Source organism: Streptomyces caatingaensis, assembly GCF_001187435.1.
Lineage (GTDB): Bacteria > Actinomycetota > Actinomycetes > Streptomycetales > Streptomycetaceae > Streptomyces > Streptomyces caatingaensis.
The window spans coordinates 1-115,343 of the sequence record NZ_LFXA01000002.1 but is presented as its reverse complement, the minus strand read 5'-3'; the positions used below and the strand labels follow the sequence as shown (position 1 = coordinate 115,343).

98 protein-coding genes and 2 pseudogenes (1 of these 100 running past the window's edge) are annotated in these 115,343 nt (G+C 72.8%); 41 read left to right on the top strand and 59 right to left on the bottom strand.

All coding sequences use genetic code 11. From position 1 onward, the window contains the following. Positions 1-314: the 5' end (the start) of a LysR family transcriptional regulator gene (locus AC230_RS01310; protein WP_422125547.1), read on the bottom strand. The gene continues 595 nt to the left of window position 1, outside the view; only the first 314 of its 909 coding nucleotides appear in the window; the start codon lies at positions 312-314; its stop codon lies off the left edge, out of view. 58 nt (positions 315-372) lie between these two features. On the opposite strand from AC230_RS01310, the gene lpdA reads away from it, so the two are divergent. Both lpdA and treZ read left to right on the top strand, forming a co-directional pair. Continuing rightward, on the top strand, positions 373-1,788 hold the full coding sequence (gene lpdA / locus AC230_RS01305; RefSeq protein ID WP_049714065.1) for a dihydrolipoyl dehydrogenase: 1,416 nt from the start codon (positions 373-375) through the stop codon (positions 1,786-1,788). Positions 1,789-1,799: 11 nt separating this feature from the next. Then, positions 1,800-3,539, top strand: a complete 1,740-nt coding sequence (gene treZ, locus AC230_RS01300; RefSeq protein ID WP_049714064.1) for a malto-oligosyltrehalose trehalohydrolase — start codon at positions 1,800-1,802, stop codon at positions 3,537-3,539. On the opposite strand, the gene AC230_RS33305 is transcribed toward treZ, so the two are convergent. The 5 genes from AC230_RS33305 to AC230_RS01275 form a co-directional block, all read right to left on the bottom strand. Further along, on the bottom strand, positions 3,521-6,925 hold the full coding sequence (locus AC230_RS33305) for a DEAD/DEAH box helicase (RefSeq protein WP_049714063.1): 3,405 nt from the start codon (positions 6,923-6,925) through the stop codon (positions 3,521-3,523). The genes treZ and AC230_RS33305 overlap by 19 nt on opposite strands. An 88-nt stretch (positions 6,926-7,013) precedes the next feature. Continuing rightward, entirely contained in the window at positions 7,014-7,421 is a 408-nt protein-coding gene (gene msrB / locus AC230_RS01290; RefSeq protein ID WP_049714062.1) for a peptide-methionine (R)-S-oxide reductase MsrB, read from the bottom strand. 11 nt (positions 7,422-7,432) lie between these two features. Continuing rightward, positions 7,433-8,833, bottom strand: a complete 1,401-nt coding sequence (gene murC, locus AC230_RS01285) for a UDP-N-acetylmuramate--L-alanine ligase (RefSeq protein WP_049714061.1) — start codon at positions 8,831-8,833, stop codon at positions 7,433-7,435. 50 nt (positions 8,834-8,883) lie between these two features. Beyond that, on the bottom strand, positions 8,884-9,516 hold the full coding sequence (locus AC230_RS01280; RefSeq protein WP_049714060.1) for a response regulator: 633 nt from the start codon (positions 9,514-9,516) through the stop codon (positions 8,884-8,886). Then, complete coding sequence (locus AC230_RS01275; RefSeq protein ID WP_241833030.1) at positions 9,513-10,811, bottom strand: sensor histidine kinase; 1,299 nt, start codon at positions 10,809-10,811, stop codon at positions 9,513-9,515. The genes AC230_RS01280 and AC230_RS01275 overlap by 4 nt, the downstream gene beginning before the upstream one ends. A 151-nt stretch (positions 10,812-10,962) precedes the next feature. On the opposite strand from AC230_RS01275, the gene AC230_RS01270 reads away from it, so the two are divergent. After that, on the top strand, positions 10,963-12,048 hold the full coding sequence (locus tag AC230_RS01270; RefSeq protein ID WP_422125546.1) for an ABC transporter permease: 1,086 nt from the start codon (positions 10,963-10,965) through the stop codon (positions 12,046-12,048). Continuing rightward, positions 12,045-12,734, top strand: a complete 690-nt coding sequence (locus AC230_RS01265; RefSeq protein ID WP_049714058.1) for an ABC transporter ATP-binding protein — start codon at positions 12,045-12,047, stop codon at positions 12,732-12,734. Before AC230_RS01270 ends, AC230_RS01265 begins: the two co-directional genes overlap by 4 nt. A 428-nt stretch (positions 12,735-13,162) precedes the next feature. On the opposite strand, the gene AC230_RS01260 is transcribed toward AC230_RS01265, so the two are convergent. Both AC230_RS01260 and AC230_RS01255 read right to left on the bottom strand, forming a co-directional pair. Next, entirely contained in the window at positions 13,163-13,648 is a 486-nt protein-coding gene (locus AC230_RS01260) for a hypothetical protein (RefSeq protein WP_049714057.1), read from the bottom strand. A 178-nt stretch (positions 13,649-13,826) separates the two neighbouring features. After that, a complete protein-coding gene (locus AC230_RS01255) occupies positions 13,827-14,618 on the bottom strand; it encodes a pyrimidine reductase family protein (protein WP_049714056.1) in 792 nt (263 codons plus the stop codon). A 72-nt stretch (positions 14,619-14,690) separates the two neighbouring features. On the opposite strand from AC230_RS01255, the gene zapE reads away from it, so the two are divergent. Together zapE and AC230_RS01245 are read left to right on the top strand one after the other, a co-directional pair. Next, positions 14,691-15,803, top strand: coding sequence for a cell division protein ZapE (gene zapE, locus AC230_RS01250; RefSeq protein WP_049714055.1), 1,113 nt, complete (start codon positions 14,691-14,693; stop codon positions 15,801-15,803). A 576-nt stretch (positions 15,804-16,379) separates the two neighbouring features. Next, positions 16,380-17,285, top strand: a complete 906-nt coding sequence (locus AC230_RS01245) for a polysaccharide deacetylase family protein (protein WP_078870994.1) — start codon at positions 16,380-16,382, stop codon at positions 17,283-17,285. 75 nt (positions 17,286-17,360) lie between these two features. Here AC230_RS01245 and AC230_RS32840 read toward each other — a convergent pair whose 3' ends face one another. Genes AC230_RS32840 through AC230_RS01235 form a run of 3 tightly spaced genes read right to left on the bottom strand, consistent with a single transcriptional unit; the run spans position 17,361 to position 19,015 of the window. Continuing rightward, complete coding sequence (locus tag AC230_RS32840; protein WP_198535373.1) at positions 17,361-17,501, bottom strand: hypothetical protein; 141 nt, start codon at positions 17,499-17,501, stop codon at positions 17,361-17,363. A gap of 24 nt (positions 17,502-17,525) precedes the next feature. Continuing rightward, positions 17,526-18,173 carry a hypothetical protein gene (locus AC230_RS01240; RefSeq protein ID WP_049714054.1) on the bottom strand — a complete coding sequence of 216 codons (648 nt, stop codon included), beginning with the start codon at positions 18,171-18,173 and terminating at the stop codon, positions 17,526-17,528. Then, positions 18,170-19,015 (bottom strand): ABC transporter ATP-binding protein, encoded by an 846-nt coding sequence (locus AC230_RS01235; RefSeq protein WP_049714053.1) that lies wholly within the window; start codon positions 19,013-19,015, stop codon positions 18,170-18,172. Before AC230_RS01235 ends, AC230_RS01240 begins: the two co-directional genes overlap by 4 nt. Positions 19,016-19,101: 86 nt before the next feature. Between AC230_RS01235 and AC230_RS01230 the strand changes: the two genes are divergently transcribed. After that, the gene (locus AC230_RS01230; RefSeq protein WP_049714052.1) at positions 19,102-19,815 is read left to right on the top strand and encodes a peptidyl-tRNA hydrolase; all 714 of its coding nucleotides are present in this window, start codon (positions 19,102-19,104) and stop codon (positions 19,813-19,815) included. A gap of 69 nt (positions 19,816-19,884) precedes the next feature. After that, entirely contained in the window at positions 19,885-20,109 is a 225-nt protein-coding gene (locus AC230_RS01225; protein ID WP_053160927.1) for a BlaI/MecI/CopY family transcriptional regulator, read from the top strand. 400 nt (positions 20,110-20,509) lie between these two features. On the opposite strand, the gene AC230_RS34190 is transcribed toward AC230_RS01225, so the two are convergent. Then, complete coding sequence (locus AC230_RS34190; protein WP_053160925.1) at positions 20,510-21,214, bottom strand: nuclease-related domain-containing protein; 705 nt, start codon at positions 21,212-21,214, stop codon at positions 20,510-20,512. A 183-nt stretch (positions 21,215-21,397) separates the two neighbouring features. On the opposite strand from AC230_RS34190, the gene AC230_RS01215 reads away from it, so the two are divergent. After that, positions 21,398-22,972: an alpha/beta hydrolase gene (locus AC230_RS01215; protein ID WP_049714051.1), complete on the top strand. Its 1,575-nt coding sequence runs from the start codon at positions 21,398-21,400 to the stop codon at positions 22,970-22,972. A gap of 151 nt (positions 22,973-23,123) precedes the next feature. Here AC230_RS01215 and hemQ read toward each other — a convergent pair whose 3' ends face one another. Beyond that, positions 23,124-23,837 carry a hydrogen peroxide-dependent heme synthase gene (gene hemQ, locus AC230_RS01210; protein ID WP_049714050.1) on the bottom strand — a complete coding sequence of 238 codons (714 nt, stop codon included), beginning with the start codon at positions 23,835-23,837 and terminating at the stop codon, positions 23,124-23,126. Positions 23,838-23,842: 5 nt separating this feature from the next. Beyond that, the gene (gene hemG, locus AC230_RS01205; protein WP_049714049.1) at positions 23,843-25,285 is read right to left on the bottom strand and encodes a protoporphyrinogen oxidase; all 1,443 of its coding nucleotides are present in this window, start codon (positions 25,283-25,285) and stop codon (positions 23,843-23,845) included. A 122-nt stretch (positions 25,286-25,407) separates the two neighbouring features. Between hemG and AC230_RS01200 the strand changes: the two genes are divergently transcribed. Genes AC230_RS01200 through AC230_RS01185 form a run of 4 tightly spaced genes read left to right on the top strand, consistent with a single transcriptional unit; the run spans position 25,408 to position 28,897 of the window. Then, a complete protein-coding gene (locus AC230_RS01200; RefSeq protein WP_049714048.1) occupies positions 25,408-26,601 on the top strand; it encodes a thiolase family protein in 1,194 nt (397 codons plus the stop codon). A 40-nt stretch (positions 26,602-26,641) separates the two neighbouring features. Further along, on the top strand, positions 26,642-27,832 hold the full coding sequence (locus tag AC230_RS01195) for a 4-hydroxybenzoate 3-monooxygenase (protein ID WP_049714047.1): 1,191 nt from the start codon (positions 26,642-26,644) through the stop codon (positions 27,830-27,832). Positions 27,833-27,881: 49 nt separating this feature from the next. Then, entirely contained in the window at positions 27,882-28,496 is a 615-nt protein-coding gene (locus tag AC230_RS01190) for a dioxygenase family protein (protein ID WP_049714046.1), read from the top strand. Continuing rightward, positions 28,493-28,897, top strand: a complete 405-nt coding sequence (locus tag AC230_RS01185) for a peptidase associated/transthyretin-like domain-containing protein (RefSeq protein WP_049714045.1) — start codon at positions 28,493-28,495, stop codon at positions 28,895-28,897. Before AC230_RS01190 ends, AC230_RS01185 begins: the two co-directional genes overlap by 4 nt. Positions 28,898-29,233: 336 nt before the next feature. Here AC230_RS01185 and hemE read toward each other — a convergent pair whose 3' ends face one another. After that, complete coding sequence (gene hemE, locus AC230_RS01180; protein WP_049714044.1) at positions 29,234-30,298, bottom strand: uroporphyrinogen decarboxylase; 1,065 nt, start codon at positions 30,296-30,298, stop codon at positions 29,234-29,236. A 91-nt stretch (positions 30,299-30,389) separates the two neighbouring features. Between hemE and AC230_RS01175 the strand changes: the two genes are divergently transcribed. The 5 genes from AC230_RS01175 (at position 30,390) to AC230_RS01155 (ending at position 36,810) form a co-directional block, all read left to right on the top strand. Next, positions 30,390-31,055: a DUF3000 domain-containing protein gene (locus tag AC230_RS01175; RefSeq protein WP_049714043.1), complete on the top strand. Its 666-nt coding sequence runs from the start codon at positions 30,390-30,392 to the stop codon at positions 31,053-31,055. A 198-nt stretch (positions 31,056-31,253) separates the two neighbouring features. Further along, the gene (locus tag AC230_RS01170) at positions 31,254-31,913 is read left to right on the top strand and encodes a response regulator transcription factor (protein ID WP_049714042.1); all 660 of its coding nucleotides are present in this window, start codon (positions 31,254-31,256) and stop codon (positions 31,911-31,913) included. Positions 31,914-31,988: 75 nt separating this feature from the next. Further along, complete coding sequence (locus tag AC230_RS01165) at positions 31,989-33,263, top strand: HRDC domain-containing protein (RefSeq protein ID WP_049714041.1); 1,275 nt, start codon at positions 31,989-31,991, stop codon at positions 33,261-33,263. 203 nt (positions 33,264-33,466) lie between these two features. Further along, positions 33,467-34,681, top strand: coding sequence for a thiolase family protein (locus tag AC230_RS01160; RefSeq protein WP_049714040.1), 1,215 nt, complete (start codon positions 33,467-33,469; stop codon positions 34,679-34,681). Then, positions 34,678-36,810 (top strand): 3-hydroxyacyl-CoA dehydrogenase NAD-binding domain-containing protein, encoded by a 2,133-nt coding sequence (locus AC230_RS01155; RefSeq protein ID WP_049714039.1) that lies wholly within the window; start codon positions 34,678-34,680, stop codon positions 36,808-36,810. The genes AC230_RS01160 and AC230_RS01155 overlap by 4 nt, the downstream gene beginning before the upstream one ends. 79 nt (positions 36,811-36,889) lie before the next feature. Here the strand turns inward: AC230_RS01155 and AC230_RS01150 are convergent, their stop codons facing one another. The 10 genes from AC230_RS01150 to ngcE form a co-directional block, all read right to left on the bottom strand. Then, on the bottom strand, positions 36,890-37,960 hold the full coding sequence (locus AC230_RS01150; RefSeq protein WP_049714038.1) for a PLL family lectin: 1,071 nt from the start codon (positions 37,958-37,960) through the stop codon (positions 36,890-36,892). Positions 37,961-38,088: 128 nt separating this feature from the next. After that, entirely contained in the window at positions 38,089-39,594 is a 1,506-nt protein-coding gene (locus AC230_RS01145) for an amino acid permease (RefSeq protein ID WP_049714037.1), read from the bottom strand. A 207-nt stretch (positions 39,595-39,801) separates the two neighbouring features. Next, positions 39,802-41,739, bottom strand: a complete 1,938-nt coding sequence (dxs, locus tag AC230_RS01140) for a 1-deoxy-D-xylulose-5-phosphate synthase (RefSeq protein ID WP_049714036.1) — start codon at positions 41,737-41,739, stop codon at positions 39,802-39,804. 1,028 nt (positions 41,740-42,767) lie between these two features. After that, entirely contained in the window at positions 42,768-44,036 is a 1,269-nt protein-coding gene (locus tag AC230_RS01135; protein WP_049714035.1) for a sugar ABC transporter permease, read from the bottom strand. Continuing rightward, positions 44,033-44,821 carry an ATP-binding cassette domain-containing protein gene (locus tag AC230_RS01130; protein ID WP_078870993.1) on the bottom strand — a complete coding sequence of 263 codons (789 nt, stop codon included), beginning with the start codon at positions 44,819-44,821 and terminating at the stop codon, positions 44,033-44,035. Before AC230_RS01130 ends, AC230_RS01135 begins: the two co-directional genes overlap by 4 nt. A gap of 16 nt (positions 44,822-44,837) precedes the next feature. After that, a complete protein-coding gene (locus AC230_RS01125) occupies positions 44,838-45,944 on the bottom strand; it encodes an ABC transporter substrate-binding protein (RefSeq protein ID WP_049714033.1) in 1,107 nt (368 codons plus the stop codon). A 165-nt stretch (positions 45,945-46,109) separates the two neighbouring features. After that, positions 46,110-47,309 carry an ROK family transcriptional regulator gene (locus tag AC230_RS01120; RefSeq protein WP_049714912.1) on the bottom strand — a complete coding sequence of 400 codons (1,200 nt, stop codon included), beginning with the start codon at positions 47,307-47,309 and terminating at the stop codon, positions 46,110-46,112. 375 nt (positions 47,310-47,684) lie between these two features. Further along, positions 47,685-48,608: a carbohydrate ABC transporter permease gene (locus tag AC230_RS01115; protein WP_107082029.1), complete on the bottom strand. Its 924-nt coding sequence runs from the start codon at positions 48,606-48,608 to the stop codon at positions 47,685-47,687. Continuing rightward, a complete protein-coding gene (locus AC230_RS01110) occupies positions 48,608-49,519 on the bottom strand; it encodes a carbohydrate ABC transporter permease (RefSeq protein ID WP_049714032.1) in 912 nt (303 codons plus the stop codon). The genes AC230_RS01115 and AC230_RS01110 overlap by 1 nt, the downstream gene beginning before the upstream one ends. An 11-nt stretch (positions 49,520-49,530) precedes the next feature. Further along, positions 49,531-50,970 carry an N-acetylglucosamine/diacetylchitobiose ABC transporter substrate-binding protein gene (gene ngcE, locus AC230_RS01105; RefSeq protein ID WP_049714031.1) on the bottom strand — a complete coding sequence of 480 codons (1,440 nt, stop codon included), beginning with the start codon at positions 50,968-50,970 and terminating at the stop codon, positions 49,531-49,533. A 420-nt stretch (positions 50,971-51,390) separates the two neighbouring features. Between ngcE and AC230_RS01100 the strand changes: the two genes are divergently transcribed. The 4 genes from AC230_RS01100 (at position 51,391) to AC230_RS01085 (ending at position 58,266) form a co-directional block, all read left to right on the top strand. Beyond that, complete coding sequence (locus tag AC230_RS01100) at positions 51,391-55,359, top strand: GH92 family glycosyl hydrolase (protein WP_049714030.1); 3,969 nt, start codon at positions 51,391-51,393, stop codon at positions 55,357-55,359. Between the two features lie 104 nt (positions 55,360-55,463). Continuing rightward, positions 55,464-56,354 (top strand): FG-GAP repeat domain-containing protein, encoded by an 891-nt coding sequence (locus AC230_RS01095; protein WP_049714029.1) that lies wholly within the window; start codon positions 55,464-55,466, stop codon positions 56,352-56,354. Between the two features lie 26 nt (positions 56,355-56,380). After that, positions 56,381-57,298: an FG-GAP repeat domain-containing protein gene (locus tag AC230_RS01090; RefSeq protein WP_053160923.1), complete on the top strand. Its 918-nt coding sequence runs from the start codon at positions 56,381-56,383 to the stop codon at positions 57,296-57,298. 38 nt (positions 57,299-57,336) lie between these two features. Then, on the top strand, positions 57,337-58,266 hold the full coding sequence (locus AC230_RS01085; protein WP_078870855.1) for an FG-GAP repeat domain-containing protein: 930 nt from the start codon (positions 57,337-57,339) through the stop codon (positions 58,264-58,266). Between the two features lie 60 nt (positions 58,267-58,326). Here the strand turns inward: AC230_RS01085 and AC230_RS01080 are convergent, their stop codons facing one another. Continuing rightward, positions 58,327-59,409: a hypothetical protein gene (locus AC230_RS01080; protein WP_049714027.1), complete on the bottom strand. Its 1,083-nt coding sequence runs from the start codon at positions 59,407-59,409 to the stop codon at positions 58,327-58,329. Positions 59,410-59,592: 183 nt separating this feature from the next. Beyond that, entirely contained in the window at positions 59,593-62,307 is a 2,715-nt protein-coding gene (acnA, locus tag AC230_RS01075; RefSeq protein WP_049714026.1) for an aconitate hydratase AcnA, read from the bottom strand. 329 nt (positions 62,308-62,636) lie between these two features. Here acnA and AC230_RS01070 point away from each other — a divergent pair, with 329 nt between their 5' ends. Continuing rightward, positions 62,637-63,680, top strand: coding sequence for a S66 family peptidase (locus AC230_RS01070; protein ID WP_049714025.1), 1,044 nt, complete (start codon positions 62,637-62,639; stop codon positions 63,678-63,680). A gap of 186 nt (positions 63,681-63,866) precedes the next feature. Here the strand turns inward: AC230_RS01070 and AC230_RS01065 are convergent, their stop codons facing one another. Next, a complete protein-coding gene (locus AC230_RS01065; RefSeq protein WP_049714024.1) occupies positions 63,867-64,778 on the bottom strand; it encodes a sigma-70 family RNA polymerase sigma factor in 912 nt (303 codons plus the stop codon). 71 nt (positions 64,779-64,849) lie between these two features. Between AC230_RS01065 and AC230_RS01060 the strand changes: the two genes are divergently transcribed. Further along, on the top strand, positions 64,850-65,968 hold the full coding sequence (locus tag AC230_RS01060; protein ID WP_049714023.1) for an alkene reductase: 1,119 nt from the start codon (positions 64,850-64,852) through the stop codon (positions 65,966-65,968). Positions 65,969-65,997: 29 nt separating this feature from the next. Here AC230_RS01060 and AC230_RS01055 read toward each other — a convergent pair whose 3' ends face one another. Then, positions 65,998-67,365 carry an NAD(P)/FAD-dependent oxidoreductase gene (locus AC230_RS01055; protein ID WP_049714022.1) on the bottom strand — a complete coding sequence of 456 codons (1,368 nt, stop codon included), beginning with the start codon at positions 67,363-67,365 and terminating at the stop codon, positions 65,998-66,000. A gap of 324 nt (positions 67,366-67,689) precedes the next feature. Between AC230_RS01055 and AC230_RS01050 the strand changes: the two genes are divergently transcribed. Beyond that, positions 67,690-68,742 carry a methyltransferase gene (locus AC230_RS01050; RefSeq protein ID WP_049714021.1) on the top strand — a complete coding sequence of 351 codons (1,053 nt, stop codon included), beginning with the start codon at positions 67,690-67,692 and terminating at the stop codon, positions 68,740-68,742. Between the two features lie 22 nt (positions 68,743-68,764). Here AC230_RS01050 and AC230_RS01045 read toward each other — a convergent pair whose 3' ends face one another. Beyond that, the gene (locus tag AC230_RS01045; protein ID WP_049714020.1) at positions 68,765-69,160 is read right to left on the bottom strand and encodes a DnaJ family domain-containing protein; all 396 of its coding nucleotides are present in this window, start codon (positions 69,158-69,160) and stop codon (positions 68,765-68,767) included. Positions 69,161-69,579: 419 nt separating this feature from the next. Between AC230_RS01045 and AC230_RS01040 the strand changes: the two genes are divergently transcribed. Beyond that, a complete protein-coding gene (locus AC230_RS01040; protein ID WP_049714019.1) occupies positions 69,580-71,109 on the top strand; it encodes a UDP-N-acetylglucosamine 1-carboxyvinyltransferase in 1,530 nt (509 codons plus the stop codon). A gap of 31 nt (positions 71,110-71,140) precedes the next feature. Here the strand turns inward: AC230_RS01040 and AC230_RS01035 are convergent, their stop codons facing one another. The 3 genes from AC230_RS01035 to AC230_RS01025 all read right to left on the bottom strand — a co-directional run bounded on the left by AC230_RS01035 (position 71,141) and on the right by AC230_RS01025 (position 73,294). Next, on the bottom strand, positions 71,141-71,641 hold the full coding sequence (locus AC230_RS01035) for a DM13 domain-containing protein (RefSeq protein ID WP_049714018.1): 501 nt from the start codon (positions 71,639-71,641) through the stop codon (positions 71,141-71,143). A gap of 70 nt (positions 71,642-71,711) precedes the next feature. Beyond that, on the bottom strand, positions 71,712-72,110 hold the full coding sequence (locus tag AC230_RS01030) for a RidA family protein (protein ID WP_049714017.1): 399 nt from the start codon (positions 72,108-72,110) through the stop codon (positions 71,712-71,714). Beyond that, a complete protein-coding gene (locus AC230_RS01025) occupies positions 72,107-73,294 on the bottom strand; it encodes an acyl-CoA dehydrogenase family protein (protein ID WP_078870854.1) in 1,188 nt (395 codons plus the stop codon). The genes AC230_RS01030 and AC230_RS01025 overlap by 4 nt, the downstream gene beginning before the upstream one ends. A 74-nt stretch (positions 73,295-73,368) precedes the next feature. Here AC230_RS01025 and AC230_RS01020 point away from each other — a divergent pair. Continuing rightward, positions 73,369-75,014, top strand: a pseudogene (locus AC230_RS01020) (AMP-binding protein). Continuing rightward, the gene (locus tag AC230_RS01015) at positions 75,007-75,891 is read left to right on the top strand and encodes a PaaX family transcriptional regulator (protein WP_049714015.1); all 885 of its coding nucleotides are present in this window, start codon (positions 75,007-75,009) and stop codon (positions 75,889-75,891) included. Before AC230_RS01020 ends, AC230_RS01015 begins: the two are co-directional and overlap by 8 nt. Here the strand turns inward: AC230_RS01015 and AC230_RS01010 are convergent. The 8 genes from AC230_RS01010 to AC230_RS00975 all read right to left on the bottom strand — a co-directional run bounded on the left by AC230_RS01010 (position 75,857) and on the right by AC230_RS00975 (position 86,985). Then, positions 75,857-76,522: a response regulator transcription factor gene (locus AC230_RS01010; RefSeq protein WP_049714014.1), complete on the bottom strand. Its 666-nt coding sequence runs from the start codon at positions 76,520-76,522 to the stop codon at positions 75,857-75,859. The two genes, AC230_RS01015 and AC230_RS01010, sit on opposite strands and share 35 nt — an antisense overlap. Positions 76,523-76,556: 34 nt before the next feature. Continuing rightward, positions 76,557-77,723: a sensor histidine kinase gene (locus tag AC230_RS01005; RefSeq protein WP_049714013.1), complete on the bottom strand. Its 1,167-nt coding sequence runs from the start codon at positions 77,721-77,723 to the stop codon at positions 76,557-76,559. A gap of 90 nt (positions 77,724-77,813) precedes the next feature. After that, positions 77,814-79,814 carry a hypothetical protein gene (locus tag AC230_RS01000; protein WP_157868472.1) on the bottom strand — a complete coding sequence of 667 codons (2,001 nt, stop codon included), beginning with the start codon at positions 79,812-79,814 and terminating at the stop codon, positions 77,814-77,816. A gap of 205 nt (positions 79,815-80,019) precedes the next feature. After that, positions 80,020-82,287 carry a bifunctional salicylyl-CoA 5-hydroxylase/oxidoreductase gene (locus tag AC230_RS00995; RefSeq protein ID WP_078870853.1) on the bottom strand — a complete coding sequence of 756 codons (2,268 nt, stop codon included), beginning with the start codon at positions 82,285-82,287 and terminating at the stop codon, positions 80,020-80,022. Further along, positions 82,272-83,099 carry an enoyl-CoA hydratase family protein gene (locus AC230_RS00990; RefSeq protein WP_049714011.1) on the bottom strand — a complete coding sequence of 276 codons (828 nt, stop codon included), beginning with the start codon at positions 83,097-83,099 and terminating at the stop codon, positions 82,272-82,274. Before AC230_RS00990 ends, AC230_RS00995 begins: the two co-directional genes overlap by 16 nt. Before the next feature lie 110 nt (positions 83,100-83,209). Further along, positions 83,210-84,262 (bottom strand): ornithine carbamoyltransferase, encoded by a 1,053-nt coding sequence (gene argF, locus AC230_RS00985; RefSeq protein ID WP_049714010.1) that lies wholly within the window; start codon positions 84,260-84,262, stop codon positions 83,210-83,212. A gap of 37 nt (positions 84,263-84,299) precedes the next feature. Then, positions 84,300-85,550, bottom strand: a complete 1,251-nt coding sequence (locus tag AC230_RS00980) for an arginine deiminase (protein WP_049714009.1) — start codon at positions 85,548-85,550, stop codon at positions 84,300-84,302. A 10-nt stretch (positions 85,551-85,560) separates the two neighbouring features. Next, positions 85,561-86,985 carry an MFS transporter gene (locus AC230_RS00975; protein WP_049714908.1) on the bottom strand — a complete coding sequence of 475 codons (1,425 nt, stop codon included), beginning with the start codon at positions 86,983-86,985 and terminating at the stop codon, positions 85,561-85,563. A 71-nt stretch (positions 86,986-87,056) separates the two neighbouring features. Between AC230_RS00975 and AC230_RS00970 the strand changes: the two genes are divergently transcribed. After that, the gene (locus AC230_RS00970) at positions 87,057-88,022 is read left to right on the top strand and encodes a GlxA family transcriptional regulator (RefSeq protein WP_049714008.1); all 966 of its coding nucleotides are present in this window, start codon (positions 87,057-87,059) and stop codon (positions 88,020-88,022) included. Between the two features lie 67 nt (positions 88,023-88,089). Here the strand turns inward: AC230_RS00970 and AC230_RS00965 are convergent, their stop codons facing one another. The 4 genes from AC230_RS00965 to AC230_RS00950 form a co-directional block, all read right to left on the bottom strand. Then, a complete protein-coding gene (locus tag AC230_RS00965) occupies positions 88,090-90,693 on the bottom strand; it encodes a polynucleotide kinase-phosphatase (RefSeq protein ID WP_049714007.1) in 2,604 nt (867 codons plus the stop codon). Beyond that, the gene (locus AC230_RS00960; RefSeq protein WP_078870851.1) at positions 90,690-92,354 is read right to left on the bottom strand and encodes a 3' terminal RNA ribose 2'-O-methyltransferase Hen1; all 1,665 of its coding nucleotides are present in this window, start codon (positions 92,352-92,354) and stop codon (positions 90,690-90,692) included. Before AC230_RS00960 ends, AC230_RS00965 begins: the two co-directional genes overlap by 4 nt. A 134-nt stretch (positions 92,355-92,488) precedes the next feature. After that, positions 92,489-93,403: a homocysteine S-methyltransferase gene (gene mmuM / locus AC230_RS00955; RefSeq protein WP_049714906.1), complete on the bottom strand. Its 915-nt coding sequence runs from the start codon at positions 93,401-93,403 to the stop codon at positions 92,489-92,491. 39 nt (positions 93,404-93,442) lie between these two features. Then, positions 93,443-94,366 carry an LLM class F420-dependent oxidoreductase gene (locus AC230_RS00950; RefSeq protein WP_049714006.1) on the bottom strand — a complete coding sequence of 308 codons (924 nt, stop codon included), beginning with the start codon at positions 94,364-94,366 and terminating at the stop codon, positions 93,443-93,445. A 490-nt stretch (positions 94,367-94,856) separates the two neighbouring features. Here AC230_RS00950 and AC230_RS00945 point away from each other — a divergent pair, with 490 nt between their 5' ends. Continuing rightward, complete coding sequence (locus AC230_RS00945) at positions 94,857-95,051, top strand: hypothetical protein (protein ID WP_049714005.1); 195 nt, start codon at positions 94,857-94,859, stop codon at positions 95,049-95,051. Between the two features lie 11 nt (positions 95,052-95,062). On the opposite strand, the gene AC230_RS00940 is transcribed toward AC230_RS00945, so the two are convergent. The 6 genes from AC230_RS00940 to AC230_RS00915 form a co-directional block, all read right to left on the bottom strand. Further along, entirely contained in the window at positions 95,063-95,521 is a 459-nt protein-coding gene (locus AC230_RS00940) for a DUF6099 family protein (RefSeq protein ID WP_049714004.1), read from the bottom strand. Positions 95,522-95,638: 117 nt separating this feature from the next. Further along, positions 95,639-96,076: a nucleotide pyrophosphohydrolase gene (locus tag AC230_RS00935; RefSeq protein WP_078870850.1), complete on the bottom strand. Its 438-nt coding sequence runs from the start codon at positions 96,074-96,076 to the stop codon at positions 95,639-95,641. Next, complete coding sequence (locus AC230_RS00930; RefSeq protein WP_049714003.1) at positions 96,073-97,248, bottom strand: AAA family ATPase; 1,176 nt, start codon at positions 97,246-97,248, stop codon at positions 96,073-96,075. The genes AC230_RS00935 and AC230_RS00930 overlap by 4 nt, the downstream gene beginning before the upstream one ends. 24 nt (positions 97,249-97,272) lie before the next feature. After that, positions 97,273-97,686: a cell division protein SepF gene (locus tag AC230_RS00925; RefSeq protein ID WP_049714002.1), complete on the bottom strand. Its 414-nt coding sequence runs from the start codon at positions 97,684-97,686 to the stop codon at positions 97,273-97,275. Between the two features lie 137 nt (positions 97,687-97,823). Then, positions 97,824-98,132 (bottom strand): AzlD domain-containing protein, encoded by a 309-nt coding sequence (locus tag AC230_RS00920; RefSeq protein WP_049714001.1) that lies wholly within the window; start codon positions 98,130-98,132, stop codon positions 97,824-97,826. Next, on the bottom strand, positions 98,132-98,893 hold the full coding sequence (locus tag AC230_RS00915) for an AzlC family ABC transporter permease (protein ID WP_241833028.1): 762 nt from the start codon (positions 98,891-98,893) through the stop codon (positions 98,132-98,134). The genes AC230_RS00920 and AC230_RS00915 overlap by 1 nt, the downstream gene beginning before the upstream one ends. A gap of 82 nt (positions 98,894-98,975) precedes the next feature. Here AC230_RS00915 and AC230_RS00910 point away from each other — a divergent pair, with 82 nt between their 5' ends. The 4 genes from AC230_RS00910 to AC230_RS33290 all read left to right on the top strand — a co-directional run bounded on the left by AC230_RS00910 (position 98,976) and on the right by AC230_RS33290 (position 101,966). After that, positions 98,976-99,566: a helix-turn-helix domain-containing protein gene (locus AC230_RS00910; protein WP_049713999.1), complete on the top strand. Its 591-nt coding sequence runs from the start codon at positions 98,976-98,978 to the stop codon at positions 99,564-99,566. Between the two features lie 84 nt (positions 99,567-99,650). Then, complete coding sequence (locus AC230_RS00905) at positions 99,651-99,989, top strand: hypothetical protein (RefSeq protein WP_157868471.1); 339 nt, start codon at positions 99,651-99,653, stop codon at positions 99,987-99,989. Between the two features lie 612 nt (positions 99,990-100,601). Then, a complete protein-coding gene (locus AC230_RS00900; protein ID WP_049713997.1) occupies positions 100,602-100,964 on the top strand; it encodes a hypothetical protein in 363 nt (120 codons plus the stop codon). A 315-nt stretch (positions 100,965-101,279) separates the two neighbouring features. Next, complete coding sequence (locus AC230_RS33290) at positions 101,280-101,966, top strand: AAA domain-containing protein (protein WP_338399780.1); 687 nt, start codon at positions 101,280-101,282, stop codon at positions 101,964-101,966. On the opposite strand, the gene AC230_RS00890 is transcribed toward AC230_RS33290, so the two are convergent. The 3 genes from AC230_RS00890 to AC230_RS00880 form a co-directional block, all read right to left on the bottom strand. Further along, positions 101,856-102,818, bottom strand: coding sequence for a VTC domain-containing protein (locus AC230_RS00890; RefSeq protein WP_107082028.1), 963 nt, complete (start codon positions 102,816-102,818; stop codon positions 101,856-101,858). The genes AC230_RS33290 and AC230_RS00890 overlap by 111 nt on opposite strands. After that, positions 102,815-103,450 carry a DUF4956 domain-containing protein gene (locus tag AC230_RS00885; protein ID WP_078870848.1) on the bottom strand — a complete coding sequence of 212 codons (636 nt, stop codon included), beginning with the start codon at positions 103,448-103,450 and terminating at the stop codon, positions 102,815-102,817. The genes AC230_RS00890 and AC230_RS00885 overlap by 4 nt, the downstream gene beginning before the upstream one ends. Positions 103,451-103,676: 226 nt before the next feature. After that, positions 103,677-104,036: a hypothetical protein gene (locus AC230_RS00880; protein ID WP_049713995.1), complete on the bottom strand. Its 360-nt coding sequence runs from the start codon at positions 104,034-104,036 to the stop codon at positions 103,677-103,679. 351 nt (positions 104,037-104,387) lie between these two features. Between AC230_RS00880 and AC230_RS00875 the strand changes: the two genes are divergently transcribed. The 5 genes and pseudogenes from AC230_RS00875 (at position 104,388) to AC230_RS33275 (ending at position 107,836) form a co-directional block, all read left to right on the top strand. After that, the gene (locus AC230_RS00875; RefSeq protein ID WP_049713994.1) at positions 104,388-104,672 is read left to right on the top strand and encodes a hypothetical protein; all 285 of its coding nucleotides are present in this window, start codon (positions 104,388-104,390) and stop codon (positions 104,670-104,672) included. Then, positions 104,669-105,067, top strand: a complete 399-nt coding sequence (locus tag AC230_RS00870; RefSeq protein WP_049713993.1) for a PIN domain-containing protein — start codon at positions 104,669-104,671, stop codon at positions 105,065-105,067. The genes AC230_RS00875 and AC230_RS00870 overlap by 4 nt, the downstream gene beginning before the upstream one ends. A gap of 124 nt (positions 105,068-105,191) precedes the next feature. After that, positions 105,192-105,308 (top strand): annotated as a pseudogene (locus AC230_RS34595) (hypothetical protein); the annotation flags it as partial. 381 nt (positions 105,309-105,689) lie between these two features. Next, complete coding sequence (locus AC230_RS33280; RefSeq protein ID WP_241833026.1) at positions 105,690-106,214, top strand: hypothetical protein; 525 nt, start codon at positions 105,690-105,692, stop codon at positions 106,212-106,214. Between the two features lie 533 nt (positions 106,215-106,747). Then, positions 106,748-107,836 carry a hypothetical protein gene (locus AC230_RS33275; RefSeq protein WP_241833025.1) on the top strand — a complete coding sequence of 363 codons (1,089 nt, stop codon included), beginning with the start codon at positions 106,748-106,750 and terminating at the stop codon, positions 107,834-107,836. 321 nt (positions 107,837-108,157) lie between these two features. Here the strand turns inward: AC230_RS33275 and AC230_RS00855 are convergent, their stop codons facing one another. From AC230_RS00855 to AC230_RS00840, 4 genes are all read right to left on the bottom strand, one after another. Further along, entirely contained in the window at positions 108,158-108,946 is a 789-nt protein-coding gene (locus AC230_RS00855; protein WP_107082027.1) for an oxygenase MpaB family protein, read from the bottom strand. Between the two features lie 30 nt (positions 108,947-108,976). After that, on the bottom strand, positions 108,977-110,209 hold the full coding sequence (locus AC230_RS00850) for an MAB_1171c family putative transporter (RefSeq protein ID WP_049713991.1): 1,233 nt from the start codon (positions 110,207-110,209) through the stop codon (positions 108,977-108,979). After that, the gene (locus tag AC230_RS32335; RefSeq protein WP_157868469.1) at positions 110,202-110,744 is read right to left on the bottom strand and encodes an ImmA/IrrE family metallo-endopeptidase; all 543 of its coding nucleotides are present in this window, start codon (positions 110,742-110,744) and stop codon (positions 110,202-110,204) included. Before AC230_RS32335 ends, AC230_RS00850 begins: the two co-directional genes overlap by 8 nt. 180 nt (positions 110,745-110,924) lie before the next feature. Further along, positions 110,925-111,467, bottom strand: coding sequence for a helix-turn-helix domain-containing protein (locus tag AC230_RS00840; RefSeq protein WP_078870990.1), 543 nt, complete (start codon positions 111,465-111,467; stop codon positions 110,925-110,927). 898 nt (positions 111,468-112,365) lie between these two features. Here AC230_RS00840 and AC230_RS00835 point away from each other — a divergent pair. Both AC230_RS00835 and AC230_RS00830 read left to right on the top strand, forming a co-directional pair. Further along, on the top strand, positions 112,366-112,572 hold the full coding sequence (locus AC230_RS00835) for a hypothetical protein (protein WP_049713988.1): 207 nt from the start codon (positions 112,366-112,368) through the stop codon (positions 112,570-112,572). Positions 112,573-112,993: 421 nt separating this feature from the next. Next, the gene (locus AC230_RS00830) at positions 112,994-114,874 is read left to right on the top strand and encodes an AfsR/SARP family transcriptional regulator (RefSeq protein WP_078870846.1); all 1,881 of its coding nucleotides are present in this window, start codon (positions 112,994-112,996) and stop codon (positions 114,872-114,874) included. On the opposite strand, the gene AC230_RS00825 is transcribed toward AC230_RS00830, so the two are convergent. Continuing rightward, positions 114,869-115,343 (bottom strand): cation:proton antiporter (locus tag AC230_RS00825; protein WP_049713986.1); only part of this gene is annotated, 475 nt, incomplete at its 5' end. The two genes, AC230_RS00830 and AC230_RS00825, sit on opposite strands and share 6 nt — an antisense overlap.

Genomic DNA, 115,343 nt, shown 5'->3' with positions numbered 1-115,343 from the left:
ACGTGGAGTTCGCCGCCCTCCGCCCCGGCCGCGGCCCGGGCCGCCCGGCGTGCCTGGCCGGCGCTGCGCACGGCCAGTTCGGCGTGGGGGAGGAAGGCGCGGCCCATGGGCGTGAGCCCGACCCCGCGCGGCAGGCGCTCCAACAGGGCGCCCCCCACCTCCCGTTCGAGCGCCTTGATCTGGTGGGAGAGGGCGGACTGCGTGACGTTGAGGGACTCGGCGGCACGGGTGAAGGACCTCTCCTCGGCCACCGCCACCAGGTATTCCATCTGCCGCAGGCTCACCGCGCCACCACCCCCATGAACGACCCTCATCGGATCGATCGAAACATTGCGTTGGACTCATCTTCCCTGCTCAGCCGAGGGTGGAGGCATGCATGAGACGGATGTCATCGTTATCGGCGGCGGCACGGGCGGCTACAGCACGGCACTGCGCGCGGCACACCTCGGCCTGGACGTCGTCCTCGCGGAACGCGATCTCGTGGGCGGCACCTGCCTGCACCGCGGCTGCGTCCCGAGCAAGGCCATGCTGCACGCGGCGGAACTCGTGGACGGCATCGCGGAGGCCCGCGAACGCTGGGGCGTCAAGGCCACGCTCGACTCCGTCGACTGGTCCGCGCTCACGGCGACGCGGGACGACATCGTCTCGCGCAACCACCGTGGCGTGGAACGTCACTTGGCGCAGGCGGAGGTACGCGTCGTCCGGGGGTCCGTCTCGCTGACGGACCCCCGGACGGTGCGCGTCGACTCGGGCGGGGAGGCCGGCGCCCGGTGGCGGGCCCGCCGCGGCATCGTGCTGGCGACCGGGTCGCGGCCGCGCCCGCTGCCCGGCCTGGAGCCGGCCGGCGTGCACGTCGTGACCAGCGACGACGCGCTGTTCGCACCCGGTCTGCCGGCCTCCGTCCTCGTCCTGGGCGGCGGGGCGATCGGTGTCGAGTACGCCTCGCTGCACCGGTCGATGGGGGCGGACGTGACGCTCGTCGAGGCGGCCGACCGGCTGCTGCCGCTGGAGGACGCGGACGTGAGCCGCCACCTCGCCCGCGGGCTGAAGAAGCGCGGCATCGACGTGCGGACGGGCGCGCGGCTGGAGGACGCGCGCCCGTACGAGGGCGGGGTGCGGGCGCGCGTCCGCACCCCGCGCGGAGAGGTCCAGGAACTGGACGTCGAGCGGCTGCTGGTGGCCGTCGGCCGGGTGCCCGTGACGGACGGCCTGGGGCTGGCCGCCGCGGGCCTGGCCACGGACGCGCGCGGGTACGTCACCCCCGCCGACTGGGGCCGTCTGGAGACGGCCGTCCCCGGCATCCACGTGGTGGGCGACCTGCTGCCGCCGCCGTCGCTCGGCCTGGCGCACGCCTCGTTCGCCGAGGGGCTGGTGGTGGCGGAGACGCTGGCGGGGCTCACGCCCCGTCCGGTGGACTACACGGCCGTCCCACGGGTGACGTACTCCAGCCCCCAGACCGCGTCCGTCGGCCTCACGGAGGCCGAGGCCGTGGCACGCGGGCACGCCGTCGCCGTCAACTCCATGCCGCTGACCGGCACCGCCAAGGGCATGGTCCACGGCCAGGGGGGCACGGTGAAGGTGGTGGCCGAGCAGGGCGGCGGCCGGATCCTGGGTGTGCACCTGGTCGGCCCGCACGTCTCGGAGATGATCGCCGAGAGCCAGCTCGTCGTGGGCTGGGACGCGGAGGCGGCGGACGTCGCCCAGCACGTCCACCCGCACCCGACGCTGTCGGAGGCGGTCGGCGAGGTCATGCTGTCCCTCGCGGGGCGGGGGCTGCACCAGGTCTGAGGAGGCGGCCGTTGCGGTACGAGGTGTGGGCGCCGTCCGCGTCCCGGGTGACCCTGCACGCGGACGGCCGCACGTACCCCATGGACGGCGCGGGCGGCGGCTGGTGGCGGTGCTCCGCCCCCGGCGCCGACGGCACCCGCTACGGCTTCGCCCCGGACGACGGTCCCGTCCTCCCCGACCCGCGCGCCCGCCGCCTCCCTGACGGCCCGGACGGCCCCGCGGCCGTCGTGGACCCGTCCCGCTTCGCCTGGCGGCACGACTGGCCGGGCCGCCCGCTCCCGGGCACGGTCCTCTACGAACTGCACGTGGGCACCTTCACCCGCCCCGGCACCTTCGACGCGGCCATCGAACACCTGCCGTCCGTCGCCGGCCTGGGCGTCACCCACGTGGAACTGATGCCCGTGTGCCCCTTCCCCGGTACGCACGGCTGGGGGTACGACGGGGTGGCACCCTGGGCCGTCCACGAACCCTACGGCGGCCCGGCCGGACTCGTCCGCTTCGTGGACGCGGCCCACGCGCTGGGCCTGGGCGTCGTCCTCGACGTCGTCCACAACCACCTGGGCCCCTCGGGCAACCACCTGCCCGCCTTCGGCCCGTACTTCACCGAGGCCCACCACACCCCCTGGGGCGCGGCGGTGAACCTCGAAGACCCCGAGGTCCGTTCCTACTTCACCGGCAGCGCCCTGGCCTGGCTGCGCGACTACCGCCTGGACGGCCTGCGGCTGGACGCGGTCCACGCGCTGCCGCCGGGCACACCCTTCCTCGCCGAACTCTCCGCCTCCGTCGACGCGTTGTCGGAGTCCCTCTCCCGCCCCCTCTTCCTCATCGCCGAATCGGACCTCAACGACCCCCTCACCACCACCCCCCGTTCCGCCGGCGGCCACGGCCTGCACGCCCAGTGGAACGACGACTTCCACCACGCCCTGCACACCGCCCTCACCGGCGAGTCCCAGGGCTACTACGCCGACTTCGCCGCCGATCCCGCCCTCGCCCTCACCAAGACCCTGCGCGCCGGCTTCTTCCACGACGGCACGTACTCCTCCTTCCGCGCCCGCCGCCACGGCCGCCCCCTGGATCCGGCGAGGACGCCCGCCCACCGCCTCCTCGCCTACGCCCAGACCCACGACCAGATCGGCAACCGCGCCCTCGGCGACCGCCTCTCCTCCCGCCTCTCCCCCGGCCTCCTCGCCTGCGCCGCCGCGATCGTCCTCTGCTCGCCCTTCACCCCCATGCTCTTCATGGGCGAGGAATGGGGCGCCCGCACCCCCTGGCAGTACTTCACCGATCACCGGGACCCGGCGCTCGCGGAAGCCGTCCGCCGGGGCCGCCGCCGCGAGTTCGCCGCGCACGGCTGGCCGGAGTCCGCCATACCGGAACCGCAGGATCCGGACACGCGGCTGCGCTCCTGCCTGGACCGGTCCGAGGCGGGGCGCGGGCCGCACGCCGAACTCCTCGCCTGGCACCGGACGTTGATCACCCTGCGCCGCACGGAGCCGTCCCTCACGTCACCGGACTGGACGGACACCTCCCCCGCCATGGGCCCGGACCGCTGCCTCACCTTCCGCCGGGGGGCGGTCCTGGTGGCGGCCAATCTGGGGGCGACAGCGGTGGAACTCGCCGTTCCGGACGGATCCGAGGTCCTGGCGGCGTGGCGGCCGGTCGTGGTGGAGGAGGGGGTTCTCCGGCTGCCGGCCGAGTGTGCGGCCGTGATCCGGAACCTTCCAGGAGACGGTCACCGGGCGAAGCGCTGAAGCCGGCGGGCGAGGACGGAGAAGTGACGCTGCCCGTACCAGGACTCGTGATTGCCGATCACGATCAGACGGCGCCTGGCCCGGCTGACCGCGACATTGAGGAGGTTGGGCTTGGTGGCGGCCCAGCGCCGTGAACCCGTGGCATCGGGATGGGTGCCGAGCACAATGATCACCACATCCGCCTCCTTGCCCTGGGCGGTGTGCACGGTGCCGACACGCTCACGGGCGACGAGGCCCCGAAGGCTGTTCGCCGCGTGCACCGCGACGTCCTTGAAGGGGCTGATGACGTAGAGCTCGTCGCGGGGCAGCCCTTCGCGGAAAAGGCGCTCGACGGCGTCGGTGAGCGCCCGTCCCTCGGCGGGCACCCACTTGCCGACCGCCTCCCGGGACCGCACGTCCCACCAGAAACTGCGGGGCAACGGTCCGAAGTCGCCCCGGTCCGGCACTCCGTGCACCATCAGACCGTCGTAGGCGATGTCGTTGCTCACGGAGAACATGGGGTCGTCGCAGCGCCTGTGCACCCGCAGCGGCGCCCCGACCCACACCTGGGTCGATCCGTCGGGAAGGGCCGCGGGCAGCGTCGTGCCCCAGCGGCCGAGCCGGTCGGCCACCTGCTGGGCCGAGGTCCAGGACGGGGACCACTCCTGGGCGACACGGTGGTGTTCCCGCAGGCGCTGCTGGGCCGTCCACGGCAGAACGACGACCGGTTCCAGCTGCAGGGGGTCGCCCACGAGCACCGCCCTGCGGGTGCGCCACAGCGCTCCCACCGGCATTTGCGGAGATGCCTGACCCGCCTCGTCCACGAACAGCCACCCCAGGTCCTCCCGGCCCAGTCCGGCGAAGAGGCGGTCGTACGAGGCGAAGGTCGTGGAGACGGCCGGTACGGTGAGGAACAGACTCTGCCAGGCGGCCCGTACGGCCTCCGGCTTCAGGGTCTTCGGAGCGTCGCCACCGACGACGTCCATGGCTGCCTGAAGGTTCTTGAACATGGTGTTCCCCGTCGCCCCCAGGAAGGCCCGGTGCAGACGCAGGGCCTCCAGGAACAGCCTGGTGCGCGCTGCCGCGAACTCCTCGTCCGCCCAGGGGGCGGACTTCTCACGGCGCTCGGCGGTCGCCCGGTCGGTGTCCGGGGCGAAGTCCGCCGGATCGGGAACGTGAGGGCCCCAACGCTCGCGCGCCCGGCGCACCGTCCACTCCAGCTCGGCCACCCGTGCCCGGCGGGCGTCCGCGGCCCCGACCAGGTGCTGGGCCGTCCCGATCTCCCCGCGGACGGCATCGAGCCGGGTGCGTGCCCCGGCCGCGGCCTCGGCACAGTCCTCGACGAGCGCGGTCAGCCGCTCGTACTCGTCCTGCCAGCTGCGGTTCGCGCGACCGCCGGTGAACAGGCTGTGCAGCAGGCCGGGTTGGGCGGCCTGGTGCTGGCGGCGGCGTTCGACGGCCTCCCGCTCGGCCGCGGCCAGCCGCTCCACTGCGTCGAGGGCCTCGGCGGCCCTCCGGCGCAGCAGGGGCAGCGACTCGGCCACCGCGGTGGCCCGCCGTAGCGCGTCCGCCCACTCGCGTCGGGCAGGGGCGAGTTCCCGCAACGCCAGGGCGACGCGCTGCCGTTCGTCGCGCATCCGCTCCACCGTGCGCCGCGCCGATGTGAAGCGGCGTACGGCCTCCCGCCAGTCCACCGGCCCGGCGGGCTGCTCACCGCGCCCGCTGAGCAGGTGGAACAGTCCTTTGTCGGTACGGACGCGCCGGGTTCCCCCGCGTGACGTCCTCTCCCGCAGGTTGCCCCACCAGAAGCTCTCGGTGAACTCGCCCCGGTTCTTGCGGTTGCCCAGCCGGGCCGCGATGGCGCCCCAGGCGTCGGCGCCGTTCAGCATGAGGGAAGCCTGGTCGGACAGGTACTCCGCTTCGTCCCGCCACTGCTGGGCGATGGCTCCGGCGGAGGGTATCTCGTCGGTGATGTTCTGCACCGCCCCGTTGTTGGCGGAGGCCACCACCATCTCGAAGCCCGCGAACGGCGGCTTCAGCTCACGTACGGTGCGGGTGAACTGCTCGCTGCGCCAGGTGTGGGTGCGGCCGAACGCCTGCTGCGGATCGCTCAGTTCCGACAGGGCACAGGCCCGCCGAGTGATCAGGGCGGCGATGACGTCCCGGAGCATCGTCGTCTTGCCGGTGCCCGGTGGCCCGTTCACCGAGAAGACGCCGGGTCGCTCGCCGAGTTCGGCGAGGAGCCGGTTCACGGCGAACTGCTGGCTGAGCACCAGCGACCGGTCGGTGGCCGACGGCCACCGGCCCAGCGGAATGTGTTCGGGCATCACCCCTTCCCAGACCACCTCCGGACGCTCACGCACGTCCTGGCGCGACCGGACATCCACCCGGGCCGTCTCGGTCAGGTACGACTCCAGGGCACGGCCGGCGCCGCCCCGGGTCAGCTCTTCCGCGACCCGGTCGAGGTCATCGGCGATGAAGCTGTTGAGGAAGTCCTGGGGAGTGGACTCGTCGTCCTTGTCCTCGCGCACCTGGACGCTCTTCACCCGGGCGGCATCGGGTATGAGGTCCTCGGTGACACCGAAGCGGTCGGCGAGCCACGCGGTGAAGGCGGCGATGTCCTCGAAGGTCAGGGGACGGGTGCCGACGCCCTCCGGGAGGGGGCGGCCCCCGTCTTCCGCGCTGTCCGCCGCATGGGCGTCAGCGTCGTCCGCGCGTCGGACCAGCGCTTCGGCGGCTCCCTCCGCGGCCGACCGCACCACCCCGGTCACGGCGTCGGAAAGGGAACCGCCCACCACGTCGCGCAGGAGTCCGCCGGCACCGGACACGATCCCGCCGGTCATCGCGTCGCCGACGATCGTCCCCGCCACCGCGAGCAGCCCGCCCGGGCCCGGACGGCTCCCCTCCACTCTGAGTTTCCCGTCCGCGAGGCCGAGCATCCGCTGCGCACAGGTCTCGGCCTCGTCGGCGAATCCGTCGAGCCAGCGTGCCTCGGAGGGCCCCGGTGACCGGGTGCGTCCCACGGCCCAGGCACAGGACGAGAAGAACACCGAGTCCTTCAGCAGCAGACCGTCCTGATTGACGGTGAAGGACATCAAGGCGCTGTCGCCGCCGACCCGCCCGTCGTGTTCCTCCTCGGCGGCCTCGGGGAAGGCGTCGGCCAGCACGTCCCGCACGCGTTCGATGGCGAACACCCCGCAGTAGACGGTGTGCTGCCAGACATGCCCGGGGCGCGGGGGTGGCAGCTGCGCTCCGCCTTGCCAGGGCAGTGGACGCTCGGGCCGGACGGCGAAGACCTGCTCGTCCGGCCGTACGGTGGGCACCTTCTGCGGGCTGAACATCTCGACCGCCCGCCAGAACCGCACCACTTCGGCCCTGCGCCGCCGCTCCGCGGACACCGCCCCCACCCGATCGCCCCCTCCGGACCCGCGCTCTCGCCGGGTTGATCAGCCTAGCCACGCGCTGTCGCCCGCGGCCAGCAGGGGATCGGCCCGCTCAGCCCTCCGCCGGCTCCAGTCGCAGCGCGATCGAGTTGATGCAGTAGCGCTGGTCGGTGGGGGTGGGGTAGCCCTCGCCCTCGAAGACGTGGCCGAGGTGGGAGCCGCAGCGGGCGCAGCGGACCTCGGTGCGGAGCATGCCGTGGGAGCGGTCCTCGTGGAGCTCGACGGCGGCGGAGTCCTTGGGGTCGTAGAAGCTGGGCCAGCCGCAGTGGCTGGGGAACTTCTCGGTGGAGCGGAAGAGTTCGGCGCCGCAGGCGCGGCAGGTGTAGACGCCGGCCGTGGTGGTGTCGGTGTACTCGCCGCGGAAGGCGGGTTCCGTGCCGGCCCGGCGGAGCACCTCGTACTCGGCCGGGGACAGCTCGGCGCGCCACTGTTCGTCCGTCTTCTCGACCTCGTAGGACATCGGGGTTCCCCTTATCGGTTCTCCAGGGCGGCGAGGATCCTCGGGCCGAGGTCCGTGACATCGCCGGCGCCCATGGTGAGAACGAGGTCGCCGGGGCGGGCCATTCCCGCGACGACGTCGGGGACGGCGGCCATGGCGTGCTCGGGGCGGACGTCGGCGCCGGCGGCGCGGGCGGCCTCGATGATCAGGTCGCTGGTGACGCCGGGGACGGGGTCCTCGCGGGCCGGGTAGATGTCGAGGACGACGGAGGAGTCGGCGAGGGCGAGGGCCTGGCCCATCTCCTTGCCGAGCTCCTGGGTGCGGCTGAAGAGGTGCGGCTGGAAGACGACCAGGATGCGGGAGGCGTCGCCGGCGGCGCCGCGGATGGCCTCCAGGTCGGCGGTCATCTCGGTGGGGTGGTGGGCGTAGGAGTCGATGACCTGGACGCCGGCGGCCTCGCCCTTGAGCTGGAGGCGGCGGCCGACGCCGGTGAACGAGCCGAGGGCGCGGGCGAGTTCGTCCGCGGGGACGCCGAGGGCGGCGCCGGCGGCGAGGGCGGCGACGGCGTTGTGGGCGTAGTGGCGGCCGGGGACGGAGACGGTGAAGGTGAGCGTGCGGCCGTCGAGGGTGACGGTGACGTCGCTGGTCAGGCCGCGGGGGACGACGGAGAGGATGCGGACGTCGGCGTCCTCGCCCTCGCCGTAGGTGACGACGTTCAGGCCCTCGCGGTCCGCGACGCGGGCGGTCAGGTCGCGGGCGCCGGCCTGGTCGGCGGCGACGACGAGGGTGCCGCCGGGGCGGATCCGGCCGACGAAGGTCTCGAACGAGTCGTGGATCTCCGCCATGGAGGCGTAGTTGGCGTGGTGGTCGAGCTCCACGTTGAGGATGATCGCGACCTCGGGCGCGTACTTGTGGAAGCTGCGGTCGCTCTCGTCGGCCTCGGCGACGAAGATCTCGCCCGCACCGTGCCGGGCGTTGGTGCCGGGCCCGGCGAGGTCGCCGCCGATGGCGTAGGACGGGTCGAGGCCGAGGGTGTCCAGGGAGACGGCGAGCATCGAGGTGGTGGTCGTCTTGCCGTGGGTGCCGGCGACGGCGATCGGGCGCAGTCCGTCCATCAGGCGGGCGAGCGCGTCCGAGCGGTGGACGACGGGGATGCCGCGCGCGGCCGCGGCGGCCAGCTCGGGGTTGTCGGGCCGGATGGCGCTGGAGACGACGACGCAGGTGGCGTCCTCGGCGAGGTGCCCGGCGGCGTGGCCGATGTGGACGGTGGCGCCGAGGGCGCGCAGCGCGTCGGCGGTGGCGGACTCCCGGGCGTCGCTGCCGGCGACCTTCGCGCCGCGCTGGGCGAGGATCTTGGCGATGCCCGACATGCCGGCGCCGCCGATGCCGATGAAGTGCGGTCGGTCCATCGTCGTGGGGACGGCCGGTGCCATGTGCGGTGCTCCCTGGGGGTCGCTTCAGTAACTAGCTACGACGGATTCTGTCAGACCGGGCGGATCAGCCCGGCCGCCAGTCCCGCCGCGACCGCGCCGGTGCGGCTGTCGACGCCCAGCTTCTCGTAGACGTGCACGAGGTGCGTCTTGACCGTGGCCTCGCTGATGAAGAGGCGGCGGGCGATCTGCCGGTTGGCCAGGCCCTCGGCGAGCAGGGCCAGGATCTCGGTCTCGCGCGGGGAGAGCGCGGGGCGGCCGCCGGAGCGCACCCGGCCCAGCAGCCGGGCGGCCACGGGCGGGGCGAGGACGGTCTCGCCGCGGGCGGCGGCGTGGACGGCCGCGGCGACCTCCTCGGGCGGGGCGTCCTTGAGCAGGTAGCCGGTGGCGCCCGCCTCGACCGCGGCCAGGATGTCGGCGTCGGTGCTGTAGGTGGTGAGGATCAGGACGGCGGGCGGTGCGGGGAGGGCGGTGATCCGGCGGGTGGCCTCGACGCCGTGCATGCCGGTGCCCATCTGGAGGTCCATGAGGACGACGTCGGGCCGCGGGCCGTCCGCCAGCAGCCGCAGCGCCTCCGAGCCGTCGGCGGCCTCGCCGACGGCCTCGACGTCGGGCAGGTCGTCGACCATGGCGCGCAGGCCGCGGCGGACGACGGGGTGGTCGTCGACGATGAGGACGGAGATCATGCGGCGGTCTCCTGGGCGGTGGCCGTTGCTGCGGGGGTGGCCGTTGCTGCGGCGGTGGCCGTCCTGTCCGCGGGAGTCACCCCGTCGGCGATGCCTGTCCCCTCCGCCGTGACCGCCCTCTCGGCACCGGCCGGCAGGACGGCCGCCACCACCGTGCCCTCCCTCGGCGCGGACTCCACCGCGAGCGTGCCGCCCAGTTCGGCGATGCGCTCCCGCATGCCGTGCAGGCCGAAGGTGCGGCGCCCGCCGCCGGGGGCGGCACCGGGGACGAAGCCGACGCCGTCGTCGAAGACGTCCAGGGCGACCTGGCCGTCGAGGTAGGCCAGGGTCACCGCGACCCGCTCCGCGCGGGCGTGCCGGGCCGCGTTGGCCAGCGCCTCCTGGGTCAGGCGCAGCAGGGCGACCTCGGCACCGACGGGCAGCGGGCGCGGGTCGCCGTCGAGGCGGAAGACGGCGCCGGGGACGGCCCGTTCGGTGACGCGGCGCAGCGCCTCGGGGAGCGGGGCGTCGTCCAGGGCGGGCGGGGTGAGGTCGCTGACGAAGCGGCGCGCCTCGGCGAGGTTGTCGGCGGCGGTGCGGCCGATCTCGCGCAGCCGCTCGCGGGCCCGCTCCGGCGGTGCGGTCTCGGCGGCGCGGGCGAGCAGGACGATGCTGGACAGGCCCTGGGCGAGGGTGTCGTGGATCTCGCGGGCGAGCCGCTGCCGCTCGGCGAGGCGGCCGGCCTCGCGCTGGGCGGCGGCGAGTTCGTCGCGGGTGCGCACGAGGTCGTCGATGAGGTCCTGCCGGCGGCGGCTCTCGCGGTAGAGCGCGGCGTACCCGTACCCGGTCATGATCGCGACGACGGCGCCGGCGACCGGTCCGACGACCTTCGCGGTCGTGAGGCCGCCGGGCCCGGCCGCCTGGGCGGCGACGACCGCGCCGGTGGCGGCGGCGATCGCGGGGTGGGCCCAGCGCACCGGCATGAGGTGCAGGTAGAGGAAGAAGAGGGGGAAGGCGAGGTAGGAGAAGCCCCGGTCGAGGAAGAGCAGGACGAGCCACAGGGCGCTGACGGCGGCCAGCCAGGCGCCGGAGCGGGAGCCTCCGGGGCGGCGCTCGCGCAGCGCGGCCAGGGCGTAGAGCAGGCCGAGGAGGAGCCCGGGCAGCAGCGGCGCGCGACTGGCGGAGGGGGCGAGGACGGAGGGGGCGAGGGCCACCGCGAGCAGGGCGAAGAAGGCGCCGTGCAGGGCGTACCGCACGAGCCGCGGGGAGGACACGGCGGCGCCGTGGGCGGGCGGGGGCGGTGCGGGGGTGGTCACACCGTCGAGCGTACGGGCCCGGCGGGGGCGCCCCCGCCGGGCCGTCCCTCAACCGTTCGATGGATTCCGGGGTGCTGCGGACGGTGGTCCCGCGGACCGTACGGCGGCCCGATGGCGGCGGGGGCGCGGGCGGGGAGGGTGGTGGGGTCCCGTGGAAGAGAGGATCCCGTTGTTCGTCGCGCTCCGTGACATCCGTTTCGCCCGGGGGCGGTTCGCCCTCATGGGTACGGTCGTCGCGCTCATCACCACGCTCGTGGTCTTCCTGCACGGCCTGACCGGCGGGCTGGCCGGCGAGGCGTCGTCCGCCGTGGCCGGGCTGCCGGCCGACCGTGTCGTCTTCGGCGCCCCGGCGGGCGCGGCGCCCGAGGTGTCGTTCTCGCGCAGCACGGTGGACGACGCCGCGCTGGCCGCCTGGCGGGCGGCGCCCGGGGTGCGCTCGGCGGAGCCGTTCGGGGTGGCGATGACGCGTCTCGCCGGGGCCTCGGCGGCGGTCCCGGTCGGCGCGTTCGGCGGGACGGCCGGGCTACTGCCGCCGCTGCTCTCCGGCCGGGCGCCGGGGGACGGCGAGGTGGCCGTGGGCGAACGCGTCGCGCGCGACGCCGGGCTGCGGGCGGGCGACCGGGTCACCCTGGGCGCGCGGTCGGGGGTGACCGTGTCCGGCGTCACCGCGGACCGCGGCCACGCGCACGCCCCGGCGGTCTGGACGACGCTCGCCACCTGGAGGGAGGCCACCCGCCAGCGGCAGCCCACCGCGCTCGCGGTCCGCGGCGACGGGCGCCCGTCCGGGGAGGCGGCGCGCGCGACGAAGGCGGTGGGCCGGGACGCCGCGCTGGACGGGATCGACGGTTACGTCGCCGAGCACGGCACGCTCCAGCTGATCCAGGGCTTCCTGCTGGTGGTGAGCGCACTCGTGGTGGGGGCGTTCTTCACGGTGTGGACGGTGCAGCGGCGCCCGGACGTGGCGGTGCTCAAGGCCGTCGGCGCCAGCAGCGGCTACCTGGTGCGCGACGCCCTCGCCCAGGCGCTGGCCGTCCTGGTCGCCGGGACGGCGGCGGGCGGCGCGGCCGGGTTCTGCGGCGGGTGGCTGGCGGCGCGCTCCGTGCCCTTCGAACTCGGCGCCGCCACCGCGGCCGTGCCGATGGCGGCGATGGTGCTGCTGGGCCTCGCCGGCTCGGCCCTCGCCGTCCGCCGCATCACCTCCGTTGACCCGCTGACCGCCCTGGGGGCCTCCCGATGACCGACCCCGCACCGCTGCTGCTGGAGTCCGTGGAACTCACCTATCCGGATGGCGGCCGCCGGCTGACTGCGCTTGACGGGGTCTCCCTGGCCGTCGCCGCCGGCGAACTGGTCGCCGTCGCCGGACCGTCGGGCTCCGGCAAGTCCTCCCTGCTCGCCGTCGCGGCGACGCTGCTGCGCCCGGACTCCGGGCGGGTGGTGGTCGCCGGCCGGGACACCGCGGGGCTCGGCGGGCGCGACCGCGCCCGGCTGCGGCGCGAGCACGTCGGGATCGTCTTCCAGCAGGCCAACCTGCTCGCCTCGCTGACCGCCGTCGAGCAGCTGCTGGCCGTCGAGCACCTGCGCGGCGGCTCGGTACGGGAGGGCCGGCGGCGCGCCGAGGAGCTCCTGGAGTCGGTCGGGCTCGGCGCCGACCAGCGGCACCGCCGTCCGCACCAGCTCTCGGGCGGCGAACGCCAGCGGGTCAACATCGCCCGTGCCCTCTACGGCGGCCCGTCCGTCCTGCTCGTCGACGAACCCACCTCCGCGCTGGACCGCGAGCGCGGGGAGCGGGTGATGCGCCTCCTCGCCTCCGTCACCCGCCGGCACCGCACCGCGACGGTCCTGGTCACCCACGACCGCCCTCTGCTCGACCACGCCGACCGGGTCCTGACGATGACGGACGGGCGCCTGGGCGAGGGGAGTTGACGGGGAGGGTCCGGCGCCGGATCACGGCCCGCCCGGGCCACCGGGCACCGCGCCCGGCGGCCGTCCCCGGGCTCCGGCCGTCCCCGGGCTCCGGCCGTCCCCGGGCTCCGGCCGTCCCCGGGCTCCGGCCGTCCCCGGGCTCCGGCCGTCCCCGGGCTCCGGCCGTCCCCGGGCTCCGGGCGCCCTACGGGGCCGGGGCCCTGCGGGGCCGGGCCGCAGCCGGGCGGGGCAGGGCCTGGCAGGGCATGACCTGGCAGGGCAGGGGCCGCGTAAGGCAGGGCAGGACCCGGGCGGGGCCGGGCGAAGCCGGGCAGGACCCGGGCGGGGCAGGGCAGGGGCCGCGTAAGGCAGGGCCGGAGCGGGCGGGGCCGGGCGAAGCCGGGGCCGGGCCCCGGGTGCCCGGGGTGCCCCGCCCCGGAGAGGGCGGCTCACTCCTCCGCTTCCGGCTCCTCGTCGGCGTGGGCGTAGAGCTTCAGCACCGGGACGCCGACCTTGTGGCGGGCGCGGGAGGCCCAGTCGCGGTGGAAGAACTCCTCGACGAGGTGGGGGGCGGTGAGGACGATGACCTCGTCGGCGTGCGTCTGCTCCACGACGGAGCGCAGCAGGTCCAGCGGATGGTCGTCGATGATCTGGCCGACCGCCTCGCAGCCGGCCGCGCGCAGCCGGCGCAGCGAGTGCTCCAGGGCGAGGGCGGCGGGCCGCAGGGCGGCCTCGCCCTCGGGCTCGTCCGCCTCGTGGACGGCCTGTTCGAGCTCCCCCAGGGCGACGTCGTCGATGGCGCGCAGCAGCCGGTCCTCCGCACCTCTGGGCTGCATGAGGACCACGAAGGACAGTTCGTCGTCGTGCAGGCTCGTGACGAAGTCGACGTCCGTCGCGGACAGCGGCTGCTCGATCATCAATACGCTCGTGAACACGGTCGGCGCCCTTCTCTCCGTGGGCCCGGGCCCACACAGAAACCATCCTGCGCGGGCTCCTCGGGAGCCCGCTGTTTCGAACCCGTGCCCCCGGGGGAGCGTCCGACACAATTCTGCCCGTCGGACGAGAACCGGAACAGCGAATTCCGCCGATTGTCAGACGGAGATCGGACCGGGGTCAGAAGGCGACCCGGCGGCGGTAACGGGTGAACAAGAAGCCGTCCTCCTCCAGCACCGAGGCGAGCGCGAACCGCTCGGGAACGGCCAGCGGCGGACCGCCCGCGATGCGCGGCGCCGTCCCGGCGGCGACCATCGGGGCGAGCGAGAGGCACAGTTCGTCCAGCACCCCGGCCGCGGCGAACTGCCCCAGCAGCCGCGGCCCGCCCTCGGTCAGCAGCCGCGTCATCCCGCGGGCGGCGAGGAGCTGCGGTATCCGCGCCACGTCCACCGTCCTCCCCTCCCCGGCCACGACCACCTCGACGCCCGCCGCGCGCGCCGCGTCCCGCCGCTCCGCGGGGGCGGCCTCGCCGGTCAGGACGAGGGTCGGCACCAGCGGCCCGGTGAACAGCGGCAGCGAGAAGTCGAGTTCGAGCCCCGCGCTCACCACCGCGATCACCGGCGCGGACGGCTGCCCGAGCGCGGCCCGGCGCGCCGCGAACGCCTCGCGGGCGCGGGCGGGACGGTACCCCTCCTGCCGGACGGTCTCGGCCCCCACCACGACCGCGTCGGCGAGCGCGCGCAGCGTGCCGAAGACCCGCATGTCGGCGGCGGAGGACAGCGGCTGCGACCGGCCCTCGTGGTGGGCGGCGCCGTCCAGCGACGAGACCATGTTGGCCCGCAGCCAGGGGCGGCCGTCGGCGGTCCCGGCCGGGTAGGCGTAGGCGTCGGCCAGCTCGTCGAGCCCCCATTCGCGGTCCTCGGACTCGGCGGGGACGACGGGGGCGGTGGGCGGGGGGAACAGACGTCGCATGGGCCGCAGTGTGACATGCCTCGCTCCGTGCCCGCCGGTGCGGCCGCTGCGGGCGGGCTACGCTGGACGGTTGTGTCGTCCTCTTCCTCTGCCGCACCGTCCGCCGCCGATCGCCCGGCCGGGCCCTCCGCCGGCGGCCCCGTCGCGCTGACCGAGCGCACCCCGCACGTCCCCGCCGAGCGCCTGGTCGCCGAGATGGTGCCGCCGCCGCGCTTCGACGCCGTGCGCTTCGACACGTACATCCCGGACCCGAACCAGCCCAGCCAGACCGAGGCCGTCCAGGTCCTCGGCTCCTTCGCCGCCGGGCTCGGCGGGCCGGCCGCGGCGGGCGGCGGGCGCCGGGGCTGGTTCCGCCGGGCCGCGAAGCCGGCCGCGGCGGCCGGGCCGCGCGGTGTCTACCTGGACGGCGGCTACGGCGTCGGCAAGACCCACCTGCTGGCCTCCCTCTGGCACGCGGCGCCCGCCGCCCCGGAACGGAAGGCGTTCGGCACCTTCGTGGAGCTGACCAACCTGGTCGGCGCGCTGGGCTTCCAGCAGACCGTGCGCACGCTCGGCGGGCACAAGCTGCTGTGCATCGACGAGTTCGAGCTCGACGACCCCGGGGACACGGTGCTCGTCTCCACCCTGCTCGGCAAGCTCGTCGAGTCCGGTGTCGCGCTCGCCGCCACGTCCAACACGCTGCCGGGCAAGCTGGGCGAGGGGCGGTTCGCCGCGGCCGACTTCCTGCGGGAGATCCAGGGGCTCTCGGCGCACTTCCGTACGCTGCGGATCGACGGCGAGGACTACCGGCACCGCGGGCTGCCGGAGGCGCCCGCGCCCTTCGACGACGAGACCGTCAAGCGCGTCGCCCACGCCGTGCCCGGGGCCTCGCTGGACGACTTCCCCGCGCTGCTCGGCCACCTCTCACGTGTGCATCCGAGCCGGTACGGCGCGCTGTGCGACGGCGTGCGCGCCGTCTGCCTGACCGGTGTCGAGCCCGTGCCCGACCAGTCGACGGCGCTGCGGCTCGTCGTCCTGGCGGACCGGCTGTACGACCGGGAGGTGCCGGTGCTGGCGTCCGGGCGGCCGTTCGATCAGCTCTTCAGTGAGGAGATGCTGGCCGGGGGTTACCGGAAGAAGTACTTCCGGGCCATCTCCCGGCTTACGGCGCTGGCGCGCGACGCGAAGTCCTTGGCGGACGGCTGAGCGGACGGCTGAGCGGGGTTGCCGCCGGGGGTTCCCTCCCCGCCCCGCCCTTTCACCGTTTCTCCCGGGGCTCCGCCCCTCTCCCCGGCAGCGCGCTCGGCGCGCCGGGGGCGCCGGGGGCCGGGCGCCGGGCGGGGACCGGCGGCGGGTGACGGCAGGCCCCGGGCCGAGGCAGGCCCCGGGCCGAGGCAGGGGCTGCGCCCCCTGCACCCCGCGCGGGGCTCCGCCCCTGTGCCCCGTCGGGGGGCTCCGCCCACCAACCCCCTCGGAAGCTCTGCCCCCAACGCCCCTCCAGGGCTCCGCCGCCCGGGGAGTACCCCCTCCGGGGGAGTTCAAGGACGAGCGGCGGAGCCGCGACGGTCCACCATGCAGAGCGCGGTTGCGGCGAGGGCGAGCGGGAGCGCAGGGTGGGCCCGCGCCGCGGCACGGAGGAGGGACCGTACCTTCCAGGCCGAACCGGGGCGCAGCGCCCGAGCGGGGCCGCGCAGGGGCGCAGCCCCGGCGGCAGAGGGTTGGGGTGGGGCCGGGGCGCATCAGCCGCGCGCCACGCCGCGATAGCGTTCCCCCGTGGCCCTCATATCCCGCCCCCGCACCCTCCCCCTCCTCACGATCACACCCACCCTCCTCGCCCTCGCCCTCGGCGCCACCTCCTGCGGAGGGAGCAGCAGCGCCAAAGAGGCGCCGGCCACGGCGAGCAGCAGTGCCGGCGGCACAGCGAGCGCCCCGAGCGCGAAGCCCACGCCCCGCGTGATCCCCACCCTCCCCCCGGGCCCCGGCGGCACCACCCCCGTCTTCTCCCACGGCAGCCGCCGCGCGGGCAAGCGCGTCGCGCTCACCTTCGACGCCGACATGACGGCGGATCAGGGGCCGCGGGCCGCCCGCGGGGAGCGGTTCGACAACCCGGCGCTGATCGCGACGCTGCGCGCGCTCAAGGTGCCGGCGACGGTGTTCATGACGGGCAGGTGGGCGGAGCAGTACCCGGCCGAGGCGAAGTCCATCGGCGCGGACCCGCAGTTCGAGGTGGCCAACCACTCGTACAGCCACCACGCGTTCGCGTCCCCCTGCTACGGGCTGCCGGCCGTCCCCCGCGGCGGCGCCCGCGCGGACGTGGAGAAGGCGTTCGCCGCGTTCCGGAAGGCGGGGGTCGAGCACACCGTCCCGTACTTCCGCTTCCCGGGCGGCTGTCACAACCCGGCCGTGCTCAAGGAGTTGGGCCCGGCGAAGGTGACGGCCGTGCAGTGGGACGTGGTGAGCGGCGACGCGTTCGCCAAGGACCCCGGACCGGTGGCGGCGGAGGTGCTGGACAAGGTCCGGCCCGGCTCGGTCGTCGTGATGCACTGCACCCGCAGCGCGGCCCCCGCCACGGAGGCGGCCGTGAAGCGGATCGTCCCCCGACTCCGCGCGAAGGGCTACGAGTTCGTGAAGGTGTCGGATCTCCTCCGCGGACGGACGGCTCCGGATGAAAACCCGGCTCCGCGATGAAACCCGCGGATGAAAACCGCAGGTGAAAACCGCGGATGAGATCCGCGGACGAGCCCCGCGGCCGAGCGGCAGCCCTCAGCCCGAGCAGGCCGTCCGCTGCGCCTCCTGCCACTCGCAGACCGGGCAGAGCGTGATGCCCGGCCGGTCGGCGGGGTGTTCGGTGGGCCCGCCGCAGTGCACGCAGTCGGCGCGGGGAGTCGTCACGGGGTCGTCCATCGGCCCATCATCCACCGGCCTCGCCTACCGGCGCGAACTGAGCGCGCACGCCACCGCCGTCGCCCCGGCGGCGAACACCGCCGCGACGGCCAGCGGCAGCAGCGGCCGGCCCGCCGTCCCGCTCCGGGCGCCGGCGACCAGCTCGCTCATCGCGGCGTGCGCGGGCGAACCGCCCGGTATCAGCACCAGCAGCACGGCGAGCGCCGTGGCCGGCACGGACCGGGCGGTGCTGCGCAGCAGCGGCCGGTTGCACAGGGCCCCGACGGCGGTGCCGACGAGCGCGCAGGTCAGCGCGGCCAGGAAGCCGGAACCCGCGGCGGGCAGCCGGCCGGCGCCGTGCGGATGGCCGGTCAGGGTGACGGCGGCGGTCCCGGCCGCGCCCAGCGCCGTGGCGGCGAGGAGGGCGGTGAGGACGCTCGCCAGGTGCACCCGCCACGGCCCGGCTGCCGCGGCCACGCAGTCCCGGGCGGCGGGCGGCTCGTCGGTGACGCACACCCGCACCAGCCAGGCGGACACCGGCAGCAGCACTCCGGCGGCGAGGCCGAGACCGCTCAGCACCGGCTCGCCGGGACGGACGCCGATGCTCAGGAGGACGACGTACAGCAGCAGCGGCGGCAGCCAGCGGTGCGACCGCAGCAGCAGGGCGGCCCGGTAGCGCAGCAGGGAGGTCACGGGCGGGGCTCCTCGGGGGCGTCCGCGGCGGCGCTCACCGAGCGGATGTGCCAGGGCGGACGGGCGGTCAGCAGGGCGCGCAGCAGCGCGTCGGAGTCGGCGGCGGCGACGGTCAGCCGGACGGCACCGCCGCCGAGGTCCTCGGCGAGCGGATCGCCGGGCAGCCGGCCGGGCGGCGGCGCGGTCCCGACCGCCTCGACGCGCACGCGGGGCAGGGACGCGGCAGGCACCGCCGGCACCGCGGACAGCCGCCCCTCCGCCACCCGGTGCACGGCGTGGCAGTGCCCGGCCAGCCGGCGCGGGTCGTGGTCGACGAAGACGACGGACCCGCCGTCGGCGACGCGCTCGCGCACGGCCCGGTCGAGGATCTCCCGGGAGGCGGCGTCCAGCCCGGTCCACGCCTCGTCGAGGACGAGGAGCTCCGGCCGGCCGACCAGCCCCTGGGCCACGGCCACCTTCTGGCTGGTGCCCTTGGACAGCCGGGACAGCGGGGTGTGCGCGTGCCCGGCCGCGCCGAAGCGCTCCAGCCACTCCAGCGCGGCCCGCGCGGCGGCCGGCCGGCGCAGCCCGTGGACGCGGCCGAGCCGGGTGAGGTAGCCGGCGGCGGTGAGCGGCAGGGCGGCGGGGAAGCGCTCGGGGACGTACGCGGTGCGCGGCCGGCCGGTGATGCGCCCGGTGCTGGGCGCGTCGATGCCGGCCAGCAGCCGCAGCAGGGTGGACTTGCCCGACCCGTTGGCGCCCTCGATCCTCAGCAGCGCGCCGCGCGGCACCCGCAGTCCGACGTCCCGCAGGATCCAGGGGCCGCGCAGGCCGTGGCGACGGCCGACTCCGGTGAGCTCCACAGGGTCCCCTCCCCCTCGTCCCCCTCGTACCGGCGATCACCCTAGCGGCCGCCGGGGGCCGGCGGGACGGCTGGCAGACTGGGGGCGTGAGCAGTGCCGAGACCGCCCCCGCCGACCCGTCCGCCGACCCCCGTGACGGCGCGCCGCAGTTCGTCCTGCCGCTGGTGGTGCGGCTGGAGAAGACCGCGCCGCCCGCCCGCACGGACGCCCTGGAGACCGCCGCCCGCGCGGTGCTGACGCTGCTCGCGGACGAGCGCGCCGAGGGGGACGGCGCGTGGGCCGCGGCGGTGCGGGACTGGCAGGACGCCCGCATCCGCAAGGTCGTCCGCCGGGCCCGCGGCGCGGAGTGGCGCAGGGCCTGCGGCCTGCCGGGGATCACGGTGACGGGCGCCACCGCGGAGGTACGGGTCTTCCCGCCCGTCCCCCTGGACGGCTGGCCCAAGGAGCTGGTCAAGCTCCAGGTCTCCGGCACCGAACTGGACGACCCGGCCGCCCCCGCTCCCCCGGCCCCCGGCCGCCCCGTCCTCTGGCTCAACCCCGGCCTCGGCATGTCGGCCGGCAAGGCCATGGCCCAGGCCGGCCACGGCGCCCAGCTCGCCTGGTGGGCGCTGGACGACGCCGGGCGCAAGGCCTGGCGCGAGGACGGCTTCGCCCTCTCCGTCCGGACGGCCGGCCCCGAGCGGTGGGCGGAACTGACGTCGTCCGCGCTGCCGGTGGTGCGCGACGCCGGCTTCACGGAGATCGCCCCCGGCTCGTGCACGGTGGTCGCCGATCACCCCGCGCTGCGGGCCCGCGCCTGACCCGGCGCCTGCCCCGTACACTCGTCTGTCGACAGACGACGGACGGCCGACACCGAAGGAACAGGGCAGATGCGAACGGGCACGCGGCGCCGCGCGAACGGGGCGCTGGAGTGCGAGGTCCTCGCGGCGCTCCAGCGGGCGGGAGGCCCGCTGACCCCGCGTGAGGTCCAGGAGGAGCTGCCGGGGGCGCTCACGTACTGCACCGTGGTGGCGATCCTGCGGCGCCTGCACGGCAAGCGGGTGCTCGTGCGCGCCCGGCGCGGACTGGCGTTCACCTACGCGGTGGCGGCGTAGGCGGGCCGCCCGCCGATCCCCGTCGGCGTCTCACCGTCTCCGCACGCGGCGAGCTGCGGCCCGGCCGCGCCGGGCCGATCCGGGCCGGTCCGGCCCGTCCGGTGCGCGAGGACGGCGCCCGGAGGACGCTTCGGGGGCCGGGAGCCCGCAGGACGCTTCGGGGGGCGCGGGGGCTTCGCCCCCACGTGAGGTGGGGGCGAAGCCCCCGTACGCACCCGGACACCACCCGCACCGCCCGCACATCCGCGCCCGACAACGCCCAGCACCCGACACCCGCCAACCGCCGACCACCAACCGCCCCCACCGAAGGCGGCCATCCTAGGCAAGGTCCAGGGCACCCCCGCGCAGCGGCAGCGCCGCGTTCACCCGTCCGTCGGCGGACCGACGAGGCGCGGGGCGCTCAGCATCCCAGCCACACCCGCCGGTTCCGGGCCACCGTGTGCACCCGGTCGACCCGCTCCGGGCGGAGCACACCGCCCAGCGCGCCGAGCCCGCCTACCTGACGCTCCGTCAGAACCTCGACGTCCCCGGCCTCGGCGACCACCGCCGATGCCCCCGCCAGCACCACAACCCCCGCCACCCCCACCCCGAACCCGCACCCCCGCGTCAGCGCGGAAGCACACCGCGCGGCGCTCTGCCGGGCGCGCCGGACGGCGGGCCGCGGATGCCGCTCCCCCGGCACCCGCACGAAGGCGTCGTCCGCCACGACCGTCCCCGCCCGCCGCACCGGCTCGACCTGGACGCAGAAGACCCCGCCGGGTCCGATCAGCAGGTGGGGGACGACGGCGTCCCCGGGCAGGACGACCGAGTGGAGCACCTCCCAGCCGCCCGGCGTCAGCCCCTCCAGCTCCGCCCCGACGAGCTGTTCGGCGGAGAGCGCCCGCCGCCAGGCGTCCTCCACGGGCCGGCGGCCGAGCAGCCGGGCGAGGAGCAGGGACCAGCGGCCCGTCCGGGACGCGTCGAGCGCGGCGCGGAGGGCCTCCCCCGGGCGGTTGGGGGCGAGGTCGTCGTCGGGATGGAGGAAGAGCCGGTCCGGGTCGTAGCTCCTCCCGACGGCTCCCCGCTTGATCTCCGCACCCGTATCCGGCCGCTCGCGCACGCCCATCACCCCCTCCCGCCATCTTGCCGCAGTCCGGCGGGAACCAACCCGCTCGAACATCCGTTGCCCGCCTCCCCCGCCCGCCACCTCTTCGGGCCCTTCGCCGCCGACATCTCCGCCGGGTGCTTTACTTCATCGACTGCCGAATCAAATATCCCTTTTGTCGCAAATAGATATGAAGGGACACCCGTGCGCACTGCTGCCCTCTACGGAACCGTCGGCTCCCTCGTCCTCACCGGACTCACGGTCCTCGCCCCCCTCCCCACCGCCCAGGGCGCGGACGCCCTCCTCTCCCCGGACGGCCCCGCCGAGGCCCGCGGCGTCGCGCTGGCCGCCGAGCGGGCCGCCGCCAAGGGCATCGCCTTCGGCGCCTGCCCGGCCACCGAGAACCTGCCGCGGACCGTGGAGTGCGGCACGGTCTCCGTCCCCGTGGACTACGCCCGGCCCAACGGCCGGCACATCAGCCTCACCGTCAGCCGCGGCCGCGCCACCGGGCCCCGCTCCGCCCGCCAGGGCGCCCTCGTCTTCAACCCCGGCGGCCCCGGCGGCTCCGGCATGATCTTCCCGCTGCTCGCCGGGCTGCCGCAGTGGCAACGGGTCGCCGAGGCCTACGACTTCGTCGGCTACGCCCCGCGCGGCGTCGCCCACTCCGCGCCGCTGTCCTGCGTGGACCCGGCCACGTTCAACCAGGCGCCGGACGACGCGCCGGAGCAGCCCACCGCCGCGTACAAGAAGCAGCAGATCGCCAAGGCCAGGGCGTACGCGCGGGGTTGCCGCACCCGCAACGGCGCCGACCTCCAGTTCTTCACCAGCCGCAACAACGCGCGCGACCTCGACGTGCTGCGCGCGGCCCTCGGCGAGCAGCGGCTCAACTACCTCGGGGCGTCCTACGGGACGTACTTCGGCGCCGTCTACGCGACGCTCTTCCCCGGCCACGTCCGCCGGATGGTCTTCGACAGCGTGGTCAACCCCGACCCGCACCACATCTGGTACCGCAACAACCTCGACCAGTCCGCCGCGTTCGAGCGGCGCTGGACCGACTGGCGGCGCTGGGCCGCCCGGCACGACGCCGTCTACCACCTCGGCCGCACCGAGCAGCAGGTGCTCGCCTCGTACCACCGGGCGATGCGGCAACTGCACCGGCGGGCCGCCGGCGGCAGGGTCGGGCCGGGCCAGCTCCAGGGCGCGCTCGTCCGCGCCGGGTACACCGACAGCGCGTGGGCGTCGGGGGCGCGCGCCCTCTCCGCGTACCTGCGCGGCGACGACGGCCCGCTGGTCGCGCTCGCCGCCCCCAGCGCGTCCGGCGCCCCGGCGGCCGAGAACAGCAACGCCGTCTACACCGCCGTGGAGTGCAACGACGCGCCCTGGCCGCGCAGTTGGCACAAGTGGGACCGGGACAACACCCGGCTCGCCCGCAGGGCGCCGTTCGAGACCTGGGCCAACGCGTTCATGAACCTGCCGTGCGCGTACTGGACGACGCCCCGGCAGCAGCCCCTGGACGTCCGGGTGCCCCGCAAGGCCTTCCCGCCCGTCCTGCTCCTGGCCGCCGAACGGGACGCGGCCACCCCGTACGCGGGCGCCCTGGAACTGCTGCGCCGCCTGCCCGGGGCATCACTCGTGACCGAACGCGGCGCCGGCACCCACGGCATCGGCGGCGGCCCCAACACCTGCGTCAACGCCCACCTCGACCACTACCTCCTCACCGGCGCCCTCCCACCCCGCCACACCACCTGCCCGGGCCGCCCCCAACCCCGGGCGAACTGACGCCCCCACGAGCCCCCCACGAACCGGCCCGCCCCGCCGTCCGAGGCCAACGGCGGGGCGGAGCCCGGGGCGGGAGACGACTGGCGGGCCTGGGAAACGGTGAAAGGGCGGGGCGGGGAGAGGCCCCCGGGCCGCGCCCGGCCGGCCGGCCCTACGCCAGCCCGGCCACCAGCTCCGCGACCGCCTTCCGCCGCCCGGTGAAGAACGGCACCTCCTCGCGGACATGCATCCGCGCCTCGGAAGCCCGCAGATGACGCATCAGATCCACGATCCGGTGCAGTTCGTTCGCCTCGAAGGCGAGGATCCACTCGTAGTCGCCCAGCGAGAACGAGGCGACGGTGTTGGCCCGGACGTCCGGGTAGCCGCGGGCCATCTTGCCGTGGTCGGCGAGCATGCGACGACGGTCCTCGTCGGGCAGCAGGTACCAGTCGTAGGAGCGCACGAACGGGTACACGCTGACGTAGTCGCGCGGCGTCTCGTCGGCCAGGAAGGCCGGGATGTGCGACTTGTTGAACTCGGCGGGACGGTGCAGCGCCATGTTCGACCAGACCGGCTCCAGGGCCCGCCCGAGGCGCGTGCGGCGGAAGCGGCTGTAGGCGTCCTGGAGCGCGTCGGACGTCTCGGAGTGCCACCAGATCATCACGTCGGCGTCGGCCCGGAGCCCGGACAGGTCGTAGGTGCCGCGTACCGTGACGTCCTTCTCGGCGAGCTGCGCGAAGAGCTCCTCGACCTCCTCCGCGTAGCCGGAGCGGTCCTGCGGGAGCACGTCACGCAGCTTGAACACCGACCAGAGGGTGTAGCGGATGACCTCGTTGAGGTCCTTGGCCTTCTTGCCGGCGTTCGGGATCTTCTGGGCGTCAGTCATGGTCCCTATTGTCCCCCCGCGGCGCCGGCGCCCTCGGGCAGGGTCGGCATGGCCGGCAGGGCCGCCAGCAGCTCCTCGGCCGCCCGGCGCGCGCCGGCGACGCACGAGGGGATGCCGACGCCGTCGTAGGCGGCGCCGCAGACCCGCAGGCCGGGCAGGGCCGCGACATGACCGCGGACGCGGGCGACGCGGGCGAGGTGGCCGACGGGGTACTGGGGCAGGCCCCGGTCCCAGCGGGTGACGCGGCTCTCCAGCGGCGTGGCGGCCAGCCCCACGGCGGCGCCGAGGTCCTCCAGGGACATGCGGACGAGCTCGTCGTCGTCGCGCCGCAGGTCCCCCTCGTCCTCGTAGCGGCCGATGGAGGTGCGCAGCACGAAGACGTCCGGATCGGCCTCGGCGATCCAGCCCCACTTGTTGCCGGCGAAGGTGGACGCCTTGATGCGGCGGCCGTCGCGCGGCGGGACGAGGAAGCCGCTGCCGGCGGGCAGCCCGGCGACGTCGGCGCGGCGGAAGGCCAGGGTGACCAGGGCCATCGAGGCGTAGTCGATCTCCGCGAGCTCCGCGGCGGCGGGGGCCGACACGCGGGCGAGCAGCCGCGCCGCGTCGTGCGCGGGCGTGGCGAGGACGACGGCGTCGGCCGCCTCGTACGCGCCGTCGAGGCCGAGCCGCCAGCCGCCCTCCGTGCGCTCCAGCGCCGTGACCGGCGCGCCGGTGCGGATCTCGCCGCCGGCGGCGCGGACGGCGCGGGCGACGGCGGGCGGCAGGGTTCCGACGCCGCCGGCGAGGCCCGCGAAGACGGGACCGGCCTGCTGCGGGGCGGCGGCGGCGAGGGAGCGCACCGCCTCGGTGAGCGAGCGGTGGGTGCGGACGGCCTCGAAGAGCTTGGGGACGGCGGCGCGCATCGAGGTGCGGTAGGCGTCGCCCGCGTAGACGCCGCCGAGGAGCGGCTCGACCAGCCGGTCCACGACCTCGTGGCCCAGCCGCTCGGCCACGTACGCGCCGACGGCCACGTCGTCGCCGACCTCGGTGGGCGGCAGCTCGGCGTCGCGGGCGACGGCGGCCAGGCCCTCGGGCGAGAGCACGCCGGAGGCGGCGAGCGCGTCGAGGTCGCCGGGGACGCCCATCATCTGGCCCTTGGGCAGCGGGCGCAGACCGCCGCGGGTCCACACCCCGGCGGTGGTGGTGGCGGGCGGCTGGAGGCGGTCGCCGAGGCCGACGGAGCGGGCGAGGTCGACCGCCTCCGGCCGGCGGGCCAGCATCGACTCGGCGCCGAGGTCCACGGGCACGCCCGCGATCTCGCCCGCGAGGAGCTTGCCGCCCAGGCGGCCGGTGCCCTCGAAGACGGTGACGCGCGCACCCCCCTCCAGCAGGCGGAGGGCGGCGGTCAGCCCCGACACGCCGCCGCCGATCACGGCCACGCGCGGTGCGCGGTTGCGGTCTTCGCTCATGGGATCACTGTCTCAGACGGCCGCCCTCCGCCGGCCCGCACCCCATTGACAGCGCTCGGGGAGGATGCCGAGACTCGCGACCGAACGGTCAGTCGGCCGCGCCAACACCTCGTGGAGACCGCATGAACGACCGCATCCGGGACGTCTACGTCGCCGACGCCGTCCGCACCCCCTTCGGCAAGTACGGCGGCGCCCTGGCCGGCGTCCGCCCCGACGACCTGGCCGCGCACGTCCTGCGGACCCTGCTCGGCCGCTCGCCGGCGCTCGACCCGGCCGGGATCGACGAGGTCGTGCTCGGCAACGCCAACGGCGCCGGCGAGGAGAACCGCAACGTGGGCCGCATGGCCGTCCTGCTCGCCGGCCTGCCGGTCACCGTGCCGGGCGCCACCGTCAACCGGCTGTGCGCCTCCGGCCTGGAGGCCGTCGTCCAGGCGTACCGGGCGATCGCCGTCGGGGACGCCTCGGTGGCGGTCGCGGGCGGCGTGGAGTCGATGAGCCGCGCGCCCTGGGTGATGCCCAAGGCGGAGCGTGCCTTCCCCGCCGGACACCAGCAGCTGTACTCGACGACGCTGGGCTGGCGGATGACGAATCCGGCCATGCCCGAGGAGTGGACGGTCTCCCTCGGCGAGGGCGCCGAGCGGATCGCCGACAAGCACGGCATCGGCCGCGCCGAGCAGGACGCCTTCGCGCTGGCCAGCCATGAGAAGGCCGCCCGCGCCTGGCGGGACGGCGTCTTCGCCGACGAGGTCGTCCCGCTGCCGGACGCCGCGCTCGGCCGCGACGAGAGCGTCCGCGAGGACACGTCCCTGGCGGCCCTGGCCCGGCTGAAGCCCGCCTTCCGCCCCGAGGAGGGCACGGTGACCGCGGGCAACTCCTGCCCGCTCAACGACGGCGCCGCCGCGCTGCTGCTCTGCGACGAGGCCGGGCTGCGCGCGACGGGCCGCGAACCGCTCGCCCGGATCCGGGCGTCGGCGGTCACGGGCATCGAGCCGGACCTGTACGGACTGGGGCCCGTGGAGGCGGTGCGCCGGGCGCTCGGCCGGGCCGGCCGGGGCTTCGCCGACCTGACACATTTCGAACTGAACGAGGCGTATGCCGCACAGGCCCTGGGATGCTTCGCGGAGTGGCCGGAACTCGACCCCGCCCTCGTCAACCGGCGCGGCGGAGCCCTCGCGATCGGGCACCCGCTGGGCGCCTCCGGGGCCCGGCTCGCCGGTTCCCTCGCCCACCAGCTCGCCGCCGCGGGCTCCGGAACGGGCGTCGCGGCGCTGTGCGTCGGCGTGGGGCAGGGTCAGGCGCTGGTCCTCGAACGCTGACGGCCGGGTCCGGCCCCGACCCCCGGGAGGCGACCGCACCGTGCGCACCACCGTCGGCATCGTCGGGGCCGGGCCCGCCGGCCTCCTGCTCGCCCGGCTGCTGCACCGGGCCGGGGTGGACTGCGTGGTGCTGGAGGCGCTGAGCCGGGCGGAGCTGGAGGGCAGGCCGCGGGGCGGGGTGTTCCTGGAGCAGGGCGCGGTGGACGCGCTGCGCGCCTGCGGCGCGGCCGGGCGGCTCGACGTGGACGGCGTGCTCCACGAGGGGTTCGAGCTGCGCTTCGGCGGCCGGGCGCACCGCTTCGACGTCGCGGGACGGACGGGCGGACGGGCCCCGACGCTCTATCCGCGGCACGAGCTCGTCAAGGACCTGATCGCACTCCAGCTCGCCGACGGCGCGCCCCTGTTGTTCGACGCCCGGGTGACCGCCCTGGAGGGCCTCGACGGCGAGCGTCCCCTCGTCCGGTACTCCCGGGCCGGCGAGGAGCACGTACTGGAGTGCTCCTACGTCGCCGGATGCGACGGCGCGGACGGCGTCGCGCGCCGGGCCCTGCTGGTCTCCGGGGCGGCGCGGCTGCACCGGCGCGGCTACCCCTACGCCTGGCTGGGCGTCTCCGCCGGCGCCCCGCCCACCGGCGACGAACTGCTGCTGGCGGCGCACGACCGCGGCTTCGCGCTCCAGGGCGTGCGCTTCCCCGAGGGCTCCCGGCTCTGCCTCCAGGTGCCGGCCGGCACGGGGCCGGACGACTGGTCGGACGCGCGGGTCCGGGAGGAGCTGGAGGTCCGGCTGGCCGTGGCGGGCCGGCCGCTGAACCCGGGGCCGCTCTCGGACCGGTGCGTGGTCCCGCTGCGCGGCGAGGTGGTCGAACCCATGCGCCACGGGCGGCTGTTGCTCGCCGGCGACGCCGCGCACGTCGTACCCCCCACCGCGGCCAAGGGCACGGGACTGGCCCTCGCCGACGCCGTCACCATGGCCCGCGCCTTCGCGCACCTGCGCCGGAGCGGCTCGACGGCGCTGCTCGACCGCTACTCCGAGCACTGCCTGCGCCGCGTCTGGCAGGCGCAGCACTTCGCGCACACGATGACGACGCTGTTGCACGCGGCGCCGGGCGCGGACGCGTACGAGCGCCGGCTGCGGGCCAGCCGGCTCGACCGGCTGGTCGGGCCCACGGCCGCCGCGGCCGAGTTCGCGGAGAACTACGCGGGGCTGCCGGGCGACGCGCCGTTCGTCTGACGGCCGGCAGGCAGGGGTAGGCACTGTCCATGACGGTTCCTACACCGGAATCCCCCGGCGCAGACCACGCCTTGCCCCGGTGGCCCTGCCGCCCGACCCGGAGGCGGCCGAGCTGACCGGCCCGCTCTTCGGCCCGGCGGCGGCCGGTCCCCTCGACGCCGACCTGACCCGGCAGCACGCCGGGCGGCCGCTCGGCGAGCCCGTCACCGTCTCCGGCCGCGTCCGCGACCGCCGCGGCCGGCCCGTGCGCGGCCAGCTCGTCGAGATCTGGCAGGCCAACGCGGCGGGCCGGTACGCCCATCCCGCCGACCGCAACCCCGCTCCCCTGGACCCGAACTTCACGGGGACGGGCCGCTGTCTCACCGATGGCGAGGGGCGCTACCGCTTCACCACCGTCCGCCCCGGCGCCTACCCGGTGGACGGCGTCCGGTGGCGCCCGTCCCACATCCACTTCTCGCTCTTCGGCACGGCCTTCGCCCAACGCCTGGTGACCCAGATGTACTTCCCCGGCGACCCGCTCCTGGACCGGGACGGCATCCACCACGCCGTGCGCGATCCCGCCGCGCGGGCGCGGCTGATAGCCACCGGGGACCCGGTGCGGGGTTACGTGTGGGACGTCGTCCTGGACGGCCCGTGCGCGACGTGGACGGAGGGCTCGCGATGACCACACCGCCCCAGACCATCGGCCCGTACTTCGCCCCGGGGCTGCCGCCCGCCGGGGACGGCCCCGCCGTCCTCCGCGGCCGGGTCCTGGACGCCGCCGGGGCGGGCGTCCCCGACGCCCTCCTGGAGCTCTGGCCGCCCTTCGCCCGCGCGGCGACGTCCCCGGACGGCTCGTACGCGCTCCCCGTCCCCGCGGCGCCCCCGCCGTACCTGTCCCTCTGCCTCCACGCCCGGGGCCTGCCCCACCCGCTCTTCACCCGCGTCTACTTCACCCGGCCGCCCGACGACCCTCTCCTCACCGCCCTGCCCCCGGCCCGCCGCGCCACGCTCCTGGCCTCGCCCGGCCACCGCTTCGACGTGCACCTCGGCGGCGCGGCCGAAACGGTCTTCCTCACCTTCTGACCCTCCCGCCACGCCGACTCCCTTCTCCCCGCCCCGCCCTTCCACCGTTTCCACGCCCTACCGCGCGGGCCCAACGCGGCTGCGCCCCGTCCGTCCTCCAACGCCGGACGGGCTGGGGGGTGCGCCCGGTCGGCGCGAAGACGTCCAGCTCGTCATCGGGTTGTCGTTCCCTGCTGGAGGAGCTTGAGGGCGAGGGCGGGGAGCGCGGTCGCGGGGTCGGGGGCGTTAGGCGAAGCCCCCGGCCGGGGCGCAGGGGCGCAGCCCCCGCCCCGCCGCGCGGAGCACGGTTCGGGGCCTGGGAGACGGTGAAAGGGCGGGGCGGGGAGAGAAACCGCCCTACCGGGCGGACCGCTCGTGGACGAACTCCACCAGCCGCGTCAGCGCGTCCGGCTCCGTCGTCGGCAGCACCCCGTGCCCGAGGTTGAAGATGTGCCCCTCCAGCCCGGCCGCGGCCGACAGCACGGCGGCGGCCTTCTCCTCCACCGCCTCGCGCGGAGCGAAGAGGACGGCAGGGTCCAGGTTCCCCTGGAGCGCCTTGCCGGGCCCGACCCGCCGCGCCGCCTCGTCCAGCGGCACCCGCCAGTCCGCCCCGACGACGTCCGCACCGGCCTCGCCCATGAGGCCGAGGAGTTCGCCGGTGCCCACGCCGAAGTGGATGCGGGGCACGCCGTACCCGGCGACGGCGTCGAAGACCTTGGCGGAGGCCGGCATCACGTGCCGGCGGTAGTCGGCGGGGGCCAGGGCGCCGACCCAGGAGTCGAAGAGCTGCACGGCGGAGGCGCCGGCCTCGATCTGGACCTTGAGGAACGCGGCCGTGATGTCCGCGAGCCGGTCGAGGAGATCGGCCCACAGCTCCGGGTCGCCGTACATCAGCGCCTTGGTGTGCTCGTGGTTGCGCGAGGGCCCGCCCTCGACCAGGTAGCTGGCCAGCGTGAAGGGCGCCCCGGCGAAGCCGATGAGCGGCGTGGTGCCGAGCTCGGCGGTGAGCAGGCGCACGGCCTCGGTCACGTACGGGACGTCGTCGCCGGACAGCGGCCGCAGCCGCGCCAGGTCGGCCCGGCTGCGGACGGGGTTCTCGACGACCGGCCCGACGCCGGGCTTGATGTCGAGGTCGATGCCGACGGCCTTGAGCGGCACGACGATGTCGCTGAAGAAGATGGCGGCGTCGACGCCGTGCCGCCGCACCGGCTGGAGGGTGATCTCGGTGACGAGCTCCGGCCGCATGCAGGACTCGAGCATCGGGACGCCCTCGCGAACCTTGCGGTACTCGGGGAGCGAGCGCCCCGCCTGTCGCATGAACCAGACCGGCGTGTGCGGCACGGGTTCGCGCCGGCAGGCGCGCAGGAAGGGCGAATCGTACGCCGCGGTGCGGCCCGTCTGATGCTGGCTGCGCTCACTCATGACCCAAATCTTCGCACGGGCCGAACGAGTGACCCGCGCATGTGGGTGTCCCTACCCGGAACCGCGGGTCGTTCCGCCTAGTCTTCCGGGCATGGCTGCGGCGCACGGACACCACTCGGACGGTCCGGACGACGTGGGTGGGGAGGGTTCCCCGTCCGTCTTCCGGCAGGCGGTCGCCGGACTGCAGGGCGTACTCCTGCGGCCGGAGATCGAACTCGACGCGACCCCGCCGCCCCAGCGGCTCGCCCCCTTCTCGTACGCGCTGGAGGCGGCGGTCGTGGTGGACGACGAGGAGCTGGCGGACGGACGGCTGATCCTGCTGCACGACCCGGCGGGCCACGAGGCGTGGGGCGGTACGTTCCGCCTGGTGACGCTGGTCCACGCCGACCTGGAGGAGGAGATGGCGCAGGACCCGCTGCTGCCGGAGGTCTGCTGGTCCTGGCTGACGGGCGCGCTGGAGGCGCGCCGGGTGCCCTACGCGGCGCCGAGCGGCACGGTGACCCGCGCGGGTTCGCACTACTTCGGGGGCCTGCGGGAGCGGCCGCCGTCGACGCAGATCGAGATCCGGGCGTCCTGGTCGCCCATCGAGCCGGGCGGCGGCCAGGGCGCCGCCGGCGAGCGGTCCGCGCCGGACACCGCGGCCCACCTGGCGGCCTGGTGCGACCTGCTGTGCCAGATCGCCGGACTGCCGCCGGGGGGCGCGCCGGAGGCGGGTGTCGTGACGCTGCCGCAGCGACGGGGACCGCAGAGCCGCTGACCGGTCCGCCGGGCCCGGAATGACTGATACGCACTCACACCATGGCCTGAATTGCCCGAATTGTTACTCATCAATTCGTGATCATTCCCTAAAGCCGGGCGGTTCGACTGCCGAAGGAGCTTGTGACCCTTCCCATACGGATCGCCCCGGCTTACCCAAAAGTCGGCACCCGTCCCCGCCACTCCCCCTGGAGGCCTGGTGTCCGTTCTCCTCGAGCAACCTGCGAGCCTCGCCTACCGCCCGACGAAACCCACCGCCATGGTCGTCGTCGCCGATCCCCGCGTCCGTTCCACCGTCACCCGCCACCTGTGGGCGCTGGGCGTACGGGACGTGATCGAGGCGTCGTCCATCGCCGAGGCCCGGCCGCGGATCGGCAACCCCCGCGACATCTGCGTCGCCGACGTCCACCTTCCCGACGGCTCCGGCCTGACCCTGCTGTCCGAGACCCGCGCCGCCGGCTGGCCCAACGGGCTCGCCCTCTCCGCCGCCGACGACATCGGCGCCGTGCGCAACGCGCTGGCGGGCGGCGTCAAAGGCTATGTGGTCACCGGAACCCGCACGAACCTCGGCGTCCCCGGCCGCCCCGGCCTCTCCCCCATCGGCGCCGCCGCCGCGCGCATGCAGCGCCGCCCGCCCGGCGCACCCGGCCACCCCGGCGGCTACCGCGAACTGTCCGGCCGGGAGGTCGAGGTCCTGCGGCTGGTTGCGGAGGGCCAGTCGAACAAGGCCATCGGCGTCTCGATGGGACTGTCCGCCCTCACCGTCAAGAGCCACCTCGCCCGCATCGCCCGCAAGCTCGGCACCGGCGACCGGGCCGGGATGGTCGCCGTGGCGCTGCGCACCGGCATCATCCACTGACCCGATTCCTCCCCCGCGCCCGCCGACGGAACGTTCCGTCGGCGGGCTTCCGTCATCCCCGGATACCCTTGACCGGTGACCGACGCCCAAGACACCGCAGCAGACCATCCACTGCGAACCCCCGGGGGCGGCCCCCCGGACGACGTCGTTACGGCGCCGATCCCCCTGCTGGAGCCGCGTGAGGGCATCCCCCCGGTCGTCGCCGACGAAGCGGGACTGGCCGCCGTCGTCGAGGCGTTCGCCGCCGGCCGCGGCCCGGTGGCCGTCGACGCCGAGCGCGCCTCGGGCTACCGCTACGGCCAGCGCGCCTACCTCGTCCAGCTGCGTCGCGAAGGGGCCGGCTCGGCCCTCGTCGACCCGGTCGGCTGCCCGGACCTGTCCGCGCTGGGCGCGGCCATCGGGGACGCCGAGTGGGTGCTGCACGCGGCCACCCAGGACCTGCCGTGCCTGCGGGAGATAGGGATGTCCCCGGCCCGGCTCTTCGACACCGAGCTGGCCGGGCGCCTCGCCGGCTTCGCACGCGTGGGCCTGGGCGCGATGGTCGAGAACGTCCTCGGCTACGCCCTGGAGAAGGGGCACTCCGCCGTCGACTGGTCCACCCGCCCGCTGCCCGAGCCCTGGCTGCGCTACGCCGCGCTCGACGTGGAGCTGCTGGTCGACCTGCGCGACGCGCTGGAGGAGGAGCTGGAGCGGCAGGGCAAGCTGGAGTGGGCGCGGCAGGAGTTCGCGGCCATCGTCGCGGCCCCGCCGGCCCCGCCGCGCAAGGACCCCTGGCGGCGCACCTCCGGCATGCACAAGGTGCGCAGGCGGCGGCAGATGGCCGTGGTGCGCGAGCTGTGGACCGCCCGCGACAAGGTGGCGCAGCGGCGGGACGTGTCGCCGGGCAAGGTGCTGGGCGACGGCGCGATCATCGAGGCCGCGCTGAACATGCCGGCCAACGCCAACGCCCTGGCGGCGCTGCCGGGCTTCGGGCCGCGCATGGGACGGCGTCAGCTGGAGCAGTGGCAGGCGGCGATCGACCGGGCCCGGGCGGTGCCGGAGTCCGAACTGCCGCAGCCCGGGCAGCCGCTGACGGGGCCGCCCCCGCCGCGCGCCTGGGCCGACAAGGACCCGGTCGCCGCCGCGCGGCTGGCGGCGGCGCGCACGGCGGTGTCGGAGCTGGCCGAGCGGCTGACGATGCCCCAGGAGAACCTGATCACCCCGGACACCGTGCGCCGGCTGTGCTGGGAGCCGCCGAAGAACCCCACGCCGGAGGCCGTCGCCGAGGCGCTGGCCGCGCACGGCGCCCGGCCCTGGCAGGTCGAGCAGGTGACGCCGGTGCTGGTGACGGCGTTGTCGTCGGCCGCCTGAGCATCCGTGGAAGGCCCCGGTCCGCCCTGTGGCGGGCCGGGGCCTTCCGCATGCCGCCGCGGCCCCGGTGTGACCTTCGACGCTCCGGCCGAGGGGGCTGTGCAGCATGGTTACCCGCAAGTAGCATGACGGTGAGTCCCGCGCCGTGGCGTACCCGACTTCGGCATGCCCGCGCAGCGATCCGCACCTGGAGGAGAGCCAACGTGCCTCGTACCGCTAGGGACGTCGTTTTCGTCGACGGCGTCCGCACCCCGTTCGGCAAGGCGGGCCCGAAGGGCATCTACCACGAGACCCGCGCCGACGACCTGGTCGTCAAGTGCATCCGGGAGCTGCTGCGCCGCAACCCGGACCTGGACCCGGCCCGGATCGACGAGGTGGCCATCGCCGCGACGACCCAGATCGGCGACCAGGGCCTGACGCTGGGCCGCACCGCCGGCATCCTCGCGGGCCTCCCGCAGTCCGTGCCCGGCTTCTCGGTCGACCGCATGTGCGCGGGCGCCATGACCGCCGTCACCAGCGTCTCCGGCGGCATCGCCTTCGGCGCGTACGACCTCGCGCTCGCGGGCGGCGTCGAGCACATGGGCCGCCACCCGATGGGCGAGGGCGTGGACCCCAACCCGCGCTTCGTCTCCGAGAAGCTGGTCGACGAGTCCGCCCTGTTCATGGGCATGACCGCGGAGAACCTGCACGACCGGCTGCCGCACATCACCAAGCGGCGCGCCGACGAGTACGCGGTCCGCAGCCAGGAGAAGGCCGCCAAGGCGTACGCCGACGGCAAGATCCAGGCCGACCTGGTGCCGATCTCCGTGCGCCGCACCAACCCGGAGGCCGGGGAGACCGGCTGGGGCCTGGCCACCGCCGACGAGCCGATGCGCCCGGGCACCACGCTGGAGGGCCTGGAGTCGCTCAAGACGCCGTTCCGTCCGCACGGCCGGGTGACCGCGGGCAACGCCGCCGGTCTCAACGACGGCGCCACCGCCTCGCTGATCGCCGCCGAGGACGTGGCCCGCGAGCTGGGCCTGCCCGTCAAGATGCGGCTCGTCTCCTACGCCTTCGCGGGCGTGGAACCGGAGGTCATGGGCATCGGCCCGGTCCCGGCCACCGAGAAGGCGCTCGCCAAGGCCGGCCTGTCGATCGACGACATCGGCCTCTTCGAGATCAACGAGGCGTTCGCCGTGCAGGTGCTCTCGCTCCTGGACCACTACGGCATCGCCGACGACGACCCGCGCGTCAACCAGTACGGCGGCGCCATCGCCTTCGGCCACCCGCTGGCGTCGTCCGGCGTCCGCCTGATGACGCAGCTGGCCCGGCAGTTCGAGGAGCAGCCGCACGTCCGCTACGGCATCACCACCATGTGCGTCGGCTTCGGCATGGGCGGCACGGTCATCTGGGAGAACCCCCACTGGGAGGGCAAGTGAGCACCACCGCTGAACTGTTGAAGGGGGCGGCGGAGCTGTTCCCGGACGAGGTCGTCACCCAGGCGCACGTGCGCCACCTCGAACTGCCCCAGGACGCGGGCACGTTCGCGCTCATCACGCTGGACAACGGCCTGGACCACACCAAGCCGACCACCTTCGGGCCGCAGTCGCTGGCCAACCTCGACGCCGCGATCGACCAGGTCGAGGCCGAGGCCGCCGAGGGGAAGATCGTCGGCGTCGGCCTCACCGGCAAGCCGTTCATCTTCGCCGTCGGCGCCGACCTCAAGGGCGTCGAACTGCTCGCCAGGCGCGAGGACGCGCTGGCCATCGGCAAGGGCGGCCACGACGTCTTCAAGCGGCTGGCCGCGCTGTCCGTGCCGACGTTCGCGTACTACAACGGCGCGGCCATGGGCGGCGGCGTCGAGGTCGGCCTGCACTGCACCTACCGCACCGTCTCCAAGGCGATCCCCGCCTTCTCGCTGCCCGAGGTCTTCCTCGGCCTGGTGCCCGGCTGGGGCGGCTGCGCCCTGCTGCCGAACCTCATCGGCGCCGACCGCGCCGTCTCGGTCATCATCGAGAACTCCCTCAACCAGAACCGCCAGTTGAAGGGCCAGCAGGTCTTCGACCTCGGCATCGCCGACGCGATCTTCGAGGGCGCGGACTTCCTGGAGCGGTCGCTGGCCTGGACCGCGTCCGTCCTCACCGGCGAGACCCAGGTCTCCCGCCCCGAGGTCGACCGCGGCGAGGCCTGGGACCGGGCCGTCGAGCGCGGCCGGGCCGTCGCCGACTCCAAGGTGCACGGCGCCGCCCCGGCCGCCTACCGGGCGCTGGACATCATCTCCGCGGCCCGCAACGGCGACCTGCGCCAGGGCTTCGACGCCGAGAGCGAGGCGCTCGCCGACCTCATCATGGGCGGCGAACTGCGCAGCGGCATCTACGCCTTCAACCTCGTGCAGAAGCGCGCCAAGCGGCCGGCCGGGGCCCCGGACAAGTCGCTGGCCCGCCCGGTCTCCAAGGTGGGCGTCGTCGGCGCCGGCCTGATGGCCTCCCAGCTCGCGCTGCTCTTCGCGCGCCGCCTGGAGGTGCCGGTCGTGCTGACCGACATCGACCAGGAGCGCGTCGACAAGGGCGTCGCCTACGTCCACGGCGAGATCGACAAGCTGCTCGGCAAGGGCCGCATCAACCAGGACAAGGCCAACCGCCTCAAGGCCGCGGTCACGGGCTCCCTCGACAAGGCCGCCGCCTTCGGCGACGCGGACTTCGTCATCGAGGCCGTCTTCGAGGAGATGGGCGTCAAGCAGCAGGTCTTCGCCGAGGTCGAGGCGGTCGTGCCCGAGCACGCCATCCTCGCGACGAACACCTCCTCGCTGTCCGTCAGCGAGATGGCGTCGAAGCTGAAGCACCCCGAGCGGGTCGTGGGCTTCCACTTCTTCAACCCGGTCGCGGTGCTGCCGCTGCTGGAGATCGTGCGCGGCGAGCGGACCGACGACGCGTCGCTGGCCACCGCGTTCGGTGTCGCGAAGAAGCTGAAGAAGACGGCGGTGCTGGTGAAGGACGCCCCGGCGTTCGTCGTCAACCGCATCCTCACCCGCTTCCTCGGCGAGGTGCAGAACGTCATCGACGAGGGCACGCCCGTCGCCGTCGCCGAGAAGGCCGTCGAGCCGCTCGGCCTGCCGATGTCGCCGCTGGTGCTGCTGGAGCTGGTGGGCCCGGCGATCGGTCTGCACGTCTCGGAGACGCTGGCCGCCGCCTTCCCCGACCGCTTCACGGTCTCGGAGAACCTGGCCGCGGTCGTCAAGGCCGGCAAGCGGGGCTTCTACGTGTACGACTCCGGGAAGCCGGAGCTCGACCCCGAGGTCACGGCGCTCCTCAAGCAGGGCGACACCGTCCTGACGGAGGAGCAGGTGCGGGGGCGCGTCCTGGACGCGGTCGCGCAGGAGATCGGGATCATGCTCGACGAGGGTGTCGTCGCCGAGGCGCAGGACATCGACCTGTGCCTGATCACCGGGGCGGGGTGGCCTTTCCACCTCGGCGGTATCACGCCGTACCTGGACCGGGAGGGTGTCTCGGAGCGGGTGAACGGCAAGCGCTTCCTTCCGCCGGGGGTGGCGAGCGTGCCGGCGGCGTAGCCGCCGGGTTTCTTGCGGCGGGGCCGCGCGGGCTTGCCCGCGCGGCCCCGCCGTCGTGGGGGATTTCGCCCCGGCGGCACTACACCCGCACCCAACTCCCCAACGCCAGCCCCGACTCCTCCCTCTGCCGCGCCACGCACAGCCCCCCGTCCGGCGCGAACGCCGCGAGGACGACACGGCCGAGGCCGTCGAGGGCCAACGCGGGCGCCCCGACGCAGACTTCACCGGTCTTGGACCAGAAGACGCCCGCCCCCTCGTCCCCCGTCGGGTACGCCGCCACGGCCGGCAGGCCGGACGCCGTCCGCTGGGCGAGGACGGTGCAGTCGTGCCCGTCGATGGTCGTACGGACGGCCGCGACCGGCCCGCTGCCGTCGTCCTCGTACGGGCCGAGGGAGAGCGGGACACCCGGCTCCTCCCCCGCCGCGTGCGCATGCACGTGCAGCGCGGACTCCGCCGCGTCGCGCCAGAAGTGCGTGACGCGCCCGGAACCGCCCGCGACGGACGCCCCCGTCCCGGACAGCGCCTTGGCGGGGATGTTGCGCACCCGCCGCAGCGGCCCGCCCGGCTCGTCCTGGGCCCAGCTCTGCACCGTGTCGCCGGAGAGCGCGAGGAGTTCCGCCCGCCCGTCCTCCGTCGCGGCGGCGCAGAGCGCGTCGAGGACGGTGCTGCCCTTCATGTCCAGCCACGGGCCCCAGACGCCCTTGGCGTCCTGGCGCCGGCCGCAGACACCGCCGCCGGCGTTGCGTATGAAGACGTTGGGCCCGTGTTTGTCGACGACGGCGGCCGGGGCGCCGATCTGGGCGGCGCGCTCGCGGTCCTGGCCGTAGGGGGTGCCGATGGACCGCCAGGGCGTCAGCGCCCGGCCGGGCTGGAACTGCGTCGCGTAGACGACGTCGGTCCCGGTGCGGCCGTCGTCCATGACGCGGGTGCGGACACCGAAGAGGTAGACGTAGCCGCGCTCCGTCCGGCACAGGGAGAGATGCGGCTCCAGGCCGGGCACGACGAGGCGCTCGGGGCCGGTCCACTCCGGGCCGCCGGGCCGGGTCTCGGTCCAGCGCAACAGCCCGTTCTCGGCCGGCGCGTAGGCCGTCAGACGGCCGTCCTGCCCCCGCAGCAGCCAGCCGGTGGTGGGGGTGGCCGTCCGTGCCATGACTCGCTGCCAGCCTCTCGTTGCCCCAATTCCGCGTGGTGCGGAGCCGCTTCACCTGCGTTTTCCGACCCCCGACAATAACATTCGGCGGCCCACGCGGTTCCGGCCCGGAACCGGCCCAAACACCCCTACGGCCGGGCCGCCAGCCGGCTGTGCCGCCGCCCGTGGGCGAAGTAGACGAGGACGCCGAGCGCCATCCACACCGCGAACCGCAGCCACGTCTCGGCCGGCAGATTGAGCATCAGCCACAGCGACGCCAGCACCGACAGCACCGGCACGTACGGCACGAACGGGGTGCGGAAGGCGCGCGGCAGGTCCGGCCGGGAGCGGCGCAGCAGGACGACGCCGAGCGCGACGACGACGAACGCGAACAGCGTCCCGATGTTGACCAGTTCGGCCAGGACGTCGATGGAGGTGAAGCCCGCGACGACGGCGACGACGACGCCGAGCAGCACGGTCGAGCGGTAGGGCGTGCCGAAGCGGGGGTGCACGGTGGAGAAGACCCTGGGCAGCAGGCCGTCGCGGCTCATGGCGAAGAACACCCGGCTCTGGCCGAGCAGCAGGATCATGCACACGGAGGTGAGGCCGACGGCGGCGCCGAAGCTGATGAGCCCGGCCCAGAAGGGGTGGCCGACGGACTTGAAGGCGTCCGCGAGGGGCGCGTCCACGGACAGGTCGCTGTACTTCTGCATGCCGGTGACGACGACGGACACGGCCACGTAGAGCACGGTGCAGATGGCGAGCGAGCCGAGGATGCCGCGCGGGACGTCGCGCTGGGGGTTGTGGGTCTCCTCGGCGGCGGTGGCGACGATGTCGAAGCCGATGAACGCGAAGAAGACGACGGCGGCGGCCGAGAAGATGCCCATGACGCCGAAGTTGGAGGGCGTGAAGCCGAACATCAGCTGGACGAGCGGCGCCGCCAGCCCGCTGCCGCTCCTGCTGCCCTGGGACGGCGGGACGAACGGGTCGTAGTTGGCCCCGGTGACGAGGAAGGCGCCGACGACGATCACGATCAGCACGACGGTGACCTTGACGCCGACGATGACGGAGGTCACCCGGGAGGACAGCTTCATGCCGACGACCAGGATCGCGGTCAGGGCGAGGACCAGGGCGCAGGCGAGGATGTCGAAGCCGAACCGTCCGCCGTGCGGCCCGGAGAGGACCTGCGGCAGGTGCCAGCCGGCGGTGTCGAGCAGCGAGCGGATGTAGCCGGACCAGCCGACGGAGACGACGGCGCAGCCGAGGGCGAGTTCGAGGATGAGGTCCCAGCCGATGATCCAGGCGGGCAGCTCGCCGAGGGAGGCGTACGAGAAGGTGTACGCGGACCCGGCCACCGGCACCGTCGAGGCGAACTCCGCGTAGCACAGCGCCGCGAGCCCGCACACGATGCCGGCCAGCACGAAGGAGAGGGCCACCGAGGGGCCGGCGCTCTCCTTGGCGACCTTCCCGGTGAGGACGAAGATGCCGGTGCCGATGACGACGCCGACCCCGAAGACGGTCAGGTCCAGGGCGGAGAGCGACTTCTTGAGGACGTGTTCCGGCTCCTCGGTGTCCCGGATGGACTGCTCCACCGTCTTCGTCCGGAACATGCCGTTCCTTGCGCGGCCGCTCCGGACGGGCTGATCCGTGCCCATCGGCTCACCTCCACCGGTCGTCGTCACTCGTTCGCGAACTGAGCGAGTGTCCGCGATGATCCGGGCCGGTCCGGCGGGCCACAGCCTCCCTGCCCCCGGATTCACCCGATGGAGGGCAGCCACCGGTATGCGCGGGGGCCGGCCGGACCATTCGCAACGATGGTCCGGCCGGCCCCCGGCCGATTCAAGGGGGCGTCCGACGGGACGTCAGTCGGAGGCGACCTCCGCGGGCTCGCCCGGCTCCTCGGTGACCACGGCGTTCCCGTCCAGCCTGGCGACCAGCCCGGTCACCTGGCGCGCGATGTCCGGGGCGGTCAGCCCGATCTCGGCCATGACCTCCTTGCGGGAGGCGTGGTCGAGGAAGCGCGGCGGGATGCCGAAGTCGCGCAACGGCAGGTCCACCCCGGCGTCGCGCAGTGCCTGCGCGACCGCCGAACCGACGCCGCCCACCCGGCCGTTGTCCTCGACGGTGACGACGACGCGGTGCTCGGCGGCCAGGCCGGGCAGTGCCTCGTCGACCGGCTTGACCCAGCGCGGGTCCACGACGGTCGCGGAGATGCCCTGCTTGTCGAGGAGGTCGGCGATCTCCAGGCACATCGGGGCGAGCGCGCCCACAGAGACGATCAGCACGTCCGGCCGGCCGGTGCCCTCGGCGGGCGCGCGCAGCACGTCCATGCCGCCGACGCGGCCGACGGCCTCGACGGCCGGCCCGACCGTGCCCTTGGAGTAGCGCACGACGGTCGGCGCGTCCTTCACCTCGACGGCCTCGCGGAGCTGGGCGCGGACCTGGTCGGCGTCGCGCGGGGCGGCGATCCGCAGGCCGGGGACGACCTGGAGGATCGACATGTCCCACATGCCGTTGTGCGAGGCGCCGTCGTCGCCGGTGACACCGGCCCGGTCGAGGACGAAGGTGACGCCGCACTTGTGCAGCGCCACGTCCATCAGGACCTGGTCGAACGCCCGGTTGAGGAACGTCGCGTACACGGCGAAGACCGGGTGCAGCCCGCCGGTCGCCAGCCCGGCGGCGGAGGTGGCCGCGTGCTGCTCGGCGATGCCCACGTCGTAGACGCGGTCGGGGAACTCCTCGGCGAACCTGCCGAGGCCCACCGGCTGCATCATCGCCGCCGTGATGGCCACGATGTCCTCGCGCTCGCGGCCGAGCTTCACCATCTCCTCGCCGAAGACGGACGTCCAGCTCGCGCCGGAGGCGGCGACGGGCAGGCCCGTGTCGGGGTGGATGACGCCGATGCCGTGGAAGCGGTCGCCCTCGTGCTGCTCGGCCGGCTTGTAGCCGCGGCCCTTCTCGGTCAGACAGTGGACGATCACCGGGCCGCCGAAGCGCTTGGCGCGCTGGAGCGCGGACTCCAGGGCCTCGATGTCGTGGCCGTCGATCGGGCCGACGTACTTCAGCCCCAGGTCCTCGAACATGCCCTGCGGGGCGATGAAGTCCTTGAGGCCCTTCTTGGCGCCGTGCAGCGTCTCGTACAGCGGCTTGCCGACGACCGGGGTGCGCTCCAGCAGGTCCTTGCCTCGGGCCAGGAAGCGCTCGTAGCCGTCGGTGGTGCGCAGGGTCGCCAGGTGGTTGGCGAGGCCGCCGATGGTGGGGGCGTAGCTGCGCTCGTTGTCGTTGACGACGATGACGAGGGGGCGGTCCTTGGCGACGGCGATGTTGTTCAGCGCCTCCCAGGCCATGCCGCCGGTGAGCGCTCCGTCGCCGATGACGGCGACGACGTGCCGGTCGTCCCGGCCGAGGACCTGGTTGGCCTTGGCCAGGCCGTCGGCCCAGCCGAGGACGGTCGAGGCGTGGCTGTTCTCGATCACGTCGTGCTCGGACTCGGCGCGCGACGGGTAGCCCGAGAGGCCGCCCTTGCCGCGCAGCTTCGAGAAGTCCTGGCGGCCGGTGAGCAGCTTGTGCACGTACGCCTGGTGTCCGGTGTCGAACAGGACCCGGTCCTTGGGCGAGTCGAAGACACGGTGCAGGGCGATGGTGAGCTCGACGACACCGAGGTTGGGCCCCAGGTGTCCGCCGGTCTTGGCGACTGCGTCGACGAGGAACGTGCGGATCTCCGCGGCGAGCCGCCCGAGCTGCTCGGGGCTCAGCCGGTCCAGATCGCGCGGTCCCCTGATGCGGGTCAGCAGGGCCACCCGTGCCTCCTTAAGCTGTCGGGCGTTGCCGGTCGGGCGCTGCCGGTCGGGCATTGCCGGTCGAGTTTAATCTTCCGCCCGTCGTGCCGGTGAACGGGTGATCTGATGGATGTCACCTGAACGGCGCCGTGCGGGGCGCCCGTGGCGCTCCGCGTGCTGCGGGGCTCGCGCCCTGCGCGGCCCGCCGCGGCGGGCCGGCTCGCCGGGGCGGGCGGAACGGCCGGGGCGACGCCCGGCGGCCGGGGCTGGCGCCGGCGCCCATCGTGGTAGCGACGGCCCGGCCGGGCCCGCTGCCCCGCGCCCACGCGCGGTGAGCGGGGGCTCCGCCCCCTGCACCCCCCGGAACCGCGCTCCGCGCGGTCGTCCTCAAACGCCGGACGGGCTCCGTCGCGGCTCCGCCGCTCGTCCTCAAACGCCGGACGGGCTGGATAGCGCCCGCCGCGCCACCACCGGACAGGCTGAGCCGCTGTCGGTGCCGCGCCCAGTCAAACGCCGCCCAGAATCCAAGCCCCCACAGGCCCGGCCCATGCCCATGCCCCCACACCCGTCTTCCAACGGCAGGGAGGCCGGTTTGCTACGGCAAGCCGACCGGTTTGCAACGCCAGACGGGCAGCGCAACGCCAGACGGGCAGCGCAACGCCAGACGGGCAGCGCAACGCCAGACGGGCGGTCTACGCGCCCGGGGCGCGTAGACCAGCCCGTCCTGGGGGCACGCCTGGGGTGCCACCCCGAAGGCCCCATGGGTGCCCCCGCGGCGAAGCCGCGACGCCCCCGCCCCCCCCCCGCGCGGCAGCGCGCAAGAAACGGTGAAAGGGCGGGGTTGGGGACAGGCCTCCCCCAACGACGGCGGCCCGACGAAGCACGACGAGGTGCCACGAGAAGCGGGCTCCCCCGGGAGCACCCCGAACCGCCCCCGGGGGCGAAGCCCAGAAGCTCCCCCCGGCCCGGGGCCAAGACCCGGGGCCAAGGCCCAGGGGGGCGAGCCCCCAGGAGCAAGGCCCCGGGGGGCTCGCCCCCGCGGAAACCCCCTAAACCCGCCCCGCCGTCCGCCGCGTCCGCCGCGACAAAGAATCAATCACCACCGCCGCCAGCAGCACAGCCCCCGTGATCATGTACTGCACCGCCGACGCGATCCCCAGCAACGCCATCCCGGACGCGATCGACTGGATCACGAGCACCCCCAGCAGCGCGGACCACGTCTTGCCGCGCCCCCCGAAGAGGCTCGTGCCGCCGATCACCGCCGCGGCGATCGCGTTCATGAGGAGGCTCCCGGCGCCGGAGGACTGGTTCGCGGCGTTGATCTGCGAGGCGAGGAACATCCCGCCGAGGGCCGCCATCGTTCCGGAGAGCGCGAAGACGGAGATGCGGACGGCCGCGACGTCGATGCCCGCGCGCCGGGCGGCCTCGACGCCGCCGCCGAGGGCGAAGACCTTGCGGCCGTAGCGGGTGCGGCGGAGCACCAGGTCGAGGGCGACGACGACGCCGAGGAAGACGACGACGGCCAGCGGGAGGCCCTTGTACTGGTTGAAGAGCCAGGCCACGGCGTAGGCGGGCAGCGCGAGCGCCCCCGTCCGCAGGACCGTTTCCGCGAGCGGCCGCGCCGGCACCCCGGCCGCCGCCCGGCGCCGCCCGTCGCGCCAGGAGACGAGGAAGTAGGCGGCCACGACGGCGGTCGCGAGGCCGTTGGCCCAGGCGATGTCCTCGAAGTAGTGGTTGGTGAGGGCGGCGACCAGCCCGGAGTCGTCCAGGTTGATGGTGCCGTTGGAGCCCAGCACCTGGAGCATCAGCCCGTTCCAGCCCAGCAGCCCGGCGAGCGTGACGACGAACGCGGGCACGCCGATCCGGGCGAAGAAGAAGCCGTGGAGGATCCCGGCGACCGTCCCGGAGAGCACGGCCAGGACCAGCGCGAGCCACTCCGGCATGCCGTGGCCGACGTTGAGCACGGCGAAGACCGCGGCGGCCAGGCCGCTGACCGAGCCGACGGAGAGGTCGATCTCGCCGAGGATGAGCACGAAGACGATGCCGACGGCGATCAGCCCGGTGCCGGTGGCGGTGACGAAGAGGTTGGAGAGGTTCTCCGCGCCGAGGAAGGCCGAGTCCTGGAGCTGGAAGACCAGGCAGATGGCGATCAGCCCGACGACGACGGGCAGCGAGCCCAGCTCACCGCTGCGCAGCTTGCGGAGGAATTCGTTCCAGTAGCCGGCGAACCCCTCCTGGCGGACGAGGAGCCGAGGGTCGGCCGGGGGCGGAACGGCGGCCGGCCCCTCGGGGGCGGTCTTCGACAGGTCGGTGGTCACGTCCGGTCCTCCGCGGTACGGGCCTGGCGGCGGGTGACGGCGTTGTCGGTGGCACCGGTGATGGCGGAGACGATCTCCTCCTGGGTGGTGGCGCGCACCTCGAAGACGCCGTTGTTGCGGCCGAGCCGCAGCACGGCGACCCGGTCGGCGACGGCCTTCACGTCGGCCATGTTGTGGCTGATGAGGATCACCCCGAGGCCGCGCTCGCGCAGCCGCTCGACGAGGTCGAGGACCTGCGCGGTCTGCTCGACGCCCAGCGCCGCGGTGGGCTCGTCGAGGATGACGACCTTGGGCTCGCCGAGCAGCGAGCGGGCGATGGCGACGGTCTGCCGCTGCCCGCCGGAGAGCGCGGCGACCGGGATCCGCACGCTGGGGATGCGGATGGAGAGCGTCGAGAGCAGCTCGCGGGCGCGCCGCTCCATCTCGACCTCGTCGAGCACCCCGGCGCGGGCGATCTCGCGGCCGAGGAAGAGGTTGCCGACGACGTCGAGGTTGTCGCAGAGCGCGAGGTCCTGGTAGACGGTGGCGATGCCGAGCTCCTGGGCGGTGTGCGGGCGGTCGATGGTGACGCGCCGTCCCTCCCACTCGATGACGCCGTCGTCGGCCGGGCCGACGCCCGCGATGGCCTTGACGAGGGTGGACTTGCCGGCGCCGTTGTCGCCGACCAGGGCGACCACCTCGCCGGAACGGATCTCCAGGTCCACGTCGGTGAGCGCCTGGACGGCGCCGAACCGCTTGGAGATCCCGCGCAACGCCAGTACGGGCGCAGCGGACATGTGGATCAGCTCCTTCGCCGTGCGCCTACTTGAGGCCGGCCTTGTCGCAGTCCGCCTTGTACTTGGCGGTGCAGATCTCGTCGAGGGTGAAGAAGCCCGGCTTGCCGACGTACTGGGCGATGTCGGCCTTGGTGAGGGCGAAGGGGTCGACGATGACGGCCGGGATCTTCTTGCGGGTGCCGCTGTCGACGGTGGTTCTGGCAACGTTGTCGAGCTTCTTGCCGCGGGCGAGGGTCACCGCGAGGGTGGCGACGGCGTCGGCCTCGGGCCGGTAGGGCTTGTAGACGCTCATGAACTGCTCGCCGGCGAGGATCCGTTGGACGGCGGAGAGCTCGGCGTCCTGCCCGGTGACGGGCGGCAGTCTGTCGAAGCCGGCGCTCTTGAGGGCGGTGATGATGCCGCCCGCCATGCCGTCGTTGGCGGAGTAGACGCCGACGATCCTGTCCTTGCCGAGCGAGGAGATGGCGCCCTTCATGTTCTCGTTGGCGTTCTCCGGCTTCCACTCCTTGGTGTCGTACTCCTTGCCGATCCGCACCTTGCCGTCGAGGACGGAGTGGGCGCCGTCCTTGTACATCTTGGCGTTGGGGTCGGTGACGGAGCCGTTCATCATGACGATCTCGCCCTTGCCGGCGTTGTCGCCCAGCTCCTTGAGCAGGGACTCCCCCTGGATCCTGCCCACCCGCTCGTTGTCGACCGAGGTGTAGGCGCTCACCGGGCCCTCGGCGAGCCGGTCGTAGGCGACGACGGGAATGCCCTTGTCGTCCGCCTTCTTCACCGAGCTCGCTATCGACTTGGCGTCCACGGCGTCGACGATCAGCACGTCCACCCGCTTGGTGATCATCGTGTCGACCTGCTGCTGCTGGAGCGAGGCGTCCTGCTTGGCGTTCTCGTAGAGGACGGTGGTGTCGGTGCCCGCGAGTTCCCTGATCTTCTGCTCGATCAGCGGCTTGTCGAAGCGCTCGTAGCGGGCGGTCTGGTTCTCGGGCAGGAGCAGGCCCACGGTCAGCGCGGCCTTGGCGTCCTTCGTGCGGTGGCCGCCGCCGGCCTCCTTGGCCTTGCCGCAGGCGGCCAGCCCGACGGCCGTCGAGACGGCCGCCACGACCACCGCGGCGCGGCGCAGATGCGTGTTCACGTGACGGTACCTCCCTGACATGGCCGCGCCGTTGCGGCCGAGGTGAGCGGCAGTCAACTCGGCCGGTCAGAGAGCGTCAAGAAGTAAACCCTTAACGAGATGGCAACGATGCCATCCGTTACCTGCGTGAACTCAACTGTTGTGTCCCGAGCGGGCGTCCGGGCCTCAGAGCGTCCCGGGCGTGTCCCCGGGCGGCGTTCCGTCGAGCAGGGTGGAGTCGCCCATCTCGCTGAGGACGAGCGCCAGGGCGCCGAGCACCTCGGCGCGTCCGCCCAGCGCCCCGGGCACGATCTCCAACTGCCGTGCGGCGCTGGGGATCGCGTACCGTCCGACGGACTCGCGGATGGGCCCGAGGACGAGCTCGCCGGCGTCCGCGAGATCGCCGCCGAGAACGACGCGGCTGGGGTTGAGGAGGTTGCAGAGGCTGGCGACGCCGCTGCCGATGTGCCGGCCGACGTCCGCGATCACCCGCCGGCAGCCCGCGTCGCCGTCCCGGGCGAGGCGGACCATGCGGGGCGCGGTCAGGTCCGGACCGTGCGCCGAGTGCAGCAGGGGCAGGACGTAGCGGTGGGCCGTGAACGTCTCCAGGCAACCGCGGTTGCCGCAGCGGCAGACGGGGCCGGACTCGTCCAGCGTGATGTGCCCGATCTCCCCGGCGGTGCCGCCCGGCCCCCGGTAGATCTGGCCGTTGATCACCAGACCGGCCCCGACGCCACTGGCGACCTTGATGTACGCCAGGTCGCCGACGCCGCGCCCGGCGCCCCAGACCAGCTCGCCGAGCGCACCGAGGTTGGCGTCGTTGTCGACGTGGACGGGCACGTCGAGGCGGGCGGCGAGCTCGTCGCGCGGATTGGTGCCGGCCCAGCCCGGCAGGATCGCCGTCGAACCGAGCACCCCCGACCCGACGTCGATCGGGCCGGGCACGCCCAGCCCCACTCCGACGATCTTGCCGGCGTCGATGCTCTCGCGCGCGATCAGCGACTTGACGAGCCGCTCCGCCCGCTCCAGCCCCTGGGCCGCGGACGCGTCCACGTCGAGCGGCTCGGCCTCCTCGGCCAGCACCTGGTGCGCGAGGTTCCCGACGGCGACACGGAGGTGGGTGTGGCCGAAGTCCACCCCGACGACGATGCCGGCGTCGCCCGACAGCGAGACGCTCCGGGCCCGGCGCCCGCCCGAGGAGGTGGGGGTCACCTCCACCGTGCCGCTGTCCTTCAGCTCCCGGACGATGTTGGAGACAGTGGCCGCCGAGAGCCCCGTGGCACGGGCGATCTCCGCCTGGGTGAGCGCCCCCGCCCTGCGCACCGCGCGCACGACCCGCTCCAGGTTGGCCCGGTGCAGCGATGACTGCGACCCCGGAGTCTCCACGCTCATTCGCTCCTACCTCGCCTGCCTCGTCGCCGGCGTGCGGTGTCCGTACAACATATGAACTCTAAGCTCAGGGCGAGCCGGCAGGGGCGTCAAGGGCCGAATTCCGCCCTCAGCGCGACCCCACCCAGCGAGCGGCCGGGGGACGGCGCTCTGTGGGGTGGGGGTGCGGGGGCGGGAGGAAGAGGGAGGGAAGTGGCCGCCGGCGGGGGCGGCGGGCGGTGGGTGTCCGGGGTGGCGGGCCGCCGGGCGTGGGGCGACAGCTCCACAGGGTGAACGGGCTGCGCCCCCAGGAAACGGTGAAAGGGCGGGGCCGGGGCGAGACCACCCGCCCCCCTACAACAAGACGCAAAACCCCAAGCGCCCCGCCCCCTCCTACTTCAGCGCCCCCGCCGTCAGCCCCGCCTGCACCTGGCGCTGGAAGACGATGTACGCCGCCAGCACCGGCAGCATGGCCATCACCAGGCCGGCGAAGAGCCCGGACCAGTCCCCCTTGTACCGCTGGCTGGCGGCGAGGGCGACGAGGCCCTGGGGGAGCAGCTTCTTGTTCTCGTCGCCGATGTTGAGCACGGCGGGGAGCAGGTACTGGTTCCACTGCCCGAGGAAGTTGAAGATGCCGACGCTGATCAGCCCCGGCTTGGCCATGGGCAGCATGACCTGGAAGAACGTCCGCGTGTGCGACGCCCCGTCGATCAGCGCCGCCTCCGCGACCGACGTCGGCAGCGTGCGGAAGAAGCCGGTGAGGAAGAAGACCGTGAAGGGGAGCGAGTAGGCGATGTAGACGAGGATCAGCCCGTGGTAGGTGTTCAGCAGCTGCATGTTCTTCATCACGAAGAACAGCGGCACCAGCGCCAGGATGATCGGAAAGCTCATCCCGCCGACGAAGAGGAAGTAGACGAAGCGGTTGCCGGGGAAGTCGAAGCGCGCCAGCACATAGGCAGCCATCGATCCCAGGAGCATCGTCCCCGCCAGCGAACCCGCCACCACGACGAGCGAGTTGAGGAAGTACTGGCTCATGTGCGCCTCGGACCAGGCGCGCCCCCACGCGTCGACGTGCAGGGCCTTCGGCAGGGCCCAGGGCGAGGTGAAGATCTCCTTGTCGGTCTTGAAGGCGCTCATCACCGCCCAGAGGAGCGGCAGGGTGACCATCAGTCCCCAGATGAGGAGGATGCCGTGGGAGAAGACGTTGAGGACGCCGCCCTCGGTCCCCCGCCGGTCCGACGGCTCGGCTTGCGCGGTCACGGTGCCACCCCCGGGTGCGGTACGGACGGACGTGCGGACGGGAACGCGCGGCGGCATCAGAACTCCAGCCGCTCGCGCCGGCCGAGCTTCATCACGACCCCCGCGAAGAGCAGGGTGACGATCAGCAGCGCGACGCCGAGGGCGGTCGCGTATCCGGCCTGCCCGTCGTTGAACGCCTTGGTGTAGAGGTAGTAGGTGAGGAGTTCGGTGGAGTAGTCGGGGCCGGGCCCGTCCATCATGATCTGGACGACCGCGAAGCCGTCGAGCGCCATGATGCCCATGTAGACCCAGCCTGTCTGGACCGTGTCCCACAGCAGCGGCAGGGTGATGCGGAAGAACGTCTGGAAGCGGCTCGCCCCGTCGAGCAGGGCGGCCTCGTAGAAGTCCTTCGGGATCGCGCTCATGCCCGCCGAGAACAGGACGACGTAGAAGCCGACGTTGCTCCAGACCATGACGGCCATGACGCACCACAGCGCGAGGTCCGGATCGCCCAGCCACTCGGGCCGCCAGGGCAGGCCGACGGCGTCGAGAAACGAGTTCAGGGCACCGCTGTTGGGGTTGTAGGCGAACTTGAACAGCAGCGCGACGATCGCGATGGAAAGGACCTGCGGGAAGAAGTACACGATCTTGTAGACGGACGAGCCCCGCACGCCCGCCACCGGCGCGTTCCTCCGCCGGCGCCCGCCGACGTTGAGCATGGACGCGAAGAACAGCCCGAGCCCGAGCGTCACCAGCGGCAGCAGGACGAGCAGCAGGAGATTGTGGCCCAGCGCCTTCCAGAACAGCTCGTCGTTCCACAGCCGTCGGTAGTTCCTGAGCCCGGTCACCTCGAACTTCGAGCTCAGCCCCGACCAGTTGGTGAACGAGTAGTAAATGGCCTGGACGAACGGCGAGATGACGAAGACGCCGTACACCGCCAGCGGGATCAGCAGGAATCCGGCGATGAAGCGGTATTTGCCGTGCTGCATCTACCGGTTCCTCACTTGTGCCGGTACTTCTTGACGGAGTCGTCGTTGCGGGTCTCGTCGGTGAATTTCTGGATCTTCTTGATGGCCTCGTCGGGGGTGAGCCGGCCGGCCATCATCTCGCCCAGGGCGGCCTTGCCGATCTTCTCCTTCTGGAGGGTGACGTACCAGTCCTGGAGGCGGGGGTTGACGACGTTCTTTCCCGCCTTGGTCAGGGCCTGCTGGGAGGAGGCGAGGCCGGGGGGCAGGGTGAGGCCCTCGGTGCCGCCGTTGAGGGAGGTGAGCGAGGAGACCGCCTTGATGAAGTTCTGGGTGGACTTCCTGCCGAGCATGATGCGCAGCAACTCCATGCCGCCCTGCGGGTTCTTGGCGTTCTTCGGGACGATGAACGGCTCGCCGCCGGCGGCCCAGAGGGTGCCGAACGGCAGCTTGTCGTTGCGGTCGAGGCTGGAGGGGGCGCCGACGGCCATCTGGAAGTCGGGGGGCGTCATCCGCTTGGCCTCGTTCTCCACCCAGGAGCCGTTGGGGATGAAGAGCGCCTTGCCCTGGTTCCAGGCGGTCTGGGACTGGATGTGGTCGAGGCCGGGGGTGCCCTGGAGGATGTAGCCCTTGCGGTAGAGCTCGTAGTAGGCCTCGAAGGCGGCCTTGACGGCCGGGTGTTTCCAGGCGTCGGGCTCCAGGTTGTCGATCCGGTCCATGACCTCGACGCCGCCGATCTTGGCGATGAACGGGTAGAGGCTGAACGGGATGTAGTAGGGGTGCTGGCCCGCGTAGGTCCAGCCGGCGATGCCCTTCTTCTTGGCCTTCTCGCAGACCTTGAGCATCTCGTCCCAGGTCTCGGGGTACTGGGCGTCGAGCTTGGCGAGATTGGTCCGCGAGTACCACACGCCGTAGACGGTGTAGGCGTAGTAGAGGACCCAGACCTCCTCGCCGTCGAACTTGCCCATCTCCACGACACCGGGCCGCAGGGTGTCGCGCACCTTCTTCTTCGGGTCGTCCAAGGAGGGCGCGTCCAGCAGGGCGTTGAGGTCGGTGAGCTGCTTGAGGCCGACGAGGGTACCCAAGTCCATCTGTTTGGCACCGGAGTTGTCGATGACGTCCGGCGGGGTGCCGCCGTTGAAGCGGGGCTGGATCTGGGGGGCGATGTCCTGGGTGCCGGTGTGCTTGATGTCGGCCTTGGGGTACGCCTTCTTGTACTCGGCCTCGGCGTCCTTGGCGTACTGCTGGCCGAAGCCGCCGTCGAAGATGACGACGTCGAGCGGCGTGGAGCCGTTGACGTTCAGCGGCCTGAGCCCGCCGGGCTTGCCGCCCTTGCCCGCGTCCGGGGTCTTGTCGTCGCCGTCGCTCCCCGTGGCGCAGGCGCTGAGCACGCCCATCGCGGGCATCGCGAGCAGACCCGCGGCCGCGGCCCGTTTGATGAGGTCGCGCCGGCTGAATTCCGAGGTGGATCCCATGCTCAAGTCCTCGCCTTCTCCAGGACTCAGGCGGTGTGGCGGTCTCCCCTTGTGCAGTCGGCTCGCCGAAGGGCCCGACACCGCGGGTCAGTTGAAGTGCTGGGCGTGCTGGGTGTGCGCCGGAGAAGGGCCAGGATGTGCCGGCGGCGTCCTCCCCCGGTCCGCCACGGCGACGCGCAGTCGCCCCGGACGCCGACAGGTATAGTCCACTTCGCACCAACTGGGCAAGATCGGAAGCGGCATTGGCCGTCAGTCTTTCCCGAGTTGAGACCTCTTCGACATCCGGCGACACCACCCCCGGAAACCCCCCGGAAGCCTTGACACCACTGGTGCCTCACGTCCTACTTAACAGAGCGCGACCCGGGCGACAACGTTGTCAGCCTTCTGGAAGCCATCTGGACGCCTTCTGAGAGGCAAGGGATGAGACAGAGACTCAGACGTCGCCTGCGGGCACCCGGCCGTTCCGCGGCCCTCCTGGTGGCCGCCATACTGGTGACGGTCCCTCAGATCGGGCCCGGCGGTGCGCTCGCGGCACCGGGCGGGCGGGCCGCGGAGCGGGCGCAGGCACGGCAGGCGTCCCCGGGGCGGGATTCCCACGGGGCGGCCTCCGGGGAGCGGGCGGCGGAACGGCGGGCGCCGCGGGACCGGTTCTCGTCCTCCTTCGAGGCCGGTGACCCGCGCCCCGACTGGCGCGACACCGCGGAGAGGGGCCGCGACGGCACCCCGCGCTCCTCGGGTGTCGGCGGCGGCGACGGCCAGGGCATCCCGGGCAATGTCACGGACAAGGTGACCGCGGTGCGGGCGAGCGGCGAGAACACCGAGGGCGGGGAGGTGAAGGAGAACCTCGTCGACGGCGAGAACACCACCAAGTGGCTCACCTTCCAGCGCACGCCCTGGGTGGAGTTCACGCTCGCCGAGCCGGTCACCGCGGTGCGGTACGCGCTGACCTCCGCGAACGACGTCCCCGCCCGTGACCCGCGCGCCTGGGTGCTCAAGGGCTCGGCCGACGGCCGGCGCTGGAGCGTCGTCGACACGAGGGAGGACGAGACCTTCGAAAAGCGCTACCAGACACGGCAGTTCACCCTCGCGACCCGCACCGCCTACCGGCACTTCCGGCTCGACGTGACGCGCAACGGCGGTGCCGGCGCCACCCAGCTCGCCGAGGTGCAGCTCGCCACGGCGGACAGCGGGCCGCCGCCACCGAAGGGCATGCGCACCTATCCCGACAACGGCCCGTCCGCCTCCCCCACGGCCAAGGTGCGCGCGGGCTTCACGGGCCGGCACGCCCTGCGCTACGCGGGCACCCACGACACCCGTGGCCGCGCCTACGCGTACAACAAGGTCTTCGCCGTCGACGTCCGGGTCACCCCCCGGACCCGGCTGGCGTACAAGATCTTTCCGGCCATGACCGAGCGCGATCCGCGCTACCCCGCCACCCACGTCTCCCTCGACCTCGCCTTCACCGACGGCACCTACCTCAGCGATCTGGGCGCGCGCGACCAGCACGGGGCACCGCTCACCCCCCGGGGCCAGGCGGACTCCAAGACCCTCTACGTCAACCAGTGGAACAACAAGGAGGCGTCGATCGGAGCCGTCGCCGCGGGCAGGACCGTGGCGCGCGTCCTCGTCGCCTACGACGCCCCCTCCGGCCCGGCGCCCTTCCGCGGCTGGATCGACGACATCTCCCTGGGGCCCGCCCCCGAGGAGCCCGTCCCCGCCCATCCGGCCGACCGGGTGCTGACCACCCGCGGCACGCTCTCCGGACCGTCCTTCTCACGCGGCAACACCTTTCCCGCGACCGCCGTCCCCCATGGCTTCAACTTCTGGACGCCGGTGACCGACGCGGGCTCCACAGCCTGGATCTACCAGTACGCCTCCACCAACAACGCGGACAACCTCCCCACACTCCAGGCCTTCTCCGCCAGTCATGAACCGAGCCCGTGGATGGGCGACCGGCAGACCTTCCAGGTGATGCCCTCGGTCGCCCCCGGCACCCCCGACGCCTCCCGCACCGCCCGCGCCCTCCCCTTCCACCACACGCGCGAGACCGCCACGCCGCACCATTACGGCGTCACCTTCGACAACGGGCTGCGGGCGGACATCGTGCCCACCGACCACGCCGCGATGATGCGGTTCACCTTTCCCGGTGAAAACGCCAGCGTGATCCTTGACAACGTCAACAACCATGGCGGGCTGCGGATCGACACGGCGCACGGGACGTTCACGGCCTGGTCCGACGTGCGGAGCGGCCTGTCGGCGGGGGCGGGACGGCTCTTCGTCCACGGCGTCTTCGACACCCCCGTCACCGGCGGCGGCGCGCTCCGCCGCGGCGGCGCGGGCGACCACAGCGACGTCACCGGCTATCTGCGCTTCCGGCCCGGCAAGGACCGCACCGTCACCCTGCGGATCGCGACCTCCCTCATCGGCACCGACCAGGCCCGCGCCAACCTGGAGCAGGAGATCCCGGCCGGCACCCCGTACTCCCGCGTCCACGACCGGGCGCGGGACGCGTGGGACGCGCTGCTGCGCCGCGTCGAGGTCGAGGGCGCGACCAAGGACCAGCTCACCACGCTCTACTCCGGCCTCTACCGGCTCTTCCTCTATCCCAACTCCGGCTTCGAGAACACCGGGACGCCGGCCCGGCCCCGCCCCCGCTACGCCAGCCCCTTCTCCCCGCCGACCGGCGATTCCACCCCCACCCGCACGGGCGCGCGCGTCGTCGACGGCGAGGTGTACGTCAACAACGGCTTCTGGGACACCTACCGCACCACCTGGCCCGCCTACTCCCTGCTCGCCCCCCGGCAGGCGGGGAAGCTCGTGGACGGCTTCGTCCAGCAGTACAAGGACGGCGGCTGGGTCTCGCGCTGGTCCTCCCCCGGCTATGCGGACCTGATGACGGGCACGAGTTCCGACATCGCCTTCGCCGACGCCCACATGAAGGGCGTCCGCTTCGACGCCGAGGCCGCTTACGAGGCCGCGCTCAAGAACGCGACGGTCGCCCCGACCGACCCGGGCACCGGCCGCAAGGGCATGGACACCTCCGTCTTCCTCGGCTGGACGAGCACGCGCACCCACGAGGGCATGTCGTGGGCGCTGGACGGCTACCTCAACGACTTCGGCCTGGCCCGCATGGGCCGCTCGCTGTACGAGAGGACGCACAAGGAGCGCTACCGCGAGGAGTCGGAGTACTTCCTCGGCCGCGCCCGCAACTACGTCCGGCTCTTCGACCGGCGCGTCGGCTTCTTCCAGGGCCGCAACGAGGACGGCTCGTGGCGGCGCTCGCCCGAGGCGTACGACCCTCGGGTCTGGGGCCACGACTACACCGAGACCAACGGCTGGAACTTCGCCTTCACCGCGCCCCAGGACACCCGCGGTCTCGCCAACCTCTACGGCGGCAGGGACGGCCTGGCGCGCAAGCTCGACGCGTACTTCGCCACCCAGGAGACCGGCGATCCGGAGTTCGCCGGCTCCTACGACGGGGTCATCCACGAGATGACGGAGGCCCGCGACGTCCGCATGGGCATGTACGGCCACAGCAACCAGCCCTCGCACCACATCGCCTACCTCTACGACGCGGCGGGGCAGCCGTGGAAGACCCAGGAGAAGGTCCGCGAGGTGCTCTCCCGGCTCTACCTCGGCAGCGAGATCGGCCAGGGCTACCCCGGCGACGAGGACAACGGCGAGATGTCCGCCTGGTACGTCTTCTCGGCCCTCGGCTTCTACCCGCTGGTGATGGGCCAGGGCGAGTACGCCGTCGGATCGCCGCTGTTCACCAGGGCCACCGTGCACCTGGAGAACGGCCGCGACCTGGTGGTCAAGGCCCCGCGCAACAGCGCCCGCAACGTCTACGTGCAGGGCCTGCGGGTCAACGGCAAGCCGTGGGACTCCACCGCCCTGCCGCACTCGGTGGTCGCGGCCGGCGCGACCCTGGAGTTCGACATGGGCCCCGCGCCCTCGCGCTGGGCCACCGGCCAGGACGCCGGGCCGACGTCGGTCACCCGCGGCGACGGGATCCCCTCCCCGCCGTCGGACGTCACCGTCCCCGACGGCTCCGCCCTCACCGACAACACCTCCCGCACGGACGCCGCCTTCACCACGGCGTCACTGGAGCCGCAGCCCGGCGCGCGGGTCGCCTCGTACACCCTGACCTCCTCGGACCGCACCAGGGCCCCGCGCGGCTGGGTCCTGGAGGGTTCGGACGACGGCCGGGAGTGGACGGCGGCCGATCGCCGTTCGGGGGAGTCCTTCACCTGGGACCGCCAGACCCGGGTGTTCTCCCTGCGCTCCCCCGTGACGTACCGCCACTACCGGCTCAGAGTCGTCGGCGGCGAGGCCGCTCTGGCCGAGGTCGAGCTGTTGGGTGGACCCCAGGGGGAGTTGGCGTCCTGAGAGTCGTGTAAAAATCGTGATGATCCTGTGGTGCCCTTCGTGACGAGCTTCGTCGCGAAGGGCACCACAGTTGGTTCTTTTTTCTTTGTTTGGGGGGAGCCCTGATGGCTCGTATATCCGGGCGCGCTCTGTCGCGCCTCGTCACCGCCGCTGCCGCCGTGGCCCTGGCCGGGGGGATGGCCGCGGGTACGGCTTCGGCACACGGCACGGGCGCGCAGTTCGGCAGCGTCCAGGTCGCCGCCAAGAAGAAGCCGACGGCCGCCGCGCCGGTGTTCGCGATCGGCGCCGTCACCAAGGCGGACAAGTTCTACGTCTACACCCCCGACGGCAAGGGCGGCCTCAGCCCGCGCGTCGGTCCCTTCGGCGACATGGACGCCCTCTACGCCGCCCAGGTCGACCGCGACGCCGACGGCGTCCACGACGCCGACTACTTCGTCGCGAAGAACGGCGACCTCAAGTGGCACGGCATCACGGGCAAGGACCGCACGGTCGTGCGGAAGTTCACGTACGACCACATCCTCTCGCCGGGCAACCTCGCGGGCTCCAAGGAGGGCGACCTCCTGGCCACCGGCCCCAAGGGGACGCTGTGGCTCTTCACCACGAAGTTCAACGGTGACATCGCGGGCAAGCAGCAGGTCGGCACGGCCAAGGAGTTCGGCCAGTACGTCCGGTTCGCGGGCCGCGGCGACCTCAGCGGTGACGGCAGGACGGACATCGTCGCCCAGGACATGAAGGGCGTCCTCTGGCTCTACAAGGGCACGGGCAACGGCAAGAAGCCGTTCGCGGAGCGTACGCGGATCGGCGGCGGCTGGGGCAAGTACAACGACCTCTTCTCCAGCGGTGACGTGGACGGCGACGGCAGGAGCGACCTGCTCGCCCGCGACAAGGCCGGCGCCCTGTGGCTCTACAAGGGCACCGGCAAGGCGGCCGCACCCTTCAAGGCCCCGGTGAAGATCGGCAAGTCGGGCTGGAACCAGTACCGCCTCGTCTTCTGATCCGCCCGATCTCCCTGGAGTCTTCTGTGAACCGGTACCTCCGTCACCTCGTCACCACGGCCGCCGCCGTCGCCCTCGCCGGCACCGCGGCCGGTACGGCCCTGGCCGACACCTCCGTCCCCTCCGCGCGGCGCGCGGCGCTGAGCGCGGCGGCCGGCGCCCCGCCGGCGGCCGCCGCGCACCGGCCCACCGCCGACGCGCCGCTGGTCAACGTCGAGGGCGTCACCCGCTCCGGCGAGTTCCGCTGGTACGTCCCCAACGGCAAGGGCAGCCTGAGCCTGGGCGGTTCCGCCAAGGGCGCCTGGTGGAAGAGCACCAAGGCGGCGGCCAACGTCGACCACGACCGGGACGGCCGCATGGACGGCACGTACGAGCTCCGGACCAACGGCGACGTCCTCTACCAGGGCCGCGCCGGCCGCGCGAACAAGGTGGCCGGCGGCTGGGGCGGTTACAACACCTTCTTCAGCCCCGGCGACCTCGGCGGCAACGGCGGTTCCGACCTCGTCGTCCGCGACGGCAAGGGCGTGCTCTGGCTCCACCAGGGCAGCAACGCCTCGCGCGACTACGCCTCCCTGTCCGCCCGGAAGCGGATCGGCGGCGGCTGGAACGGCTACACCGCCATCACCGGCCGCGGCGACCTGACCGGCGACCACCGGACCGACATCATCGCCCGCGACAAGCGCGGCGTGCTCTGGCTCTACAAGGGCACGGGCAACGCCGGCAGGCCCTTCGCGGACCGCACGCGCATCGGCGGCGGCTGGAACAAGTACACCCGGCTCGTCTCCACCGGCGACGTCAACGGGGACGGCCACGCCGACCTGCTGGCCGTGGACGGCAGGGGCGCGCTGTGGCTGTACAAGGGCACCGGCAAGGCGTCCAGGCCCTTCACGTCGCCCACGAAGATCGGTAGGTCGGGCTGGAACCAGTTCCGCCTGCTCTACTGATCCCTTTTCTTTCCTCACCTTTCCCTCCACTTCGTTTCATGGAGTCCTACGTGACCAAGCGCGCCCTTTCGCGCATCGTGACCGCCGCCATCGCGGTCACCCTCGTCGGCACCACGGCCGGCACGGCCCTGGCGGACGGCCCGGCGGCCGCTCCGCCGGCCGGAGAGCTGAACCACCGGGCGACGGCCGGGGCCGCCGGCTTCGGCGTCCCGACCGGTGCGGCACCGCAGCTGCCGATCAACGCCCTCGCCAAGGACGGCCAGCTGTACTACTACCAGCTCAACGGCAAGGGCGGCCTCACGGCCCGCAAGAAGGTCAAGAGCGACGCCAAGTCCCGGAACGCCTGGAAGACGTTCAAGATGGTGGCCACGCGCCACACCTCGTACGGCGACCCCGACGGCGCCTACATGTTCCACAACAGCAACGACGTGGTGTACAAGTCCGACAACGGCTACACGTCCGTCGAAGGCCGCAAGTGGGGCATGTACGACACCATGTTCTCGCCGGGCAACCTCGGCGGGTCGAAGGACTCCGACCTCCTGACCCGCGACAAGTCCGGTGTCCTGTGGGTCTACCAGGCCGACATCATCGGCAAGCTGTCGGCCCGCAAGAAGGTCGGCGGCGGCTGGGGCCAGTTCACCGCCCTCACCGGCCGCGGTGACTACACCGGCGACAAGAAGACCGACATCGTCGCCCGCGACAAGAAGGGCGACCTCTGGCTGTACAAGGGCACCGGCGACATCAAGAAGCCCTTCGCCGGCCGCTCCAAGGTCAGCGGCGGCTGGAACAAGTACAACCTGCTCGTCGCCACCGGTGACGTCGACGGCGACGGCAGGAGCGACCTGCTCGCCCGCGACAAGGGCGGCGTGCTGTGGCTCTTCAAGGGCACCGGCAAGCAGGGCGCGCCCTTCGCCAAGTCCCCGGTCAAGCTGGGCGGCGGCTGGAACGAGTACCGCCTGGTGTTCTGACCGCCGACGCGTGAGGGTCGCACCCCGCCGGAGCGGGATGCGACCCTCGTCGCACAGGTACTACACGCTGCGGTTCTTGCCGCCGCTCTTCTCCGCGGCCAGCCCCATCATCGCGCCCATGACGTCCTGGAGCTTGAGCTCCTTGGCACCCGACGGTGCGGTGACCGGCTCCGGGGTGCGCCCGAAGTTCAGGGAGACGGGCAGCTTGCCGTGGACGTCCTTGTCCATGCGGCTCATGTCGAAGCCGATGGCCGAGAGCCTGCCGTCCTTCAGGGCGACGTCGAAGACGACGTCCTGGTCCGGAACCTCGTCGGGGTCCGGCAGCTTCTTGCTCCTGCCCGCCGCGCTCAGCTGGGACTCGATCGGCTTGACCGCCTCCTTGAGGTCCTTGGCCGCCTTGCGCGCGGAGACCGTGACCTCGATGTGGTCGGCACCGTTCCTCGAACCGGTCTCCTTGATGCGGGAGTTCTCGGTGAGCGCCTTGCGGAGGGCGTCGGAGACCTGCTTCTCGGTCTTCTTGTCGAGCTCCTTCTTCCCGCCGCCGTTCTTCTCCTCGGCCTTCTTGCGGAATTCCTCGACGTCCTTGGCGTCGAGGACGACCCATTCGCCCTTGATGACGTCGCGGAAGGCGCCGAGCGCGGGCGGGAGTCCGTCCGCCCGCCGCAGCATCTCCTCGACCTCGCGCTTCTTCTCGCGCTCCTTGGCGTTCGTCGCCTTCTTCATTCCGACGACCGCCTTGAGGTCGGCGCGCAGGAACGTCTTCTTGTCGACGCTGCGCAGCTCGAACAGCGCGGCGCCGTCGTCCTTCTTGGCGACCTTGACGGAGAGGGCGACGTCGCCCTTCTTCTTGTCCTTGGTCTTCAGCGGCACGGTGGAGCTGATGCCGTAGCTCAGCTTCAGCCCGGCGAGGATCTCCGCGTCGTCGCGGCCGAAGTCGTCGTCCTTCTTGCCCTTCTTGCCGCTGTCCTTGAGCGCCGTGTAGATCGTGTCGGCGCTCGCGTCCGGAGCGATGTCCAGGGCGACCGACTTCTCCTCCCCCAGGCGGTCGAACGCCTTGTCCAGCTTCTCCGCGGCGCTCTTCTCGCCGGGGCCGCAGGCGACGGCGCCGGTCGTCAGGAGAACGGCGCAACAGGCCGCGGCCATGGTGGTGCGCTTCGCGCGCTCGGTAACGATGACATGCCCCCCATGTCGAACATTTTTTCTTTGACAGGACGACTCAAAGGCACGGAACGTTCATTGTCAAAAAAGTTTTCGGACACCGCGAACGCACGAGGGCCGCACGCCCCTTCCGGGGGGTGCGGCCCTCGTCGTTCTTCCGCCGGTCCCTTACTTGCGGATCAGGGAGCGCAGCACGTACTGCATGATGCCGCCGTTGCGGTAGTAGTCCGCCTCACCGGGGGTGTCGATGCGGACGACCGCGTCGAACTCGACGCCGGTGTCGGTGGTGACCTTCACCGTGCGGGGCGTGCGGCCCTCGTTGAGCTCGGTGACGCCGGCGATGGAGAAGGTCTCCTCGCCGGTCAGGCCGAGGGACTCGGCCGAGGCGCCCTCGGGGAACTGGAGCGGCAGGACGCCCATGCCGATGAGGTTCGAGCGGTGGATGCGCTCGTAGGACTCGGCGATGACGGCCTTGACGCCGAGGAGCGCGGTGCCCTTGGCGGCCCAGTCGCGGGACGAGCCGGAGCCGTACTCCTTGCCGGCCAGGACGACCAGCGGGATGCCCTGCTCGATGTAGTTGCGGGAGGCGTCGTAGATGAACGACACCGGACCGCCGTCCTGGGTGAAGTCGCGCGTGAAGCCGCCCTCGGTGCCCGGCGCGATCTGGTTGCGCAGGCGGATGTTGGCGAAGGTGCCGCGGATCATCACCTCGTGGTTGCCGCGGCGGGAGCCGTACGAGTTGAAGTCGCGGCGGGCGACGCCGTGCTCCGTCAGGTACTGGCCCGCCGGGGTGTCGGCCTTGATGGCGCCGGCCGGGGAGATGTGGTCGGTGGTGACCGAGTCGCCGAGCTTGGCGAGCACCCGGGCGCCGGCGATGTCGGTGACCGGGGCCGGCTCCATCTGCATGCCCTCGAAGTACGGGGGCTTGCGGACGTAGGTGGACTCGGCGTCCCACTCGAAGGTGTTGCCGGTCGGGATCGGCAGGGCCTGCCACTGGGCGTCGCCCGCGAAGACGTCGCTGTAGGACTTGTTGAACATGTCCTCGCCGATGGCGTTGGCGACGACGTCGTTGACCTCGGCCTCGGTCGGCCAGATGTCCTTCAGGTAGACGGGGTTGCCGTCCTGGTCGGTGCCGAGGGCGTCCTTGGTGATGTCCACCTTCATGGAGCCGGCGATGGCGTAGGCGACGACCAGCGGCGGGGACGCCAGGTAGTTCATCTTGACGTCGGGGTTGATCCGGCCCTCGAAGTTGCGGTTGCCGGAGAGCACCGAAGTGACCGCGAGGTCGTGGTCGTTGACGGCCTTGGAGACCTCCTCCGGCAGCGGGCCGGAGTTGCCGATGCAGGTGGTGCAGCCGTAACCGACCAGGTTGAAGCCGACCTTGTCGAGGTAGGGGGTCAGGCCCGCCTTGTCGAAGTAGTCGGTGACGACCTTGGAGCCGGGGGCCAGGGTGGTCTTGACCCAGGGCTTGCGGGTCAGGCCCTTCTCGACCGCCTTCTTGGCCACGAGCGCGGCGGCGACCATGACGTAGGGGTTCGAGGTGTTGGTGCAGGAGGTGATCGCGGCGACGGTGACGGCGCCGTGGTCGATCGTGTAGGTCGAGCCGTCGGGGGCGGTGACGGTGACCGGGTTCGAGGGGACGCCGTTGGCGGCGGCCGGGGCGTCGGAGGCCGGGAAGGACTCCTCGCCCGCCTCGTCGGCGGTCGAGACGTAGTTGAGCACGTCACGCTCGAACTGGGCGGCGGCGTTGGCCAGGACGATGCGGTCCTGCGGGCGCTTCGGGCCGGCGATGGAGGGGACGACCGTGGAGAGGTCGAGCTCCAGCTTCTCGGAGAAGTCGGGCTCGGCGGCCGGGTCCAGCCACAGGCCCTGCTCCTTGGCGTACGCCTCGACGAGCGCGACCTGCTGCTCGCTGCGGCCGGTCAGGCGCAGGTAGTTGAGGGTCTCGCCGTCGATCGGGAAGATCGCGGCGGTGGAGCCGAACTCCGGCGACATGTTGCCGATGGTGGCGCGGTTGGCGAGGCTCGTGGCGGCCACGCCCTCGCCGTAGAACTCGACGAACTTGCCGACGACGCCGTGCTTGCGCAGCATCTCGGTGATCGTGAGGACGAGGTCGGTGGCGGTGGTGCCGGGGTTCAGCTCACCGGTCAGCTTGAAGCCGACGACGCGCGGGATGAGCATGGAGACCGGCTGGCCGAGCATCGCGGCCTCGGCCTCGATGCCGCCGACGCCCCAGCCGAGGACGCCGAGGCCGTTGACCATGGTGGTGTGCGAGTCGGTGCCGACGAGGGTGTCGGGGTAGGCCTGGCCGTTGCGGACCATGACCGTGCGGGCCAGGTGCTCGATGTTCACCTGGTGGACGATGCCGGTGCCCGGCGGGACGACCTTGAACTCGTCGAAGGCGGTCTGGCCCCAGCGCAGGAACTGGTAACGCTCCTTGTTGCGGCCGTACTCCAGCTCGACGTTCTGGCCGAAGGCGTCCTTGGTGCCGAACTTGTCGGCGATGACGGAGTGGTCGATGACCAGCTCGGCCGGGGCCAGCGGGTTGATCTTCGCCGGGTCGCCGCCGAGCTCCTTGACGGCCTCGCGCATGGTGGCCAGGTCCACGACGCAGGGCACACCGGTGAAGTCCTGCATGATGACGCGGGCCGGCGTGAACTGGATCTCCTGCGAGGGCTGGGCCTGCGAGTCCCAGCCGCCCAGCGCGCGGATGTGGTCGGCGGTGATGTTCGCGCCGTCCTCGGTGCGGAGGAGGTTCTCCAGCAGCACCTTCAGGCTGTAGGGAAGGCGCGCGGAGCCCTCGACCTTGTCCAGCCGGAAGATCTCGTACGACTCGTCGCCCACCTGCAGCGTGCTGCGGGCGTCGAAGCTGTTCGCCGACACGACAGTCTCCTTCATGTGCATGAATGCGCGTACCGCGGCCATCCTGCCGGGACAGGGTCGCACCACATCCGCTAAGGTTTACCTAACTTAGGTTCGCCTTAGTGGCGCGACAGCGGTACGCCTCTACGCAGATATCTCGATGTCGAGATAACTCTAGTACATCGGCGGAGGTGCGGTCATGCCCGGATTCCGTTCGTCCTGTTTGCCCCTCATCTCCCAGTGAACCCACTGACTCTGGTGATCGCACCGGGGCGGCACCGGCCGGCGGCGGTCGGCCGGCCGGGGAAATCCGCTTCCGGGCGCTCGTACCCGCCTCCTACGATCACGGGATGACGGCCCTCCGCCACCCCGCCAAGCCGCGCCCCGGCGACAAGGTCGCCGTGGTCTCCCCGTCCTCCGGACTGCCCGGCCTCTTCCCGCTCCCCCACGAGCTCGGACTGCGCAGGCTCCGCGAGGACTTCGGGCTGCTGCCCGTCGAATACCCCACGACGCGGCGGATGCACGCGGCGCCGGAGGACCGGGCCGCCGACCTCCACGCCGCCTTCGCCGACCCGGAGATCAAGGCCGTCATCGCCAGCGTCGGCGGCGACGACCAGATCACCGTGCTCCCGCACCTCGACCGCGAGCTGCTCCGCGCCCACCCCAAACCGTTCTTCGGCTACAGCGACAACACCAATCTCCTGCTCCTCCTGCACAACTTGGGCATCGTGGGCTTCCACGGAGGCTCCGTGATGACCCAGTGGGGCCGCCCCGGCGCCCTCCACCCCATGACCGCGGCCTCCCTGCGGGCGGCGCTCTTCTCCCCGGGCCCCTACGAACTGGCCCCCGCCCCGGCCTTCTGCGACACCGACCGCCCCTGGGAGGACCCCGGCACCTTCGCCGCCGAACCGGTCATGGAGCCCGCCGCCGGCTGGAGTTGGCACCGCGCCGACCGCGTCGTCGAGGGCCCCGGGTGGGGCGGCAGCCTGGAAGTGCTCTCCTGGCTGCTGATGGCCGACCGGGAGATCCTCCCGCCGGAGGAGTACGCGGGCCACGTGCTCTTCCTGGAGACCTCCGAGGAACTGCCCGCGGCGGAGGAGGTGTACCGCGTCCTGCGCAGCATGGGCGAGCGCGGGCTGTTGCGCCGGTTCGGCGCCCTGCTGATGGGCCGGCCCAAGTCCTGGTCCTTCGGCCGGCCCCTCACCGCCCCGGCCCGGGCCCGCTTCCGCGCGGACCAGCGCACGGCGGTGCTCCGCGCCCTGGACCGCTACGCCCCCGGCACGACGGCCGTCTTCGACGTCGACCTCGGCCACACGGATCCGCAGCTCGTCCTTCCGGTCGGCGGCCGCATCCGCGTCGACGGCCCGGCGCGGCGCATCACGGTCACGTACTGAGACGGACGGCCCGGACGCGCCGGCCGCGGCGCGCCTGGGCCGCGCGCCTCGATCACTGCGCGCCGGAGCCGCGCGCCCGGGCCCGTACCGGGCCGGAGCCCGGGCACTACACCGCCCGACGGCTCGCCCGTCCCGCATCACAGCCCACGTCACTTCGCGGCGGCTCGCCCGTCCCGCACCGCGCCGTCACGGCGGCGCCCCGGCCCCCACCGGATCCAGGACCGCCACGTCGAGCGCCCTCAGCCGGGACGGGTCCGCGATCACCTCGTACGCCGTGATCCGGTCGTGCTCGATCGTCGGGACGAGGGCGGCGAGGAGGCGGCCGCGGGGGGCGATGACGGCGCCCACCGCGCCGTCCAGCAGGGCCGGTTGCGCATGGCGGGCGCGACGGCCGAGGACGGCCGTCTCGCGGACGACGGCGTCGGCGCCGCGCACCTCGGCCGGGACGCCGGGCGGGAGGGCGGCGGGGTCGGCCCGGCGGACGACGTCGGGGGCGAGGACGGCGAGGAGCCCGTCGATGTCGCCCCCGCGTGCCGCCGCGAGGAAGGCGTCGACGACGTCCCGCTGCCGGGCGAGGTCGGCCGCGGGGACCACGGGCTCGCCGTGCACCTTGCGACGGGCCCGGCTGGCGAGCTTCTTCGTGGTGGCCGCGGTGCGGCCGACGACCGGCGCGATCTCCTCGAAGGGCACGGCGAAGAGGTCGTGCAGGACGAAGGCGACCCGCTCGGCCGGGCCCAGCCGGTCCAGCACCACGAGCAGCGCGCGGCCCACGGAGTCGACGAGGAGCACCTCGTCCTCCGGGTCGCCCCCGCCGGGCCCGTCCGGGAACAGGACGTCGCGCGCCGGCTCCTCGTGCCGTGCGGCGCGGGAGCGGAGCATGTCCAGGCAGACCCGGGAGAGGACGGTCGTGAGCCAGGCGGCCAGGTTCTCGATGCCGTCGTCGCCGGTGCGGTGGAGCCTCAGCCACGTCTCCTGCACGGCGTCCTCCGCCTCGGCGGAGGAGCCGAGCATCCGGTGGGCGACGGCCCGCAGCCGCCCCCGGTGCCGCTCGAAGCGTTCGGCGAGCCGGTCGCGCCCGTCCTCCGCGGGCGCGGTCACCTTTCCGCCCCGCGATCCGTCGAGGGGGTGACCGACCCGACCGCTCCGACCCCGCACCCGAGGTGATCACCATGAGCACCCTGACCCCGGCCTCCACCGAGCAGCCCCTCCTGCGCCCCCTCGGCCTCGGGGACCTCCGGCTGCCCAACCGCACCGTCATGGCCCCGGCCACCCGCGCCCGCGCGGCCGGCGTGGGGCTCGTGCCGACCGAGCTGCACGCCGCGTACTACGCCCAGCGCGCCGGCGCGGGCCTGATCGTCACCGAGGGCACCTGGGTGAGCGAGCGGGCCGTCGGCTTCGCGCACGTCCCGGGCGTCTACAGCGAGGAGCAGGTCGCGGGCTGGCGGCGGGTGACGGACGTCGTCCACTGCCTCGGCGGCCGGATCGTGCTCCAGCTCTGGCACACCGGCGCCGCCTCGCACCCCGACCACCTGGGCGGCCGGCGCCCGCTGGGCCCGTCGGCGGTCGATCCGCGCGAGACGTCGTTCACGGCGGAGGGCCGCAAGCCCACCGTCACCCCGCGCGCGATGACCCCCGCGGAGATCGAGGAGACGGTCGCGGAGTACGGGACCGCCTCGGCGAACGCCCGGCGCGCCGGTTTCGACGGGGTGGAGGTCCACGCCGTCGGCTCGTACCTGATCCCGCAGTTCCTCAACCCCCGGCTGAACCGCCGCACCGACGGCTACGGCGGGACGCCCGCCCGGCGCCGCCGGTTCCTGACGGAGGTCGTGGCGGCGGCCGCGGCGCCCTGGCCGGGGCGGCGGGTCGGCGTGCGCCTGTCGCCGTACTGGACGGCGCCGTGCTTCGCGCCCGACGCGCGGACGCTCGCCGAGTTCGACGGGCTGGTGGACGAGCTGAACGGCCGGCCGCTGGCCTACCTGCACCTGCGCGGCCGCGACCCGTCCCCGGCGTCCCCCGGTCCCGACGTGGCGGCCCTGGAGCGCTACCGGCGGCTCTACCACGGCCCGTTGATCGCCAACAACGGCTTCGACCGGGCGTCCGGGAACGCCCTGATCGCGGCGGGGACCGCCGACGCCGTCTCCTTCGCCACGCACTTCATCGCCAACCCGGACCTGGTCAGCCGCTTCGCGCTGGGCCAGGAGCTGGCGGCCGGGGATCCGGCCACGTACTACAGGGGCGGCGCCGAGGGGTACGTCGACTACCCGGTGTGCGCCCACTGGGCCCGGTGAGGACGTCATGGGGACACCTCGCGCACGGGTCAGCCCCCGGGCCGCAGGAGGGTCAGGCGGCGGTCGGGCAGGTGGCCGGTCAGGGCGACGGTGGGGCCGTGCGAGAGGACCTTGGGGTCCGGCACGTCGGAGGGGACGGGGACGGCCGCCTCCGGCGCGTCGGAGGCGCCCGGTCCGGGCGGGAACGGCGCGGCCGTCTCGACCATCCGCTGGTAGTGCTCCAGCGACTTGGCGCGGTTGACGCCGACAGCGGCGGTGACGCGGCCCCGGTAGCCGTAGACCGCGACGAGGCGGCCCTCCTCCACCGAGCCCTGGGCGATGACCACCTGGTCGGAGAAGGTCGGCACGCCGACGGACTTGATGTTGAGCCCGAACTGGCTGGACCAGAAGGCCGGGACGGTCAGATGCGGGCGGCGCAGCGGTCCGGGGCTGACCATGTTGTGCGCCGCGACCTCGGCCTGGGCGACGGCGTTGCCCCAGTGCTCCAGGGAGAGCATCTGGTACTCGAAGAGCGGGTGGGGGAAGCGGGCGACGTCGCCGGCGACGAAGTAGTCGTCGGTGACGATGCCGTACATGTCGAACGCGCGGCAGCCCGCGTCGCAGGCCACGCCCTTCGGCCCGGCCGCGAGCCCGGCCCCCGCGAGCCACTCGGTGTTGCGCACCGCGCCGAGGGCGACCACGGCGACGTCGGCCTCGATCGCGGTGCCGTCGGAGAGTTCGGCGCCGGTGAGGCGGCCGCCGCTGCCGGTCAGGGCGGTGACGGTGACCCCGCAGCGCAGGTCCACGCCGTGGGCGCGCTGCAGCCGGGCGGCGAAGGCGCCGAGCGTGCCGCCGAGGGCGCCGACGAGGGGCGCCGGGCCGCGTTCGGCGACGGTCACGGCGAGGCCGCGTTCCCGGCACGCGGAGGCGATCTCCGAGCCGGTGAAGCCGGCGCCGATCACCAGGACGCGGCGCGGGCCGGCGTCCAGGAGCCGCCCGAGCTCGGCGGCGTCGTCGCCGGTGCGCAGCGTCACCACGCCCGTCAGCCGGGCCTCTTCGCGGTTCGGCCAGGGCCGGGCGCGGGTGCCGGTGGCGATGAGCAGCCGGTCGAAGGGGAGCTGGCCGCCGTCGGCGAGGAGGACGCGCCGGCCGGTCGGGTCGATGCCGGCTGCGTGCACGCCCAGCAGCCAGCGGGCGTCGACCGGGCGCCGCCGGGGCAGCGTCGTCGCGTGCGCCGGCACCCGTCCCAGCAGGACCTGTTTCGACAACGGCGGCCTGTCGTAGGGCGGGTGGGGCTCCTCGCCGACGACGGTCAGGGGGCCGGTGAAGCCCTTGTCGCGGAGCGTCTCGGCGGCGCGCAGCCCGGCCAGCGACGCGCCGACGACGACGATCCGCCCGTCGAAGGGTTCGCTCGGCACCCGATGGCTCCTCCCGGCGGGCCTTTTGTCCTTTCCGTCCTATCACCGGGGGCGGCCGGGCGCGGGCCGGGCTGCTCCGTCCGGGGGACGCGGGGAGGAGGGAGAGGGGGAAGCGGGGCGGGGCGTTTTCCGCCACCTGTCCGCCGATTGTCGGCCAGATATGCCAACGGCCGGAAAATTTACGGTTCCTGCGTTTTGAACGCCCCCGCGGCCTCGCAGGATACGCGTCGAGATCTTGATCGGTACAGGTACAGGTACAGGTACTGACACAGGTACAGGCACTGGCACAGACACGCGCCGCAACGTCGTCGAGAGGAACGGGACATGGCCCACCGGAGCCCGGAACAGCATGAGGCACGTCGGCTGCTGATGCAGTGGATATTCGGCTCCCGGGCCACCGAGGTGCTCGTCACCGCCCTCCGGCTGAACCTCCCCGGGCTCCTCGGGGACGGCGAGGCGGACGTCGCCGACCTCGCCCGCTCCTGCGACGTCCCCGCCGCCCAGCTGAACCGGCTCATGCGGGCGCTGGCGAGCCTGGGCCTGTGCACCGAGCCCGCGCCCGGGCGCTACGCGCTGACGGAGGCCGGCGCCCTGCTCCGGGACGAACACCCCGAATCCCTCGGCGACTTCGCCCGCTTCCACACCTCACCGGTGGCCCTGGAGCCCTGGTCCCGCCTGGAATCCAGCCTGCGCACCGGCCGCACGGCCTTCGACGAGCACTTCGGCGTGCCGCTCTACGCGTACTTCGCCGACAAGCCGGAGCTGACGGCGACGTTCAACTCGGCCATGAGCCAGGAGAGCAACAAGGTCGCGGCGGAGCTGCCTGTGAGCTACGACTTCGGCCGGTACGGCACCGTCATGGACGTCGGCGGCGGCGACGGGACGCTGCTCACCTCGATCCTGCGGCGCCACGAGGGCGTCCGGGGCGTGGTGTTCGAGAGCGCCGAGGGCGCGGCGCAGGCCGCCGGGACGGTGAAGGCCGCCGGTCTGGAGGGCCGCTGCTCGGTCGCGACCGGCGACTTCTTCCGGAGCGTGCCCGCCGGGGCGGACCTCTACGTCATCAAGAGCGTCATCCACAACTGGGACGACGAGCGGGCCGCCACCATCCTGCGCAACTGCCGCGAGGCGATGCCGGAACACGGCCGTCTGATCGTCGTCGACGTCGTCCTCCCCGAGACGGTGCCCGCCGCCTCCTCCGACGCCCCCGAGATCAACCCCTACATCAAGGATCTCCAGATGCAGATCCTGGTGAGCGGCAAGGAGCGCACCCGCGCCGACTTCGAGTCCCTCTGCGCGACGGCGGGCCTGCGCGTCACGGACGTCCTCCCGCTGCCGGCGTACACCGGGTTCTCGATCGTCGAGGCGGTACGGGCCTGACACCGGCGGGCTCCGGCTCCCGCTACCGCTCCTCGCGCCACTCCCGCGCCACCTGATCCACGTCGAACGGCACCAGGTTGAGCGGAGGGCCCTCCGGCGGGCGGCGGAGGGCCTCGGCGATCTTCTCGTTGATCTCCGCGAGGATCCTGCGGAGTTCGCGCTCCAAGGGGGCGCGGCGGGCGGCGGCGAGGGCGTCCTCCGCCTCCTTGCGCAGGACGAGGGACGGGGGCAGGAAGGAGATGCGTTCGCGGCGCATCTTCTCCTTGACCCACCACATCTCGTCGTATGGCCGGTCGAGGCCGGGCAGCGGCTTGCCGAAGCCGGGCAGGTCCGCGAACTCGCCGCGGTCCGCGGCCTCCCGGATCTGCCGGTCGGCCCAGGTCTCGAAGTCCATCCCGGGTGGTTTGCGCTCGGTCACGTGCACCCTCCTCGCCGTCGGGCCCTCCCGCCCAGTCTCCCGCACGGGATCCGCGGGGCGCGGGCGGGGCGGCGTACGCGGCGAAGGGCCCGGCGCCCGGCGCGCCGCGGAGCCCCGCCCGGCTCTCCCCCCCGACCCGCCCAGCGCGGCCCGCCACTCCCATCAGCCCCGCTCTGACCTGCGTGGATTCCCTCTTGAGGGGGTGGCAGGGAAGCCGCGGCGCACGGATACTGAAGGGGTGCCCCTTCCGGTTCGGCCCCTTTCGAGAGCGCCCCGGGCCGACGACAGCCTCCTCACCCGTAGCACCTCGTGAAACACGCGCGGAGCCGCGCCCCACCCTGCCCTCCCGCCTCCGATGCACAACGCTAGTTCACACCCCCTCCACCGATCGATCTCATATCTGAGATACCGTCTGACTCATGACAGACGCCTACCTCGCCCGCATCGGCAAGCTCATCCGTGACGCCCGGCAGCACCGTGGCTGGACTCAGGCGCAGCTGGCCGACGCACTCGGCACCAGCCAGAGCGCCGTCAACCGCATCGAGCGCGGAAATCAGAACATCAGCCTTGATATGATCGCCCGCATCGGTGAGGCGCTGGACAGCGAGATCGTGTCGCTCGGCTACGCCGGCCCCATGCATCTGCGCGTCGTGGGCGGCCGCCGGCTGTCCGGCTCGATCGACGTCAAGACCAGCAAGAACGCCTGCGTGGCCCTGCTCTGCGCGACCCTCCTCAACGCCGGCCGCACCACCCTGCGGCGGGTCGCCCGCATCGAGGAGGTCTACCGGATCCTGGAGGTGCTCGGCAGCATCGGCGTCCGCACCCGCTGGATCAACGACGGCAACGACCTGGAGGTCGTCCCGCCGGCCGATCTCGACCTGGCGTCGATGGACCGCGAGGCCGCCCGTCGCACCCGCAGCGTCATCATGTTCCTCGGCCCCCTCCTGCACCGCATGGACCAGTTCGGCATCCCCTACGCGGGCGGCTGCGACCTGGGCACGCGGACGGTCCAGCCGCACATGGCGACCCTGCGCCACTTCGGCCTGGAGATCACCGCCACCGACGGCACGTACCACGCCCACGTCGACCGCGAGGTCCGCCCGACCCGCGCCATCGTCCTGACCGAGCGCGGGGACACCGTCACCGAGAACGCCCTGCTGGCCGCCGCCCGGCACGACGGCGTGACCGTCATCCGCAACGCCAGCTCCAACTACATGGTCCAGGACCTGTGCTTCTTCCTGGAGGAGCTGGGCGTACGGGTGGAGGGCGTGGGCACCACCACCCTCACCGTCCACGGCGTGGCCCACATCGACCGCGACGTCGACTACGCGCCGTCCGAGGACCCGGTCGAGGCCATGAGCCTGCTGGCCGCCGCCGTGGTCACCGAGTCCGAACTGACCATCCGCCGCGTCCCGGTGGAGTTCCTGGAGATCGAGCTCGCGGTGCTGGAGGAGATGGGCCTCGACCACGAGCGCAGCCCCGAGTACCGCGCCGACAACGGCCGCACCCGCCTCCTCGACCTCACCGTCCGCCCCTCCAAGCTCCGGGCCCCCATCGACAAGATCCACCCGATGCCCTTCCCCGGGCTCAACATCGACAACGTCCCCTTCTTCGCGGCCATCGCCGCCTCCGCCCAGGGCCAGACCCTCATCCACGACTGGGTCTACGACAACCGCGCCATCTACCTCACCGACCTCAACCGCCTCGGCGCCGACGTCAAACTCCTCGACCCGCACCGCGTCCTGGTCGAGGGCCCCACCCGCTGGCGCTCCGCCGAGATGATGTGCCCCCCGGCCCTGCGCCCCGCGGTGGTCGTCCTCCTCGCGATGATGGCGGCGGAGGGCACGTCCGTCCTGCGCAACGTCTATGTGATCAACCGGGGTTACGAGGACCTGGCGGACCGGCTGAACTCGATCGGGGCGCAGATCGAGATCTTCCGGGACATCTGACGGCCTGCGCCGGGCCCGCGACGCCCCCCTCTCACACCCGCGCCAGCTCCCCCGCCCCGAACGACACGTCGAAGCGGTCGCACCAGATGCTGACGGTGCGGTACTTGGCCAGGTCGAGGCCGTCCGGCAGGGCGTAGTTCTGGTCGCCCCGGTTGCCCTTGAGGGAGCCGAGGCTGAGGTGGGCGCCGTCGTCGAAGACGTGCCAGCCGGCGCGGCCCGGCTTCACGGGGGCGTCGCTGAGGAGGATCTTGACGTCGGGGCCGTTGCTCGTGGAGAGGTTCTCCAGGCGGAGGGTGCGGGTGCCGTCGGGGGACTCCAGGATCCGTACCCTGCCGGAGGTGGTGTGTTCGTGGCTGATGAGGCTGCCGGTGGCGAGGGTGCGGGTGCCGGCGGCGGCGGTCTCCCGCACGGTGCGGTCCTGCCACAGCTTCCAGGGCTGGAACCAGTACGCCGCGGCGCCGGCCAGCAGCGCGCCCACGCCCAGCACACCGACGACCGCCGGCCTCCGCAACCACGTCCGTACTCGTCCCATGTTCCGCTCCCTGAGGTCACCGTCGTTCGGTACCGGGGGTAACGACCGGCATGGCCGGATTTCTCCCGGCTCAGGGCACCACCGCGATCCCGTCCACCTCCACCACCGCCTCCTCGTCCCACAGCCGCACCGCGCCGATCACCGCCATCGCCGGGTAGTCGCGGCCCGCCAGGCGGCGCCAGATCGCGCCCAGTTCGGCGGAGCGGGCGCGGTAGGCCGCGACGTCGGTCGTGTAGACGGTGACGCGGGCCAGGTGGGAGGGGGTGCCGCCGGTGGCGGCGAGGGCGGTCAGGAGGTTGGTGAGGGCGCGTTCGAACTGGGCCGGGAGGCCGCCGGGGACGATGCGGCCGTGCCGGTCGAGACCGGTCTGGCCCGCCAGGAGGACCAGCCGGCCGCCGGTGGCGGTCACGGCGTGGGAGAAGCCGCGGGGCGGGGAGAGGGAGGCGGGGTTCAGGCGCTCGAGGCTCATCGGTACAGCTCCCGGGCGATCACGGTCCGCTGGACCTCGCTCGCGCCCTCGTAGATGCGCGGGGCGCGGACCTCGCGGTAGAGGTGTTCCAGCAGGTGGCCCTTCTCCAGGGCGCGGGCGCCGTGGATCTGGACGGCGGCGTCCACGACGTACTGCGCGGTCTCGGTGGCGTAGAGCTTGGCCATCGCGGAGCGGCCGGTGACGCCAGGCTCGCCGGCGTCGTGCGCGGCGGCGGCGGAGTGGACGAGGAGGGCGGCCGCCTCGGTGCGGGTGGCCATCTCGGCGAGCTGGTGCGAGACGGCCTGGAGGTCCTTCAACGGGCCGCCGAAGGCGTGGCGTTCGCCGGCGTGGGCGAGGGCGGCGCGCAGCGCGGCGCGGGCCATGCCCACGGCGAGGGCGCCGACGCTCGGCCGGAACAGGTCGAGGGTGCGCATGGCCAGCCGGAAGCCGCCGTCCACCTCGCCCACGACGTCCCCGGGCCCGACCGGCACGCCGTCGAAGGTGAGCGTGCCGACGGGGTGGCCGCCGGTCAGCTCCCGGGGGCGGCCGCCGAGTCCGGGGCGGTCGGCGGGGACGAGGAAGGCGGTGACGCCGTGCGCGCGGGCGGCCGGGCGGGTCCGGGCGAAGACCGTGTAGAGGTCGGCGCCCGGGGCGTTGGAGATCCAGGCCTTCTCGCCGTGCAGGGTCCAGCCGGCCCCCGCCGGTTCCGCCCGCAGCTCCAGGGCCGCGGCGTCCGAGCCGGCGCCCGGCTCGCTCAGCGCGAACGCCACGACGGCGCGCCCCGCCACGACCTCGGGCAGCCACCGCGTCCGCTGGTCCGCCGTCCCGGCCAGCGCCACCGGGCAGGCGCCGAGCCCCTGGAGGGCGAGGGCCGTCTCGGCCTCGGTGCACTCCTGGGCGAGCGACTCGCGCAGCAGGCACAGGTCCATGGCGCGGACGACGCCGTCGGCGGGCAGCACCCGGGCCAGCAGGCCGAGTTCGCCGAGGGCGGCGACGAGGGGGCGGTTGACCCGGCCGGGCTCCCCGGCCTCGGCCAGCGGGCGTAACCGCCGGGCGGCGAGCGCGCGCAGCTCGGCGCACCAGGCGCGCTGCTCCCGGTCCAGGGCGAAGGACGTCGTCACCGGATATCCCCTCTGTCGCGCTCTGTTGACTGCCGTCACGGCCTCGTTACGCTGACAGCGCATCCGTACGGCTGGCAAGACCCCCACGCACCTCCACCCTTCCCCGGCACGAGGGGGCGCATCCCGCCATGGACGCCATGGAGCTCCTTCCGTCGGCACACGTCGACACCTTCACCCGCGACAGCCTGCCGCCCGCCGCGCGGTGGCCCCGGCTCCGGTACGACCTCGGCGCCCCGCGCTACCCCGACCGCCTCAACTGCGGTGCCGAGCTGCTGGACGCGACCGTCGCCCGGCTCGGGCCCGGCCGGCCGGCGGTCCGCGACAAGGCCGGCACCGTCTGGACCTACGGCGGCCTCAAGGAGCGCGTCGACCGCGTCGCGCACGTGCTCACCGAGGACCTGGGCGTCGTCCCCGGCAACCGTGTGCTGCTGCGCGGCCCCACCACTCCCTGGCTGGCGGCCTGCTGGCTGGCGGTGATGAAGGCGGGCGCCGTCGCCGTGACCGTCCCGGCCGCCCAACGCGCCCGGGAACTCGCCGAGATGTGCCGCATCGCCCGCGTCACGCACGCCCTGTGCGACGCGCGGTCGGCCGGGGAGCTCGTCAAGGCGGCGGTGCCCTCCCTGCGGATGACGCTCTTCGGCGGCGGTTCACCCGGCGACCTGCTGCGTCGGGCGGCGGGCAAACCGCCATCGTACGATCCGGTGCCGACCTCCGCGGACGACGTCGCGCTCGTCGCGTTCACCTCCGGCACCACCGGACGCCCCAAGGGCTGCCTGCACTTCCACCGGGACGTGCTCGCCGTGGCCGACACCTTCTCCGCCCGCGTCCTGCGCCCCCGCCCGGACGACGTCTTCGGCGGCAGCCCGCCGCTCGGCTTCACCTTCGGCCTCGGCGGGCTCGTCGTCTTCCCGCTGCGGGCGGGCGCCTCGACGCTGCTCGCCGAGTGGTCCGGCGCGGGCGCGCTGCTCGCCGACGTCCAACGGCAGCGCGTCTCCGTCCTGTTCACCGCGCCGACCGCCTACCGGTCCATGCTCGAACGCGTCGGCGCGCACGACCTCTCGTCCCTGCGCCGCTGCGTCTCCGCCGGCGAGCACCTGCCGGCCGCGCTGTGGCACGCGTGGCGGCGGGCGACCGGGCTGCGCCTGATCAACGGCATCGGGACGACCGAGATGCTGCACATCTTCCTCTCCGCCGCGGACGACGACGCCCGCCCGGGCACGACCGGCCGCCCGGTGCCCGGCTACGAGGCACGCGTGATCGGCGACGACGGGACGCCCCTCCCCGACGGCACCCCCCCGGGCTGCTGGCCGTGCGCGGCCCCACCGGCTGCCGCTACCTCGCCGACGAGCGGCAGGCCGCGTACGTGCGCGACGGCTGGAACGTCACCGGCGACCGCTGCGTCCGCGACGCCGACGGGTACTTCACCTTCCTCGGCCGCACCGACGACCTGATCGTCTCGGCCGGGCACAACGTCGCCGGCGCCGAGGTCGAGGACGTGCTGCTGCGCCATCCGGACGTCCTGGAGGCGGCCGTCGTCGGGCGGCCGGACGAGCGGCGGGGCGCGGTGGTCGTCGCGCACGTCGTGCTGCGGTCGGGGGCGGTGCGCGACGCCGCGGCCGCCGAGCGGCTGCGGGAGTTCACCACAAAGGAGATCGCCCCCTACAAGTGCCCTCGCGAGATCGTGTTCCACGACGCGCTCCCGCGCACGCCCAACGGCAAACTCCAGCGCTTCCTGCTGCGTTCGGACGCCCCGCGCGCTCCTTTACAGTCTCCCCGTGACTGACCAGCAGCCGTCGCCCCACACCCCCCGCTCCCTGATCGTCTCCTTCTACGGCGCCTACGGACGCGGGGTGGCCGGGCGACCGGCCGGCCCGGTGCCGATCGCGGCCCTGATCCGGCTCCTCGGCGCGGCGGGCGTCGACGCGCCCTCGGTGCGGTCGGCCGTCTCCCGGCTCAAGCGACGCGGTCTGCTGACCGCGTCCCGCACGGCGGGCGGCGCGGCCGGGTACGGGCTGTCGGCCGCCGCACAGCAGCTGCTCTCGGACGGCGACCGGCGCGTCTACGCCCGGCCGGTGCCCTCCCGGCCCGGCCACCACGCCTGGCTCCTGGCGGTCTTCTCCGTCCCCGAACACGAGCGCCACAAGCGGCACTTGCTGCGCTCGCGGCTGGCGCGGCTGGGCTTCGGCACGGCCGCGCCGGGCGTGTGGATCGCGCCGGCCCACGTCCACGACGAGACCCGGCACACGCTGGAACGCCTCGGGCTCGCCGGGTACGTGGAGCTCTTCCGCGGCCGTCACCTCGGTTTCGAGCCGACGGCGGAGGCGGTGGCCCGCTGGTGGGACCTGGACCACCTCGCCCGCCGCCACCGGGCGTTCCTCGACGCCCACGAACCCGTCCTGCGCCGCTGGGCCCGCCGCCGCCCGCTCCCCGCGGAGGAGGCGTACCGGGACTACCTGCTGGCCCTGGACGCGTGGCGGCGCCTGCCGTACGCGGACCCGGGCCTGCCGGTGGCCCTGCTGCCGGAGGACTGGCCGGGGGTGCGGGCGGGCCGGGTGTTCCGGGGTCTGCACGGGCGGCTGCGGGACGCGGGGGAGGCGTTCGTGGCGACCGTCCTGGAGGAGCCCGTCAGCGGGCCCCCGGGCCGGCCCCGTGCAGGGTGAGTTCGTACGCCAACAGCGCCGCCTGCGTGCGGTTCTCGACGCCGAGCTTGGTGAGCGCGCGGGCGACGTACGTCTTGACGGTGGACACGCCCATGTACAGCCGGGCGGCGATCTCGGCGTTGCCGAGGCCCTGTCCGAGGAGGTCGAAGACCTGCCGCTCGCGTGTGCTGAGGCGGGCGACCCGGGCCCGCGCCCCGGCCGCGCGCCCGGCCTGCGGCGCGCCGTGGGCGAGGAGTTGCCGGGTGACGGTGGGCGACAGCACCGTACCGCCGGCGGCGACCGTGCGGACCGCGTGGAGGAGCTGCTCCGGGTTGAGCTGCTTCAGCAGGAATCCCGACGCGCCCGCGTGCAGGGCGGCGGTGATGTTCTCGTCCATGCCGAACGTGGTCAGGACGAGCACCTTGGGGGGAGCGGGCCGGGCGAGGAGGCGCCGGGTGGCGGTCAGGCCGTCGCAGCCGGGCATCTCGATGTCCATGAGCACGACGTCCGGGCGGTCCCGGTGGACCGCGTCGACGGCCTCGGTGCCGTCGCGGGCCTCCCCCGTGACCGTGATGTCCTCGCCGGTCTCGACGATGGCCCGGATTCCGGCGCGCACCAGGGCGTCGTCGTCGGCTATCAGGACACGGATCATGCGGTGCTCCTCGGTGCGGGGCTGAGGCGGGGTGTCAGGGTCGGGGGACGGGCAGCCGGGCCCGGAGGACGAAGCCCCCGCCGGGTCCGGGCGCCGCGGTGAGGGTGCCGCCGGCGGACCGGACCTCGTCGCGGAGCCACGCCAGTCCGTTGCCGGTGCCGGGCAGCGGGTCGCCGCCCGGTGGCGGCGGCTCGTTGGTCACGGCGACGGTCGTCTCCGACTCGTCCTGGTCGATGCGGATGCCGACGGCGGCGCCGCGGGCGTGGCGGGCGGCGTTGCTCAGGCCCTCGGCGACGACCTTGTAGGCGAGGTCCTGGGCGGCCGGGTCCGGGGGGATCCGGGAGATCCGGACGTCGACGGTGACGGGGTGCCCGCCGCTGCGGTACCGGCCGATCACCGGGGCGAGGTCCGCCAGGGCGTACCGGCGGCCGTCCGGGGGCGCGTCGCCGGGGTCGGGTGTCTTCGCGAGCGCGACGATCTCCCGCAGGGCCTCGACGGCGTCGCGCCCCGCGTCGGAGATCAGCCGGCAGCGCTCCTTGACCGGTTCGGGGGCGTCCTTGCGGACCGCGATGGCCCCGGCCTGGAGGACCATGACCGTGATCTGCCGCCCGACCCCGTTGTGGATGTCGCGGACGAGCCGCTCGCGCTGGCGCAGGGCCGCCTCGCGGAGCCGGCCCTCCTGCAACCGGTCCTCCTGCGCGCGCCGTTCGGCGGCGAGCGCGGCCATGCGCGCGTTCGTCCTGGCCAGGTGGCCCAGGAGCACCGGGACCAGGACGACGAGCGCGCCGCCGGAGAGGGTGGCCTCCGGGTGGGGCGCGTGGGCGGCCAGGGCCTCCGGCGTCACCACCGCGAAGACCAGGGAGACGAGCACCAGGGCCGCGGCCGGTGCCCGGCGGCCCTGGCGGACGGCGGTGTAGCAGGCCACGGTGGTGCTCAGCAGGTGGCCGGTGATCACGACGCCGGCGGCGGAGACCGCGCAGTAGGGCAGGAGGAGCCGCTCGCGCCACACCGTCGCGACGGCGATGGCGAGGGCGGACAGCAGGCCGGCCGTCCGGTGCTGCACCAGTCCCGCGTGCGGCACGGCCAGGGCGATCTCGACGAGCGGGATGCCGTAGAGGACCGCCAGGACGGGGTTCTTCCACCGGCTGCCGCACAGGGCGGCGTACCACTCCGGGCCTCGGCCGCGGTGCTGCTCGGGCATGGAATGCGCACGCCTTTCACACAATGTCCGGATCGGTGGTGAAGCCTAACCTCCGGACGGGGCCGCCGGAAGCGGCCCCGGCAGGGTTCCTCAGCGGCCCCGCTGGTCCCGGACGAGCTCGCTGAAGATCCGGTCCCGGTCCCGCTCCGGGTCGCGGAAGGCTTCCTCGACGGGGAAGTACCGCTTCTGCATCGCGCGCACGTCGTCCTCGGACAGGGTGGTGCGGCCCCGGGCGGACAGCGCCGCGCGCACCTCGGCGAGCTTGTCCTCGGTCATCTTCCGCCAGCGCGCCTGGCGGCGGGTGAGCTCGGCCTGTCCCCAGACCCGGGCGCCGCTCGCGCGGAACTCGTCCTCGGAGATCCTGCCGATCAGCTTGTCCAGGTACGGCTTCGCGCTCTTCTCGACGAACCGGTCGTTGAAGGTGTCGAAGCCGCTCCTCCCGTCCTTGCCGGGCTTGAGGACCCTGGCGAAGGCGCCGGCGGCGACCGTGACGATCTGCTCCCCGTACAGGGCGGTGCGGGCGTCCTGCTGCTCCCACACCTTGGTGTCGATCCTCTTCCTCAGCGCGGACTCGTGGGCGTCGATGCGCCGTTCGTCCTCCGCGGAGGCGGCGCGGGCCCGGGACCGCTCGGCGATCCGCGCGACGGCCGCCTTCTTGGCGGCGGCCCACTTCTTCAGGGTGACCACGTCGGCCGCGAGGACGCGCTTGAACTTCTCGTCGAGCTGGGGGAAGAGCTTCTCCAGCGCCTGTCCCTCGAGGCGGTGGCGCCACTGCTCGTCGCGGTGGGCCACCAGGTCCCCGACGGCCTTGTCCCACTGGCCGCGGTCGTGGTCGAGCCGCTTCTGCCCGGCGATCCACCCGGCGACCTCGTTGTAGACGAGCTGGGCCAGCTGCTCGGCGAGCAGGGCGGGTTCGAGGAGCGGGGCGAACTCGGGCTGGGCGGTCATGGCGACCTGGAGCCCTTCGGCGACCGAGTCGAAGGCGAGGTTGGCGTAGTCGCCGGACTTCACGTCCTCGGCGACCGCGTAGCCGGTGGCGGCGATGCCGACGAACGGCAGCGCCTTCGCGCCGAGTTCGGCGGCGCGGCCGGCCTCGGCGCCGACCCGGGCGAGCAGGCCCGTGTCGGTCGTCAGCTCGTGCGCGGCCCGGAGGTCGCGCTCGAAGGCCTCGCCCACGCGGGCGGAGAACGTCTCGAAGTCCCCGGCGGAGAGCCCGGCGTTCCCGGCGTCGTTCAGGACCTTGCCGGTCTCGCGCAGTGGCGACAGCAGGGCCTTGGGGTTCTTCTCGAACTCCGCCAGGGAGGTGACGTATTCGACGTCGTCGCCGTGCGCGCGCAGCCGTTCCCGGTGGGTACGGGCGATGTCCGCGCTGCACGAGGCGGCCGGGGCCGAGCGCTTGGCCCTGCCGGACGGGGCGGCGGGCGCGCACACGCCGCTGCCGCCGGGCCAGCCCTTGCCGGCGAGCCACTGGCTCACACCGGGTGCGGCGGGGTCGTCGATCCCCTCGATGAAGAGGTACTTCCGGGGGATGTCGCCCTTGTACGCCCAGGCGCCGTTGGAGGAGGGGCCGCCGAGCGGGCCGCCCCCGGCGTCCCCCTTGAGCGTGCCGCCGAGGAGCCGGCCGTCCTTCTTGAGCGCGTCCCAACGGATCTTGACCCTGACGGCGTGCCGGTCGGCCACGTCGCCGGCGGGCGCCCCGCCGGCCTTGCTCCGGTAGAAGGCCTCGCGGTCCTCCAGGGCGTTGGCGCCCTCGATGCCCTTCTTCGAGGAGTCCCACATGAAGACGTGCTCGTGGTGGGCGTTGTCCACGTACCCCGGGGGCAGGTTCCTCAGCTCGGCCGCCACGTCCTTGCCCTCGGCGAGCCAGCGGCTCTTCGTGGTCTGCAGGCCGTTGCGGTGCAACGACTCGCGCAGCCGGCGCAGATCGACCTGGTCACGCGGTCTCTTGTCGATGACGATGTGGGTGTACTCGTCGGCGTACGTCTGCCCGACGGCGGCCGCCCCTCCCGTGTCACCGGGCGGGACGGCGCCGGCGGTGCCCTCGCCGATGACGGCCAGCACCACGGCCGAGGCCATGACGGTGGTTATCACGCGGGGGACGGCACGCCGGTGTCGTGGGTTGCGCATGGTCTTCCTCTGCCTGGAGCGGTGGGGGCCGCCGGAGGACGTCCGTCTCCTCCGCACGGGCCGGAATCCGGCGCTCCGAATGCTTCCACCCGGCGCGGCGGGGCGCTGTCGTCCAGGGGTACCTCCGGTGTCCTCCGGAGGACGACACGCCTCCTCCCGCGGGTGGTCCCTACAGCCGCCGTCCCGTGGGCGGCTTGCGGCTGCCGGCCCGGTAGGGCGCGGGCCACTCGACGCCGGGGCCCGTGTACCCCTGGTCGGCGGCGGCGTGCAGCGTCCAGTGGGGGTCGTAGAGGTGCGGCCGTCCCACCGCGCACAGGTCGGCGCGGCCGGCCAGGATCAGCGAATTCACGTCGTCCCAGGAGGAGATCAGCCCGACGGCGATCACCGGGACGCCCGCCTCGCGCCGTATCCGTTCGGCGAACGGCGTCTGGTAGGAGCGCCCGAACGCCGGGCGTTCGTCCGGTACGACCTGGCCGGTCGAGACGTCGATCGCGTCCGCGCCGTGCTCGGCGAAGGCCCGCGCGACGACGACCGCGTCGTCGGCGGTGACGCCCCCGTCGGCCCAGTCCGTCGCGGAGATCCGTACGGTCATGGGCCGTTCGGCCGGCCACACCTCGCGCACGGCGTCGAAGACCTCCAGCGGGTAGGCGAGCCGGGCGCCGAGTCCGCCGCCGTAGGCGTCGTCGCGGTGGTTGGTCAGCGGGGAGATGAAGGACGAGAGGAGGTAGCCGTGTCCGCAGTGCAGCTCCAGCAGGTCGAACCCGGCGCGCGCGGCGGAGGCGGCGGAGGCGGCGAACTCGTCGCGGATGCGGTGGAGTTCGGGGACGGTCAGGGCGTGCGGCACCTGGTTCACGCCCGGCCGGTAGGGCAGCGGGGACGGTCCGGCCACCGGCCAGTTGCCCTCCTCCAGCGGCTGGTCGATGCCCTCCCACATGAACTTCGTGGAGCCCTTGCGCCCGGAGTGCCCGAGCTGCACGCCGATGGCCGTCCCGGGCGGCACCGGGTGGCCGTGCACGAAGTCCGTCACGCGCCGCCACGCGGCCTCGTGCGCGGGCGCGTACAGCCCCGTGCACCCCGGGGTGATGCGCCCGCGCTCGCTCACGCACACCATCTCGGTCATCACCAGCCCCGCTCCGCCCAGGGCCCGGGCGCCCAGGTGGACGAGGTGGAAGTCGCCGGGCACGCCGTCCACCGCGGAGTACATGTCCATGGCGGAGACGACGACGCGGTTGCGCAGCGTCAGGCCGCGCAGCCGGAAGGGGGTGAACATCGGCGGTGTGCCGGGCGGGATCCCCGCCTCCTCCTCGACGGCGGCGACGAACGCGGGGTCGCGCAGCCGCAGGTTGTCGTGGGTGACGCGGCGGCTGCGGGTGAGCAGGTCGAAGGCGAACCGCCGGGGCGGCTGGTCCCGCCGCATCGCCAGCTCCTCGAACCACTCCAGGCTGGCGCGGGCCGCCCGCTGGGTGGATGCGACGACCGGCCGCCGCTCGGCCTCGTACGCCGCCAGCGCCGCGGGGACGTCCCCGAGGTCGTCCAGCCGCCGGGCCAGGGAGAGGGCGTCCTCGACGGCCAGTTTGGTGCCCGAGCCGATGGAGAAGTGCGCGGTGTGGGCGGCGTCGCCGAGCAGCACCGTACGGCCGTGGGACCAGCGCTCGTTGGTGACCGTGCGGAAGGCGGTCCAGGCCGACCGGTTGGAGCGCAGCGGCGCCCCGCCCAGCACGCCGGAGAAGATCTCGCCGCACGCCTTGAGCGTCCCGGCCTCGTCCAGCCGGTCGAAGCCGGCGCGGCGCCAGACCTCCTCGCGCATCTCGACGATGACGGTGGAGGCGTCGGGGGCGTAAGGGTAGCCGTGGAGCTGCATGACGCCGTGCTCGGTCTCGGCGATCTCGAAGCGGAAGGCGTCGAGCGCCAGGGGCGCGGAGAGCCAGATGTAGCGGCAGCGGTGGGTGGTGACGGTGGGGCGGAAGTGTCGGGCGTGGGCGGTACGGGTCCGGCTGTGGACGCCGTCGGCGGCGATCACCAGGTCGTGGTCGCGGGCGAGTTCGGCGGCGGGCGGGGCCTCGGCGCGGAAGCGGAGCCGGACGCCGAGGTCCTGGCAGCGCGCGTGGAGGATCTCCAGCAGCCGGCGCCGTCCCAGGGCGGCGAAGCCGTGGCCGCCGGAGCGCAGCCGCCGGCCGCGGTGGACGACGTCGATGTCGTCCCAGCGGACGAACTCCCGGCGCAGCGCGGCGTAGACCGCGGGGTCGGCGTGTTCGATGCCGCCGAGGGTCTCGTCGGAGAGGACGACGCCGAAGCCGAAGGTGTCGTCGGGGGCGTTGCGCTCCCAGAGGGTGATCTCCCGTTCGGGGGCGTCGCGCCGGAGGAGGGCGGCGGCGTAGAGCCCGGCGGGGCCGCCGCCGATGACGGCGATCCTCGCGGCGGTCACCGCCCGCGCCACTTCGGGGGGCGCCCGGAGGTGAAGGCGGCGTGGAACTCGGCGTAGTCGGCGCTGTTCATCAGCAACGCCTGGGTGGCGGCGTCCAGTTCGACGGCGGCGGAGAAGGGCATGTCGAGTTCGGCGGCGAGCAGGGCCTTGGTCTGGGCGTGGGCGAGGGCGGGACCCTCGGCGAGGCGGCGGGCGAGGGCGGCGGCCGCGGTGTGCGCCTCGCCCTCGGGCACCAGCTGGCTGATGAGGCCGATGCGTTCGGCCTCGGCCGCGCGGACGGTGTCGCCGAGCATGAGCAGCCGGGTGGCGTGGCCGAGGCCGACGACGCGGGGCAGCAGGTAGGCGGCGCCCATGTCGCCGCCGGAGAGGCCGACGCGGGTGAAGAGGAAGGCGAAGCGGGCGGTGGGGTCGGCGACGCGGAAGTCCGCGGCGAGCGCGAGCACCGCGCCGGCGCCGGCGGCGATGCCGTGCAGGGCGGCGACGACGGGGAAGGGGCACTCGCGCAGCGCCCGGACGGCCTGGCCGGTCATGCGGTTGAAGTCGAGGAGCCGGCCGGTGTCCATGGCGAGGGTGGCGCCGATGATCTCCTCGACGTCGCCGCCGGAGCAGAAGCCGCGTCCCTCGCCGCCGAGCACGAGGGCGCGGACGGATCCGTCGCGGGCCAGTTCGGGGAGCAGGTCGCGCAGGTCGGCGTAGGCGCCGAAGGTGAGGGCGTTGAGCCGTCCGGGGCGGGCGAGGGTGACGGTGGCGACGCCGCCGTCGCGGGTGAGGCGCAGATGGCGCCACGCCTCGGTGGTGGACGCGGAGCCGGTGAACGGGCTCATCGGGCACGGCCTCCTTCAGCCTGGGGGTCCCCTGCCCGGGCGGAGCCGGGCGCGGGGGACGGCCGGTGCGGTGCGTGCCCGATGAAGCTATCACCGAAGTGTGACTGTCGTCACGAGTGCGCGATGGGAAGGGCGGCCTCCCCCGCGGTCCCGGCGGGGCCGGTGCGGGCGAGGCAGGAGACGAGCAGCGCCTTGATGGTGTGCATCCGGTTCTCCGCCTGGTCCCAGACGACGGAGTGGACGGACTCGAAGACCTCGTCGGTGACTTCGAGCGAGGTGAGGCCGTGCCGTTCGTGGATCTCGCGGGCGACGGTGGTGCCGAGGTCGTGGAAGGCGGGCAGGCAGTGCAGGAACTTCACGGCGGGGTTGCCGGTGGCGCGCAGCACGTCCATGGTCACCGCGTAGGGGGCGAGCAGGGCGATGCGCGCGTCCCACACCTCCTTGGGCTCGCCCATGGAGACCCAGACGTCGGTGGCGACGAAGTCGGCGCCGGCGACCCCTTCGGCGACCTCCTGGGTGAGGGTGATGCGGGCGCCGCTCCAACGGGCGAGCTTGCGGGCGCGCTCGACGACGGCGGGGGCGGGCCACAGCTCCTCGGGGGCGACGATGCGGACGTCCATGCCGAGCAGGGCGCCGGTGACGAGGTAGGAGTTGCCCATGTTGTAGCGGGCGTCGCCGAGGTAGGCGAGGGCGACGTGCTCCAGGGGCTTGGCGGTGTGCTCGGACATGGTGAGGACGTCGGCGAGCATCTGGGTGGGGTGCCACTCGTCGGTCAGCCCGTTGAAGACGGGCACCCCGGCGTACTCGGCGAGCTCCTCCACGACGGCCTGGCCGTGCCCCCGGTACTGGATGGCGTCGAACATCCGGCCGAGCACCCGCGCGGTGTCCTTGACCGACTCCTTGTGCCCGAGCTGCGACCCGGCGGGGTCGAGGTAGGTGGTCCGGGCGCCCTGGTCGGCGGCCGCGACCTCGAAGGCGCAGCGGGTGCGGGTGGAGGTCTTCTCGAAGACGAGGGCGATGTGCCGCCCGCCGAGCCGGGGCACCTCGGCGCCCGCGCGCTTGGCCGCCTTGAGCTCCGCCGCCAGCTCGATCAGGCCGTGGAACTCCTCGGCGGTGAGGTCCGTTTCCTTGAGCAGACTGCGGCCCGCGAGGTCTGTGGCCATGAGGACTCCCTGGAACTCTATGCGGCTGGTCGCAATATTATGCACTCCCGGTCCCGCCGGTCCCCCCGACGGGGTCCCTCTCCACCGGGCAGCTCATGCAGCGCGGCCCGCCCCTCCCCCGCCCCAGCTCGCTGCCGGGGATGGTGATGACCTCGATTCCATGCTTGCGCAGGAAGGTGTTGGTCGTCGCGTTGCGCTCGTACGCGACGACGACGCCGGGCTCTATCGCCAGCACGTTGCACCCGTCGTCCCACTGCTCCCGCTCGGCCTCGTGCACGTCCTGGCGGGCGGTGAGCACCCGGATGGAGTCCAGCCCGAGGGCGGCGGCGATGGCGCGGTGCATGTGCTCCGGCGGGTGGTCGGTGACCTTCAGCTCGCGCTCGCCGACGCCGGGTTCGATGGTGTAGGAGCGCAGCATGCCCAGCCCCGCGTACTGGGTGAAGGTGTCGCCGTCCACCATGGTCATCACGGTGTCGAGGTGCATCTGCGCGCGCCGCTTGGGCATGTCGAGCGCCACGATCGTGCGCGCCGAGCCGGCCGCGAAGAGCCGGTGGGCCAGCATCTCCACGGCCTGCGGGGTGGTGCGCTCGCTCATGCCGATGAGCACGGCGCCCTCGCCGATGACGAGCACGTCCCCGCCCTCGATGGTGGACGGGTAGGCGGCCTGCCCCTCGGACCAGATGTGGAAGCCGCCGCCGGCGAAGAGCGGATGGTGCCGGTAGACGGCCTCGTAGTGCACGGTCTCGTGCCAACGGGCGGGCCAGCGCATGGCGTTGATGCACACGCCGTCGTAGACCCAGGCCGAGGTGTCGCGGGTGAAGAGGTGGTTGGGGAGCGGGCCGATGAGGAAGTCGTCGAGGTCCATCACGTGGAAGCGGACGGAGACGGGCTCGGCGTGGCGCTCCAGGAACTCGCGCTTGGTCATCCCGCCGACGAGCCACGAGGTGAGCTCCTGCGCGGGCATCCCCTCGAACGCCGCGCGCAGGTGGCCGGTGGCCAGGGGGCCGTACTCCTTCTCGTCGAAGACCCGGTCCAGGACCAGGGAGCGGGCGGCGGGCGCGACGAGGCTCTCCGCCAGCAGGTCCTGGAAGAGGTGCACCTCGACGCCGCGCTCGCGCAGCACGTCGGCGAACCCGTCGTGCTCGGCGCGGGCGCGGCGCACCCACAGCACGTCGTCGAAGAGGAGGGCGTCCTTGTTGGACGGGGTGAGCCGCTTCAGTTCGAGGTCGGGGCGGTGGAGGATGACGCGTCGCAGCCGCCCGGCCTCGGAGTCGACATGGAATCCCATCCCCCCATCCTCACCTGATCCGGCCGTCTTCACCCCGGCCGCCGCGGCGGAATGTGAGGGCGGCCGCGAGCGCGAGCGCCGCCGTGGCCGCGGCGAAGACCCAGCCGGCGCGCAGCGTGCCCAGGCCCAGCCGGTGGGCACCGCCGCCCAGGCCGACGAGGACGGCGACGCCGAGGGCGGTGCCGGCCTGCCGGGAGACCATCAGCACCCCGGAGCCGAGCGACATCCGGCGCTCGGGCAGCCGCCCGGCGGCGGCGAACATCACCGACTGGCACAGCGCGGTGCCGACGCCGGCGAGGACGAGCCCGGGCAGCAGCGCCGCGGCGTAGTGCGCGCGGTCGCCGACCGCGGCCAGCCACCACAGCGGGGCCGCGGTGAAGCACAGCGCGCCGAAGGCCGCGGCGGCCCGGTCGCCCACGGCCGCCACGATCCGGCCGGAGAGCGCCGAGACGGCCAGCACCGTGCACGGCCAGGGCGCGAGGGCCTGTCCCGTGCGGCGGACGCTCCAGCCCCACACGTCGGAGCAGAGCGTGGACGCCGCGAGCAGCATCGCGGAGTAGGCGAGGAAGTAGGCGAACAGCCCGAGGGCCGCCGCGGTGAACCCGCGGGTGGCGAACAGCCGCGGATCGACGACCGGTTCGCGCACACGCCGCACGTGCCGCACGGCGAGCGCCGCGGCCAGCACCCCGGCGGCGAGCGTGCCGAGCGTCGCGGACGAGGTGCGGCCCCAGTCGCCGGCCTCCACGACGGCGGTCGTCAGGGCGCCGACGGCGACGAGCACCAGCACCGTGCCCAGCGGGTCGCGGCCCTGCCCGAGCCCGGGGGCGGGGTCGGGCAGCAGCCGGACGCCGGCCGCCAGCGCGGCCAGCACCACCGGCACGTTGATCAGGAAGACCCACCGCCAGTCGGAGGCGGCGAGGACACCGCCGAGCACCGGCCCGCCGCTGGCCGCCAGCGCGCTGATGGCCGTCCAGGCACCGACGGCCGTGGCGCGCCCGGCGGCCGGGAAGGCGGGCAGCGCCAGGGACAGGGACGTGGGGACGAGGACGGCCGCGCCGACGCCCTGGACGATCCGGGCGGCGACGAGCCAGCTCAGCCCGGGGGCGAGCCCGCAGCCGACGGACGCCAGCCCGAACAGGGCCAGCCCGAGGAGGAACGAGCGCCGCCGGCCCGCCGTGTCGGCCAGCCGGCCGGCCGGGACGAGCAGCGCCGCGAGGACGATCGTGTAGCCGTTGAGCACCCAGGACAGCCCGGCCGCGGACGCCGAGGAGAACTCCTCGCCGATCACCGGGAAGGCGACGTTGACGGCGGAGACGTCGAGGACGGCGAGGAACTGCGCGGCGGACGCGACGGCGAGGACCGCCCAGCGGCGGGGATCGGCGGCGGCCGGGGCGGCCGCCCGCGAGGACGGCCGGCCGGCGGAAAGGATCTTCATGCGCTCCAGCATCCGGGGACCGCCGCCTCCGGACGAGTGGCAGGAACGACACCAGCCGGTACATTACCGCCATGCCCTCGATCGCTGTCGCCGTCACCGACGGCATGCCGTTCTTCGAACTGGCCATCCCCTGCCACATCTTCGGCGGCGACCGGATGGACGTCCCCGACCCCTGGTACGACCTGCGGGTCTGCACCGTGGGCACGGAGCGGGACGGCGACGCGCGGGCCCGCTCCTGGTTCCGCGCGCGGACGCCCTACGGGGCGGAGGACCTGCTCAGCGCCGACACCGTCCTGGTGCCCGCGTCGGCCGACGTCCACGGCGACCCCCCGCCCGCACTGGTCGAGGCCCTGCGCGAGGCGCACCGGCGCGGCGCCCGCCTGGTGTCGCTGTGCTCGGGCGCGTTCACCCTGGCCGCCACCGGGCTGCTGGACGGGCGGTCCGCGACCACGCACTGGGCCTACGCCCGGCTCCTCGCCGAACGCCACCCCGCCGTACGGGTGGACCCGGCCGTGCTCTACGTCGACCACGGCGACGTGGTCACCGGGGCGGGCTCGACGGCGAGCATCGACGTGTGCCTGCACCTGGTCCGCGAGGACTTCGGCGTGGAGGCGGCGAACGCCGTGGCCCGGCAGCTCGTCGCCCCCGCCCACCGGCCGGGCGGGCAGGCCCAGTTCATCGAGGCGCCGCTGCCCGAGCGCACGGACGACTCGCTGGCCCCGCTCCTGCACTGGGCGGTGGAACATCTCGCGGACCCGCTGACCGTCGCCGGCCTGGCCCGCCGCGCCCACACCAGCCCCCGCACCCTGGCCCGCCGCTTCCGCGCCGCGACCGGGACGACGCCGATGCAGTGGCTCCAGGCCCAACGCGTCGCCCCTGCCCGCGAGTTGCTGGAGAGCACCGACGTCCCGGTGGAACGCGTGGCGCAGCTGTGCGGCCTGGGAACGGCGGCCAACCTCCGCCGCCGCTTCACCAAGCTGGTGGGCGTGGCCCCCCACGACTACCGCAGGACGTTCCGCAGCGGGCGGGCGGCGTAGCCGGTGGCGCGGGAGGGGCGGGGTCCCAGGGTCCGGCGCGGGGCCGGGCGTGCGGCCCGGTGGGGCCTCACAGCCGTGGATCCACCGGCTCCGACTCCAGGGCCAGCACCGCGAACACGGCCTCGTGCACCCGCCACAGCGGCTCCCCCGCCGCCAGCCGGTCCAGCGCCTCCAGCCCCAGCGCGTACTCGCGCAGGGCCAGCGACCGCTTGTGCCCGAGGTGGCGGGCGCGCAGCCGGGCGAGGTTCTCCGGACGGGTGTACTCCGGGCCGTAGATCAGGCGCAGGTACTCCCGGCCGCGGCACTTGACGCCGGGCTGGACGAGACCGCCGTCGGCCTTGCGGACGTACGCCGCCAGCGGCTTGACGACCATGCCCTCGCCGCCGGCGGCCGTGAGGTCCAGCCACCACCGCGTGCCGGCGGCGACGGACGCCTCGTCCCCGGTGTCGACGACGAGGCGCCGGGTGGGCGCGAGGAGGCCCCGCGCGGCGTCGGCCGCGACGATCCGGTCGATCAGGGCGAGCTGTTCGTCGTGCGGGAGCGCGGCGAGGCTGCGGCCCTCGCAGGCCAGGATCTGGAAGGGCGCGAGCCGTATGCCGTCCAGCCCGTCCGCACCGCCGCCCGTCGGCCAGCAGTACCGCCGGTACGCCTCGGTGAACGCGTCGGCGTCGGCGGCCCGTTGGCGCTGCCCGGCCGGCAGGCCGCCCACGTCCACACCGCGGGCCGCGGTGGCCTCCAGCGCGGCGAGCGCGCCGGGGAGAACCGCCCGGGCGGCCGCGCCGACCGCGGCGTACTGGCGCCGGAGCAGCCCGCCGGCCTTGAGGGACCAGGGCATCAGCTCGGCGTCCAGCAGCACCCAGTCCGTGCCGAGCCCGCCCCAGAGGCCGGCCTCGCCGACGGCGTCGGACACCCGCTCCAGCAGGCTCCGGGCGACGGCTGCGTCGTCGAGGAACGGCCGTCCGGTACGGGTGAAGACCGCGCCGCGCGCGCCTTCGGGGACGTGGAAGCGCCCGGCGGCGACCGCCTCGTCGCGGCAGACGAGCAGCACGGCCCGCGAGCCCATGTGCTTCTCCTCGCAGACGACCTGGCGCACGCCCTCGGCGCGGTAGGCGGCGAACGCCTCCGCCGGGTGCTCCAGGTAGCCGTCCTCGCGGGAGGTGGCGCAGGGCGCCATGGTCGGCGGCAGGTACAGCAGGTGCCGCGGGTCGACGCCGAAGCGGCTCACGACCTCCAGGGCCGCCGCCGCGTTCTCCTCCCGCACGGCGAGCCGCCCCATGTGCCGGGTCTCGACGACGCGGCGCCCGGTGACGTCGGTGAGGTCGAGCGGGCGGCCGTCGGCGCCGCCGGGGGCCTCCTGGGCCAGGGGGCGCACCGGCTCGTACCAGACGCGGGCGGCCGGCACGTCCACGATCTCGCGCTCGGGCCAGCGGAGCGCCGTCAGCCGGCCGCCGAAGACGGCTCCGGTGTCGAGGCAGAGGGTGTTGTTGAGCCAGGTCGCGGACGGGACGGGGGTGTGGCCGTAGACGACGGCCGCGCTGCCCCGGTAGTCCTCGGCCCAGGGGTAGCGCACGGGCAGGCCGAACTCGTCGGTCTCGCCCGTCGTGTCGCCGTACAGCGCGTGCGAGCGGACGCGGCCGGAGGTGCGGCCGTGGTACTTCTCGGGCAGTCCCGCGTGGCAGACGACGAGCGCCCCGCCGTCGAGCACGTAGTGACTGACGAGCGAGCGGATGAACTCCCGGACCCGCTCGCGGAACTCGGGGGTCTCCCGCTCCAGCTGCTCCATGGTCTCGGCGAGGCCGTGGGTGAGCCGGACCTGGCGGCCGGAGAGGTGGCGGCCCAGCTTGTTCTCGTGGTTGCCGGGGACGCACAGGGCGTGCCCCGCGGTGACCATGCCCATGACCAGGCGCAGCACGCCGGGGCTGTCGGGGCCGCGGTCGACGAGGTCGCCGACGAAGACGGCGGTGCGGCCGTCGGGGTGCTCGGCGTCCACGGGGCGCCCGGCGTCGTCCCTCCGCAGGAGGTAGCCGAGCCGGGTGAGCAGGCTCTCCAGCTCCTCGCGGCAGCCGTGGACGTCGCCGACGATGTCGAACGGGCCGGTGAGGTGGCGCAGGTCGTTGTAGCGGCGCTCGCGGACGACCTCGGCGGCCTCGACCTGCTCGACGCCGCGCAGGACGTGCACGGTGCGGAAGCCCTCGCGCTCCAAGTGGCGCAGTGAGCGCTGCAGTTCGCGCCGGTGGCGCTGGATGACGCGGCGCGGGAGACCGGCCCGGTCGGGGCGGGCGGCGTTGCGCTCGGCGCAGACCTGCTCGGGGAGGTCGAGCACGATGGCGACGGGCAGGACGTCGTGCTCGCGGGCCAGCCGGACGAGCTGCTTGCGCGGCTCCGACTGGACGTTGGTGGCGTCGACGACGGTGAGCCGCCCGGCCGCGAGCCGCTTGCCGACGATGTAGTGGAGGAGGTCGAAGGCGTCCGGGGTCGCGCTCTGGTCGTTGGGGTCGTCGCTGACCATCCCGCGGCAGACGTCGGAGGAGACGGTCTCGGTCGGGGCGAAGTGCCGTGCGGCGAAGGTGGACTTGCCGGATCCGGTGGCACCGACGAGGACCACGAGGGAGAGGTCGGGGACGGCGAGGGCGCGGGTGGCCACGGTGGCGCTGTCTGCTGCGGTGCTCATGCCGCCTGCTCCTCCTTCGGGGTCGCGCCGGGCGGGGTCGCGCCGGTCGGGGGTGTGTCGGTCGGGGGTGTGTCGGTCGGGGGTGTGTCGGTCGGGGGTGTGTCGGTCGGGGGTGTGTCGGTCGGGGATGTCCCGGATGTTGACGTGTCGGTCGGGGAGGTGTCGGACGGGGACATCTCGATCGAGGACGTATCGATCGGCCCCTTGCCGGGCCCGGGGGAGTCCGCGGCGCGCCGGAAGACGGCCATCTGCGTGGGCGGGCCGACCTCGGGGTCGTCGGGGCCGACGGGCACGAACGCGACCGCGTAGCCGTACCGTTCGGCCACGGCGCCGGCCCAGGTGCGGAACTCCTCGCGGGTCCACTCGAAGCGGTGGTCCGCGTGGCGCGCGTGGCCCGCGGGGAGGCTCTCCCAGCGGACGTTGTACTCGACGTTGGGAGTGGTGACGACGACCGTGCCGGGGCGGGCGGCGCCGAACACCGCGTGCTCCAGGGCGGGCAGCCGCGGCAGGTCGACATGCTCGACGACCTCGCTGAGCACGGCGGCGTCGTAGCCGGCGAGCCGGCGGTCGGTGTAGACGAGCGAGCCCTGGACGAGCCGTACGCGGGCGGACTGCCGCTCGGACAGGCGGTCCAGCCGCAGCCGGCGCGCCGCCTCCTTGAGCGCCCGCGCCGAGACGTCGAGCCCGACGATCTCGGTGAACCGCGGCTCCTTGAGCAGCGCCCCGACCAACTGCCCCTGCCCGCAGCCGAGATCGAGCACCCGGGCGGCGCCGGCGTCCCGCAGCGCGTGCAGCACGGCCTCGCGCCGCCGGACGGCCAGCGGCACCGGCCTCTCCTCGGTGTCCACCGATTCGTCCACGGCGTTGTCGAACTCCTCGGGCTCCGCGCCGTCGGTCTCGGCGAGGCGCGCGATCGCCAGCCGCTCCAGCGCGTCGCGGGTCAGCGACCAGCGGCGTGCCAGGTAGCGGCTGGTGATCAGCTTCTGCTCCGGGTGCCCGGCCAGCCAGCCCTCGCCGGAGCGCAGGAGCTTGTCCACCTCGTCCGGGGCGACCCAGTAGTGCTTGGCGTCGTCCAGCACCGGCAGCAGCACATAGAGGTGGCGCAGCGACTCGGCGACCCGCACCTCGCCCTCCAACTCCAGCGCCACATAGCGCGATTCACCCCACTCGGGGAACCGGTCGTCCAGCGGGACGGGCCGCGCCGTCACCTTCCAGCCGAGCGGCGCGAAGAGCCGCTCGGCCAGCCCGGCGCCGCCGCGCGCGGGCACCGCGGGCAGCTCGACGCGCAACGGGCGCCGTCGCTCCGGCAGTTCGGGCCGGGCGTCGCACCGGCCCTTGAGCGCGCTGGAGAAGACCTGCGCCATCGCCACGGCCAGCAGCGAGGAGGCGGCGTACGGACGGTCGTTGACGTACTGCGCCAGCGCCGAATCCGGAGCGCCGCCGCGGCCCTTGCCCTTACCCCGGCGCACGAGGGCGACGGGGTCCACCTCCAGCAGCAGCGCGGCCGTGCAGCGCTCCGCCGTCGCCTCGGGGTAGAAGACATGGGCGGTGCCGTGGGAGGTGGAGAACCGCTGCGCCCGGTCGGGGTGTTTGTGCAGCAGGAACCCGAGGTCGGTCGCGGGGGCGCCGACGTGGCCGGTGGTGCTGATCGTCATGAACACCCGTCCGAGTATTCCTGCCCTCACCTCCCGTTTCCTACTGGTTTTCGACCGCTGCCGCCCTCCCGCGAGGGTCCGCGCGGCGGTACGACTGCGACGGTCCGATCACGACGGCACGACGCCCGCCGGCTCTCCGATCACGACGGCACGACGGCCGCCAGCTCGGCGATGCGGTCCGGCCCGACGCGGCAGCAGCCGCCGATCAGCCGGGCGCCCGCGGCCAGCCAGGCGTCCACCCGCCCCGGGTCGAAGGTGGAACGCCCTCGCCACCCCCGCGCCCGTTCGTCCCACCCCTCCCCGCTGTTCGGATAGACCACGACCGGCTTCCCGGTCACCCTCGCCGCCACCTCCACCGCCGCCGTGACGTCCTCCGGCGCACAGCAGTTGACGCCGACCGCGATCACCTGCTCGTCGTCCGCGGCGGGCGCGAACGCCTCCTCCAGCGGCTGCCCGGCCCGGGTCCGCGTGCCGGAGCAGCTGTACGTCAGCCACACCGGCACGCCGCACCCCCGCACGGCCCGCAGCAGCGCCCGCCCCTCCTCCGCGTCGGGCACCGTCTCCAGCGCCAGCACGTCCGGCCCGGCGGCGGCCAGGGCCTCGATCCGGGGCCGGTGGAACCGCTCCAGCTCCCCCTCCGGCACCCCGTACCGCCCGCGGTACTCGCTGCCGTCCGCGAGCATCGCCCCGTACGGCCCGACGGACGCGGCGACCCACACCTCCCGCTCCGCCGTCGCGGCCGCCGCGCGGGCCAGTTCGACGCTGCGCCGCAACAACTCCCCGGTCTCCGCCCGGCCCAGCCCCCGCCGGCCGAACCCCTCGAAGGTGGCCTGGTAGCTGGCGGTGATCAACACCCGTGCGCCGGCCCGGACGTACGCCATGTGGGCGCGCTCGATCTGCCCCGGGTCGTCCGCGAGCAGCCGCGCCGACCACAGCGCGTCGGTCAAGTCGCAGCCCTGCGCCTCCAGTTGGTTGGACATGCCGCCGTCCAGCACGAGCGGCCCCCGGTGCAGCGCCTCACCGAGCGGCGCCCGCGGAACGGGAACGGACGTCATGCGCTCCATACCTCCTTGCTCGCTCGCACCGGCCGCCGCTCAGCCCAGCTGGGACTGGACCTGGGAGGAGATCAACTCCAGGTGCTCCAGATCATCCAGGTCGAGGATCTGGAGGTACACCCGCGACGACCCGGTCTCGGCGTACCGGCCGATCTTGTCGACCACCTCGGCCGGGGAGCCGGCCAGCCCGTTCCGCTTCAGCTCGTCCACCTCACGGCCGATGGCCGCCGCCCGGCGGGCCACCTCCGCGTCGTCCCGCCCGACGCAGACGACCAGGGCGTTGGAGTACACCAGGTCGTCGGGCTTGCGCCCCGCCTCCTCGGCCGCGGCCCGCACCCGGCCGAACTGCCGCTCGCTGTCCTCCACCGACGCGAAGGGGATGTTGAACTCGTCGGCGTAGCGCGCGGCCAGCCGCGGCGTCCGGGTCGCCCCGAGGCCGCCGATGAGCACCGGCACCCGCTCCTGCGCCGGCTTCGGCAGCGCCGGCGAGTCGGCCAGCCGGTAGAACTTCCCGTCGAAGGAGAACGTCTCCCCGACCGGCGTCCCCCACAGCCCCGTGACGATCGCCAGTTGCTCCTCCAGCCGGCCGAACTTCTCCTTGGGGAAGGGGATTCCATAGGCGGTGTGCTCCTCGGCGTACCACCCGGCGCCCAGCCCCAGCTCGATCCGGCCGCCCGACATCCGGTCCACCTGGGCCACCTGGATGGCCAGCACACCCGGCAGCCGGAACGTGCCCGCGGTCATCAGCGTGCCCAGCCGGATGCGGCTGGTCTCCCGGGCGAGCCCGGCCAGGGTGATCCAGGCGTCGGTCGGGCCGGGCAGGCCGTCGGAGGAGCCCATGGCCAGGTAGTGGTCGGAACGGAAGAAGGCGTCGAAGCCGAGATCTTCGGTGGCCTTGGCCACGCGGAGCAGGGTGTCGTAGTCGGCGCCCTGCTGGGGCTCCGTGAAAATGCGCAGATCCATACCTCCCATCCTGCACGCTCATGCCGACCGATCCTGCACGCTCATTCGGACCGATCCTGCACGCCTATGCCAACCCGCCCGGTATGCCCGCGCCAACTCGCCCGGCGCGCTCATGCCGGCCTATCGGGCACGCCCATGCCAACCCGCCCGGCGCGCTCATGCCGACCCATCCGGCACACCCGCGCCTACCCGCCCGGTAAGCCCATGCCGGCCCATCGGGCACGCCCATGCCGGCTCCTCGGCACGCCCATGCCGCGCTATCGAACACACGTCAACCGCACACCCCCCGCCCCGCCGCTCCCGCCCCTGGCGGGTGAATATCGCCCGTCGCCGCCGAACGCCCCGGCACCGGCCAGTGTCCGGCGCGCACGGTGATCGTTGGCCTCGGCGGAGCCGGACCGCCCGGCCCGCGCACCGGTGCCCCCCGCCGGAGGCGATGACCGCAACGCCGCTCTCCCGGACCGGGAGGGCCCAGGGCCGAGGAGGCCAGATGCACCAGGAAGCCGTGCCCGACGAGGCAGTGCCCGCCCCGGCCGCTGCCCCGCAGCAGGGCGCGCCCAAGGGCCTGCTGCAACAGATGGAGGAGCTGATGGCAGCGCTGAACGCCGATCTGACACAGCTCGACGCAGACTTGCAGTCGTCCGCGGAGCGGCCTTCTCCTCTGCGCGACGACGCGGAGGGCTGATCCCTCGCGCTTCATGCGGCGCCTCCTCTCTCCCGCAGGGTGAGCCGTCTGAGCAGGCCGCTCACCCGGTCACCGGTCTCGTCGGCCGCGTCGATCGCCTCGATGCACTGCCAGTACAGGCCGTCCTCCTCACAGGCGCAGGCCACGCCCACCAGGGCGATTCCCACCTCGCCGAGGAGCACGCCGAGCCCGGTCAACGTGCCCCAGGGATCCCGGACTTCGGAGAGGCGGGCGGCCCGTAAGCCTCCGGCGCGCAGCGCGATCTGCCGCAGCGCGCCGGAGTTCCCCCCTCCCACCTCGCCGAGATGACCGGCGGCCGCCCGCGCCTCGAAGGGTCCGTGGACCGCGAGGTGTGCGCCGACGGCCTGGGCCAGAGCGTATGTCTGCCAGGCCTCGGCGACGACGTCCTCCATCGACCTCGCCCGCGCCAGGGCAAGTCGGGTGGCCTCGATCAACCGTAGTGCGTCCATGCCCGGTCCCCCAGTTCCCGCCGTTGCGCTCTCACTACTCAGAGTGATGGGTAACCGCCGGAAAAGCCAGGGGAATTCAGAAATCTGTGGATACCAAATGCGCTGTGGACAACTCGCTCACTCCGGAGAGTGACGATCCGGCGAACCCTGACCCTCCGGGTGCCGGTTCCCGGCTACCGGAAACCGTCGCTCGTTCCTCTCGATCTTGTCGGACAGTGCGGCGAGGGGATCGATGCCCAGCACACCGCAGAACTGCAGCAGGTAGGCCAGGACATCGGCGACCTCGTCCGTCACCCGCGCCGCCGCCGTCGCGTCCGCCATCACGCCGGCCGACTGCTCCGGCGTCAACCACTGGAAGATCTCCACGAGTTCGGCCGCCTCGACGCTGAGCGCCGAGGCCAGGTTCTTGGGCGTGTGGAAGGGCTGCCAGTCGCGGGCCGCGGCGAAGTCCGCCAGCCGACGTTGCAGGGCTGCGAGGTCCTCGGGCCCGCCGGGGCGCCCGTGGACCCCGGCAGCCTCCGCACCCTCGGGAGTTTCATGGTGGTTCGTCGTCATTCCCCCAGGTCTACCACGGCGGCCTCCGAGGCCTCAGCCGCCGCTCTCTCCGCTTCTCCGCTCACCGTTCCCACGAGCCTGATGTGTCCCCGCTCACACATCCGCACCGCGAGTTCCACCAACTTCCGTGCCTGGCGCGGGTCGAGGCACCGGTCGAAGCCGTCGGCGAGGACGGTCAGCGCCTGGCGCGCCGGCAGCACCTCGGCCGCCGCGTCCACGGCGAGCACACCGGGCCCGGTCAACAGGACCAGACACAGCCCCAGATAGCGCAGTTCGCCGTCGCCCAGCCGCTCCAGCGGCGTCGCCGGGCCCGCTCCCCGCGCGAGGACCGCCCGGACGAAACCACCGTCCAGCCCTTCCACCTCCAGCCCGGCGACCGGCCCGCGGCACCCCGCGTCCGCCGCCGTGACCAGGGCCGCGTGCCGGATGGCGCACTCGGTGCCGGTACGGCCCAGCACGGCGGCGACGTTGTCGCACGCCCCGCGCAGCCGCCCGTCCCGCGCCGCGGCCGGCGCCCGCATCAACTCGGGCCGGGGATCGCAGGCGAAGACCGAACGCAACGCCACCACCGCCTGCTCCGCCGCCTCGAGCACCAGCCGCTGTCCCGCCGTCTTGCCCGCCACCCGCAGCGGCAGCAGCGCGGTGCCCAGCCGGTCGTCGGGCAGGGGCGCCCGCGTCACGGGGACCGTCCCGGCCGTGTGCCACGCCGCCTCGACCGTCGGCAGCCCCGGGTCGCGCAGCGCCGTGGACAGCAGCGTCCGCCCCGCGCCCGTCAGCCGCTCGCCGACCACGCGCACCTCCGGCTCGGCCTGGACGGCCAGGTCCAGATGCACCGGACCCACCGGTCCCTCGACCGTGCAGCCGATCCGGAAGCCGCGCCTCCCTTGCGCGTCGGGCCGCGCCCGGTGCGGGACGCAGGCCACCGCGCCGCCCGCCGGGGCCAGCGCCTCGGCCAGCGTGCCACCGCCCGCGAGGCGCGCCAACACCTCGTAGGCCTGCAGCGCGCTGGACTTGCCGGTACCGCTCGCGCCCCGGAAGAACGTCAGCGGCCCCAGCGCGAAGGTGGCGTTGCGGTGCGACTTGAAGGCGGAGAGCCGCAGTTCGGTGACGACGGGGCGCGGGTGCCGGGGGGCGGGCCGGTGGGCGTCCGGTCGGGCACGGCGTACGTCCATGCCCGGACCGTACGGCCCGGCCGGTCAGCCAAACCGTTTCAGCTGATCATTCTTCCTACGATCGGAGTACGTGGCGGCGACCTCGGTCCCCTGGGGGGCGAGCAGGAAGACGTTGGTGTCCACCCGGTGCATGCCGCTGCCCAGCCCGAAGACGACACCGCTGGAGAAGTCCAGGACGCGCTTGGCCACGTCGGTGTCCGCGCTGGTGAGGTCCAGCAGGACGGGCACGCCGCCGATCAGGTGCTCCGCCACTTCGCGCGCGTCCGCGAAGAACTGCACCCGCAGGATGACGAGCTTGTGCTGGTTCGATGGCGTTTCCGGCTCCTCCTCGGGAAGCGACCGGTGGTTGGCCCAGGACGGCCAGGTGTGGTGACCGCGCAGGGGCACGACCTCGGCCAGTCCCTCCCACTGCTCGTCGGTGGCCTCTGACCTGTTCACCGGATCACCCCTCCGGGGAACGCGCTCGTTATGTACATCCGGCGATTCTAGGGAGCGACGCCCCCATTCGGCCCACTGACACGCACCGCGCCCGGATCGCGGGGATTCGTCCGATCCACCCCGTGCACAGCCGCCACTCAGCTCACTCCGGCCAGCCTGAGCAGGGCGGTGATGGTCGCGGCCACCACCACGACGACGAGGAACGACACGCCGCGCAGCGCGAGGACGACACCGGCGAGCACCCCGAGCGGCCGCGCCCAGCCCGCGAAGCCATGGCCTGTGGTGAGCGCCGACACCGCGGCCATGGCGCACAGCAGCGCGGTCGCCGAGGCCGAGAGCACCGTCTGGAACCGTGGGGAGAGATCGACGCGGCCGTGCACGAGCGGACCGCACCACCGCAGCAGATACGTGCCGACGGCCAGCAGCGCCACAGTCTGAACAGTCATCACGCGCGCCCCTCTTCGCGCCCGACGCCGGCACCCTCCGCGGTGCCGTCCGCCACGCCTTTATCCGCCGGACCTTCATTCGCTGCGCCTTCGTCCGTCGCGCCTTCCTCGGTCGCATCTTCAACCGCCGCGCCTTCACGGGCCAGGAGCAGCGGGCCGGACAGCGCCAGCAGCACCGGCAGCCCGGCCGGCAGGAAAGGCACGGTGGCCAGCGCCACCGCCGTGCCCGCCGACGCGGCCCGGCGGACGCCACGTTGACGCAGCGCTGGCAGCACCAGCGCCAGAAGCACCATGGGTTCGGCCGCGTCCAGCCCCAGCGCCCGCGCGTCACCGACCGTCCGGCCGACCAGGGCGCCGACCAGGGTTCCGGCGTTCCATGTGGCGAACAGCAGCACGCCGCAGGCGAGATACGCGGCCCTGCGCCGCCGGGGGTCGCGCTCGGCGCGGGCGAATGCGACGGACTGGTCGGTCAGCACGTGACTGCCCAGCAGCCGGGCGGGCCATCGCACATCGAGCACGTCCGCGACCGTCAGGCCGTAGGCGAGCAGGCGGGCGTTGAGCACGAGCCCCGCGGCGACCGCCGCCGCCGTGCCGCCTCCGCCGACCGCGATGTCGAACGTGGCGAACTGGGCACCACCCGCGAAAACCGCCAGGGACATGGCCACGGGCACCCAGAGCGGCTCCCCTGCCGTGACGGCGAGAGCGCCGAAGGAGGCTCCGACGATCCCCATGGCCAGGGCGACGGCGGCGATGTCGCGCAACAGAGAACGATCAAGTGTTCGGCACAACGAACGCATGGTCGGTAGAATGAACAGCGCACGCGCCGTTCGTCAAGGAGAACAGGTGAACCGACAGCGCGAACAAAAGCCGACGGCGTCGACCCCCAACCGGGCCCCGCTGGACCGCATCGCCGCCTCCCTCCGCAGGGAACGCGAACGCGCCGGCCTTTCGCTGACCGAGCTCGCCCGCCGCGCCGGCATCGCCAAATCGACGCTCTCCCAGCTCGAATCCGGCGGCGGCAACCCGAGCGTCGAAACACTCTGGGCACTGGGCGTCGCCCTGGACGTCCCGTTCAGCCGGCTCGTCGACCCGCCACGGCCGCGGGTGACGGTACTGCGCCTGGGCGAGGGGGCGGCGGTTCCGTCGGAGCGCGCGGACTACACCGCCACGCTGCTGGCCTCCTGCCCCCCTCACGCGCGCCGCGACCTGTATCTGCTCCAGGTCGAGCCGGGCTCCGCCCGCGAATCCGACCCCCACATGCCCGGCACGACCGAGCACGCGGTGGTCGCGGCGGGACGGGCCCTGATCGGCCCCCTCGACGCGCCCGTCGAACTGGGCCCGGGCGACTACATCGCCTACCCCGGCGACGCGCCGCACACCTGCCGGGCACTGGAGGCCGGGACGGTGATCGTTCTGGCGATGGAACACACCTGACGGGCCATCAAGGGCGGCCGCTCCGTCACGCCCCACCCGATCGAGGGAATACACCTAGCGTAGTTGCTCGATTACCATGAGTGCATGCCTCGGTGGAGTCACACGTTCGCGCGGACCGTCTCGCGTACGGTGACGGCCGCGCTGCTCTCCCTGCTGCTCGTCGTGTCGGGAGGCGTCACGGCCGCCGCGCTCGACGACGCCGGCGAGGAGAGCTCCTTCTCCACCGAGCTGTCCGTCTGCGACGACCGCGCGCCGGACGCCCTCGCGCCGGAGAGCCGCACGACTGGTGTGCCACACCGCTTCCCTGCCCGGGGTAGCGTCCCGGCTGTCCCGACACCACGGTCGCACCGTCCGCTCCTGCCTCCCGCCCTCCCCGCGCCCCCGCGGGCGGAGGGTGAACGGAACACCGTCCTGCGCTGCTGAGAGCGCCCGCGCCCGCCTCCCGTCCCCCTTGCCGGGCGGCGGCGCTTCCGCGTTCCCCGGACCACAGGCACGAGAGCAGAGAGACGATGCCCCTCGACCCGACGCGGGCCGTGAGCGCCTACCTGCGCGCCCAGGCATACCGCGACCAGCCCCGTCCCGCCCCCGACTCCCCTCCCCCACCGGTCATTTCGCCCCTCGACTCGCCCATCGACCAACCGGACATCACACCGACCTCACCACCCCCCGCCCCCAAAGCCGCCCCGGCGAACCCTTTCCTCAGGTTCCTGCTGCGACTGCGCGGCGACCGGCCGGCGGCGGCGCGCCGCACCGGCGACGCGGGGCCGTGCGCCCCGCCGCGGACCTGACCGACACCGCACCGGCGGGCCCGGGACGGGGCGGCTCACCTCCCTGTCCCGGACCCGCCGCGTAGCGAGACAGTCCCTTTCGTCAAAAAATTTTTTCCCGCACGCCAAACGTCGAGGACAGCGCCTTTACTTGGCCGCCGACGTTATCCAAACGCCCTGCCGGAACGGTGTCTCAGCTGGCCCCCAAACCCCAACGGGCGTTGCCATATGGGTGCTTGTGGGAGTGTTCCGCTCGTACACTGGAAGAATGAAGGCAATGATCGCATGGTGGGATCTCAGCACATCGCAGCAGAATGCCGAGACGCTGCGTGATTTTCTTCGGGAAGAGGCCCAGCAGTCCTGGTCGGACATCCCCGGCCTGGTGCTGAAATTCTGGGTGTCCGACCCGGAACGGCACCGCTGGGGAGCGGTGATGATCTGGGAGTCCGAGGAGGCCGCGGCCAGGGCGGTCCTGCCCCGCAGCGCCGGCGAGGTCATAGGTCATCCACTCGATTACCGCGAGTGGTTCGACATCGAGGCGACCGTCGAAGGAGCCCACGGCCTGCCTTCTCTCAACGGCCTCGGAACGGCGCTCGCCCCCCAGCTCGAGCGGGAACTGGAAAACCACTGATTCCTGGGCCGGAACCGTGGCCTTACGCCCTTGGTCCTAGTTCTGCCAAGCGGCGCAAAAACAAGGGACGTTCCGCAGCCCGCGTTGGGAACCCCGTAACTCCCGCCCCACCCTCGGCGACGACCGCTATCAGGATCGGGATCAGTCGCAGCACCGGCCTGGCGAAAACCGGCCACTGATTCCGCAGAACCGGATACCCGCCGCCGACGGTTACTCCACCCAGCCGTCGAGGACGAGGATCCGGCGCATCCGGTGGCGCCGGCCTCTCTCTTGCCGACGACGCACGACGGGCAAGCCAGGCCGTGCGGAAGGACGATGCACCGGGTCCGGCACCTTCGGGACGGTCACCCCTCAGCACGCGCTGAACTCCGGCCAGGAACCCTCACGGCTCCTCACCGACATGGTGGCGGTGGCGCTGCGGACGATCCGGCACCCGTCCTGGGCTGGGTGGACGTGCCCCACGACGTGCCCCACGACGTCCCCCACGGCGAGTCCGCCCGAGGTGGCGGCGGTACGTCGTGGCGCAACCGGGCGGAGGCCGAGGCCGTCCGCGAGACCGTGGACACGCTCCTCGCGGGGCTGCCCGAAGATGCCACCGTCGGAGTCGTGACCCCGTTCACAGCCCAGAAGAACGCGCTGGCGGGCGTCTGGGCGGGCGAGGACAGGGTCCGCGTCGGCACGGTGCACCTTCCAGGGAGGGCGGCGCGACATCATGGCCCTGAGCCCGGTGGCCACGGTCAACACACCTGCCCGCACCTCACATTGGGTGGCGAGCCAGCTCGACTTCGCGGCGGGCGGGCAAGAACACCGCCGTTCTCATCGACCCCGGCGCGCCTTTCCGGCGAGGACCCGGCACGGCACCTGCGGCTGACACACGCCCGTGGCGACTGCTCATCGGCCTGCCCTCCGGTGGCTCCGGGGCGAAGCCCGCTCCGGTGGGACGGGTCGTCCGGTTGCCGGCGTGGCGGATCCTGGCGGAAGGCCGGGCACTTGACCTGCTGACGGGCTGAGGCACCGGCGCCGGCCCGGCCCGCCGCCGGATTCGCCGGACCTCACCGACTCTCCGCTGGGGAAGACTCTGCGCGTCGCGCGCCGCCAGCGGTTCGCGGTCAGGTCCGGACGCAGCGCCGCCAGGCCCCCGCAGTATTTGGTGAAGACGGCCGGCCGAAGCCCCTGGGCGTGCAGCATCCGGTCGGTGTCGCTGAGCCGGCCGGCCGTCTTCGTCTCGACCAGCACGAGACCGGGGTCGCACCGCACGATGCGGCCTGTGTCCGGCTCGACGCACGACAGCCCCGCGTCACAGGTGACGCGCTGACCGGCGGCGACCAGCGTCGCACGCGTGTAGTCGGTACGGAGGGAGGGTTTCAGCCCGTCGGGAGTGCCGAGGCCGCAGGAGTGCCGCAGGGTATCGGCGAGGAACCTCCCGCACTCCCCCTCCAGCACACGTTCCGAACCGGCCAGGCGGCGCCGGTGTTTGACCGTACTGCCCCGCCGTCCCTTCACCTTGATCTCGAACTGCCGCTCCCCCGAGTCCTCGTAGACCCGCTCCCGGATCTTGAAGCGGACCCGGCGGCCCTGCCGGTGGTCGTGGAACGAGCGCAGCCCGGGAGTGTCGTAGTAGACGGACCGATAGCGGAACACACGCCGTCCGCCGATCTCCAGGGCACGGAAAGGGCCTCCGGGACAGCCGGGGGCGGTGAGCTGTTCCGCGATCCTCAGGAACGTCTCCGTGGGCACGAGATAGCTGCGGTCGAACCGGACAAGCAGCTCGGATCGTTCATTGAGCGCGGCGAGGGTGACGGGAGCGGCGGCTCCGACGGCTCCGGTGAGCGCTTCCAGCGCAGAGGTGCTCACACCGGCTCCCCGACGGGCTCCATACGCCGACCCCGCCCGGCCTCGGCGGCGGCCGGCCGGAGCCGTCCGCCCTCCACCCGGTGTTCGCGGTAGCGCACATCCACGACCATCAGGTCGCGTACGTAATCCACCTCCGTGACCGTCCAGTCGAGCGGCTCCCCCAGGCGCAGGGCGAGGTCGGCGCGCAGCGCCGCGGGACAGGCGTGCACGGTGTCGAGCGTGACGAGGACGCGACGCGAACGGGCCGGCAGGAGCGGGCTGTCGGCGACCCAGATGACCGTCAGCGCCCCCGCAGCCAGCGCGGCCTTGACGGCCAACGCCACATGCGGCAGCCCGCAGACGAGCCCCAGAACCAGCGTCGTGAAGTAGTACGCCACCTCCTCGTGCTGCACCGCGTCCGACCGCAACCGCACGATGGACAGCACCCCGAAGAGCCCGAACCCGAGCGCCGCGCCCCCGTCCCCCACCTCCCCGAGAGCGGCGACGACGGCGAACAGCCCGAAGTTCAGCGCCAGATAGGCCGGCACGAGATCGCGACGGCGGTGGCGCGGATAGTAGATGCCGAAGGTCAGCAGACAGACGGCGACGAGATCGAGCGCCGAGTGGGCGGCGATGCCCCGCAGAGCGTCCATGACGCGACTCCCCCTTGTGTCGAACGTGCGTCGAGTTGAACACAGAGAGTAACCGCATGTCCGCTCCCGCGTGCGGCCCTGTGGAGAAACAGTTCTCCACAGGAACCTGTCGCCGGGAACCGCCCGTCGCGGCACGTCCGCGACGTACCGGCGGCCCTGCCGACACGCGCCGGCAGGGCCCTGTCGCCGTGCCGGGCCGTTCCCGGCACGGCGGCGGATCAGCGGGTCAGTGGTCGGAGTAGCTCAGATCGCCCATGCTCCACGCGCTGACGTCCTCGATGGCGACGCGGTACATCCCGCCCGTCTCCGGGATGCCCATCGCGCCCTGGAGAATGCGGGCGACGTGGAAGTGCAGGTGCGTGGGCGGCCCGTTCCTCTTCGCGGGGGCGTCGAAGACGGCGGAGAACTCGCCCAGATCGGCGGAGTCCTTCAGCACCTCCGACACCCTCTGCCGCCACATGGCTTCGGGCGCGAGCCGACCGGTGATGACAGCACCACCGGTGACCACGGTCAGGGACATCTGATTGCTCTGTCCGGACTCCACGCGTGCGGCGATGGCAACGATCAGCTCATCAGGCTTCGGCATGGAATCGGATTCTATGCGCTGGCCCGACGGGCGGCCCGGGCCTCACGACGCCGCACGGCCCCTCGTGCGCAGTGGGAGACCCGAAGGTCAGGCGTCCTTCGCCACCCGCTTCAGGATCGCCACGCACTCCACATGGTGCGTCATCGCAAAAACGTCAACGGAAAACATGTCAAAGAAAACCACAGGTCAGCGGCTTACATGACGCAAATCGGGCGCAAGATCAATGTGCATTGCGGGCGCTATGGGCGCTACGTGCGCACTTTCGACGCACGCCCACCGACCCAGAGGGGTCCTGAGGTCGCCACCGCCGGAGATCTCGCCTTATGACATTTGAAATGCCATACTCGGGCCATGGCTGACGACGACACCGACTTCCCTCCCGGCGACGGCCCCACCAGCGGCATCTCGGTCTCCCTGACCGCCGGCACCCTGCAGGCGATCCGTGAGCGGGTCGGCAAGCGGGGTGTGTCCGCGTACCTGGAGAGGGCCGCCCAGCGGCAGATCGAGCGCGACAACCTGGACGAGCTGATCGCCGACTTCGACAAGACCCACGGCCCCGCCGACCCGGAGGCCGTGGCTGCCAAGCGGGTCAAGCTCACCGGTGGCACCTCCTCCGATGCCGGGGCAGCCGCGTGAGCGGCGCGCTCATCCTGGACAGCGAGGGTCTGGCCAAGGCTGTACAGCGCGACCGCGAGGTCCACGAATGGCTCACCGCCGCCCGCGCCGCCGACCTTCCGGTGATCACGTCCGCCGCGGTCCTCGTCGAGGTGATCCACCCCCGGATCAACGACGCCGCCCTGAAGTGGACGCTGTCCCGGCTGCGGGTCGAGCCGGTCACCCAGGCCCTCGCCCAGTCCGCCGGCGGTCTGCTGCGCACGACCGGGCTGCACGGCCACAAGTACGCCATCGACGCCATGCTCTGCGCTACCGCCCTCGCCCAGCCCGGCCGCGTCACGATCCTGACATCCGACGTCGAGGACATCACCATCCTCACCGCTGACCACCCACGCGTGACCGCCGAGAAGGTCTGACTCCTTCCTCCACGGACCCGTCCTGCTCGCCGCCACCATCCTGGGCGCAAGGGGACCGGTCACGATCGTCACCTCGGCCCCCAAGGACACATCGGCTCTCCGTGGGGGCCAGCACCGCCGGGATGTGCTGCTGTCCCACTACGACCAGTGGGTGAAGGAAGCCTCACCCACCCACGAACGCCTCGACACGCTCACGCACGAGGAAACCGATCTCTACGGAAGCCTCAAGGGAGGCGCCTTCGGCCACGACGTCCGGCTCGAACAGGAACGCGTACGTTTCCGCCTTGTCGAAGCGGCCCTCAGGCACAGCAACGTTCCCCTGGTCACCGAAACCGGCTCCACCGTCCCGGGTACAGATCCCGGCTGGTCCCCGCCGGCTTGTCGAGCCCCGCCCTCGCCGCCGCACCACGCGAGCCCACGCGGCGTGCCTCGGAGCGATCGCAACACAGCCGGCAGCAACTCCTGTGACCGCGAATCCGATCAACCATCAACGGCTTCATGGAGACCGCCCCCTCTGGGCTGTACGCACCGCGGCGGTCACTCATGGGCAGAATCCGCAAGCTGGTTGGCCAAGACCGTTCTTCCCCACGGCCACGTAGGCGCCGCTTCTACGCTGGCCGTCATGTGCGAAGTCGAATACCGGAGCAGCGGCGTTCCGTTGGAGGAGTATGAACTCACCCGCAGGGACCACAGCCGTCAGAAGCAGGGCGAGGAGATCAGCGAGTGGGCTCGGCGTCAGGTCGAGGAGGACGACGCCCAATGCCGGGCAGACCCGGCGAGGGCAGAGCGTCGCCACCAGGCGTTCGAGAATGTCGCGAAGCTGATGCAGTCTTTCAAGAAGGCCGACCACGAGATCATGCGGTGGCGTGTCCGGCTGTACTGCGGCCACATCATCGAAACGGAGGCGCACTACACGTACACCGACCCCCTCTCCGCCGGGTCATACGGCAGGCGATGCTCTGAGTGCGGGGAAGACCGCCAAACGATCGTGGCCTTCGAACCCATCGGACTCCGCGGCGAGCCACCGGAAGCAACAGAACCCCTACCTCCGCCGCCGAAGAAGAAGCTGACACGAGCCGAACTCGAACGACGTGTTAAGACGCTGGAGAAGGAGAACGAACGCTTGCGCGCGAAGTTCAGTAGCTGAAGGTCCCGACCGAAGCCACTGGGCTGACTCACCAGCAGGTCACGGAGGCCGAGCTGGCGGCAACGGTGTAGACGCCGCCCGCGCGGGCATAGACACGGTGCACGTCACCCCCGCTCGTTCGAGCGAATTGTTTCGAACCACCCGTCGCTGACGAACGGAAATGACAACATGCCGCCGTCGTACGTCAACCTCGAGTCAAAGGCGGCCCATTGGAACGGCAGGTCAATGAGCGGCAGCTCTCGGTGCTGCAGTGGGTGGAAGACGGGTGCCCTGCCGGCGTTTGGAAGACCAGCTCCTACAAAACCACCTGTCAGGCACTGCAGAACCGGGGCCTGGTCACGGTCTCCCGGAAGGGCGGGCAGTGGAGCGTCGCCCTGACGAGCGCCGGCCAGCACTATCTGGCGCACGGCACGTACCCTCCCCGCGGGTCTCGCCCGCGGAAGCCTCAGGCCGCTGCTCCGCAACCCCCGTCCGCTCGGGCGCAGGAAGCCCCGGCCGCCGGGCGGAAGCCAAGCCCTCCATCACAGCCTCGCGTGACGTTCACGGAGCAGCTGTTGCGGGAGCTCGCGGAGGCCGACGGTCGGATCGTCAAGAGCGGCAGCGGTCCGGACCTGGAGAAGTGGCCGTCCCGCGTCGCCGCGGCACGCAGGTCCGGAAGGATCCCGGAGACGAAGGAGCTGTACGGGGGCTGGTGCCGTGGCGGGTACGAAATCAAACTGGTCGACATCCCCGCCTGGCGCCTCGCCGTCCTCGCACCCGTCCCCGTTCCCTCTCGGCTCACGCGGCCTCACGCCGTGGTCCGGGCCATGCAGAACGAACCCCAGCCGCTGGGCCTGACCAAGCCCGTCCAAGGACGTGCCCTCCGGCTCATCCAGGCGCTGATCACCGCCACCGAGGCCGAAGGACACTCCAGCTCGGCAGGACAGACCGGCTCCGCACCTCCGTCTCATCGCCGCCGCAGAGCAACTCCTCACTTCACCATCACCGCACAGGGCCAGACTGTGGGGTTCCTCGTCCTCCAGGAGCAGGATCGGACCGAGCACGTCGCCACCGAGGAGGAACTCGCCGAGGCCAAGAAGAACTCCTGGATCAGGATCCCCCGCTTCGACTACACCCCGTCCGAACGGCTCCGCTTCGTCCTCAGCGGTGGCCAACCGCACCGGGCGAGTGAATGGGCCGACACCCCCGGCCGCGCCCTCGAAGACCAGCTCGCCGAGATCGCCCACGAGGTCACCCTCCGCGGCGAAGCCGCCGAACGCAGACGCCAGGACGAGATCGAAGCGGCACGCCAGAAGCGCATCCGCTGGGAAACCGCCATGGAAGAAGCCCGCATCCAGTACGCGGAGGCGTACCGCGTCCAGCACCTCGAAGCGCAGGAAAGAGCGTGGCGTCACGCAGCGGGCTTGGCCGAGTACATCAGCGCGCTCCGCCTCCACGCAGAGACTCTACCGACCGGACCGACCAGGGACGACGTCGAGACATGGATCGCATGGGCAGAGAGCCACGTGCAACACCTGAACCCCTTCAACCGTTCACCGTTGCTGCCTGCAGTCCCTGAGCCCCGCCTCGAGGATCTCAAGCCATTCTTGAGCGGCTGGAGCGCGTACGACCCCACCTACTGAGCACCCGCACCGCCAGACGTCCGGCCCGCCACAGCACGGCGGGAGCGCATCTGCCACCGCAACCAGCGGCGCCGGAACCCCGGCCGCCTCCCTTCAAGTTCCCGCAAAGACATTCCTCGGGAGCACGTCTCCCAACCAGCATGACCTGCGCGATCAGCCAGCTAATGCCCCATCAGAACCAGCGTCAAATGAGCGCCATTTCAGCGTGTGACGTGGCCTTCCACTCCCCTCAGGGTCACGGCGATCCCATTCAGGCTGATGCCCTCCTCGCTCTGCAGATCCCACACAGGGCCGGCGAGCCCACTCAGACGATGGACCTGGTCATGCGAGATCGCGCACGGAGGGCGGCAGGACCGGGCGGTAGTTGGGATCGGCGTGGGAGCGGCGGACACGGCGGGCACGCAGCCGCAGCCCACCAGAGGCCAGTGCGGGTACGGGAGCGGGCGGACGGCGGGCTCCGAAGGCGCGGCGTAGTGGCTCGTCGAGGAGTGCGTCGGCGGCAGCGCGGATCACAGGGCCGAGGACGGCTGGAAAACGGTTGACGAGGATACCCCGGGTGGCGGCCCACAGCTCAGCTGCCTCAGGAGTGGGCGTGAAGTGCTCCTGCTCATAGCGGTCCATCCAGGCCGCGAACTCGCCCCATGTCGGCGGGACTGTGTGAATTCCCATCCGGTCAGCGAGGCCGAGGTAAAAGACGTGGGAGGCGTCTTTCTCCGCTGCGGTCGCGGGCCTCCACGCGTAGGTGTCACACCAGCGCATCGGGGCGACGTCGAAGCAGGCCAGGACGTATAGGAACGCGTCGTTCCCGATCCGCCACCGGCTGTGGATACGGTTGAGGGCGGCCACGGTCTGCGCGCCCTGCCCGCTGTCCAGTCCGTCACGGAACAGCAGGTACATCATCTGGCCGGTCATCTTGGCGCGGAGCTCCGTCTGCTCCGTCATCCGCCTGGTGGAAACCAGGACCTTGGCGATCTCGGGCACGGCGAAGGTCCGGTAGAAGCCGATATTGAGGCCGAGCGCGAGGTCCTCGCTGAACTCGGTGAAAGCGAGACCCCGGTAGACGTCCTCCGCCCACGACAAGGTTGTGTGCGCGTCGGAAACAGGTTTCACTTCGTGTCCCTTTCTTTGTGTGGCCCCTGGTCACGCGGTCTCGGCCAGGACTTGGGCCACGAATGGCCCCTGGAGGTGTCGGGAGACCAGGACGAGGTGGCGACGCTCGTCCCCCGGGGCGACGTCCGCACCGGGTGTGTGCTCGCAGTGCCGGGCCGGGCGTTGTCGAGCTCGTAGGGCGCGTACGCCGCCGGCGAAGGCCGCGGCTGCGATCGCGGCCTCCCGTTCCTGCGGTTCCAGGCTGTCGTGTTCTGCTGCGCGGCGGTGGGCGACCTCGACGACGTCAGCCGGTACCCATGGGCGCAGGGCGAGCTGCCCGTCGCGAATCTCTCGGGTGCGGCGGGTGATGCGCCACTCAAGGTCCCGGGTGGCCAGCCATTCCGCCCACGGCCGCAGCGGGTCGCCCAGCGCCAAGCGCCCGTCGACCTGCATAGCTGTCATCCACAGTGGGTGCAAGGCACGGTAGTCGGCGCGCCGCTGGCGCCAGGTGGCGACTGCGGCGCCTGCCCAACCAGAGGCGAGGACAAGGCAACCAATACAGCCCGAGAGGGGACCGACGATCGAACCCAGCCAGTCCAAGGCGTGGTGGCCCGCTGCCGCGTCGGCGACTGCGACGATTTTGCTGAGGCAGTAGCCGCCGATCAGTGTGCACCCGATGGCCAGGTGCCGCAGGCTCCGGCGTAGCTGGTCATGAGCGGCCAGCTCAGCGGCGCGTTTCCAGGAGGTCCGGCCCAGCTGCCAGAGCGCCCAGGCGAATCCCGCCTGATAGATCAGCAGGAAGGCAAGGACCGGAGGCCGGTCTGCGTAGGTGGTGTCCAACGCCAGCGAACTGTCCATGCCTGGGTGGAAGACCGCGAACAGAATCGTCATGACGGTGATGACCGAGCCATACACCCACACGACTTTGCGTCGCACCTCGGAGCGCACCGTGTCGTAGGGGACAGCCCATGCTTGGCGGCTGTCCGGGAAACCGGAGGGCGGTGACCAGAGCAATACGAGTGTGATCGCACCGGCACTGAATAGCATTCTTCCGACGTAGACGATCAGCAGGCTGAGAAAGCTGATCCCGGACTCCCGATTGATCACGTCCGTGATTACGGGTGCTGAGCATAAAAAGGAGACGGCCGAGACCAGCGCGGTTATTCCCATCACCAATAGTGCCGGAACAGATTGCCGTCGCCAGGCCCGTATTTTGAAAGCAGTCAGAACGAACAGCAGGGCACTGAGGGTCAGGTAGGCGAAATTTGCGACGAGCTCATACATGGCGACTCCGGCGGTGCTCCAGCGAAGTAACTACCATGGCACTCGACGACTCGGCGGGAGCAAGGTTGAGTTGCTGCCATATCAGGGTGCCGAGTACTTCAGCCTGCTCCTCAGCCGGATCAGCGTAATGGGAGCGGCCCAAGACCAGGCGAGCCACCTCTGGGTCCAAGGCATCAAGTTCGGGAATGTGAGCGAGCAGAAGATGGGCGATCTCATGGCAGATGATGTGTGCTTGATGGGCCTCACTGGTGTGCCGCGGGTAATAGATCCGGTCCTCGGTCAGATGCTGCTCGAACTGCCCAGATCGCTGCCCGGGCGCCATCTCCCTGGCGATGAGTACGATCGGACGTCCTCGCTGCGCACCAAGCCGTTCGCACAACTCCTGCACCGTGGAGTACGAAGGGAGGTCCGCCCTCTCCAACAGGGCCCGGCACTTGCGCCGTGCGCGTCGTAAGCCCACGAGAGCGTCCTCCTGTCCTTCGGGCAGCCGCCAGCGGATTGCCGCATGGCCCAGGGGCATACCTGCCGCACTCATGGGCGTCCTCCTGTCTGGCAAGCCTGAGGGCTCTTCGTGACTGGCCGGCAGAGTGTGCACGAAGACGCGTGGGCAGCGGGTGCCCGCGATGCCCAAGACCGCCGGGTCACCCAACCGCACGTCGCTTTCCCTTCGCCAACCGTCGGCACGTGATGATTTGAGTGCCGATCGGCTGCACGCTCACGTGCGTCCAGCCTCGCCGTCTCCGCCCAAGCCGGTGGCCTTTCGAAGCTGGTCGATGACAGCACGCACCGGGCCCCTCATCGTCGGCGGCAGTTCCGCAGCCCCCTCGGCGATCTGCCGCACCTCGTCGTCATCGAGGAGCGCAGCGTCCTCGGCTTCCACCGAGTGCCCGGCGGCCCGGTACTCGACCCGCTGAGCCCTGCCGGCCCGGTGATTCTCGATCATCCTCAGATTGCGTTCGACGGACCGCACCGCAGGATGGTCAGGGGCGTTGAGGAAGTAGTCCGTCGACACCCCGAACAGCTTGGCCAAGCGTCCGGCATTGGCCAGGCTTGGCACGGACTGCCCCTTGCGGAGCTTCCCGACGTACTGGTTGGACAGACCGGTGCGCTTCGCAATCTCGGTGTCCATGTAGGGCCGCCCCAGCGCCGCGGGATATACCACGTCGATCAGGCGCCTGAGCCGCTGAGCGAACAGAGCCGCGTCCTGCTCCCCCAGCGGGGGCGGCGGTGCCGACGCGTCCGGCTTTGGAGTGGACATGGTCGGCATCCTAACCCAGGCACCACAGGACGAGTACCCCCCAACCGCCCCTGGATACACGATAGTTGATATCGGCAGCGACGATTCACGTCAGTGAGCTGCGACTTTCAGGGAACACTCCCCAATCGATTGACACAGCCGGGCGGGGTTCGGAAGATCAGGCCCTTGAGGGCGACGCTCACCCGCGGGTGCAGCCCTCGCAACCGAAGGAAGCGTCGCGTCGTGCGCAAGCCCAGCGGTCGCCCGACTCCCGAACTCCTCTCGCCCTGAACCGGGGAGACATGAGCGCTACCCGGCTGAGCACTCCAACCTGCCATCCTTAGCCAGACATTCTGCACCCTTTGCGCCACCCGCGCGGTCGTCGCAACACGCCTGCGCGCCATCTGAAAGAAGTCCCGCCTACGGGCTCAGGCCGCGTTGAACTGAGCTGGGCTTCATGAATTCAGGATTGAGAATCATGGCGGAATACGGCAGCACGTTCAGTACAGTAGAACCCGTTCCGATACCCATCGCCAACCGTGCAGGGGGAATTCGGCAGGTCGAGTCCGTCGACTTCAGATATCAAGGAAGTGTCGCCGCCTACATCGACGTCAAAGTATGTACTCTGAGGCATCAACTCGTCGACATCGTAATGGAATACGAGAAGGACTGGTGTCAACTCCCGCCCCTACCCCGACGATGCGGAGCCTCCGAAGCCGATAGAGCCGTTCCCCAACCCCATCGGCACACCAAGCCGGCCTCGATCGTTCGGCCCCACCCCGCAGTCACAAGGGACACCCTTCGGGGATACCGCGGGCCCCGTCTGACTACACATATATGGCTGAAGCAGTGGGGGTTGCATTGTCGCGCGCCACTGGGAGGTGAGTCGACCTTCAGCATCGGGCGGGAGCCTGCCAGCATGACAGTAGACAGGGAAGACACTCCGGCGTTCTCCGATCTCTTCCCCTCCTCGGCGGCCCCGGGCGTCGACGAGGAGGAGGAGTCTGGAGGCGCCTCCTTGGTTTTCCAGAGCCATGGGGAACTCTTCAACATGATCCTGAATGTGGCCCTGGCGCGCAGGGGATATCACCGCGCAGAGGCTGCATGGCACAGGAGAAGGGCATAGCCGGTGTTTGTCGCACTCTCGGTGCTGATCTTCGCGCTGGCACGGCGGTTCCGCCGACTGCGCCACAAGGCCGAAGTAACGGATGAGCCTAATGGACCGCCCGGAGACAAACCGCCTCGTGAACACGCAGGGTGAGCAGGCAGGCGAACCAATCAGAAGTGTAGTGGACGGAACCGCCTCCTCGAGGCGGATATCAAGGTCGGCAATGGAGGGCCGTGGCGCTGCTTGGGCAGCGTCAAGATCGTAACTTTCAAGCCTGAGATGCCGAGGCACTCTCAGGCGGCGTCAGCACCTACGTCCACTCATCACTTACTGAGCCATGCGACTGTGTCCAGCGACTCGAGGAACAACACCTGCACCTTGCCCCGAAATGACCGGAGCTACTGGTCGACTCTATGCGCGTCATAAACGGAGGACTTGAATGAAGTACAGGGTATTAGGACCATTAGACGTCACATCGGGAACGCATGACGTCACTCCCACGGCACCCAAGCTGCGTGAAATACTCGCACTGCTCGTGGTTCAGCAAGGGACCGTCACGATCTCGAACCTTATCGACGAGTTATGGGGACAAGCCCCACCAGTCAGCGCGCAGTCCACCCTGCAGACATACATCTATAAACTTCGGAAGTCGCTTGAAGGCAAGGGGCTGGGCGACGGGAGCGTTCTCGTTACCCGCCCGAACGGATACACCCTCCAGGTCCCGGACGACGACATTGACGTACACCTATTCGAAAAGGCCGTGCAAGACGCCCGCAAAGCAATCGTCGACACTCCGCACGAGGCACTCGAACGCCTTCAACACGCGCTCTCGCTGTGGCGCGGGCCGGCACTCGCGGATGTGACCACAGGGGAACTCCTCACCACGCACGCGACCCGGCTCGAAGCCAACCACCTGAGTGCCATCGAGCTCAAGATCGAGGCCGATCTGAAACTCGGCAACCACCGGACGGTCGTTGCGGAGCTGACCAGTCTGGCCGCTTCGCATCCCCTGCATGAGAACTTTCACTCCTTGCTCATGCTCGCCCTGCACCGGTCGGGACGCCGGTCCGAGGCGCTGCAGGTCTACAACCAGCTGCGGAACAAGTTGGTCGAAGAACTCGGGCTGGAGCCCTCACAGCAGCTCCAGAAGGTCCAGCAGGCCGTGCTCGTCGGCGATCCGTACCTTGGACTCCCCGGCGAGACCATATTCGCCGCCCCGGCACCAATGCCGGATCCACGTGCCGCGGCCAGGGTCACGCTGCACCAGGCCGTCCAGCCGGCCCAGCTGCCGCCGGATCCCGGGCCTTTGGTCGGGCGGGAGGTCCTGATCGACGCCGCCATTCGTGCGGTGCACGCGGACCACGGAGGCGGGAACGGTATCGGCGTGTTGCTGTTCACCGGGATGCCCGGGGTCGGCAAGAGTGCCGTGGCAGCCCGTACCGCGCATTCCCTCAGAGGGCGTTACTGCGACGGCCAGTTCTACGCGGACCTGGGCGGCTCCCAACCCAGGCCAATCGGCCCCGACGACATATTGACCGGGTTTCTGCGCGCGGCGGGAATTCCCGGGCCCTTTCCACGTGACCTCGGCGAGAAGAGCAGCCTCTTCCGGTCGTGGGTAGCCGAGCGGGAAGTGCTAGTGGTCCTGGACGACGCCCTGACACACTCCCAGGTACTCCCATTACTACCGGGCGCTCCCCACTCAACGACCATCGTTGCCAGCCGGGTCAGGCTCTATAACCTGCCCAATTCATTCACTCTCGACGTAACGCCACTCAGCAGCGATGAGAGCCTTCAACTCCTGTCCAGGGTCGCAGGTCACGAAAGGATCGACGCGGAGCAGAAAGCCGCAGCGGAGGTCGCCGAAATGTGTGGCCACCTCCCGCTCGCATTGCGGTGTGCCGGCGCCCGGCTCGCAGCGCTTCACGACCTGCCCGTCAGTCGATTTGCCGAGCAGCTGTACAGTGACAGGAGTCGGCTGGACCAGCTCCAGTCGTCGGAACTCGATATCCGGAGTCGTTACCTGGTCGCATACAACCGGCTGGGACCTCATGAGAGGACGGTGCTCCGGTTACTGACTCTGCTCCGTCAGCGGGAGTTCACCGCGGGGACAATCACCGGCCTTCTCGGCTGTGCCGAGGCATTGGCGGACGTGGCGCTATCCAATCTGGTGGAGCACCACTTCCTGTACACGAAGCAGAAAAGCGGCAAGGACGGTGCGGTCTACGCGTTCCACGAGCTGAGCCGTATCTTCGCCCGGGAACGCATGGAATCGGAACTGGACTGCGCACCCGCCACGGCGTCGCTCGTCGAGGCGTCATAGCCAGCCGGCCGCACGAGTTTCGGGGGACGAGGCTGAGTCCGCGGGACTCAGCCCGTCGACTTCTCCTCCGATTCGCAGTCGACGCAGCAGCGGCGCAGTGATCATCGTGGTCACAAGTGTCATCACCACCAACATCGCGAACAGCCGGGGCGGTATCAGGCCAAGCTGCAGACCGACGTCGAGGACCACAAGTTCGGTCAGTCCCCGGCAGCTCATCATCACACCCAGCTGGGTTGCCCGACGTCGGTCAACACCGAGCAGTTGGGCAGGCAGCGATGTGCCGATCAGCTTGCCCACCATCGCGAGGACGACGAGCAGTGCGCACAGCAGCCAGTCAGAGCCCCCTTCCATCAGGCCAATGTTGGTCCGCAGCCCCACCGTCGCGAAGAACATGGGGAGCAGCAGCCACGACACCACGGCATCCGTACGGTCGGCGATACCGGTCACCTCCGGAAGTCGGGGCATGACC

Bases quoted from the DNA above. Each gene is read 5' to 3' on its own strand.
- AC230_RS00830 (WP_078870846.1), top strand. From the start codon at position 112,994: ATGAAGTACAGGGTATTAGGACCATTAGACGTCACATCGGGAACGCAT.
- AC230_RS01265 (WP_049714058.1), top strand. From the start codon at position 12,045: ATGACCGACCCCGCACCGCTGCTGCTGGAGTCCGTGGAACTCACCTAT.
- AC230_RS01095 (WP_049714029.1), top strand. From the start codon at position 55,464: ATGGCTCGTATATCCGGGCGCGCTCTGTCGCGCCTCGTCACCGCCGCT.
- AC230_RS01060 (WP_049714023.1), top strand. From the start codon at position 64,850: ATGAGCACCCTGACCCCGGCCTCCACCGAGCAGCCCCTCCTGCGCCCC.
- AC230_RS01175 (WP_049714043.1), top strand. From the start codon at position 30,390: ATGGCTGCGGCGCACGGACACCACTCGGACGGTCCGGACGACGTGGGT.
- AC230_RS33290 (WP_338399780.1), top strand. From the start codon at position 101,280: ATGCACCGGGTCCGGCACCTTCGGGACGGTCACCCCTCAGCACGCGCT.
- AC230_RS01005 (WP_049714013.1), bottom strand. From the start codon at position 77,723: ATGCCCGAGCAGCACCGCGGCCGAGGCCCGGAGTGGTACGCCGCCCTG.
- AC230_RS01200 (WP_049714048.1), top strand. From the start codon at position 25,408: ATGAACGACCGCATCCGGGACGTCTACGTCGCCGACGCCGTCCGCACC.
- AC230_RS01255 (WP_049714056.1), bottom strand. From the start codon at position 14,618: ATGCGACGTCTGTTCCCCCCGCCCACCGCCCCCGTCGTCCCCGCCGAG.
- AC230_RS00965 (WP_049714007.1), bottom strand. From the start codon at position 90,693: ATGAGCACCGCAGCAGACAGCGCCACCGTGGCCACCCGCGCCCTCGCC.
- AC230_RS00940 (WP_049714004.1), bottom strand. From the start codon at position 95,521: ATGGACGCACTACGGTTGATCGAGGCCACCCGACTTGCCCTGGCGCGG.
- AC230_RS01100 (WP_049714030.1), top strand. From the start codon at position 51,391: ATGAGACAGAGACTCAGACGTCGCCTGCGGGCACCCGGCCGTTCCGCG.
- AC230_RS00930 (WP_049714003.1), bottom strand. From the start codon at position 97,248: ATGGACGTACGCCGTGCCCGACCGGACGCCCACCGGCCCGCCCCCCGG.
- AC230_RS34190 (WP_053160925.1), bottom strand. From the start codon at position 21,214: ATGGGCGTGCGCGAGCGGCCGGATACGGGTGCGGAGATCAAGCGGGGA.
- AC230_RS00905 (WP_157868471.1), top strand. From the start codon at position 99,651: ATGCCTCGGTGGAGTCACACGTTCGCGCGGACCGTCTCGCGTACGGTG.
- AC230_RS32840 (WP_198535373.1), bottom strand. From the start codon at position 17,501: ATGGACGACCCCGTGACGACTCCCCGCGCCGACTGCGTGCACTGCGGC.
- AC230_RS00950 (WP_049714006.1), bottom strand. From the start codon at position 94,366: ATGGATCTGCGCATTTTCACGGAGCCCCAGCAGGGCGCCGACTACGAC.
- argF (WP_049714010.1), bottom strand. From the start codon at position 84,262: ATGGCCACAGACCTCGCGGGCCGCAGTCTGCTCAAGGAAACGGACCTC.
- AC230_RS01040 (WP_049714019.1), top strand. From the start codon at position 69,580: ATGACAGACGCCTACCTCGCCCGCATCGGCAAGCTCATCCGTGACGCC.
- AC230_RS01225 (WP_053160927.1), top strand. From the start codon at position 19,885: ATGCGAACGGGCACGCGGCGCCGCGCGAACGGGGCGCTGGAGTGCGAG.
- AC230_RS00975 (WP_049714908.1), bottom strand. From the start codon at position 86,985: ATGAAGATCCTTTCCGCCGGCCGGCCGTCCTCGCGGGCGGCCGCCCCG.
- hemE (WP_049714044.1), bottom strand. From the start codon at position 30,298: ATGAGTGAGCGCAGCCAGCATCAGACGGGCCGCACCGCGGCGTACGAT.
- AC230_RS01010 (WP_049714014.1), bottom strand. From the start codon at position 76,522: ATGATCCGTGTCCTGATAGCCGACGACGACGCCCTGGTGCGCGCCGGA.
- AC230_RS00880 (WP_049713995.1), bottom strand. From the start codon at position 104,036: ATGCCGAAGCCTGATGAGCTGATCGTTGCCATCGCCGCACGCGTGGAG.
- AC230_RS00980 (WP_049714009.1), bottom strand. From the start codon at position 85,550: ATGGGATTCCATGTCGACTCCGAGGCCGGGCGGCTGCGACGCGTCATC.
- AC230_RS01030 (WP_049714017.1), bottom strand. From the start codon at position 72,110: ATGAGCCTCGAGCGCCTGAACCCCGCCTCCCTCTCCCCGCCCCGCGGC.
- AC230_RS01280 (WP_049714060.1), bottom strand. From the start codon at position 9,516: ATGATCTCCGTCCTCATCGTCGACGACCACCCCGTCGTCCGCCGCGGC.
- AC230_RS01080 (WP_049714027.1), bottom strand. From the start codon at position 59,409: ATGGCCGCGGCCTGTTGCGCCGTTCTCCTGACGACCGGCGCCGTCGCC.
- AC230_RS00990 (WP_049714011.1), bottom strand. From the start codon at position 83,099: ATGAGCCCGTTCACCGGCTCCGCGTCCACCACCGAGGCGTGGCGCCAT.
- AC230_RS01025 (WP_078870854.1), bottom strand. From the start codon at position 73,294: ATGCGCTGTCAGCGTAACGAGGCCGTGACGGCAGTCAACAGAGCGCGA.
- ngcE (WP_049714031.1), bottom strand. From the start codon at position 50,970: ATGGGATCCACCTCGGAATTCAGCCGGCGCGACCTCATCAAACGGGCC.
- AC230_RS01110 (WP_049714032.1), bottom strand. From the start codon at position 49,519: ATGCAGCACGGCAAATACCGCTTCATCGCCGGATTCCTGCTGATCCCG.
- AC230_RS00920 (WP_049714001.1), bottom strand. From the start codon at position 98,132: ATGACTGTTCAGACTGTGGCGCTGCTGGCCGTCGGCACGTATCTGCTG.
- AC230_RS00970 (WP_049714008.1), top strand. From the start codon at position 87,057: ATGCCCTCGATCGCTGTCGCCGTCACCGACGGCATGCCGTTCTTCGAA.
- mmuM (WP_049714906.1), bottom strand. From the start codon at position 93,403: ATGACGTCCGTTCCCGTTCCGCGGGCGCCGCTCGGTGAGGCGCTGCAC.
- msrB (WP_049714062.1), bottom strand. From the start codon at position 7,421: ATGTCCTACGAGGTCGAGAAGACGGACGAACAGTGGCGCGCCGAGCTG.
- AC230_RS00900 (WP_049713997.1), top strand. From the start codon at position 100,602: ATGAAGGCAATGATCGCATGGTGGGATCTCAGCACATCGCAGCAGAAT.
- AC230_RS00835 (WP_049713988.1), top strand. From the start codon at position 112,366: ATGACAGTAGACAGGGAAGACACTCCGGCGTTCTCCGATCTCTTCCCC.
- hemG (WP_049714049.1), bottom strand. From the start codon at position 25,285: ATGAGCGAAGACCGCAACCGCGCACCGCGCGTGGCCGTGATCGGCGGC.
- AC230_RS01035 (WP_049714018.1), bottom strand. From the start codon at position 71,641: ATGGGACGAGTACGGACGTGGTTGCGGAGGCCGGCGGTCGTCGGTGTG.
- AC230_RS01150 (WP_049714038.1), bottom strand. From the start codon at position 37,960: ATGGCACGGACGGCCACCCCCACCACCGGCTGGCTGCTGCGGGGGCAG.
- hemQ (WP_049714050.1), bottom strand. From the start codon at position 23,837: ATGACTGACGCCCAGAAGATCCCGAACGCCGGCAAGAAGGCCAAGGAC.
- AC230_RS00850 (WP_049713991.1), bottom strand. From the start codon at position 110,209: ATGTATGAGCTCGTCGCAAATTTCGCCTACCTGACCCTCAGTGCCCTG.
- AC230_RS33280 (WP_241833026.1), top strand. From the start codon at position 105,690: ATGTGCGAAGTCGAATACCGGAGCAGCGGCGTTCCGTTGGAGGAGTAT.
- AC230_RS00840 (WP_078870990.1), bottom strand. From the start codon at position 111,467: ATGTCCACTCCAAAGCCGGACGCGTCGGCACCGCCGCCCCCGCTGGGG.
- AC230_RS00875 (WP_049713994.1), top strand. From the start codon at position 104,388: ATGGCTGACGACGACACCGACTTCCCTCCCGGCGACGGCCCCACCAGC.
- AC230_RS01115 (WP_107082029.1), bottom strand. From the start codon at position 48,608: ATGCCGCCGCGCGTTCCCGTCCGCACGTCCGTCCGTACCGCACCCGGG.
- AC230_RS00935 (WP_078870850.1), bottom strand. From the start codon at position 96,076: ATGACGACGAACCACCATGAAACTCCCGAGGGTGCGGAGGCTGCCGGG.
- murC (WP_049714061.1), bottom strand. From the start codon at position 8,833: ATGGCACCGGCCGTCCCCACGACGATGGACCGACCGCACTTCATCGGC.
- AC230_RS01145 (WP_049714037.1), bottom strand. From the start codon at position 39,594: ATGGGCACGGATCAGCCCGTCCGGAGCGGCCGCGCAAGGAACGGCATG.
- AC230_RS00885 (WP_078870848.1), bottom strand. From the start codon at position 103,450: ATGGACGCTCTGCGGGGCATCGCCGCCCACTCGGCGCTCGATCTCGTC.
- AC230_RS01070 (WP_049714025.1), top strand. From the start codon at position 62,637: ATGACGGCCCTCCGCCACCCCGCCAAGCCGCGCCCCGGCGACAAGGTC.
- AC230_RS32335 (WP_157868469.1), bottom strand. From the start codon at position 110,744: ATGAGTGCGGCAGGTATGCCCCTGGGCCATGCGGCAATCCGCTGGCGG.
- AC230_RS00945 (WP_049714005.1), top strand. From the start codon at position 94,857: ATGCACCAGGAAGCCGTGCCCGACGAGGCAGTGCCCGCCCCGGCCGCT.
- AC230_RS01050 (WP_049714021.1), top strand. From the start codon at position 67,690: ATGGCCCACCGGAGCCCGGAACAGCATGAGGCACGTCGGCTGCTGATG.
- AC230_RS01085 (WP_078870855.1), top strand. From the start codon at position 57,337: ATGGAGTCCTACGTGACCAAGCGCGCCCTTTCGCGCATCGTGACCGCC.
- AC230_RS01185 (WP_049714045.1), top strand. From the start codon at position 28,493: ATGACCACACCGCCCCAGACCATCGGCCCGTACTTCGCCCCGGGGCTG.
- lpdA (WP_049714065.1), top strand. From the start codon at position 373: ATGCATGAGACGGATGTCATCGTTATCGGCGGCGGCACGGGCGGCTAC.